General features: G+C 62.6%; 88 protein-coding genes (2 of these 88 cut by a window edge). 47 read left to right on the forward strand and 41 right to left on the reverse strand.

Going from position 1 to position 115,343, the window contains the following annotated elements; translation table 11 throughout:
- The 3 genes from J4E58_RS05910 to recQ all read right to left on the reverse strand — a co-directional run.
- Window positions 1–550, reverse strand: partial view of a FimV family protein gene (locus J4E58_RS05910; RefSeq protein ID WP_087088950.1) — the 5' portion only. 686 nt of this gene lie to the left of the window's left edge; 550 of the gene's 1,236 nt are visible here — the first part of the coding sequence; its start codon is at window positions 548–550; the stop codon falls past the left edge of the window.
- Between the two features lie 129 nt (window positions 551–679).
- A complete protein-coding gene (locus J4E58_RS05915; protein WP_007929752.1) occupies window positions 680–1,114 on the reverse strand; it encodes a MarR family transcriptional regulator in 435 nt (144 codons plus the stop codon).
- A 124-nt stretch (window positions 1,115–1,238) separates the two neighbouring features.
- The gene (recQ, locus tag J4E58_RS05920) at window positions 1,239–3,365 is read right to left on the reverse strand and encodes a DNA helicase RecQ (RefSeq protein ID WP_007929753.1); all 2,127 of its coding nucleotides are present in this window, start codon (window positions 3,363–3,365) and stop codon (window positions 1,239–1,241) included.
- 274 nt (window positions 3,366–3,639) lie between these two features.
- Here recQ and J4E58_RS05925 point away from each other — a divergent pair, with 274 nt between their 5' ends.
- The 4 genes from J4E58_RS05925 to lapD all read left to right on the forward strand — a co-directional run bounded on the left by J4E58_RS05925 (window position 3,640) and on the right by lapD (window position 7,408).
- Entirely contained in the window at window positions 3,640–4,227 is a 588-nt protein-coding gene (locus J4E58_RS05925) for a YecA family protein (protein ID WP_007929756.1), read from the forward strand.
- A 10-nt stretch (window positions 4,228–4,237) separates the two neighbouring features.
- A complete protein-coding gene (locus J4E58_RS05930; protein ID WP_007929758.1) occupies window positions 4,238–4,633 on the forward strand; it encodes a YbaN family protein in 396 nt (131 codons plus the stop codon).
- Between the two features lie 108 nt (window positions 4,634–4,741).
- Window positions 4,742–5,449 (forward strand): transglutaminase-like cysteine peptidase, encoded by a 708-nt coding sequence (locus tag J4E58_RS05935; RefSeq protein WP_087088953.1) that lies wholly within the window; start codon window positions 4,742–4,744, stop codon window positions 5,447–5,449.
- Window positions 5,450–5,467: 18 nt separating this feature from the next.
- Window positions 5,468–7,408: a cyclic di-GMP receptor LapD gene (lapD, locus tag J4E58_RS05940; protein WP_087088955.1), complete on the forward strand. Its 1,941-nt coding sequence runs from the start codon at window positions 5,468–5,470 to the stop codon at window positions 7,406–7,408.
- A 53-nt stretch (window positions 7,409–7,461) separates the two neighbouring features.
- On the opposite strand, the gene J4E58_RS05945 is transcribed toward lapD, so the two are convergent.
- The gene (locus tag J4E58_RS05945) at window positions 7,462–14,565 is read right to left on the reverse strand and encodes a retention module-containing protein (protein ID WP_207255311.1); all 7,104 of its coding nucleotides are present in this window, start codon (window positions 14,563–14,565) and stop codon (window positions 7,462–7,464) included.
- A 588-nt stretch (window positions 14,566–15,153) separates the two neighbouring features.
- Between J4E58_RS05945 and J4E58_RS05950 the strand changes: the two genes are divergently transcribed.
- Genes J4E58_RS05950 through J4E58_RS05960 form a run of 3 tightly spaced genes read left to right on the forward strand, consistent with a single transcriptional unit; the run spans window position 15,154 to window position 20,057 of the window.
- Entirely contained in the window at window positions 15,154–16,512 is a 1,359-nt protein-coding gene (locus J4E58_RS05950; RefSeq protein WP_007920684.1) for a TolC family outer membrane protein, read from the forward strand.
- A 19-nt stretch (window positions 16,513–16,531) separates the two neighbouring features.
- The gene (locus tag J4E58_RS05955) at window positions 16,532–18,691 is read left to right on the forward strand and encodes a type I secretion system permease/ATPase (RefSeq protein WP_087088959.1); all 2,160 of its coding nucleotides are present in this window, start codon (window positions 16,532–16,534) and stop codon (window positions 18,689–18,691) included.
- A gap of 10 nt (window positions 18,692–18,701) precedes the next feature.
- On the forward strand, window positions 18,702–20,057 hold the full coding sequence (locus tag J4E58_RS05960) for an HlyD family type I secretion periplasmic adaptor subunit (protein WP_007920682.1): 1,356 nt from the start codon (window positions 18,702–18,704) through the stop codon (window positions 20,055–20,057).
- A 139-nt stretch (window positions 20,058–20,196) separates the two neighbouring features.
- Here the strand turns inward: J4E58_RS05960 and J4E58_RS05965 are convergent, their stop codons facing one another.
- Together J4E58_RS05965 and J4E58_RS05970 are read right to left on the reverse strand one after the other, a co-directional pair.
- Window positions 20,197–20,808 (reverse strand): tRNA-uridine aminocarboxypropyltransferase, encoded by a 612-nt coding sequence (locus J4E58_RS05965; RefSeq protein WP_087088961.1) that lies wholly within the window; start codon window positions 20,806–20,808, stop codon window positions 20,197–20,199.
- A gap of 10 nt (window positions 20,809–20,818) precedes the next feature.
- Window positions 20,819–21,712 (reverse strand): LysR family transcriptional regulator, encoded by an 894-nt coding sequence (locus J4E58_RS05970; protein WP_087088963.1) that lies wholly within the window; start codon window positions 21,710–21,712, stop codon window positions 20,819–20,821.
- Between the two features lie 373 nt (window positions 21,713–22,085).
- Between J4E58_RS05970 and speB the strand changes: the two genes are divergently transcribed.
- The 6 genes from speB (at window position 22,086) to J4E58_RS06000 (ending at window position 27,688) form a co-directional block, all read left to right on the forward strand.
- Window positions 22,086–23,036 (forward strand): agmatinase, encoded by a 951-nt coding sequence (gene speB / locus J4E58_RS05975; protein ID WP_007920678.1) that lies wholly within the window; start codon window positions 22,086–22,088, stop codon window positions 23,034–23,036.
- A 9-nt stretch (window positions 23,037–23,045) separates the two neighbouring features.
- The gene (locus tag J4E58_RS05980; RefSeq protein WP_062823289.1) at window positions 23,046–23,468 is read left to right on the forward strand and encodes a nuclear transport factor 2 family protein; all 423 of its coding nucleotides are present in this window, start codon (window positions 23,046–23,048) and stop codon (window positions 23,466–23,468) included.
- A gap of 54 nt (window positions 23,469–23,522) precedes the next feature.
- A complete protein-coding gene (locus J4E58_RS05985) occupies window positions 23,523–25,034 on the forward strand; it encodes a cytosine permease (protein ID WP_087088965.1) in 1,512 nt (503 codons plus the stop codon).
- 140 nt (window positions 25,035–25,174) lie between these two features.
- A complete protein-coding gene (locus tag J4E58_RS05990; protein WP_087088967.1) occupies window positions 25,175–26,554 on the forward strand; it encodes a sodium:solute symporter in 1,380 nt (459 codons plus the stop codon).
- Between the two features lie 84 nt (window positions 26,555–26,638).
- Window positions 26,639–27,364 (forward strand): MBL fold metallo-hydrolase, encoded by a 726-nt coding sequence (locus J4E58_RS05995; protein ID WP_087088969.1) that lies wholly within the window; start codon window positions 26,639–26,641, stop codon window positions 27,362–27,364.
- Window positions 27,365–27,436: 72 nt separating this feature from the next.
- A complete protein-coding gene (locus tag J4E58_RS06000; protein ID WP_087088970.1) occupies window positions 27,437–27,688 on the forward strand; it encodes a phosphopantetheine-containing protein in 252 nt (83 codons plus the stop codon).
- Window positions 27,689–27,836: 148 nt separating this feature from the next.
- Here the strand turns inward: J4E58_RS06000 and J4E58_RS31895 are convergent, their stop codons facing one another.
- Window positions 27,837–27,965: a PA1414 family protein gene (locus J4E58_RS31895; protein WP_009042667.1), complete on the reverse strand. Its 129-nt coding sequence runs from the start codon at window positions 27,963–27,965 to the stop codon at window positions 27,837–27,839.
- A 138-nt stretch (window positions 27,966–28,103) separates the two neighbouring features.
- The gene (locus J4E58_RS06005; RefSeq protein WP_087088972.1) at window positions 28,104–28,985 is read right to left on the reverse strand and encodes a putrescine utilization regulator PtrR; all 882 of its coding nucleotides are present in this window, start codon (window positions 28,983–28,985) and stop codon (window positions 28,104–28,106) included.
- 104 nt (window positions 28,986–29,089) lie between these two features.
- Here J4E58_RS06005 and J4E58_RS06010 point away from each other — a divergent pair, with 104 nt between their 5' ends.
- A complete protein-coding gene (locus J4E58_RS06010) occupies window positions 29,090–30,250 on the forward strand; it encodes an MFS transporter (protein WP_087088974.1) in 1,161 nt (386 codons plus the stop codon).
- An 8-nt stretch (window positions 30,251–30,258) separates the two neighbouring features.
- Here J4E58_RS06010 and J4E58_RS06015 read toward each other — a convergent pair whose 3' ends face one another.
- The 3 genes from J4E58_RS06015 to J4E58_RS06025 form a co-directional block, all read right to left on the reverse strand.
- On the reverse strand, window positions 30,259–31,182 hold the full coding sequence (locus J4E58_RS06015) for a DMT family transporter (RefSeq protein ID WP_009042666.1): 924 nt from the start codon (window positions 31,180–31,182) through the stop codon (window positions 30,259–30,261).
- A gap of 155 nt (window positions 31,183–31,337) precedes the next feature.
- Window positions 31,338–32,786, reverse strand: a complete 1,449-nt coding sequence (locus J4E58_RS06020) for an NCS1 family nucleobase:cation symporter-1 (protein WP_053260067.1) — start codon at window positions 32,784–32,786, stop codon at window positions 31,338–31,340.
- A 440-nt stretch (window positions 32,787–33,226) separates the two neighbouring features.
- Entirely contained in the window at window positions 33,227–34,063 is an 837-nt protein-coding gene (locus J4E58_RS06025) for a S1 RNA-binding domain-containing protein (RefSeq protein WP_087088976.1), read from the reverse strand.
- A 351-nt stretch (window positions 34,064–34,414) separates the two neighbouring features.
- On the opposite strand from J4E58_RS06025, the gene J4E58_RS06030 reads away from it, so the two are divergent.
- From J4E58_RS06030 to J4E58_RS06055, 6 genes are all read left to right on the forward strand, one after another.
- A complete protein-coding gene (locus J4E58_RS06030) occupies window positions 34,415–34,603 on the forward strand; it encodes a hypothetical protein (RefSeq protein ID WP_016702300.1) in 189 nt (62 codons plus the stop codon).
- 197 nt (window positions 34,604–34,800) lie between these two features.
- The gene (locus J4E58_RS06035; protein ID WP_007920667.1) at window positions 34,801–35,514 is read left to right on the forward strand and encodes a TorF family putative porin; all 714 of its coding nucleotides are present in this window, start codon (window positions 34,801–34,803) and stop codon (window positions 35,512–35,514) included.
- A gap of 79 nt (window positions 35,515–35,593) precedes the next feature.
- Entirely contained in the window at window positions 35,594–36,463 is an 870-nt protein-coding gene (locus tag J4E58_RS06040) for a DUF6279 family lipoprotein (protein WP_087088978.1), read from the forward strand.
- 143 nt (window positions 36,464–36,606) lie between these two features.
- Window positions 36,607–37,344, forward strand: a complete 738-nt coding sequence (locus J4E58_RS06045) for a thioredoxin family protein (protein WP_087088980.1) — start codon at window positions 36,607–36,609, stop codon at window positions 37,342–37,344.
- A gap of 117 nt (window positions 37,345–37,461) precedes the next feature.
- Window positions 37,462–38,409, forward strand: a complete 948-nt coding sequence (locus J4E58_RS06050) for a GyrI-like domain-containing protein (protein WP_087088982.1) — start codon at window positions 37,462–37,464, stop codon at window positions 38,407–38,409.
- A 481-nt stretch (window positions 38,410–38,890) separates the two neighbouring features.
- Window positions 38,891–39,163, forward strand: coding sequence for a hypothetical protein (locus J4E58_RS06055; RefSeq protein ID WP_053260060.1), 273 nt, complete (start codon window positions 38,891–38,893; stop codon window positions 39,161–39,163).
- A gap of 300 nt (window positions 39,164–39,463) precedes the next feature.
- Here the strand turns inward: J4E58_RS06055 and J4E58_RS06060 are convergent, their stop codons facing one another.
- The 6 genes from J4E58_RS06060 to J4E58_RS06085 form a co-directional block, all read right to left on the reverse strand.
- Complete coding sequence (locus tag J4E58_RS06060; RefSeq protein WP_087088984.1) at window positions 39,464–40,054, reverse strand: hypothetical protein; 591 nt, start codon at window positions 40,052–40,054, stop codon at window positions 39,464–39,466.
- Between the two features lie 179 nt (window positions 40,055–40,233).
- On the reverse strand, window positions 40,234–40,812 hold the full coding sequence (locus tag J4E58_RS06065; RefSeq protein ID WP_370686806.1) for a hypothetical protein: 579 nt from the start codon (window positions 40,810–40,812) through the stop codon (window positions 40,234–40,236).
- A 26-nt stretch (window positions 40,813–40,838) separates the two neighbouring features.
- Window positions 40,839–41,147, reverse strand: coding sequence for a hypothetical protein (locus tag J4E58_RS06070; RefSeq protein ID WP_143481874.1), 309 nt, complete (start codon window positions 41,145–41,147; stop codon window positions 40,839–40,841).
- 412 nt (window positions 41,148–41,559) lie between these two features.
- Window positions 41,560–42,162 carry a hypothetical protein gene (locus J4E58_RS06075; protein ID WP_125737989.1) on the reverse strand — a complete coding sequence of 201 codons (603 nt, stop codon included), beginning with the start codon at window positions 42,160–42,162 and terminating at the stop codon, window positions 41,560–41,562.
- Complete coding sequence (locus J4E58_RS06080; protein ID WP_256583134.1) at window positions 42,159–55,475, reverse strand: hemagglutinin repeat-containing protein; 13,317 nt, start codon at window positions 55,473–55,475, stop codon at window positions 42,159–42,161. The genes J4E58_RS06075 and J4E58_RS06080 overlap by 4 nt, the downstream gene beginning before the upstream one ends.
- A 25-nt stretch (window positions 55,476–55,500) precedes the next feature.
- Complete coding sequence (locus tag J4E58_RS06085) at window positions 55,501–57,207, reverse strand: ShlB/FhaC/HecB family hemolysin secretion/activation protein (protein WP_087088988.1); 1,707 nt, start codon at window positions 57,205–57,207, stop codon at window positions 55,501–55,503.
- A gap of 284 nt (window positions 57,208–57,491) precedes the next feature.
- Here J4E58_RS06085 and J4E58_RS06090 point away from each other — a divergent pair, with 284 nt between their 5' ends.
- Window positions 57,492–57,767, forward strand: coding sequence for a hypothetical protein (locus tag J4E58_RS06090; RefSeq protein WP_087088990.1), 276 nt, complete (start codon window positions 57,492–57,494; stop codon window positions 57,765–57,767).
- Between the two features lie 56 nt (window positions 57,768–57,823).
- Here J4E58_RS06090 and J4E58_RS06095 read toward each other — a convergent pair whose 3' ends face one another.
- On the reverse strand, window positions 57,824–59,161 hold the full coding sequence (locus J4E58_RS06095) for a DEAD/DEAH box helicase (RefSeq protein WP_007920640.1): 1,338 nt from the start codon (window positions 59,159–59,161) through the stop codon (window positions 57,824–57,826).
- Window positions 59,162–59,353: 192 nt separating this feature from the next.
- On the opposite strand from J4E58_RS06095, the gene J4E58_RS06100 reads away from it, so the two are divergent.
- Window positions 59,354–60,652 carry a mechanosensitive ion channel family protein gene (locus J4E58_RS06100; protein ID WP_087088992.1) on the forward strand — a complete coding sequence of 433 codons (1,299 nt, stop codon included), beginning with the start codon at window positions 59,354–59,356 and terminating at the stop codon, window positions 60,650–60,652.
- 160 nt (window positions 60,653–60,812) lie between these two features.
- On the opposite strand, the gene J4E58_RS06105 is transcribed toward J4E58_RS06100, so the two are convergent.
- The 3 genes from J4E58_RS06105 to J4E58_RS06115 all read right to left on the reverse strand — a co-directional run bounded on the left by J4E58_RS06105 (window position 60,813) and on the right by J4E58_RS06115 (window position 62,976).
- On the reverse strand, window positions 60,813–61,673 hold the full coding sequence (locus J4E58_RS06105) for a carboxylate/amino acid/amine transporter (protein ID WP_087088994.1): 861 nt from the start codon (window positions 61,671–61,673) through the stop codon (window positions 60,813–60,815).
- Window positions 61,674–61,912: 239 nt separating this feature from the next.
- Complete coding sequence (locus J4E58_RS06110) at window positions 61,913–62,512, reverse strand: FMN-dependent NADH-azoreductase (protein ID WP_053260036.1); 600 nt, start codon at window positions 62,510–62,512, stop codon at window positions 61,913–61,915.
- 149 nt (window positions 62,513–62,661) lie between these two features.
- Complete coding sequence (locus J4E58_RS06115) at window positions 62,662–62,976, reverse strand: hypothetical protein (RefSeq protein ID WP_007920629.1); 315 nt, start codon at window positions 62,974–62,976, stop codon at window positions 62,662–62,664.
- Between the two features lie 49 nt (window positions 62,977–63,025).
- Here J4E58_RS06115 and J4E58_RS06120 point away from each other — a divergent pair, with 49 nt between their 5' ends.
- The 5 genes from J4E58_RS06120 to aqpZ all read left to right on the forward strand — a co-directional run bounded on the left by J4E58_RS06120 (window position 63,026) and on the right by aqpZ (window position 68,529).
- Complete coding sequence (locus tag J4E58_RS06120) at window positions 63,026–63,949, forward strand: LysR family transcriptional regulator (RefSeq protein ID WP_053260035.1); 924 nt, start codon at window positions 63,026–63,028, stop codon at window positions 63,947–63,949.
- A gap of 43 nt (window positions 63,950–63,992) precedes the next feature.
- Entirely contained in the window at window positions 63,993–64,796 is an 804-nt protein-coding gene (locus tag J4E58_RS06125) for an alpha/beta fold hydrolase (protein ID WP_007920627.1), read from the forward strand.
- 3 nt (window positions 64,797–64,799) lie between these two features.
- Window positions 64,800–65,363, forward strand: a complete 564-nt coding sequence (locus tag J4E58_RS06130) for a peptidylprolyl isomerase A (RefSeq protein ID WP_007920626.1) — start codon at window positions 64,800–64,802, stop codon at window positions 65,361–65,363.
- A 266-nt stretch (window positions 65,364–65,629) separates the two neighbouring features.
- Window positions 65,630–67,462 (forward strand): ABC transporter ATP-binding protein, encoded by a 1,833-nt coding sequence (locus J4E58_RS06135; RefSeq protein ID WP_009042652.1) that lies wholly within the window; start codon window positions 65,630–65,632, stop codon window positions 67,460–67,462.
- A gap of 368 nt (window positions 67,463–67,830) precedes the next feature.
- Window positions 67,831–68,529 carry an aquaporin Z gene (aqpZ, locus tag J4E58_RS06140; protein ID WP_087088997.1) on the forward strand — a complete coding sequence of 233 codons (699 nt, stop codon included), beginning with the start codon at window positions 67,831–67,833 and terminating at the stop codon, window positions 68,527–68,529.
- 15 nt (window positions 68,530–68,544) lie between these two features.
- Here aqpZ and J4E58_RS06145 read toward each other — a convergent pair whose 3' ends face one another.
- Both J4E58_RS06145 and J4E58_RS06150 read right to left on the reverse strand, forming a co-directional pair.
- On the reverse strand, window positions 68,545–69,669 hold the full coding sequence (locus J4E58_RS06145) for a GNAT family N-acetyltransferase (RefSeq protein ID WP_053260033.1): 1,125 nt from the start codon (window positions 69,667–69,669) through the stop codon (window positions 68,545–68,547).
- Between the two features lie 46 nt (window positions 69,670–69,715).
- Complete coding sequence (locus J4E58_RS06150) at window positions 69,716–70,603, reverse strand: LysR family transcriptional regulator (protein ID WP_053260056.1); 888 nt, start codon at window positions 70,601–70,603, stop codon at window positions 69,716–69,718.
- A gap of 119 nt (window positions 70,604–70,722) precedes the next feature.
- On the opposite strand from J4E58_RS06150, the gene J4E58_RS06155 reads away from it, so the two are divergent.
- From J4E58_RS06155 to mtr, 8 genes are all read left to right on the forward strand, one after another.
- Entirely contained in the window at window positions 70,723–72,090 is a 1,368-nt protein-coding gene (locus J4E58_RS06155) for an MFS transporter (RefSeq protein WP_087088999.1), read from the forward strand.
- Complete coding sequence (locus tag J4E58_RS06160) at window positions 72,071–72,472, forward strand: hypothetical protein (RefSeq protein WP_007920620.1); 402 nt, start codon at window positions 72,071–72,073, stop codon at window positions 72,470–72,472. The genes J4E58_RS06155 and J4E58_RS06160 overlap by 20 nt, the downstream gene beginning before the upstream one ends.
- 14 nt (window positions 72,473–72,486) lie before the next feature.
- Entirely contained in the window at window positions 72,487–73,434 is a 948-nt protein-coding gene (locus J4E58_RS06165; protein ID WP_087089001.1) for a PDR/VanB family oxidoreductase, read from the forward strand.
- A gap of 13 nt (window positions 73,435–73,447) precedes the next feature.
- Window positions 73,448–74,749, forward strand: a complete 1,302-nt coding sequence (locus tag J4E58_RS06170) for an aromatic ring-hydroxylating dioxygenase subunit alpha (RefSeq protein WP_087089003.1) — start codon at window positions 73,448–73,450, stop codon at window positions 74,747–74,749.
- Window positions 74,742–75,212 (forward strand): aromatic-ring-hydroxylating dioxygenase subunit beta, encoded by a 471-nt coding sequence (locus tag J4E58_RS06175; RefSeq protein ID WP_009042645.1) that lies wholly within the window; start codon window positions 74,742–74,744, stop codon window positions 75,210–75,212. Before J4E58_RS06170 ends, J4E58_RS06175 begins: the two co-directional genes overlap by 8 nt.
- Window positions 75,213–75,230: 18 nt before the next feature.
- Window positions 75,231–76,940: an NAD(P)/FAD-dependent oxidoreductase gene (locus tag J4E58_RS06180; RefSeq protein WP_087089005.1), complete on the forward strand. Its 1,710-nt coding sequence runs from the start codon at window positions 75,231–75,233 to the stop codon at window positions 76,938–76,940.
- 36 nt (window positions 76,941–76,976) lie between these two features.
- On the forward strand, window positions 76,977–78,320 hold the full coding sequence (locus tag J4E58_RS06185) for an amidase family protein (protein ID WP_087089007.1): 1,344 nt from the start codon (window positions 76,977–76,979) through the stop codon (window positions 78,318–78,320).
- 98 nt (window positions 78,321–78,418) lie between these two features.
- On the forward strand, window positions 78,419–79,696 hold the full coding sequence (gene mtr, locus J4E58_RS06190) for a tryptophan permease (protein WP_087089009.1): 1,278 nt from the start codon (window positions 78,419–78,421) through the stop codon (window positions 79,694–79,696).
- Between the two features lie 97 nt (window positions 79,697–79,793).
- Here mtr and J4E58_RS06195 read toward each other — a convergent pair whose 3' ends face one another.
- The 6 genes from J4E58_RS06195 to aceK form a co-directional block, all read right to left on the reverse strand.
- Entirely contained in the window at window positions 79,794–81,143 is a 1,350-nt protein-coding gene (locus J4E58_RS06195; RefSeq protein WP_087089011.1) for an OprO/OprP family phosphate-selective porin, read from the reverse strand.
- 436 nt (window positions 81,144–81,579) lie between these two features.
- Window positions 81,580–81,813, reverse strand: a complete 234-nt coding sequence (locus J4E58_RS06200; RefSeq protein ID WP_007926855.1) for an anti-sigma factor — start codon at window positions 81,811–81,813, stop codon at window positions 81,580–81,582.
- Window positions 81,807–82,421, reverse strand: coding sequence for an RNA polymerase sigma factor (locus J4E58_RS06205; RefSeq protein WP_007926857.1), 615 nt, complete (start codon window positions 82,419–82,421; stop codon window positions 81,807–81,809). Before J4E58_RS06205 ends, J4E58_RS06200 begins: the two co-directional genes overlap by 7 nt.
- 65 nt (window positions 82,422–82,486) lie before the next feature.
- Window positions 82,487–83,608 carry a beta-ketoacyl-ACP synthase III gene (locus tag J4E58_RS06210; protein ID WP_007926866.1) on the reverse strand — a complete coding sequence of 374 codons (1,122 nt, stop codon included), beginning with the start codon at window positions 83,606–83,608 and terminating at the stop codon, window positions 82,487–82,489.
- Between the two features lie 335 nt (window positions 83,609–83,943).
- Entirely contained in the window at window positions 83,944–87,855 is a 3,912-nt protein-coding gene (gene hrpA / locus J4E58_RS06215; protein WP_087089013.1) for an ATP-dependent RNA helicase HrpA, read from the reverse strand.
- 92 nt (window positions 87,856–87,947) lie between these two features.
- The gene (aceK, locus tag J4E58_RS06220) at window positions 87,948–89,669 is read right to left on the reverse strand and encodes a bifunctional isocitrate dehydrogenase kinase/phosphatase (RefSeq protein ID WP_053260022.1); all 1,722 of its coding nucleotides are present in this window, start codon (window positions 89,667–89,669) and stop codon (window positions 87,948–87,950) included.
- 198 nt (window positions 89,670–89,867) lie between these two features.
- Between aceK and J4E58_RS06225 the strand changes: the two genes are divergently transcribed.
- A complete protein-coding gene (locus tag J4E58_RS06225; RefSeq protein ID WP_087089015.1) occupies window positions 89,868–90,782 on the forward strand; it encodes a DMT family transporter in 915 nt (304 codons plus the stop codon).
- Window positions 90,783–91,493: 711 nt separating this feature from the next.
- Window positions 91,494–95,534, forward strand: a complete 4,041-nt coding sequence (locus tag J4E58_RS06230) for an autotransporter domain-containing protein (RefSeq protein WP_087089321.1) — start codon at window positions 91,494–91,496, stop codon at window positions 95,532–95,534.
- 179 nt (window positions 95,535–95,713) lie between these two features.
- Here the strand turns inward: J4E58_RS06230 and J4E58_RS06235 are convergent, their stop codons facing one another.
- The 4 genes from J4E58_RS06235 to cysK form a co-directional block, all read right to left on the reverse strand.
- On the reverse strand, window positions 95,714–96,100 hold the full coding sequence (locus tag J4E58_RS06235; protein ID WP_087089017.1) for a hypothetical protein: 387 nt from the start codon (window positions 96,098–96,100) through the stop codon (window positions 95,714–95,716).
- 225 nt (window positions 96,101–96,325) lie between these two features.
- Window positions 96,326–97,195, reverse strand: coding sequence for a DMT family transporter (locus tag J4E58_RS06240; protein WP_087089019.1), 870 nt, complete (start codon window positions 97,193–97,195; stop codon window positions 96,326–96,328).
- A gap of 345 nt (window positions 97,196–97,540) precedes the next feature.
- Window positions 97,541–98,479, reverse strand: coding sequence for an aspartyl/asparaginyl beta-hydroxylase domain-containing protein (locus J4E58_RS06245; RefSeq protein WP_009042631.1), 939 nt, complete (start codon window positions 98,477–98,479; stop codon window positions 97,541–97,543).
- A gap of 261 nt (window positions 98,480–98,740) precedes the next feature.
- Window positions 98,741–99,715, reverse strand: coding sequence for a cysteine synthase A (cysK, locus tag J4E58_RS06250; protein ID WP_007926882.1), 975 nt, complete (start codon window positions 99,713–99,715; stop codon window positions 98,741–98,743).
- A 133-nt stretch (window positions 99,716–99,848) separates the two neighbouring features.
- Here cysK and J4E58_RS06255 point away from each other — a divergent pair, with 133 nt between their 5' ends.
- The 3 genes from J4E58_RS06255 (at window position 99,849) to J4E58_RS06265 (ending at window position 103,102) form a co-directional block, all read left to right on the forward strand.
- On the forward strand, window positions 99,849–100,922 hold the full coding sequence (locus tag J4E58_RS06255; protein ID WP_087089021.1) for a DUF748 domain-containing protein: 1,074 nt from the start codon (window positions 99,849–99,851) through the stop codon (window positions 100,920–100,922).
- 143 nt (window positions 100,923–101,065) lie between these two features.
- Entirely contained in the window at window positions 101,066–101,911 is an 846-nt protein-coding gene (locus J4E58_RS06260) for a MoxR family ATPase (protein ID WP_053260017.1), read from the forward strand.
- A gap of 12 nt (window positions 101,912–101,923) precedes the next feature.
- Window positions 101,924–103,102: a VWA domain-containing protein gene (locus J4E58_RS06265; RefSeq protein ID WP_087089023.1), complete on the forward strand. Its 1,179-nt coding sequence runs from the start codon at window positions 101,924–101,926 to the stop codon at window positions 103,100–103,102.
- 142 nt (window positions 103,103–103,244) lie between these two features.
- On the opposite strand, the gene J4E58_RS06270 is transcribed toward J4E58_RS06265, so the two are convergent.
- The 4 genes from J4E58_RS06270 to J4E58_RS06285 form a co-directional block, all read right to left on the reverse strand.
- Window positions 103,245–104,162, reverse strand: coding sequence for a biotin-dependent carboxyltransferase family protein (locus tag J4E58_RS06270; RefSeq protein WP_087089025.1), 918 nt, complete (start codon window positions 104,160–104,162; stop codon window positions 103,245–103,247).
- Complete coding sequence (locus J4E58_RS06275) at window positions 104,159–104,866, reverse strand: allophanate hydrolase subunit 1 (protein WP_087089027.1); 708 nt, start codon at window positions 104,864–104,866, stop codon at window positions 104,159–104,161. Before J4E58_RS06275 ends, J4E58_RS06270 begins: the two co-directional genes overlap by 4 nt.
- Window positions 104,863–105,612 (reverse strand): 5-oxoprolinase subunit PxpA, encoded by a 750-nt coding sequence (locus tag J4E58_RS06280; RefSeq protein WP_087089029.1) that lies wholly within the window; start codon window positions 105,610–105,612, stop codon window positions 104,863–104,865. The genes J4E58_RS06275 and J4E58_RS06280 overlap by 4 nt, the downstream gene beginning before the upstream one ends.
- A gap of 68 nt (window positions 105,613–105,680) precedes the next feature.
- A complete protein-coding gene (locus J4E58_RS06285) occupies window positions 105,681–106,967 on the reverse strand; it encodes an MFS transporter (protein ID WP_007926893.1) in 1,287 nt (428 codons plus the stop codon).
- A 134-nt stretch (window positions 106,968–107,101) separates the two neighbouring features.
- Between J4E58_RS06285 and J4E58_RS06290 the strand changes: the two genes are divergently transcribed.
- The gene (locus J4E58_RS06290) at window positions 107,102–108,016 is read left to right on the forward strand and encodes a LysR family transcriptional regulator (protein ID WP_087089031.1); all 915 of its coding nucleotides are present in this window, start codon (window positions 107,102–107,104) and stop codon (window positions 108,014–108,016) included.
- Between the two features lie 289 nt (window positions 108,017–108,305).
- Here the strand turns inward: J4E58_RS06290 and J4E58_RS06295 are convergent, their stop codons facing one another.
- From J4E58_RS06295 to J4E58_RS06305, 3 genes are read right to left on the reverse strand one after another with little or no spacing between them, the layout of a single operon-like run.
- Complete coding sequence (locus J4E58_RS06295) at window positions 108,306–108,848, reverse strand: DUF2937 family protein (protein ID WP_087089034.1); 543 nt, start codon at window positions 108,846–108,848, stop codon at window positions 108,306–108,308.
- An 11-nt stretch (window positions 108,849–108,859) separates the two neighbouring features.
- Complete coding sequence (locus J4E58_RS06300; RefSeq protein WP_007926899.1) at window positions 108,860–109,636, reverse strand: class II glutamine amidotransferase; 777 nt, start codon at window positions 109,634–109,636, stop codon at window positions 108,860–108,862.
- 25 nt (window positions 109,637–109,661) lie between these two features.
- A complete protein-coding gene (locus tag J4E58_RS06305; RefSeq protein WP_087089036.1) occupies window positions 109,662–110,156 on the reverse strand; it encodes an MFS transporter in 495 nt (164 codons plus the stop codon).
- Between the two features lie 101 nt (window positions 110,157–110,257).
- Here J4E58_RS06305 and J4E58_RS06310 point away from each other — a divergent pair, with 101 nt between their 5' ends.
- Entirely contained in the window at window positions 110,258–112,312 is a 2,055-nt protein-coding gene (locus J4E58_RS06310; RefSeq protein WP_087089038.1) for a S9 family peptidase, read from the forward strand.
- A gap of 103 nt (window positions 112,313–112,415) precedes the next feature.
- A complete protein-coding gene (locus J4E58_RS06315) occupies window positions 112,416–112,889 on the forward strand; it encodes a cyclic nucleotide-binding domain-containing protein (protein ID WP_087089040.1) in 474 nt (157 codons plus the stop codon).
- Here the strand turns inward: J4E58_RS06315 and J4E58_RS06320 are convergent.
- Window positions 112,886–113,191, reverse strand: coding sequence for a hypothetical protein (locus tag J4E58_RS06320; protein WP_007926905.1), 306 nt, complete (start codon window positions 113,189–113,191; stop codon window positions 112,886–112,888). The two genes, J4E58_RS06315 and J4E58_RS06320, sit on opposite strands and share 4 nt — an antisense overlap.
- Window positions 113,192–113,266: 75 nt before the next feature.
- On the opposite strand from J4E58_RS06320, the gene J4E58_RS06325 reads away from it, so the two are divergent.
- The 4 genes from J4E58_RS06325 to J4E58_RS06340 all read left to right on the forward strand — a co-directional run.
- Window positions 113,267–113,953, forward strand: coding sequence for a hypothetical protein (locus tag J4E58_RS06325; RefSeq protein WP_063428882.1), 687 nt, complete (start codon window positions 113,267–113,269; stop codon window positions 113,951–113,953).
- 49 nt (window positions 113,954–114,002) lie between these two features.
- On the forward strand, window positions 114,003–114,368 hold the full coding sequence (locus J4E58_RS06330) for a YajD family HNH nuclease (RefSeq protein WP_007926907.1): 366 nt from the start codon (window positions 114,003–114,005) through the stop codon (window positions 114,366–114,368).
- A gap of 183 nt (window positions 114,369–114,551) precedes the next feature.
- On the forward strand, window positions 114,552–115,019 hold the full coding sequence (locus J4E58_RS06335; RefSeq protein ID WP_007926908.1) for an RNA methyltransferase: 468 nt from the start codon (window positions 114,552–114,554) through the stop codon (window positions 115,017–115,019).
- Window positions 115,020–115,107: 88 nt separating this feature from the next.
- Window positions 115,108–115,343 carry the 5' portion of a DUF2892 domain-containing protein gene (locus J4E58_RS06340; RefSeq protein ID WP_087089042.1) on the forward strand. 142 nt of this gene lie beyond the right edge of the window, so only the first 236 of its 378 coding nucleotides appear in the window; the start codon lies at window positions 115,108–115,110; the stop codon falls past the right edge of the window.

Raw genomic sequence — 115,343 nt, forward strand, 5'->3', positions numbered from 1 at the left:
CGGCCGCGGGATCGCTCGCCTTGGCCGCCGCGGGTGACGCCTGGGTGGCGATCGCCGGTTCGGGTTTTGCTACCTCCCTGAGCGGAGCCGGCACTATCTCGGGGCTTCCCGGGGGATCGATCAGCAGCGTGTACTCGCGCAACTGCCGGCCATTGGCCTGGTTCACCTGCAGCAGGAAATCCAGGAACGGCTCGTTCACCGGCTTGCTCGACACCACCCGGATCACCCTGCGCTCGCCCTGCAAAACCTGGGTAAAACGCAAATCTTCGAGAAACGGCAAGCGCTCGATACCGGCCCGTTTGAACTCGCCGGCCGTCGCCAGGCTGACCGACAACTCGCCCTCCTCCAGGCCTTGCGCCTGCACCAGGGCGATCTCCGCCTCCAGCGGCTGGTTCAGCGCCGAATGCACGGTGATTTCACCCAGGCCCACCGCCGAGGCCAGGGACGAATACAAGGCCGCCAGCACCGGTAGAAGGAACAAGGAACGATTCTTCGCCACCCAGGACGACCCGACGAAACCGCGCAGAGCGGCCAGCAGACTCTGGAACATGAGCACCCTTTTTGAGGACCGAAAGCGACCACAGCGGCGATACGCTGGCTGCGCATGCCGCTGTGGACCTGGTATTTCTTATAGTCCGCCGGTGTCGGTAGCTCAAAAATCCGCGGCGCTAGTTATGCCTCAAGACTTTTCCAGATTGGCCAGGATATGCGCATGAACCCGCATGCATACCCGCATATCCTCTTCATCGACACCGACGAACAATTCACTGCGCAGGGCTGTGGCGATGGTTTCGATCTGTTCGATCAAGGGCAGCGCCGGGGCGCACAGAACGATCTTCTTCGCCCGGCGATCCTCGACCACCGACTGCCGTTGCACCAAACCCTGGGTTTCCAGGCTGTCGAGCAGCCGCGCCAGGGTCGGTCCTTCGACGCCGACACTCTGGGCAAGTTCACGCTGGGTCGGGGCTTCATCGAAACGGGCGAGGTGCAGCAGCACCAGCCAGCGGGCCTGGGACAGGCCAAGTCCGGCCAGACGGCGATCCAGTTCGGCGCGCCAGCCTCGGGACATCTGCGCCAACTGCATGCCAAAACGGTGTTGATCGGTTAACGGCATAAACAACTCATGAGTTAGTAGACTGAAAATTAAGAAAAACTAATTATTAGTCAGCTAAGCATGACAGTTGCCGAGTGGCAAGGTTTGGCATGAACTGAATCGTTACATCTTGCCGCCGTGGGACTCACATCTCGAATTCCGATTCCAGCGCCGCACGCACGCAATACAGCACACCTTCCGGCACGCGACCGGCAAACAGCTCGGCCACTTCGCTCACCGAGGGCAGCTCGCCTTCGCCATCGAGAAAGGCGTCCTGGATCTCGCCGAGCAGGTCTTCCGGCAGATCCAGCGCCTGCTCCAGGGACAGCTGCTGCTTGCCCACGGCCTCGGCGAGCATCGTGTAAACATTCTTTTCCGAGCACTGCAATTGCCCGGCGATTTGCAGTGGTGTCATGCCGGCGCGGGCCAGGGTAATCAGCTCGTGGCGGATGTCGGCCACCACTTTCGGCGCCTCCACCTGGCCACCCAATACTTCGAGGAACGCCTCGCCGTAACGCTCCAGCTTGCGCGCGCCGACGCCGCTGACCCGGGCCATTTCCGCCAGGGAGCCGGGCTGGCTGCGGAGCATTTCCAGCAGGGTGGAATCGGGGAAAATGACATAGGGTGGCACGCCATGTTCTTCCGCCAGCTTGCGCCGCAAGGCGCGCAAGGCTTCCCACTGTTCGCGCTCTTCGCCACGTACCAGTTGGCTGGCCTGGCTGGTGCTGCTCTTGGCGGCGGTCTGCGGCTTTATGTCGCGGCGCAGTTCCAGGCTCACCTCGCCCTTGAGCAGCGGCCGGCAGCTGTCGCTCAGACGCAGGCCGCCGTAGCCTTCCAGATCGATGTCGGCCAGGCCGCGGGCCACCAGTTGGCGAAACAGCGAGCGCCATTCGCCTTCGCTGCGCGCCTTGCCCACGCCGAACACGGAAAGATGCTGATGGCCGAAGCTGCGGACCTTTTCCGTGTCCTTGCCCAGCAGCACGTCCACCAGGTGGCCGACGCCATACCGCTGGCCGGTGCGATAGATCGCCGACAGCGCCTGGCGCGCCGGCTCGGTGGCATCCCAGGTCTGCACGCCGTCGACGCAATTGTCGCAATGGCCGCATGGCTGTGGCATGTCTTCGTCGAAATAGGCCAGCAGGGTCTGGCGCCGGCAGCGGGTTTCCTCGCACAGCGCCAGCATGGCATCGAGCTTGTGCTGCTCCAGGCGTTTGTGGCGCTCGTCGCCCTCGGAATTCTGCAGCATCTGCTTGAGCATCAGCACGTCCTGCAGGCCGTAGGCCATCCAGGCATCGGCAGGCAGGCCGTCACGCCCGGCACGCCCGGTTTCCTGGTAATAGGCCTCAAGGGACTTGGGCAGGTCCAGGTGCGCCACGAAGCGCACGTTGGGTTTGTCGATGCCCATGCCGAAAGCGATGGTCGCGACCATGATCAGCCCTTCCTCGTTGAGGAAACGCTTCTGGTGATAGGCCCGCAGCTCGCTGGGCAACCCGGCGTGATACGGCAGCGCCGGAAAGCCCTGCTCGCAGAGGAAGGCGGCAACCTCGTCGACCTTCTTACGCGACAGGCAGTAGACGATACCGGCGTCGCTGCGCCGTTCGCTGAGGAACGCCAGCAACTGCTTGCGCGGCTGCTCCTTGGGAACGATGCGATAGAAGATGTTCGGACGGTCGAAACTGGAGAGGAAACGCTCGGCATCCTGCAGGTGCAGGCGATTGACGATTTCCTCGCGGGTGCGCTTGTCGGCGGTGGCGGTCAGGGCGATGCGCGGCACCTGGGGGAACATTTCCGCCAGCTGGCCCAGTTGCAGGTACTCCGGACGGAAATCATGCCCCCACTGGGACACGCAATGCGCCTCGTCGATGGCGAACAGGGCGATGTCGAGGTTCTGCAGGAACGCCAGCATCCGCGGCTGCACCAGACGCTCCGGCGCCAGGTACAGCATCTTCACCTCGCCCCGCCGGATGCGCGCGGCCAGGTCGCGCTGCTGTTCGGCGCTCAGGGTCGAGTTCAGCGCCGCCGCGGCGACCCCGAGTTCCTCCAGGGTCGCGACCTGATCGTCCATCAGCGCGATCAATGGCGAGACCACCACCGCCAGGCCTTCGCGCAGCAGGGCCGGGACCTGGAAGCACAATGACTTGCCGCCGCCGGTAGGCATCAGTACCAGGGCGTCGCCGCCACTGGCCACACGCTCAATGATCGCACCTTGGCGGCCACGGAAACTGTCGTAGCCGAAGATGTCCTTGAGGACGCGTTGAGCCTGTTCGAGCATGAAAAACTCCAAAAATCGCTGAAATCCCTGTGCGCAGGCTGGCCGAAAAGGCCACGGTTTTCACTGACAAATCCGTTAGCGGACTTTTCCTGGACCGTCATGACGCCTGCCGGGCATCACAAAACGCGCAAGTATACCCGAGCACTTGCCGGCGAAGGGTGCCGGCAATGGACCGCTGGTAACCTTTAGAAGCGTGCAAATCTGCGCTGCGGCTGGCCTGGGCGCTCAAGAAGGCCTAGAATTCAGCATCGTTTATTCCCAAGGTAGTCCTTCAATGTCCTTCGCTGAGCAATTAACCCGCCTGCAAGCCTTCCTCGACGCCGATGAGCTGCATGACGAGGCGCTGGACTATGTGGCCGCCCACGGCTACCTGACTGCGCTGTCCATCTGTTCCGAAAGCGTGCCCGACCGTGAGTGGATCGACGCCCTGTTCGCCGAGGAGCCGCACTACAGCGACGCCGCCCAGCGCGAAGAGATCGAGTCCACCCTGATTGCCCTCAAGGCCCATATCGCCCGCCAACTGGCCTCCGACGAAGAGTTCGAGCTGCCGTGCGACCTCGACCTCGGCGACGAGCCGGACGACTCCGACCTGCGCGGCTGGTGCATCGGTTTCATGGAAGGTGTGTTCCTGCGCGAAGCGGCCTGGTTCGAAACCGCCGAGGAAGAAGTCAGCGAAATGCTCCTGCCGATCATGGTCGGCTCCGGTCTGTTCGACGAACAACCCGAGTTCTCCGACATCGCCAGCGATGCCAACCTGATGGACGACATGATCGTGCAGATCCCGGAAGCCCTGACCGCGCTGTACCTGCTGTGCAACGCGCCGGACGAAAAACCGGCCATTCTCAAGCCCCGTCACCACTGAGTCACCGCCTATGGCCAAGCCCATAGGCAACCGCCCCCTGATCCTGCGTTACGTTCTGCTGGCCATCGGCTGGCTGAGCGTAGTGCTGGGGGTGACCGGCATCTTCCTCCCGGTATTGCCCACTACGCCCTTCCTGCTGCTGGCCGCCGCCTGCTTTGCCCGCAGTTCGCCGCGCTTCTATCGATGGTTGGTGGAACATCCGCGGCTCGGCCCGTGGATCCGCGATTACCTGGACGGCCACGGCATTCCGCTCAAGGGCAAGGTCTACGCCATCGGCCTGATGTGGCTGAGCATCGGCCTGTCCTGCTACCTGGTGCCCCTGCCCTGGGCCCGCGGCTTCATGCTGACCAGCGCGGTGCTGGTGACGATCTACATCCTGCGCCAGAAGACCCTGCACAAGCCTTGAACCCGGCCCTGCGCGCCGCCTTCCTCCGTTCGTGGCAACCCGACCAGCTGCCCATGCTCGCGAAAAATACCGCCTAGACTTCAGAAACCTGCATTCGAGCAGCCCGCCATGCCCGCACGTTCGCGTCGCCCCGAGTGGACACTGCTCCGGTTTCGGCTGGCCGGCTGGTCGCTGTTGCTGGTCTGTTTGTGGACCGACCCGGGCAATGTGCGGGCGAACTGGGAATTCGTTTCTGCCCTGAGCACCTTCGAGTACCGTCATCAGGTCCTGGGCCCGGCCCGGGAGCGTCTCGAGGCCTGGAACCAGTTATTGCGGGACCTGACCGGGCGAGCGGAATACGAACAACTGAATGCCATCAACCGCTTCTTCAACCAGCAATTGAGCTTCAAGGAGGACCAGCGCACCTGGCAGCAGAGCGACTATTGGGCCACGCCGATCGAGGCCCTGCTCAAGGGCGCCGGGGATTGCGAGGACTATGCACTGGCCAAGTATTTCAGCCTGCGCAGCCTGGGGGTCTCCAGCGACAAACTGCGCCTCACTTACGTCAAGGCCAGGCGCGGCAACCGGCCGCACATGGTCCTGGCCTATTACCCCAGCCCCGGCGCCGGACCGCTGATACTGGACAACCTCAGCAGCGACATTCGTTCCGCCGCCCAACGCCAGGATCCGAACCCGGTATACGCCTTCAATGCCGAGGGGCTGTACCTGCCCGGAGTGGCTGGCAACACGCGCAGCATCGACCCGAAAAAACTCTCGCGCTGGCAGGACGTACTGAAAAAGATGCGGGACGAGGGCTTCACGGTGGGTAATGGCTGATCCGACAAGGAGTGCCGAATGTCGCTACTCAAGCAACTGTTCATCGCCATCTGCCTGTTCCTGCTGGTGGCCTTCAGCGGCAGTTTTTTTGTCAGCCTGGAAAGCTCCCGCGAGCAGATGCTCAACCAGCTGCGCTCCCACGCCCAGGATGCGGCCACCGCCTTGGGCCTGTCCCTGACCAGCCAGGTCGACGACCCGGCGATGATGGAACTGATGGTCAGTTCGGTCTTCGACAGCGGCTACTACAACAGCATCCGGGTGGTGAACATCGAAGACGAAAGCATTCTGCTGGAGCGTTCGGTGCCTACCAGGATCGAGGGCGTACCCCAGTGGTTCGTCAGGCTGGTGAGCCTGCGCCCGCAGGGTGGCGACGCCCTGGTCATGCGTGGCTGGGAACAGGTGGCGCGGGTGGAAGTGCTGAGCAACCCGCAGTTCGCCCTGGCCAGGCTCTGGGACAGCAGCGTCGGCAGCCTACTCTGGCTGCTGGTGTGCGGCTTGCTCAGCGCGGTGTTCGGCGGCTGGCTGCTGCGGCGCCAGTTGCGACCGCTGGACGCCATGGCCAGGCAGGCCGAAGCCATCAGCCACCGCGAGTTCCTCAGCCTGCCGACGGTGCCGCGCACGCCCGAGCTCAAGCGGGTGGTCCTGGCCATGAACCAGATGGTGGAAAAACTCAAAGCCCTGTTCACCGAAGAGGCCGCGCGCAGCGAGAAACTGCGGGCCGAGTCCTATCAGGACAGCCTGACCGGCCTGGCCAACCGGCGCCTGCTGGACGAACAGCTCGGCGATCAGTTGCTGCTCAACGAGCAGAGTGGCGATGGTTATCTGCTGATGCTGCGGGTCAATGACCTCAGTGGCCTGAACCAGCGCCTGGGTGGCCAGCGCACCGACGCCCTGATCAAGAGCATCGGCGACCTGCTCAAGCGCATCAGCGCCCAGGCCGACCGCCGCCACTGGCTGGCGGCGCGCAATCGCGGCGGCGAATTCAGCCTGCTGACACCGGGCCTGGACAGCCGCGGCGCCGAGCGCCTGGCCATGGAAATCAGCGCCACCCTGGAGAACCTGCGCCTGACCGGGGCCAGCGACTGCACACCGGTGGCGCATCTGGGCATAGTCGCCTACCGGCCCGGCGACCCGCTGAGCGGCGTCTGGTTGCGCCTGGACCAGGCGCTGGCGCAGGCCCAGCAGCACCCCGAGCGTCCCTGGGCGCTGCTGCAGGACTTCGCCACCGGCCCCAGCCAGCCGCAGCATGACTGGCGCGCCTGGATCGACGACGCCCTGAGCAACGGCAAGTTGAAATTGTATTTCCAGCCGGTGGTGCAGTGCGCCGACACCAGCGAGGTGCTGCATCACAAAGTGCTGGCGCGCTTGCTCGACCCGCAGGGCGAAGCCATTGCCGCCGGGCATTTCCTGCCGTGGATCGAGCGCCTGGGCTGGTCGGCGCGCTTCGACCTGGCCATGCTCGAACACACCCTGGATTATCTGCTCGAGCATGCCTGGCCGCTGGCCCTGAGCCTGTCTGGCAGCACCCTGCGCGACCCCGACGCGTTGCGGCGGATCCTCGACCAGCTCAAGGCCCTGCCCGACCTGGCCAAGTTACTGACCCTGGAAATCGACGAACGCCAACTGCCCTCGGCCAGCGAGCTGCAGCAATTGAGCCAGCGCCTGCGGGACAGCGGCTACCGGATCGGACTGCAACATTTCGGCGGCAACTTCAGCCAGATCGGCAACCTCGCCCACCTCGGCCTGGCCTACCTGAAAGTCGATGGCAGCTACATCCGCGACATCGACCGGCAAAGCGACAAACAGCTGTTCATCGAGGCGGTATTTCGCGCCACCCACAGCATCGACCTGCCGCTGATCGCCGAACGGGTCGAGACCCAGGGCGAACTGGACACCCTCAAGGCCCTGGGCCTGTTCGGGGTCATGGGGCGGCTGATCGGCCCACCGGAACCGATGTAGCCCCTTCCCCGCACAGCCCCGGCGCCAACCTCGGTCGAGGCTGGCGCCGGGCCTCAGACGGTATCGACCTTCAACGAATGGTCATTGAGCATGCCGTTGATGATGGTCGCGGTATCCGCGCCACCCGCGATCACTCCGCCCGCGCCCGGCGTCACCCCGTAGTGCTCCGCCAGGTTGACCCCGGCCAGATCGATGGTCTGGCTCGGCGAGGCCCCCGCCGCCGCGCTGACGTCGATACTGGTGATCAGCGACGGACCGCTGCCAGTGACCGTGAAGTGCAGGTAATCATCCAGCGATGCGCTGCTGGCGTTCTCGCCCTGCAACAGTTGCGACAGGTCGAGTTTGTCGATGCCCGGCGTGAAGTCGGTGACCAGGTCATGCCCGCTGTTGCCCTGCTGCCACTGGAAGGTGTCGCTGCCGCTGCCACCGGTCAGGGTGTTGTTGCCCATCCCACCGATCAACAGGTCGTCGCCGCCACCGCCGTTGAGCACATCGTTGCCCAGGCCGCCGGTGATGATGTTGGCGTTGTTGTCGCCGGTCAGGGTGTCGTTGTAGTTGGAGCCCACCAGGTTTTCGATGGCGGTCAGGGTATCGGTCCCGGCGCCACCGGTGTTCTGCGCACCGAGCAGCGAGAGGTCGACCGTGACCCCGGCGCTGGCATGGGCGTAGCTGGCGGTGTCGTTGCCCGTGCCGCCGTCGAGCAGGTCGTTGCCCGGCCCGCCGAACAGCAGGTCGTTACCCGCGTCGCCGTGCAGGGTGTTGTTGCCGCTGCCGGCGATGAGCACATCGTTGCCGTCGCCGGCATTGATCAGGTTGTCGCCGCTGCCGGCCAGCAGCACATCGTCGCCAGCGGTGCCGGTCAGGGTATGGCCGTCCTGATAACTGATGCTCACCGCCGCGCTGTCGCTGCCGCCATGGCTGTCGCTGGCGGTGTAGGTGCCGTGGTAATCCGGCGTGGATTCCTGGCCGCCCGCGTAGTTGACGGTCATGGTCAGCTGATAGTTTTCCGAACCGTTGGCGTTGCCGCCGCTGGGGTTGGTCAGGTTGGTGATGTGGATCTGGTAGATCCCGTCCGCCCCCGCGGTGAACGAGCCACCGTCGGCAATCGCGGTGTAGGCCCCGCCATTGAAGGCGTACTCCATGCCCACCCAGCCCGCCGTCAGGTTGTGATCCAGGTTCAGGGTCTCGCCCTGCTTCAGGTTGACGCTGATCACATCCTCGTCATTGTCATTGCCGTTGTTGATGCTGCCCAGGAAGCCGCTGATCACCACCGCGGCCGTCATCGCCGCCGTATTGGCGTTGAACGAGGCCCGGGCGACGGTCAGGGTCTGACTGGACCCTCCGGTGAAGCCGATGGTCTGCAGGCTGCCGGCGGTAAAGTCCGCCCCAGGGGACAGCCAGCCGGTGTTGAAGCTGGTCGGCGCGGCCGTCAGCGGATCGCCGTTGGCATCACTGTCGTTGGCCAGCAGGGCATCGGCCGGCACCACGATAGTGCCCGACAGAATGTTGGTGATGATGTGGTCGTCGCCCGCCACCGGCGCCGCGTTCGGATTGACCTTGACCACCAGGGTCGAGCTGGCCAGGTCGCCGTCGTTATCGCTGACGGTGAAGCCGACTGTCTCGGTCAGCGCCACGCTGGTGACGTTCTGCGAGCTGTAGGTGTAATCGCCGGTGTCGAGTTTCACCACCAGCGTGCCGCCGTTGTTGGTGGCGATGCTGAGGCTGTTGTCCAGGGTATTGAAGGTGCCGTGGTTGACCCCGCCGCTGAAGCTCAGCGAGCCCTGGTTGCTATTGCCGTTGGGGTCATAGGTGTAGGTGGTGCCATCGACCACCAGGGTCTTGATGAAACCGCCGTCGGCGCCGAACGAGCCACCTTCGCCGAGCAGGCTGCCGGTGACCGGGGTGCCCTGTACCGTACCGGCCAGCACCGAGTCGAGCTGGTTCAGGTCGGTGACCACCACGGCATTGGTATCGATGTGGGTACTGCCGTCATAGGCTAGCGGGTCGAGGTTGCTGTTGCTGACGCCGCTGCCCAGGCCGATTGCATAGTTCTTGATGCCGTTGGCGTCGAGGAAGGCTTTCCAGGCGGTCTCGTCGGCAGTGCCGATTTCCTGGCCATCGGTGGGCTTGCCGTCGGAGAAGAAATAACCGACGTTCTGCGCCCCGCTGATCTGGCCACTGGTGACAAACGCCAGCTTCGCCGCGGCCACGGCCGCATCGTAGTTGGTGCCGCCACCGGCGGTCAGGGAGGCGATGATCGACTTGGCCGTCGCCACATCGACCCAGATCGGCGTTTTGTCCGTGGCGCTGCTGCTGAAGGTGACGATCTGCACCTTCACATCGCCCATGTCGTCGTACTTGTCGAGCAAGGTGCTGATCGCCTGCTTGGCCAGTTCCAGGCGCGACAGGCCGGGGACGCCCGACGGGTCGGCCATGCTGCCAGATACATCTATCACCAGCAGCAGGTTGGAGTCGACCTCCAGCGCAGTGACCGCCCGCTCGCTGGCAACCGCCTGGGGTACATCGTCGACGATGCTGATCTGGATGGTGCTGGTGGTGGTATTGCCCACCGCGTCGGTGGCCTTGTAGGTGAAGCTTTCGCTCAGCACGTTCGGGCCGTCGTTGGCGTTCGGCGAGGTTTTCGGCGCCGAGGTCAGGGTGTAGCGGTAGGTGCCGTCGGGGTTGAGCAGGATCTGTCCGTAAGTGCCGGTGGCGCTGCCGACCAGGGTGTAGGTAATCGCACCGCTGCCGCCGGTGACCGCGCCGACCAGGGTGCCGGTAGCGGTTTCGCCGGTATTGCCCGGGTCACTGCCGGTCACCGTACCGGCGGCCAGGTCCTGGCCGTCCTTGCTCAGGTCCAGGGCCTTTTCGAAGACAGTGATGTCCTGGTCAGTGACCGCCCTGAGTTCGTTGCCGCAGATTTGGATGGTGATGGTGGTGGTGCTTTCATCGCCGTCCGCGTCACGTACAGTGTAGACGAACACATCCTCTGAATCGGGAGCGGTGACCGAGTTCGGATTGCTGTGATAGGTCGCGTTGCCGAAGGCGTCCAGGGTCAGCGTGCCATACAGGCCGTTGATGGTAGTGTTCAAGCCGCCAATGGCCGAGGTCGAGGTGTCGCTACCGGCACGCACGCCGACCACCGCGCCAGTGATTGCCGGGCCATCGGCGCCGCCAATGTCGTTACCCAGCACGTTGCCGCTGATGGTCGTGCCTTCGTCGGCCATCACCACATCAGGGTGAGCGGTGGGCAGGTCGTCGACGATATTCACATCCAGCACCCCAGAGGCGCTGCTGCCATCGCCATCGCTGGCGAACACATTGAAATGCTCGGCGATGCTGTTGGCCCCCAGCCCCGTCGGATGGCTTTCATTGTCGAGCAGGGTGTAGCTGTAGGCGACGACACCGATACTGGCGTCGTAGCCGGTAATGGTCAGCACGTTACCCAAGGCCGTCAGGATCGATTGCGGGAAGCTCGCGGCCACCCCGCCGGTCACCACATTGATCCCGCCCACCGTCAGGGTTTGCAGACCGTCCGGTGCGTTGACCAGGAAGAAGCCGCTCTGGGTCAAGGCCGGGGCATTGGGGCTGGTGCCATCGCTGAGGTGCTTCTCGTAGACCGTCAGCTCGCCGCCCTCTATATCCAGGCAGTGCAGGGTCACGCAGTCGTCGTTGTTATGGACGTTCAGCACCAGGTTGGCGGTGCTCGGGTCGCCATCGGCGTCGGTGATGGTGTAGGCGAAGGTCTCGGTAGCGCTGCCATTGCCCTGCAAGGCCTTGAAATCGGCGTCCGCGGTGTTGAGGGTGTAGGTGTAGGTGCCATCGGCCGCAAGGACCAGGGTGCCGTAGGTGCCGGTGAAGGTACCGGCGGTCACTGGGCCTGTGGGTACGCGGTCAGCGCCCTGCACGTCGTTGGTCAACACATTGCCGCTGAGCACCAACTGGCTTTCCGAGGCCACGCCATTGCTGTCATCGACTGCCGTTGGCAGGTCGTCCACCACATTCACATCCAGCGAACCGCTGGCCGTGCTGCCATCGACATCGGTCGCCACCACATTGAAGTGTTCGCTGAGGCTGTTGGCGCCATTGGCGGTTGGGTGATCCTCGTTGTCCGTCAGGGTGTAGCTGTAGCTGATCACCCCGGTGGCGGCGTTGTAGCCCGTGATGGTCAGGGTGTTGCCCAAGGCCGTGGTCACCGACTGTGGGAAACCGGTGGCGATTCCACCACTGACCACACTGATGCCACCCACCGTCAAGGTTTGCAGGCCATCCAGCGCGGTCACAGTGAAGGTGCCGCTCTGGGTCAGCGCCGTGGCATCCGGGCTGCTGCCGTCCGCCAGGTTTTTCTCGTAGACCGTCAGTTCGCCGCCGTTGGTATCCAGGCCATCGAGGGTCACCCCGTCGTCGTTGTTATGGATGTTCAGCACCAGATTGGCGGTGCTCGGGTCGCCATCGGCGTCGGTGATGGTGTAGGCGAAGGTCTCGGTAGCGCTGCCATTGCCCTGCAAGGCCTTGAAGTCGGCGTCCGCGGTGTTGAGGGTGTAGGTGTAGGTGCCATCGGCTGCGAGGACCAGGGTGCCGTAGGTGCCGGTGAAGGTACCGGCGGTCACTGGGCCTGTGGGGACCCGGTCGGCGCCCTGCACGTCGTTGGTCAACACATTGCCGCTGAGCACCAACTGGCTTTCCGAGGCCACGCCATTGCTGTCATTGACCGCCGTTGGCAGGTCGTCCACCACGTTCACATCCAGCGAACCGCTGGCCGTGCTGCCATCGGCATCGGTCGCCACCACATTGAAGTGTTCGCTGAGGCTGTTGGCGCCATTGGCGGTTGGGTGATCCTCGTTGTCCGTCAGGGTGTAGCTGTAGCTGATCACCCCGGTGGCAGCGTTGTAGCCTGTGATGGTCAGGGTATTGCCCAAGGCCGTGGTCACCGATTGCGGGAAGCCTGCGGCCACCCCGCCCGTCACCACGTTGATCCCGCCGACCGTCAGGGTTTGCAGGCCGTCCAGCGCGGTCACGGTGAAGGTGCCGCTTTGGGTCAGCGCTGCGGCATCCGGGCTGCTGCCGTCCGCCAGGTTTTTCTCGTAGACCGTCAGTTCGCCGCCGTTGGTATCCAGGCCATCGAGGGTCACCCCGTCGTCGTTGTTATGGATGTTCAGCACCAGATTGGCGGTGCTCGGGTCGCCGTCGGCGTCGGTGATGGTGTAGGCGAAGGTTTCGGTGCCGTTGCCCTGCAAAGCCTTGAAGTCGGCATCCGCGGTGTTGAGGGTGTAGGTGTAAGTGCCATCGGCTGCGAGGACCAGGGTGCCGTAGGTGCCGGTGAAGGTACCGGCGGTCACTGGGCCTGTGGGGACCCGGTCGGCGCCCTGCACGTCGTTGGTCAACACATTGCCGCTGAGCACCAACTGGCTTTCCGAGGCCACGCCATTGCTGTCATTGACCGCCGTTGGCAGGTCGTCCACCACGTTCACATCCAGCGAACCGCTGGCCGTGCTGCCATCGGCATCGGTCGCCACCACATTGAAGTGTTCGCTGAGGCTGTTGGCGCCATTGGCGGTTGGGTGATCCTCGTTGTCCGTCAGGGTGTAGCTGTAGCTGATCACCCCGGTGGCGGCGTTGTAGCCTGTTATGGTCAGGGTATTGCCCAAGGCCGTGGTCACCGATTGCGGGAAGCCCGCGGCCACGCCGCCCGTCACCAGGTTGATCCCGCCCACCGTCAGGGTCTGCAGGCCGTCCAGCGCGGTCACGGTGAAGGTGCCGCTTTGGGTCAACGCGCCCGCATCCGGGCTGCTGCCGTCCGCCAGGTTCTTCTCGTAGACCATGACTTCGCCGCCTTCGGTATTGAGGCCCTGAATCACCACCGTGTCGTCGTTGTTGTGCACCTGCAACACCAGGTTGGCGGTGCTGCTGTCGCCGTCGGCATCGGTCAGGGTGTAGGTGAAGCTGTCCGTACCGTTGCCGCCGCCCTGAAGCGCGAGGAACGCCGGATCGCTGGTATGCACGGTGTAGGTATAGGTACCGTCGGCGGCCAGCACCAGGGTGCCGTAGGTGCCGTTGAAGGTGCCGGCGGTGATCGGTCCGCTGGGCACCCGGTCGGCGCCTTGCACATCGTTGGTCAGGACATTGCCGCTCAGGGTCAGTTGGCTTTCTGAGGCGACGCCATTGCTGTCGTTGAACGCCTGGGGCACATCGTCGGTGATGTTGATATCCAGCGAGTTGCTCGCCGAATCGCCATTACTGTCGCTGGCGACCACGGTGAAATGTTCGCTCAGGTTGTTGGCACCGTCGGCGGCGGAATGGATTTCGTTGCCGACCAGGGTGTAGTTGTAGCTGACCGTACCCGTGGCAGGATCGAAACCGGTGATGGTCAGGGTGTTGCCGAGGGCGGTGGTGATCGACTGCGGGAAGCTGGCGGCCACCCCGCCACTGACCACGGCGATCCCACCCACGCTGAGGCTGAGCAGCCCGTCGGGGGCGGAGACACTGAAGGTACCGTTCTGCACCAGCGCCGCGGGATTGCTCGCCGAGCCTTGGGGCAGATTGGCTTCGCTGAGGGTCAACTCGCCATTGGCGACCGACAGGCCGCCCAGGGTGACCGGGTTGTTCGGTGGGGGTGGCGGTGCGATACCGCCGTCGTCGCTAGGCGGTACCGCGGCAATCCGCTCAGGCACGAACTCGGGAATGCCATTGAAGCCCGCGGTGGGGAAACCAATGATCGGCTCGACCCGACCCGCGACTTCTTCAAGCAGTACAAAGGTATGCCCGCCACCCAGGGCGCCAGCGGTGCCACCCGTAGCACCGGGGCCGGCCGCGGTGGCTTCGCCAGTCTGCGTCGGGTCGGCGCCGGCAGCGATAGCTTTCTGCAGTTGCTCGACATCGGTCAGTTGCGCCTCGCTGGGGGTCACGACTTCAGGAGCCTGCACATGGGGCGCCTGGTTCGCCAGCAGTTGCGGGGTCAATTGCAGGCTGCTGTCGCGCCCGAGGGTCAGTTCCTGGCCGTTCTGCAGATGCACGGCTACCGCGCCCTGCGCACCGGTCACCAGTTGATCCCCCGCAAACAGACGATCGCCTTCTACCAGAACGCGCCGGCTGCCATCCGCCGCTACCGCTACCACCTGCCCGATTACCTTACTGACGACACCGATTAACCTAGCCATGAGCACTTCCTCCGCTGCCGACCGCTATCGGCATCTGGTTGCACGGAAAAGTGCTATGGCGTTATCGGGTCACCGACAGGAAACGCCAGCCTGAAGGTTCGCTGATTGCTGCTCAGTCGAACCTGCGCACCGGCCTTCCCTCTCGCTCGTCCCTCGCTGGCCTGCTGTTTCTGCCGAAGGCAAAACCGAATGCAATCAAACGCATTCAGGCTTCGGACAGCCCTCCCGCGAAAGTCGCGACATGGATTCAAACACTGCAAGTGACAAAAAAATGTCGCTGTAAAATCCGTATCGCACCCTCCCCACCGCTCCTCTCCCGCCCTATGTCGCAAATTTTGTTGAACCTTTTCAAGCCCCTGAAAAGCCCTCTAGAGCCCATAAATACGGGGCTTGCGAACTGAACAATGTGCTGGATTTCACAGAGTGCATAAGTTTTTTTCAGCATAAGCCTTATGAGAAATTCTTCTTAGCTTCCGCTCAGGATGTTCTTAGCTCTGTTGTTACAAGCCTGAAACGGTTTGACCTATAAAGTTCGTCATTTTTTTGGCGATTGCAAAGCACCATACATGGACCAGGGAGATGTACCTCATGCGCGTTTTTACCCCCCTCAGTAGCGCGATTTTATTAGCCATGGCCTGCATTCATCAGGCCCAAGCCATGTCTCTGACGGAGGCGATTCAAAGCACGCTGGACAACCACCCGGAACTGCGCGCGAGCCAGAACAACCGTCTGTCGGCTGATGAGGACGTCAAGGTCGCCAAAGGGGGCTTCTATCCATCGCTGGACCTGAATGCGGCCTATGGCCGTGGCTACAGCGACAACACCACCACGCGCGCGTTGGGCAACCATCACACCGAGACCCTGACCTATACCCAGTCGGAGTTGCGCCTGCGGCAAATGCTCTTCGACGGCTTCAATACCGCCAACGAAGTCGGGCGTACCCAGTCGGTCTCCAACTCGCGGGCCTACTACACCCGCGGTACCGCCGAGAGCCTGGCCCTGCGCACCATCGAGGTGTACCTGGAAGTGCTCAAGCGCCGCGAACTGGTGACCCTGGCCAAGAACAACCTGCAGGCGCACCTGCGGGTCAACGACCAGATCGGCCTGCGCAGCGAACGTGGCGTCGGCAGCACCGCCGACCTCGACCAGTCCAAGGCCCGTCGCGCCCTGGCGGAAAACAACTACGACACGGCGCAGGTCGACCTGGCTGACGCCGAAGCCAACTTCTTCAGCGCCGTGGGCCGTATGCCCGACGAACTGGAAAGCCTGCCTTCGGTGCGCGGCGAGATCCCCGCCAGCCTGCCGGATGCCCGGCAGAGCATGCTGGAGAACAACCCCTACCTGAAATCGGCCCAGGCCGACGTGCAAGCGGCCGAGAGCCAGTACGAAGTCGCCAAGTCGCCGTTCTACCCACGCTTCGATGCCGAGGCCGCGGTGGGCGCCAATGACAACGTGCAGGGCGACAAGGGCCACGACAATGAATGGCGAGTGGGCGTGGTGATGAACTACAACCTGTTCCGCGGCGGCAGCGACAAAGCCCGCCTGCAATCGGACGCGCACAAGATCAACCAGGCCATGGACATCCGCAACAACGCGCTGCGCATGCTCAACGAGAACATCACCCTGGCCTGGAACGCCATGCTCAACGCCAAGAAGCAGACCCCCACCGCTCGCGAATACGCTGAAACCACCACCCGCGTACGGGCCGCTTACCAGGACCAGTTCGGTCTCGGCCAGCGCACCCTGCTCGACCTGCTGGACAGCGAAAACGAGCTGTACAACGCCAACCGACGCTACACCGAGGTGCGTTACACCGAGGAGTTTTCGATGTATCGCGTGCTGGCGAACATGGGCGAGTTGTTGAACAAGGAAAAAGTCGTGGTACCAGCCGAAGCGATCGCCCAGACCGAAGTGAAGAGCGAAGCCCGTCTGCCTGAGATGCGTTAAGTCCTCGGAGGACTTCAATGTGACCAGCATGGAACCCGGGAGCTCAGGCGTCGATCCGCGCCTGAGCTTTGATGACCCGTTGTTGGACGGATTGTTGATCCTCTGCAAACTGCACGACTGCACCGTCAGCCGGGCCAGCCTCAGCGCGGGGCTGCCCCTGGCCCAGCAACGCCTGAGCCTGGACCTGCTGCCCCGCGCCGCGGCCCGCGCCAGCCTGCAGGCCCGCCTGCTGCGTCGTGAGCTGTCGGCGATTTCCAGGCTCAACCTGCCGGTGCTGCTGATCCTCAAGCATGGCCGCTGTGCGGTCCTGCGCCGCTGGGGCGATGACGGCCAGGCGCTGATCCTGCCCAGCGAAGCCGAAGGCGGCGAGCAGTGGGTCAGCCAGGCGGAGCTGAACGATGACTACAGTGGCCAGGCGCTGTTCGCCCGGCCACGCCACGAACTGGAAGAACTGCGCAATTCCCTGGTGCCGCGGGTCGAAGCCTGGTTCCGCGACACCCTGAAACTCTCGCGCTGGCTGTACAGCGACGCGATCCTCGCCAGCCTGCTGATCAACCTCCTGGGGTTGATGGTGCCGCTGTTCGTCATGCAGACCTACGACCGCGTGGTGCCCAACCAGGCCACCTCGACCCTCTGGGTGCTGGCCATCGGCCTGTTGATCGGCACCGGCTTCGAGCTGGTACTGCGGGTGGTGCGCGCCCATCTGCTGGACAGCGCCGGCAAGCGCACCGACGTGATTCTCTCCGCCACCCTGTTCGAGCGCATCACCGGCATGGCGATGAAAGCCAAGCCGGCGACCATCGGCGGCTTCGCCCAGAGCATCCATGACTTCCAGGGCCTGCGCGAGTTTCTCACCGCCGTGACCCTGACCAGCCTGATCGACCTGCCCTTCGCCGTGCTGATGCTGCTGGTGATCGGCCTGCTCGGCGGCTGGCTGGTGGTGATCCCGCTGCTGGCGTTTCCCCTGACCATCGCCTTCGCCATGCTGATCCAGGCCCGCCTGCGCGACACCGTGCAAAAGAGCCTGAGCCTGGGCGCCGAACGCCAGGCGCTGCTGATCGAGACCCTCGGCGGCCTGGAAACCCTCAAGGCCTGCAGCGCCGAAAGCGAACGCCAGCACCGGTGGGAAAGCACCCACGGCGCCCTCACCCGCCTCGATAGCCACGCGCGCAATCTCTCGGCCCTGGCCACCAACGGCACCCTGTTCATCCAGCAGTTCTGCGGCATGGCGACCATAGTCGCCGGGGTCTACAGCATCATCGCCGGCAACCTCAGCGTCGGCGCGCTGGTCGCCACCTACATGCTCGGCAGCCGGGTCCTGGCGCCGCTGGGGCAGATCGCCGGGCTGATCACCCGCTACCAGCAGGCGCAACTGACCATGCGCAGCACCGACGCCCTGATGGCCTTGCCCCAGGAACGCGATGCCCGCCAGCGCCCGCTGGAGCGCACGCAACTGCAAGGCGCGCTGGCGCTCAATCAGGTGACCTTCCGTTATCAGGGACAGAATGCCGCGGCCCTGAGCAATATCAGCTTCAGCATGCAGCCCGGCGAACGCATCGGCATCATCGGCCGCAGCGGCTCCGGCAAGAGCACCCTGGGACGCCTGGTCATGGGTTTCTATGCCCCCGAGGAAGGCCAGTTGCTGCTGGACGGCCTGGACCTGCGCCAACTGGACGTGGCCGACCTGCGCCAGCAGATCGGCTATGTCGCCCACGACCTGCCGCTGCTGGCCGGCAGCCTGCGCGACAACCTGACCCTCGGCGCCCGCTACATCAGCGATGCGCGCATGCTCGAGGTCGCCGAGCTGACCGGAGTCACCGAGCTGGCACGCCAGCATCCCCAAGGCTTCGACCGGCCGGTGGGCGAGCGTGGCCAGCTGCTGTCCGGCGGCCAGCGCCAAGCGGTGCTGCTGGCCCGAGCGCTGCTGCTGGACCCACCGATCATGCTCCTGGACGAACCCACCAGCGCCATGGACAACAGCAGCGAAGACGCCCTGCGCCAGCGCCTGCACGCCTGGGTGCAAGGCAAGACCCTGCTGCTGGTGACCCACCGCACCTCGATGCTCAGCCTGGTGGAGCGGCTGGTGGTCCTGGACAACGGGCGGATCGTCGCCGACGGGCCGAAAGAAGCGGTCATCGATGCACTGCGCAAGGGCCGTGTCGGCTCTGCGGCGGTCTAGGAGTCGCCCTATGCCTGCCTCATCGCAATCACGCGGCTACTTCGCCAGCCTGCGCAAAAGCGCGGAAAGCGAGTTCATGCCCGAAACCGCCGGCGCCTCGCTGCAGGATTCGCCCCGCGGCTCGCGCATCGTCGTCTGGCTGACCACCGGGCTGCTCGTCAGCGCCCTGCTCTGGGCCAAGTTCGCGGTGCTTCAGGAAGTCACCACCGGCGAAGGCAAGGCCATCCCGTCGAGCAAGGTGCAGGTGGTGCAGAACCTGGAAGGCGGCATCGTCACCGAGATCTTCGTGCGCGAAGGGCAGATGGTGAACAAGGGCGACACCCTGCTGCGCCTGGACGACACACGTTTCCTGTCGAACAAGGGCGAAAGCGAGGCCGACCGCTATGCCTTGATGGCCCAGGTCGAACGCCTGTCCGCCGAAGCCGAGGGTCGGCCGTTCAAGCCATCCGACGAAGTGGTGGCCAAGGCGCCCCAGGTGGCGGAGGACGAACGCTCGCTGTACGAACAGCGCCAGCGCCGCCTGGCCAGCGAACAACGGACCCTGAGCGAACAGCTGCGGCAAAAGACCCAGGAACTGGCGGAGTTCCGTTCGAAACAGGGGCAATTCAGTTCCAGCCTGGCCCTGCTCAACCAGGAGATGAACATGTCGGCGCCGCTGGTAAGTACCGGCGCGGTGTCACCGGTGGAGATCCTGCGTCTCAAACGCAGCGCGGTGGAAATCCGCGGCTCGTTGAATGCCACGACCCTGGCCATTCCCCGGGCGGAATCGGCGATCAACGAAATCAGGAGCAAGATCGACGAGTCCGAACAAGGCTTCCGTTCCGACGCCGCTAAGGAACTCAACGAGAAACGCACCGACCTGTCGAAAATCACCGCCTCGAGCATCGCCATCGACGACCGAGTGACCCGCACCACCGTGACTTCGCCGGTGCACGGGGTGATCAAGCAGCTCAAGGTCAACACCATCGGCGGCGTGGTCCAGCCGGGCAGCGACATGCTGGAAATCGTGCCGCTGGAGGACAACCTGCTGATCGAGGCCAAGGTGCGGCCACAGGACGTGGCCTTCCTCCATCCCGGGCAGAAAGCCATGGTCAAGTTCAGCGCCTACGACTACACCATCTACGGTGGCCTGAGCGCCAAGCTGGAACTGATCGGCGCCGACACCATCGCCGACGACAAGGGCAACAGTTTCTATCTGATCCAGGTGCGCACCGACAAGAACCACCTGGGCGGCGACCTCAAGCCGCTGCTGATCATCCCCGGCATGGTCGCCACGGTGGACATCATCACCGGCGAGAAAAGCGTGCTCGACTACCTGCTCAAGCCGGTGCTCAAGGCGCGGACCGAGGCGATGCGCGAGCGCTGATACACCCGACCTGTAGCCGCTGCCGCAGGCTGCTCCGGGTCGCGCAGCGGCCCCTGGACCTGACACCGCGTACCTCCTGAAAGACCACGCCGCCTGGATCGGCGCCCGCTTCGCGGTCGATCGCAGCCTGCGGCAGCGGCTACAGGTCTTTTGTCTGCTGGTGGTTACGTTGGTAGGTGTCTTCGCCCATTGCCGCGATCTGTCCGTCGATCAAGGCCTCGAAAGGCTTCAGCAAGGGCACGAACGTGGCCGGTGCCTCCAGGACCTGCAGGGCCTGGACGATGGCCTCGATGGTCGACAGGGCCCCCGGCCCGGGCGCCTTGCGCAGCCGGTAACGGGACACCGTGCCTTCGGCCAGGGTCACCCGGGGCAACGCGGCCAGCAGCGGATTGAGGTGCAGCAACTTGCGCGCCTTGCGCCAGGTACCGTCGGGCACCACCAACAGCAAGGGCTGCTCGTCCGGCACGCGGGAATAGGCCTGCAACGGCTGCGCGTCCTCCGCCGGGAACAGCAGGCGTGCCTGATACCCGGGACAGTTCAACAGCTTCGGCAGATCGGCAAACACCTCGCCGACGATCAACTCGGCATTGTTCAACCCCAACGCCGCCAGCCGCGCAGTGTTCAGCGCGTGGTTCACTTCGCTGGGATGCTGCAACAGGAGTATCCGGGTGCGGCTGTCCAGCCGTGGAATCAGCGGGCACAGGCAATGGGTTTTCGGGCGCAGGCAACGCGGGCATTGAATTCTCGACATGGGCGCCTCCTCAGGCCTGATTGAGCTGCGCCTTGAGCAGGTCGCGGAACGTCTGGATCAACGGTTCGCGGCTGCGCCCACGGCGCACGATCATCGAAAACGGCGCCTGATAACCGAAGGTCGCCGGCAGCAGCACGCGCAAATCGCCCTTGTCGGCCCAGGCCTGGGCGTAATGCTCCGGCAGGTAGCCGATGTAGGCGCCGGACAGCACCAGGATCAGTTGCGCTTCCATGCTCTCCACCGTCGCCGCGCTGTGCTTGAAGCCGTGGCGCGCCAGCTCGGCCTGGCTCCAGTAGCCACGGCCGACCATGCGCTGCTGGGTGATCACCTGCTCGGGGATGCGCCGCTCGTTGAACAGCGGGTGCCGGCTGCTGCAATACAGCCAGTGCTGCTCGCGGTACAGCGGCATATACACCAGCCCGCTCATGCGCGTGGAGAACGCACCGATGGCCAGGTCCAGGCGGTTGTCCTGCACGCCGAGCTGCAATTCGTAGGGGCTGAGTACCGACAGATGCAAATGCACCGCCGGGTGTTCCTGGCTGTAGGCACCGATGGCTTCGGCGAACGGCAGGGCCTTGTCGCTCACCGTCGAGTCGATCACCCCCAGGTTGAGGGTGCCGCGCAGTTCGCCCTTGAGCGCCGCGGCGTACTGCTCGAAACCCTCCAGCTCGCCCAGCAGGCGCAGGGTTTCCTGGTGGAACAACTCGCCCTTGCTGGTCAGGGTGAAACCGCCGCGGCCACGGTGGCACAGGACCAGCCCCAGGGCCGACTCGAGCTGGCTCATGTAGGTGCTGATGGCCGACGTGGAGAGGTTCAGTTCGTGCTGGGCATTGGCGAACCCCTGATGCCGCACCACGCTGACGAAGATGCGCAATAGTTTCAGATCAGGTAAAGCGTTGGCCATGGGAGCTCCACAAGGAAAATCGACAACGGGGATCGGGTGTCAGGGTCATCCAGACCTCATTGGCGTTCCTTCATGAACAGCGTCGCGGCGCCGATTATGACCGCTGTGCGGCCAATCGCCGGCAAGTCTCCCTCCTGCTTCTGTAAGAGCGAGGCTTGCCCGCGAATGATCTCCGGTCCGGGCAGTGCCGCTCTCACTGGGCCAGAGTCTATCCTTTACACCCGCCCTTAGTTTAGAAAAATCTGAACTAAGTATTTGCCCGTAGCGATTCTTCCTGCCCACTACATTTCGCAGAATCGGCCCCACTCGGTTTCGCCGGCAGTCATTGCCGCGCCACAAACCCCATAAATAAAACAACGATGAGGCCAATCCCGTGGACAAGATTCTCCACCAACCACTGGGCGGCAACGAAATGCCGCGCTTCGGCGGCATCGCCACCATGATGCGTCTTCCCCATGTACCTACCCCGGCCGGCCTGGATGCCGCCTTCGTCGGCGTACCGCTGGACATCGGCACCTCGCTGCGCGCCGGCACCCGCTTCGGGCCCCGTGAGATCCGCGCCGAATCGGTGATGATCCGTCCGTACAACATGGCCACCGGCGCCGCGCCCTTCGACTCGCTGAACGTGGCCGACATCGGCGACGTGGCCATCAACACCTTCAACCTGCTGGACGCCGTGCGCATCATCGAAGAAGCCTACGACGGCATTCTCGAGCACAACGTGATCCCGCTGACCCTGGGCGGCGACCACACCATCACCCTGCCGATCCTGCGCGCCATCCACAAGAAACACGGCAAGGTCGGCCTGGTGCACATCGATGCCCACGCCGATGTCAACGATCACATGTTCGGCGAGAAGATCGCCCACGGCACCACCTTCCGCCGCGCCGTCGAAGAAGGCCTGCTGGACTGCGACCGCGTGGTGCAGATCGGCCTGCGCGCCCAGGGCTACACCGCCGAAGACTTCAACTGGAGCCGCAAGCAGGGCTTTCGCGTGGTGCAGGCCGAAGAATGCTGGCACAAGTCGCTGGACCCGCTGATGGCCGAAGTACGGGCGAAAGTCGGCGATGGCCCGGTGTACCTGAGCTTCGACATCGACGGCATCGACCCGGCCTGGGCGCCAGGCACCGGCACCCCGGAAATCGGCGGCCTGACCACCATCCAGGCGATCGAGATCGTCCGTGGCTGCCAGGGCCTCGACCTGGTCGGCTGCGATCTGGTAGAAGTCTCGCCGCCGTACGACACCACCGGCAACACCTCGCTGCTGGGCGCCAACCTGCTGTACGAAATGCTCTGCGTGCTGCCGGGCGTGGCGCGTCGCTGAGGCCCGGCCATGAGCGAGCGCGAGCAGGTCCTCAAAGCCGCCGCCGAACTGGTGGCGGCCTTCGCCCGTAACGATCGCGAAGCCTACTTCGGTGCGTTCAGCACCGACGCCAGCTTCGTCTTCCACACCCTCGCCCAGCCCCTGCTGTCCCGCGACGCCTACCAGGCGCTGTGGGACAGCTGGCGTCGCGAGGACGGCTTCGAGGTGCTGTCCTGCACCTCGAGCAACGCGTTTGTCAGCCTGCAGGGGGACACCGCGGTATTCATTCATGACGTCGCCACCGAGCTGCGCATGCAAGGGGAGCAACACTTCAGCCAGGAGCGCGAGACCATTGTTTTTTGCAAACAAGGGTCCGGCACACAACAACAAGGCCTATGGCTGGCCTGCCACGAACATTTGTCCGCAATGCCGGAAGGGCTGCCACCCCCTTAGCCAGAAAGGTGACGCTCACGCACGATGAGCGCGCCCTAGTGATCGGAGCAGATCATGAATAACAACAACAAAGAAAAAAGCCTTAGCAGCATCGAAACGAACGGGGTCGAACAGATCCCCGACCATGAACGCGACGCCCGGCCCAGCGACCTGTTTCGCCTGATCTTCGGCGGCGCCAATACCTTCGCCACCGCCGTGCTCGGCAGCTTCCCGGTGCTGTTCGGCCTGTCCTTCCAGGCGGGTGTCTGGGCGATCGTGCTGGGCGTGATCCTGGGGGCATTGATCCTCGCGCCGATGGGCCTGTTCGGACCGATCAACGGCACCAACAACGCCGTCTCTTCCGGTGCGCACTTCGGCGTGCACGGGCGGATCGTCGGCTCGTTCCTGTCGTTGCTGACCGCCATCGCCTTCTTCTCCCTCTCCGTATGGAGTTCGGGGGACGCCCTGGTGGGCGGCGCCAAGCGCCTGGTCGACCTGCCGGAAACCGACCTGACCCTGGGCCTGGCCTACGGCCTGTTCGCGATCCTGGTACTGACGGTGTGCATCTACGGCTTCCGCTTCATGCTGTGGGTCAACCGCATTGCCGTCTGGGCGGCGAGCCTGCTGTTCCTGCTGGGGATCTTCGCCTTCGCGCCGGCCTTCGACAGCCAGTTCGCCGGTACCCTGGCCCTCGGCCAGGCGGGTTTCTGGGCGGCCTTCATCGGTGCCGCGCTGGTGGCCATGAGCAACCCGATTTCCTTCGGCGCGTTCCTCGGCGACTGGTCGCGCTACATCCCCCGCGAAACGCCGAAAGGCCGGATCATGCTGGCGGTGATCGCCGCGCAGATCGCCACCCTGATTCCCTTCCTGTTCGGCCTGGCCACCGCCACCATCGTGGCGATCAAGGCGCCCGACTACATCGCCGCCAACAACTACGTCGGCGGCCTGCTGGCGGTCTCGCCGAGCTGGTTCTTCCTGCCGGTGTGCCTGATCGCGGTGATCGGCGGCATGTCCACCGGCACCACCTCGCTGTATGGCACCGGCCTGGACATGTCCAGCGTGTTCCCGCGGGTGCTGTCGCGGGTCAAGGCGACCTTGCTGATCGGCGTGTTGTCGATCGCCTTCATCTTCATCGGGCGCTTCGCCGCCAACCTGGTGCAGAGCGTGTCGACCTTCGCCGTGCTGATCATCACCTGCACCACCCCATGGATGGTGATCATGCTGATCGGCCTGCTGGTACGTCGCGGCTTCTACTGCCCGGACGACCTGCAAGTCTTCACCCGTGGCGAGCAAGGTGGCCGCTACTGGTTCCAGCATGGCTGGAACTGGCGTGGCCTGGGGGCCTGGATCCCCAGCGCGCTGGTCGGCCTGTGCTTCGTCAACCTGCCCGGGCAGTTCGTCGGTCCGCTGGGCAACCTGGCCGACGGCATCGATATCAGCCTGCCGGTGACCCTGGGCCTGGCCTCGCTGGTGTACCTGGCCCTGCTCAACCTGTTCCCGGAGCCGGCCGCGGTCTACGGCCCCAACGATCCACGCAGCAAGAGCACGGATTCGCTCGGTAAACCGGTCATGCGCCAAGCCGCCTGACTCAAGCATGACCTGTAGCGGCAGGCTCGCCGGCAATCACGCCTCACACGACGGGTCCGCCAGACCGCGTCGCCTTGATTGCGGCAAGCCTCGCTTCTACAGCAAGCCACTATAAGAAAGACAATCGGAGACACGCCATCATGGCTTTAGATCTATTCGTCGTACTCATCTACGCCGCCGGCATGCTGGTGCTCGGCTACTACGGCATGCGCAAGGCCAAGACCCACGAGGACTACCTGGTAGCCGGCCGCAACCTGGGCCCGACCTTGTACATGGGCACTATGGCCGCCACCGTGCTGGGCGGTGCCTCCACCGTCGGCACCGTGCGCCTGGGCTATGTCCACGGCATCTCCGGCTTCTGGCTGTGCGCCGCGCTGGGCCTGGGCATCATCGCCCTCAACCTGCTGCTGGCCAAACCGCTGCTCAAGCTGCGGATCTTCACCGTTACCCAGGTCCTGGAAAAACGCTACAACCCGATGGCCCGCCAGGCCAGCGCGGTGATCATGCTGGCCTATGCGCTGATGATCGGCGTGACCTCGATCCTCGCCATCGGCACTGTGCTGCAAGTGCTGTTCGGCCTGCCGTTCTGGATTTCGGTGCTGCTGGGTGGCGGCGTAGTGGTGATCTATTCGGCGATCGGCGGCATGTGGTCGCTGACCCTGACCGACATCGTCCAGTTCGTGATCAAGACCGTCGGCCTGATGTTCATCCTGCTGCCGATCTGCCTGTACCGCGTCGGCGGCTGGGATGAACTGGTCGCCAAGCTGCCAGCGTCCAGCTTCAGCTTCACCACTATCGGCTGGGACACCATCGTCACCTACTTCATGATCTACTTCTTCGGCATCCTGATCGGCCAGGACATCTGGCAACGGGTGTTCACCGCCAAGACCGAAAAAGTCGCGCAATACGCAGGCACCGTCGCCGGCTTCTACTGCATCCTCTACGGCCTGGCCTGTGCCCTGATCGGCATGGCCGCGCACGTCTTGCTGCCGGACCTGGACAACGTCAACAACGCCTTCGCCGCCATCGTCAAAGCCTCCCTGCCGGACGGCATCCGTGGCCTGGTGATCGCCGCGGCCCTGGCCGCCATGATGTCCACCGCCAGCGCCGGCCTGCTGGCCGCCTCCACCACCCTGACCGAAGACCTGTTGCCCAAGCTGCGTGGCGGCAAGCAGTCGAGCCTGGGGATCAACCGCCTGTTCACCCTGCTGACCGGCATCGTGGTCCTGGGCATCGCCCTGGTGGTCAACGACGTGATCAGCGCCCTGACCCTGGCCTATAACCTGCTGGTGGGCGGCATGCTGATCCCGCTGATCGGGGCGATCTTCTGGAAACGCGCGACCACCGCCGGCGCCATCGCCAGCATGGGCCTGGGTTTCCTCACCGCGCTGGCGTTCATGTTCAAGGACGGCCTGGACGCCAACACCCCGATCTACTACAGCCTGGCTGTCGGCCTGATCAGCTTCGTGGTGGTGAGCCTGTTGTCTCGTCGCCCGGCAACCCTGGCCAACGCGATCTAACCTCAGGTCAGACGCCGTACATTTTTCTTCGGCGGGTGCAGCGTCGGTGGCTGCACCCGTTTTTTTTCGCCTGGAGGAAAGTCGATGAAGATTGTCAGCCGCGACCGCTGGTTCGAAGTCAGAAGCCTGAGCGACGGGATTCGGCTGATCCACGAGCCCTATATCCGGCCGTTCTATCGCTGCAACCTGTGGCATATCCAGGGCCGCGACAGGGACCTGCTGCTGGACAGCGGCTCCGGCCTGGTCAGCTTGCGCGAACAGTTGCCCTGGCTCACCGAACGGCCCTTGCTGGCGGTGGCCAGCCATTGCCATTTCGACCATATCGCCGGGCATCACGAATTCCCCGAACGCCTGGTGCACCCGGCCGAGGCGCAGATCCTCGCCGCGCCTGACGGGGCCAATACCTTGTCGGCCGCCTACGTTGGCGACGCGATGTTCGAGGCCCACCCGGATTGCCCGCTGTGCTACGCCGAATATCGGGTCAAGGCCGCCCCGGCGACGCGACTGATCGAGGAAGGCGACGTGCTCGACCTGGGCAACCGTAGCCTCCAGGTGCTGCATACACCCGGCCATTCCCCCGGGGGGATCAGCCTCTGGGAAGCCGCCAGCGGCACCCTGTTCAGCGGCGACATCATCTACGACGGCCCGTTGGTCGAAGACGCCTACCACTCCAACCTGGAGGACTACGCTGCCAGCCTGAGACGCCTGTACCAGTTGCCGGTGCAGACTGTGCATGGCGGCCATTTCGGCAGTTTTTCGGGAACGCAGCTGCGCAGGATGATCGAGGATTGGATCCGCCGGCACCCATGAAGCTGTGCTGTACTGCACACAATCGCGCCCGCTTCAAAGACCATGCGCAGGCCCCTGGCGAAAAGAGCCAAGATGAAAAGAGCCGAAGTCCGACAAGCCGTGCATGACTTCATCAGCCGTCTGCTCGATGGCAACGACGGATTTGCCGACGATGTGAGCCTGCAGGAGCTGGGGTTGGACAAGCAGGATATCGAGGACCTGATCTTCCACCTGGAAGATCAGTTTGGACTGACCACCTTCACCCACGAAGAAGACCAGATGCTCAAGGCGGCGAACAGCGCCAATGACTTGAGCCGGTTTCTGCTGAAGATTTCACGGCACTGAAGACTCCACGGCGCCAAGCACCATGGGCGGGTTGCGAGTTGACAGGTTTGGATCAGAAGGCGGCAACCGTTCGCGAGTGAACCTGCCCTCGCGCGGCTGAAAAGTGACGGGAGCAGGCTGGATGCCTGCCCCATTCCCGAGCCGATGGTTAGCGGCGACGCTGTTGCCGACGCCGTTGTTCGTCGTCTGTGCGGATTGGCACCGGCTGCAATGGCGGCTCGATCAGCCCCAGTGCGACCCCGAGGTCGTGAAGCCAGTTTTGCAGTTTCTCTTTCATAGTGCCCCCCTTAAGGGTCGTGCCTGGCGGCTGGGTTCTGAAGCCGCTTCGCTCTGATAATAGCGCTAACTTTCGCCCAGTGCTCCCCCCGGATAGCAATGATCTGTTACCGGATTAATCCGAATCAGCCAGCCCGTTTCAGGCCGTCGCCCGCTGATCCGTCTGACTCGCCTGTTGCAGCTCGATCCAGGCATTGAGGTTGGCGCCGAGCATGCCCTTGCGCCACATCAGCCAGGTGGTGGCACTGGCGAATGGCTCGGCCAGCGGGTGAACCGCCACGCTCTCGCGACCGGGCAGGCTGGCGAGCATCGACGCCGACATCAGCGCCACCCCGGACCCGGCAATCACGCAGGCCAGCATCCCCTGATAGGACTCGATTTCTATCGCCCGCCCCATGGCCGCTTGGTAGTGGGCGAACCAGGACTCCAGGCGCAGGCGGTACGAGCAGCCGCGGCGAAAGGTAAATACCGCGCGCCCTTCGACATCCCGGGCGCTGCGGATCGGCGGGTGGTCCGCTTCGCTGATCAACACCAGCTTTTCATCGCACAGCGGCACCCCGTCCAGGCTGGCCAGCTCCAGCGGGCCGTCCACCAGCACTGCATCCAGGCGCCCGGCCAGCAAGCCTTCGAGCAACTCGCTGCTGGGCGCCGATTGCACCTGCAGGTTCACCGCCGGGTAGGCGCGGTGGTAACGCGCCAGCAGCGCCGGCAATTGAATCGCTGCCGTGCTGTACATGGTGCCCAATACGAAATCCCCGGCCGGCTGACCGCCCTGCACCGCCCCATGGGCCTCATCGCGCAGGGCAAACAGGCGCGCGGCGTAATCGAGCAGCACCTTGCCCGCCGGCGACAGTTGCAGCCGCTGCCGTTCCCGCAGGAACAGCTCGACCCCCAGTTGCTCTTCCAGTTGCTTGAGCCGCGTCGACAGGTTGGACGGCACCCGATGCAAGCGCTTGGCCGCCCGAGTGATGGAACCTTCCTCGGCGACCGCCTGGAAGATGCGCAACTGGCTGAACTCCACGACTATTCTCCAAAATCGAACAAGTTACTTAATATTATTCATTTTTATAGAAAGTCAATCAGTCCTAGCCTGACGGTCATCGCCTCTTCGACGGAGCCCGGACCATGTCACCGCTGATTCGCTTACTCGCCAGTTTCATTGCCCTGATGATGGCCATGGGCATCGGTCGCTTCGCCCTCACCCCGCAACTGCCGCACCTGCTGAGCGAAGGCCAGGTCGACCTGACCGACACTGGCCTGATCGCCGCCGCCAACTACCTGGGGTATTTCATCGGCGCGCTGGATGCCATGTTCGCCCGCCGCCCGGCCCAGGTTCGCCGGCGTCTGTTGGGTGGGCTGTGGCTGTGCGTGCTGCTGACCCTGGCCTCGTTCTGGGCCGGCGGCTTCTGGGCGCATTCGGTATTGCGCTTCGGCACCGGCGTGGCCAGTGCCTGGGTGATGGTGATGATCGCCGCCCTGAGCCAGTCGCTGGCCCTGGCCGCCGGCCGGCCACGCCTGGGCGCCCTGGTGTTTGCCGGGCCCGGGCTGGGGATTTTCCTCACCGGCCTGCTGGCCCTGGGCTCGAACCTGCTGGGGCAAAGCTCCGCGACCCTGTGGCTGGTGTACGCCGCGGCCGGCCTGCTGATGCTGCTGGTGATCCTGCCAATCCTGCCGCAACCCGCCATGCCTGCACTGACCGCCCAGATGCCACACGCCTCGAACCACAGCGGCATCCCCCGCCTGGGGCTGATTTATGCGCTGTACGGCCTGGGTTACATCATCCCGGCAACCTTCCTGTCACAGATGGCCAGCGCGCGCTTTCAAGGGCAATGGCAGGCCGACCTGTTCTGGCCGTGCTTCGGTCTGGCGGCGGCCATCGGCGTGGGGCTGGTCAGCCTGCGCCGACACAGCCCGAACGCCACCCGTCACTGGCTGATGGCGACCTTGTGGCTGCAAGCCGCCGGGGTCTTCGCCTGTCTGCTGGGCAGTGGCGCCGGCCTGGCGCTGGGGGTGATTCTTTGCGGCGCGCCGTTCCTGGCCTGCATGCAGTTGGTGATGCAGCGCTCGCGGGAGTTGGCGCCCCATGCGGCCCAGCGCAACGCCGGTTTGCTCACGGCCTGCTTCGCCATGGGCCAGTTGAGCGGGCCACTGCTGGCGGCCCTGAGCAGCCATTTCAGCGGTAGCCTGCAACCGGCGCTGATCGTCGCCGGCAGCAGCCTGCTAATGGCGGGGGTCTTGCTGTTGAGGCAACAACCGCTTGCCCGGGAATGCCACGCCACGGCCTGAGCCTGGGGTTACAGCAGGCTGCGGATCCGCCGGCGCAGCCACTGTTCGGCGCTGACGAAAGTGATGCCCAGCAACACCAGCACCGCGCCGATCACGAAATTGAGGCTCAGGGGTTCGCCCAGCAACAGGACCCCGAAGGTGACACCGAACAGCGGCGTCATGAAAGAAAACACCGCCAGGTTGGCCGCCAGGTAACGGCGCAGCAGCCAGAACCAGGTCAGGTAGCTGAAAAAGGACACCACCAGCCCCTGGAACAGCACGCTGGCCACCGCCACCGGGGTCAGGCTGACATGGGTGACCTGGCCGCTCAGCACGGCGATCAGCAGCAGGCCGACAAAACCGACGATCAGCTGATAGAACAGGGTCAGGGTCGCTGGCGCCTCGGACAAGCGCGACGCGCGCACCACCACCGTGGTCGCGCCCCAGGCCAGGCCGGCCAGCACGCCCAAGGCGTCGCCAAGCAGCATGCGCGTGTCCAGGTTATCCAGCGAAATGCCGCCGGCGAAGGCCACCCCAATGCCGATGAACGCCAGCAGAATCCCCAACCACTGCAAGGGCCTGAGGCGCTCGCTGGGCAGCAGCCAGTTCACCCCCAGCGCGGTGAAGATCGGCGCGGTATAGAGAAACACCGACATGTGCGCCGCGCTGGTGAGCTTGAGCCCTTCGGCGATAAACAGGAACTCCAGGCCAAACAGGCTGCCGGCCAGCAAGCCGCCGCGCCAGGTACTGCCGATCTGCGACCAGCCGCCCTTCCAGCACATCAGCAAGGCCACCAGCAGCGCCGAAATGCCCGAACGCGCGGCCGCCTGCATCACCGGTGCGATATCCGCCGCGGCCCACTTGATCATCACCTGCTGCACGCCCCAGATCAGGCACAGCCCCAACATCACTTGCAGTGCGAAACCGTCGGCGCTGCGCCGCTCGATACTCACCGCAGCCCCTCGGGCAGACTCATAGACATGGCAGTTACTCGACAGAAACGACAAAGCCCCGGAACCGGTCCGGGGCGAAGAATGGATGTGCTGTCGATTATCAACCAAACGGACAGAAAAAGACGCCTGGAAAAGACCTTTTCCTGGCCGCGCCGTCAGCTCGACGCCGTCGGGCTCAGCCTCAGGGATGGCAGGGCCTCACGGCGCGCGAGGAGAAAAAACAGCGCACCACCGAGGAAACACCCGGTGAACCAGGCGAAGTTGGCCATTGGCTGCAGCGCCGGCGTGAAGGTGATCGCCACGCCCATCAGGGTCGCCGGCACCAGCGCCTTGACCGCGGTCCAGTTGACCCCACCGCTGTAGTAATAACGCCCGTCCGGGCCGTCGTTGAACAGCGCGTCGATATCGATCTGCTGTTTTTTGATCAGGTAGTAGTCCACCAGCAGAATGCCGAACAGCGGGCCGATAAAGGCGGCCAGCACGTCGAGGGTGTAGTGGATTACCTGTGGGTTGTTGAACAGGTTCCAGGGAGTGATGAAGATCGACGCCAGGGCCGCGATCATCCCACCGGTGCGCCAGCTGATCCGGCTCGGAGCGACGTTGGCGAAGTCGAAGGCCGGCGAGACGAAGTTGGCAACGATGTTGATGCCGACGGTGGCAGTGACAAAGGCGAAGGCGCCGAGCAGCACCGCGACGTCGTTGTCGATCCGCGCCACGGTGGCGATCGGGTCATGGAGCATTTCACCGAACACCGGCAGGGTGCCGGAGACAATGACCACGGTCACCAGGGAGAACGCCAGGAAGTTCACCGGCAGCCCCCAGAAGTTGCCGCGTCGTACATCCTGCATGCTGCGGCAGTAGCGGCTGAAGTCGCCGAAGTTCAGGGTCGGCCCGGAGAAGTAGGACACCACCAGCGCCGTGGCGACGATCACCTGGCCGAATGCCTGCCAACCCGACAGCGACTTCTCCCCCAGGGTGAAGCTGATGTTGCTCCAGCCGGCCTTCCAGACGATCCAGCCGGCGAGGAGGAACATCACCGCGTAGACCACCGGCCCCGCCCAGTCGATAAAGCGCCGGATCGACTCCATGCCGGCCCAGAACACCAGGGCCTGGACCAGCCACAGCGCCAGGAAACCGAACCAGCCCAGGTAGGACAGCCCGGCAAAATGCGGCTCGGCATAGGCCGCCATGGCTGGGAAAAAGCGCAGCACCACAATGATCAGGGCGCTGGACGCCAGGTAGGTCTGGATCCCATACCAGGCCACCGCGATCAGGCCGCGAATCACCGCCGGGATATTCGCCCCGAATACACCGAACGCCAGCCGGCAGATCACCGGGTATGGCACCGCCGCCTGCTGGCTGGGCCTGGCCACCAGGTTGGCGATCAGTTGCACGATGCAGATCCCCGCCAGCAGGGCCACCAGCACTTGCCAGCTGGCCAGCCCGAGGGCGAACAGGCTGGCGGCGAACACATAACCGCCGACGCTGTGCACGTCGCTCATCCAGAAGGCGAAGATGTTGTACCAGTTCCACTTCTGCGGCAGCGGCCCCAGGTCCTGGTTGTACAAGCGCGGGCTGTAGCCCTTGGGTAGTTGCTCGGTCATTGCAAGGCTCCTTGTTGGACAGGCCCTGCCCCCGTGATTGACCTTGCGACCACACTGCGTACGGGAGCCGGCATGAGTTGTATACGAGGCGCTACGCAGAATGCGTGCCATACCGGAAAAATCTGTAGGCGAACGGCGCGAATCGCTTGTCCATCAAGGGCTGGGCCTTGGCTGCACAACGATGATCAGCAGCCGGGACCAGCGGCAGGCATGCCCATTGGCTGTGCACGACCGCCTGATATCAGTGCATCAGGAATGGCTTAAAACTGTATACATCAACAACGATCGAAGACGCCGACTCTGACGTCCCTCAACGCAGCCAGGAAAAAAGGCAATAAAAAACCGCTGCCGGTTCCGGCAGCGGTTTTTTCGGACAGTCCAGCGGGTCGTTAGCGCCGCCGAAGGGTTCTTCGACCGCAACTACGCCAGGGAGGAACGAATCAGCTCAGTTCAATGCGGTCGGCATGAATAACGATCTGGCCATTCTTGTACAAGGCACCGATGGCCTTCTTGAAGTTGCCCTTGCTGACGCCGAACAGGCCACTGATCACCGTCGGATCGCTCTTGTCGCTGACCGGCAAGGTGCCATTGTTTTCCCGCAACTTGGCGAGGATCTTCGCGTTCAGGCTGCTGGCCAGTTCTTCGCCCACCGGTTGCAGGCTGAGGCTGATCTTGCCGTCGGCGCGGATCTCTTTGATGAAGCCCTTTTCCTGTTTGCCCGGACGCAGGAACTTGAACACTTCGTTCTTGTGGATCAGGCCCCAGTGCTTGTTGTTGATGATCGCCTTGAAGCCCATGTCGGTGCTCTCGGCCACCAGCAGATCGACTTCCTGGCCGACCTTGTAGGTCACCGGAGCCTTGTCCAGGTAGCGGTCCAGGCGGGCCGTGGCGGTGATGCGGCGGGTGTGCTTGTCGAGGTAGACGTGCACCACGCAATACTCGCCGGCGGTCAGCTGGCGCTTTTCCTCGGAGTACGGCAGCAGCAGGTCCTTGGGCAGGCCCCAGTCGAGGAACACACCGATACTGTTAACTTCCACGACTTTAAGACTGGCGAATTCACCGACTTGAACTTTTGGTTTTTCGGTAGTTGCAATTAACTTGTCGGCGCTATCCAGATAAACGAAAACATTCAACCAGTCTTCATCTTCACTGGGAATATCCTTGGGAATATAACGATTGGGCAGCAATATTTCGCCATCCGCCCCGCCGTCCAGATATAAACCGAAGTTAGTGTGTTTAACCACTTGCAAACTGTTGTAGCGCCCGACTAAAGCCATTTCCAATACCCTCATTGCGTGGGCGGCATTCTACCCGGTTTTCCGCTCCTGGTTGGCCCGCGTCGCCGGATAGCAGCGGATATTTTCCTGAATGCCTTGATTTTTATGGCTTTGCGCCAGCAACCGGTTCCGCCCGTCAGGCCAGCCGGCGGCGACTTTTGCCTCAGCGCCGCCGAGCAAGCCGCTCTTTGTGCCATTGTCTTTATTTAAAACAGCAGCTTATGGGGATATCCCCGAGATCAACTTAGGATTATTCGGGAGTTTTCCACTGTTATTCCAGGAGGATATTTACCAAGCAATTGTCAAGCATTTCATGTATGATGGCTGGCCAAATTAATTTTCTGAAGGTTAATGGCCGCCATGCGTGTAAAAGCATCCAACAGCAAAGCAAAGCCAGCTCCAGCCGTTGAAACCAGCGAATCGATCAACGATCAGATTGCTGCTTTCCTGAAATCCGGCGGCGAGATCCAGCAAATTGCCAAAGGCGTCAGCGGCCAGACTTTCGGCCCGTCCAAGCAGATCAGCCTGGGCAAGAAGTAATCCCCCCGCCACACCTCCTGGTCCCTATGCGCTTTGAGCCTCAAAGCGCTAGGACTAGAGTTCTGACTCCTCCCCTCCCATAAAAATCGACGAACGGCCCTCATCCCCGAGGTTTCGCCGGTATCCTTTCACACGTCTAGATCGGGCATTCCAGTAGGTTCCGCGGTTCCTGCTCCTCGCATTTCATGGAGTGAAGCATGCTCAAATCCTCCCATGTGCTGCTTGCCAGCCTTCTCGCCAGCCCCTTGGCCCACGGGCAGATCTTCCAGCGCGAACTGGGGGACTTCGACCTCAAGCTCAGCAGCACCCCGAGCCGCAGCATGGCCCAGGGCCTGGTCAAACCCTCGGCCACCGGCTCGTTCCATGGTGGCCTGGACCTGACCCATGACAGCGGCTGGTACATCGGCCAGTGGTCGCCGAGCATGGGCCTGGGCGAGAGCGACCTGGAAGTGGACTCCTACCTGGGATTCAAGCGCCCCTTCGATCAGACCCTGGGTTATGAGGTGGGGATGATCCAGTACAACTACCCGCAACTAGCCCCACAGGACAGCCAGGAGTTCTATGGCGGCCTGACGCTGCTGGGCAGCCGCTTCGGCGCCGCGTTCAGCCAGGAACCGGACAAACGCAACAGCACCCTGTTCGCCGACCTGGGCGGCAACCAGCCCTTCGGCATCGGCGTCAGCATCAAGTACACCACTCATCAGCTGGGCAACCCGGTTTCGGTGAGCAGCGGCTACGTCAGCAGCTTCAACGACTGGTCGATCAAGTTCTCCCGCCCCTGGATGGGCATCGACCTGAAACTGATCTACAGCGACTCCAACCTCAACGGCAGCGATTGTTCGGCCTATTCTGGACATAACGCGCAATGCGACGGTCTGCTCACCTTCAAGGCCGAGCATTCGTTCTATTGAGCGGCTGAACTGCCGGAAGCTTTCCGGGTTCAGATAAGAAACCCATGCTTACAAACCCAGGCCTTCGCAAGGACTTGCCATGTCGCGCCGGCTGCAACACATCACCCTGCTACTGCTATTGAGCCTGGTGCTGACCTCCTGCAATCGTGTCGGCCTGGCTTACCGCAACCTCGATGTGATCATTCCCTGGACGCTCAATGACTACCTGGAAATGAACCGCGAGCAGAAAATCTGGTTCAACCAGCGCCTCAAGGAACACCTGAGCTGGCACTGCAGCACGCAGTTGCCCGGCTACCTGGACTACCTGGACCGTCTGCAGCAGATGGTCGAACGCAATCAGGTCAACGATGCCGAGCTGCAAGAGTTCACCCGCGGAGCCAAGCAGGCCATTGCCCAGACCGCCCGTGCGATCGCGCCTTCGGCCATCGAGTTGCTGCGGGGCCTGGACGACCGACAGGTCGCGGAAATGAAGTCGGCCTTCGCCAAGGACATGCGCCAACGTCGCAGCAAATACCTCAAGCCACCACTGGAGCAACAGATCAGGCTGCGCACCGAACGCATGGACAAGCGCCTGACTACCTGGCTCGGCCCCCTCACTCCTGAACAGACCCAGCGGGTGGCGGACTGGTCAACGTCCCTCGGCGAACAGAACCAGCTCTGGCTCGCCAATCGGGCCAACTGGCAGGCACAGTTCAGCGCCGCGCTGGAGCAACGCCAGAACAGCGACTTCGACAGACGCATCGAGCTCCTGCTGGTGGATCGTGAAAGCTTCTGGACACCGGCTTATCGCCAGGCCTATGCCAACAGCGAACAGGCAGCGCGCAGCCTGCTGGTGGACGTGATGGCCAAAAGCACGCCAGCCCAGCGCGAGCATCTGCGCAACAAGCTGCAGAACGTGCGCGATGAGTTCGAAGCGTTGAAATGCATGAAGACGGTACGCCAGGAGTGACGCCTGAATAGCCGTTCAGCGAAGTGCGGCAGGCAGGCGACCGTTGGGCGGAACCGTCCGGCGGCTGTCGATTTGCCCGCGGGCGAAACGACTAGCCTGTGTAGGCACTGTCGCCGCGCACCTTTGCCGCAGGAGAAGACGTCATGCACCTCAACGATCATCCGGTCGTATCCCGGGAACAATGGATACAGGCCCGCAAGCAGCACCTGATTCACGAAAAGGCGTTCACCCGCCAACGCGACCAGCTCAGCGCCGAGCGGCGTGCCCTGCCCTGGGTGAAAATCGACAAGCCCTACCGCTTCCAGGGCCCCCACGGCGAACTGAGCCTGGCCGACCTGTTCGGCGATCGCAGCCAGCTGGTGGTCTACCACTTCATGTTCGCCGATGGCTGGGACGAAGGTTGCCCGGGCTGCTCCTTCCTCTCCGATCACATCGACGGCGCCAACCAGCACCTGGCCCACCACGACATCGCACTGGTGGCGGTGTCCCACGCGCCCTTCGCCGAGTTCCAGGCGTTCAAGCGGCGCATGGGCTGGAAGTTCGACTGGGTTTCGTCCACCGGCTGTGATTTCAACTACGACTTCGGGGTCTGCGCCCGGGCCGACGAGGTCGCCGCCGGCACCGCCACGTACAACTACGAGAAAACCGACGGCGCCGAAGAAGAGCTGCCTGGCCTCAGCGTGTTCTATCGCAATGAAGCCGGTGAGATCTTCCACACCTACTCCACCTACGCCCGTGGCCTGGACCTGCTGGTGGGGGCCTACAACTACCTGGACCTGACGCCCAAGGGGCGCAACGAAGAACAGATCATGGACTGGGTCAGGCACCATGATCGTTATGACGACAAACCGGCCGCCAGTTGCTGCCATGGCGGCTCCTGAGCGCCGGACGGCGATCGCGGGCCTGCAGGAGCTGGCTCGCGATCACGTTCGTCCGGCCGACGGAAAAAACCCGCCCGGCACAAACCCGTGGCCTGGCCCCCGGCTAAACTTGGCTCCATGAGCCCCGCCTATCACAGCCTCCACGAATACACCCAACGCATGAACCGGGTGCTGGAGTATATCGACCAACACCTGGACCAGCCGCTGGAGCTGGCGGAACTCGCGCAGGTCGCGCATTTTTCGCCCTTTCACTTTCATCGCCTGTTCACCGCCTGGGTCGGCGAAACCCTGGGCGACTACCTGCGCCGACGCCGCCTGGCCTGTGCTGCCTATCAGCTGGCCAGCCATCCAGAAATGAGCATTCTCGACGTGGCCCTGGAAGTCGGCTTCAGCTCCGGCGAAGCGTTCTCCCGGGCGTTCAAGCAGCATTTCTCGGTCACCCCGAGCACCTGGCGCAGCATCGAACCCAAACGCTGGCACCGCCGCCTCAGCGACGTCCGCGAACGGCGCCTGCGGGAATTGAGCAATCCTGATCAGACGCACATCCCGGCCTTCGACGATCCTGACGCCTTCATTTACCTGAAGGAGCCTTTGATGAACGTCACCCTCAAGAAACTGCCACCGGTCCGCGTCGCCTACCTGCGTTATATCGGCCCCTACGGGTCGGGCATCGGCACCTTCTGGCGCGACACCGTCGCCCCCTGGATGGTCGAAAACGGCCTGTTGGGCCGCGTGCGTTACGGCATCGGCCACGACGATCCCTACGTCACCCCACCCGAAAAATGCCGCTACGACGCCTGCGTCGAAGTCCCCGACGACTTCAAGGCCAGCGCCCCCGCCGTCGTCACCACCCTGCTCGGCGGCCTCTACGCCATCGCCCACTACCAGGGCAAAGGCCCCGACATCGCCGACGCCTGGACCGAACTGTGCCGCGACTGGCTGCCCAAGAGCGGCATGCAATTCGACGCCCGACCAGCGTTCGAGCGTTATCCGGTGGACGCGAAATACGACATGAAGACGGGGGAACTGGAGTGTGAGATCTGTATTCCGGTGAAGGCGTTGTAAGCCGCGCCGGGCTTGAGCGAAACGATACGGGGCGGCCTGTGCTGCCCCGTCTTTTTGTTCCTCAAGCATGCTCTAGAGGCTATTACCCACAGTCTTTTGCAGGAAGCCGTATTTGGGAAACGCACGGGGCGTTTTATTGGGTATTGGAGCTGCCCGCCAAGCCGACAGCTTCCTTCTGCGCTAATCAGAAAAGCCCTACAGCCTACAGTGCACTCACCTTATTCCTGCCAACCACAGTGCGATTTACAGTCGATGGGTCGCCCAGATGGCGACCGGGTTTGGCGACCTGGTGAATGGTGTGCAAAAGATTTCTGATTACAGAAGCTTTTGCGCATGCAAAGCTGCCTTATGGCAGTTGTGCGCGGGAGGCCTTCGGGCCTGTCGGTTTTCCATTCCCGGCTCGCCAACCCGCGTACAGCTGCCACCTTTCGTTTGGCGACGTTTGAGTGATAGCTCTTTTCAACTGAATGGAGTTACACCTATGAATCGCTACATGCCCATTACCGGCCACGACTGCAATATTCCCTACCTGCTTATCGATACCCAGGCACCTATTGACATACTGCACGAGGCCGCTGCTTATCGCATTCGCGCGGTGACCCAGTTGCTGGAAAGCTTTTCAGTAGCTGATGCCCCTCGTCATGAACCTGTTCTTCTTCAGGAACTGACACTGGTCTGTAGCATCGTGCTGCGTGACGGGTGTGATTTGATGGATGTGGCGGGGCGACGACTGCAAGAGCAACTTTCAACATAAATAGTAATGGGCGGCGTTGAGCCGCCCATTCGTCAATTACTTAAAGACATGCAACAGACGACTACTAGAGCCATTAAACAACCCACATCATTGATTAACGAGTCGCTTAAGCAGCTCGCCCCATTATCCCACCACCTTAAAAAACAAGAACACAAAACCTAGCATTTAGCATTAATCTTTATAGACTACAAAAAAACAACAGGACAACTCACAAAAAAGCCAACTCATTCAACAAACAGAGCCTCGTAAACCTTAAAAGCCATCCAATAATAAAAGTGACCCGACTCAATTTCCCTGCGATCAGACAGAATTACTCGCATCATACTTCTCTATAATAACAGGGATGCGCTCTTTAGGTTTAGTGACATCATAGACATGCTGTTCACAACCTTTACCGATGATCAAGAATTCTACCAGATAAACTTTTTCCTTCTCGGGTTTGAAGCTCGAGCGCATAGGGCCACAGGCATAAACCAACCTTTCAGCAATACGATAGTAGTTGTTATCGTAAACCCGCGACTCGCCAATCACTTCAATCGACTGCCCAGAATCAGCCTGCAACTCCAACTGTGGGAAACGCTTAACGGCTGCGCTGTTGGCTACTTCGTTAAGCTTGGCGATCCAGCCAAATACCTGACCACGACCGGAGTCTACTACGGTGCCCAATATCTCCGGACGCTGATCCGGGTCAGAACCGCGCCGCACGGAGAACTGTACCGGGTAGGTGAATCCAGTCGATTTCATGATGACCTTCGCATGGCCGGCATCGGCCACAACCTTCTTTTGCTGCAGCTGGATACCATCCTTGAGCAGGCTTGGCGAAGAATCTCTGACATTGGAATGACAGCCTGTCAGGACCAACATCAAGGCTAAAATTTTGGCTATTTTCATTAGGAGAGTTTCCGTGAAGGTGTGAAATAAAAACTGAAACCATTATTTGCTTTCGTTGGCCAATCGGGACTTCCATCAGATTTCACCCACCTAGGATCAACGTCCAACTTCTTAGCAGTGGCCACCTGCGCTGGTGTCGGATTGGCTATGGGAACACGCATTCTGCCTTTTGCACCAATTTAACAAGGTGCTTGAACAAACCTTAACTTCCAATAATCACCACCCTGAACCCAATATCGCTCTATATCGGGTATCAAGAAGCTGAAATCTGAACATTTGGAAAGCCAATCCGGATACGCAAGATCTTCATGGAACCGACCAAAATCCATATGCATATATATCTTTCTGTCAAAATTTATATAGAACATCGGCAATCTAGATGCGAGCCGCCCAGCAAAACTGAACTCATCTGCATCCAACTCCACCCCCGACAAATAATATTCTTCAACTCGCCTCAACAATTTTCCAGCGTTGCATTTTCCATCTACATCAAAGATCCCCTTAAAATCCTCACTAACAAACACACATTCCCTTATGCCACTTATATACTGCAGAAAATTATCGGACGTCAGCTTTAAAACCCCTCCCCTAAACTCCTTACACGCCTGCACATATTGATCTTGCGTTATATAACCTTTACTCAAATACCCACGACAGTCTCTCTCCGCATCTAGCGAAAAATTATATTTATAATCCAAAACCCAATAACACTTTCCTTTGTTGACAAAAAAGCAGATGCTTTTTTCCCCGTTCCACATATCATCAAGTAACGCCTGATCAAAATTCAATTCCCAAACTCCTTTAAAAACGCCTCTTGAGAGTAAACACGTGCATTACTCGAATTCTTTTCAAGTAACGACTCCCATATTTTAGGGAGTTCCAGGGCAGTACCTGGCTTAGTGGGATCTACGATTTTAGGTGCTGATGGATCTCGTGGAATACCTGGGATCGGTCGTTGGGGTATCGCATTAGCCATAATTTCCTTATGGAGATTAGCATCCACATCAAATACAACTACAGAACCATCTGGATGCTTATTAGTTAAGTAAGTGAAATACCCCCCCCAACAGATGCCGATTTCTTTAGAGAGCACTTACTCAACTACATATGTAGTGAATTTATTTACCCCTCTTCTAAGTGCAATCTTCTACAGTTTGGACATCGATATACCGTAATAGCTCTTTCATCAAGAGCCTCATATCGCTGATCAGAAGAGAGCTCACCTCCATTATCCAATCTTTCCCCCATTCTCTCTATCGTCGACTCAGAAATTAAAGTCAGCTCGTAGTCTGACCACTCTTGGGAAAGGTTCATAACGTAACCGCATACACAAGAATACTTTGGCACAGCTAGTCCCCTCCAGAAGGCCGGTAAAATCGGACAACTACCCCATCAGAACCTTGGAAGAATATAGTCTTTATATTCTGAGCGTTAGTTTTTCCCAACATACAAGCAGCGATGGAGGACATAAGACTGCTTGTCGATTACGGCAAAACGGAGCTCCCCTAAGAAAAAGGGGACTCTTTAATTACTGCCAAAGACATAATAACCTGATCTGGTGCATCATTCAGATCTCCCCCACAGCCACTAACCTCTAAGCCACCATAATTTTTATCAGTGTAAAACCACTCTTCAGCACCATCAAACTCCAACCCTGTATATGGCAATAATTCCCGCACATAACTCCCAAGCCCAATGCCTCCTGACAACTCCCCTTGATATGAATTGACAGGCTTATCACCCACATTAAGACACTCAAACATCCACGCTTTAATAGCATGGATTTTCCATCCACTAGTAAGTACGTGAAGCGCTCGCGTTTCAACACCAGGATGACTTTTGCTATCATAGTACAGACGCCAATTCGTCAGCTCTAAATCAACGACATAAAATCCATATCCACCATCCCCACTTGAATCAAATCTCTTCTCCATCCTCAAAACTGGAGAACCAACAAACCGATATAAACCTTCCACCTCATCAATAACATACTTACTAAGACTTCTCTCAAAGTCTTCCACATGCGCACCCAACGGGATTCCTGCAAGTGAATGAGATGGAACGACCGGAGCCGACCACGAGATAATAAAACAGTTAGTGCTTGTCATTGAGGCGTCCATAAATTTTGCGAAGCGTCAAATTTAACATTCTGCCCCTGCGGGTTCAGGTAAACCGTATTTTTATCATAAACAGGCTGTCCCCTCTCAAAAGTTGGCCGATATGTGGCAGGCTCAACAATCTTGATTTTACTACCATCCGCATAGGTCAACTTATAATATTCACCTATATGCGTTGACTGTTTAACAGCGCCAGCAGTTGACGGACTATATTGCACTTCTACAATTTTAGAAACCCCACCATCACTAGAGCTAACTTTAAATACCTGGGCATTACCAGAGGTACCGCTTTTAGTTGAAGACGTCACAATAAAACGGTCTAGGAGAAATGACTGTTTAAGATCATCTATCGACTTACCCCAAACACTTGTAGGAGCCTCGGCAATATTGCGAGGTATACCGACTTGCGCAGCAAGATTATTACGCAATCCCTCACGAGCAATAGCTGAGGTTGCAGGTATTTCTCTTTCAAGCTCACTTATTACCCCTCCAGTACCTTTGGCACCAAGGCTCTCAGCTTCCGCCGCCGCAACCTTCTTCGCCGCCCGCCTTTCCGCTACAGCTTCCAATATCGTCTTGAGAGTAGCCTTACCTCCGACCACTCCACCCAGCGACAGGATGACATCGTCGATAATACTCATCGACTCCGTATTCTTCACCGCCAGTGTCAATATCCGATCAGCAGCATTTTTCGAGGCCAGATTGTTACTCGAAAAATCCAGGATTTCCTTGCTGTACGCCTCAGCCTGAGACTTTCCATATTGCTTCCATTTTTCGGCTGCCGTCAGCTCGCCGTAATACCCCTTTCCAAGGCCATTGAACAAACCTGAGTCATTGAACTGCTCTGGCGTTGAGGCGAACGCATAAACCGGGGAACCATAGGCGACAATCGGCTTGCCATCTGCCCAGGTCAGTGGGATTTTCTGATCCGCCAACTGTTTTATGGCGTTTTTTGCAACATCCAGATCGCGCTTGAACCAATCCGTGGTCGGGTCATTCCCCCACTTCGCGACCAAGGCATCCAAGCGAGCCTTTTCAACCGCATCGATTGCTTCACCACTAGCAAGGAGCAGCAGATCCTCCCACAAGGCATCAGACTTCGGTTTACCCAGTGTCTGCTCCAGCTCCTCGGCTTTTTTCTTCAGCAGCGGAAGTTCTTGATCACGATGATGCTGGCGATTATTAACCTCGACCCCTGCCCCGCTACCGCCACCTGCGATTGCTCCGGCAGTACCTCCCAGCGATCCGGCCGATGCTCCAAGCCCCGTGGCGATGAGTGTTGCAATAGCTTCCTGATTGCTCTGTTCAATACCAGTTTTACCCAACGCCTCTGCAATCGCAGGCATCAGGGCTGCCGACGCACCCGCTCCCAACGCACCGCTCTGTACAGAGCCGCTCGACAGCCCCATCGCAGCACCGGCCAAGGCGTGAAGCAATACCCGGGCAGCACCACCTTCAGCCCATGCCGCTCGGCTGGTGTCATCGGTAGCATTGCGCTTCTGTGCATCAGCGTAATCACCAATCTTTTTGAAGGTGTCATTGGCCGTGGTATTGGCAACGATGCCAACTGCAGTCGTGCCACCAACGCCTCCAAGGCCCGCCGCGATCAAGCCCGAGGCGATGTCGGCCATGATGCGTTTATCACCGCCAACGCTCCAACTAGCAGCATCCGCCAGGGCCGCGTTGGCCTCCGTCACCTGCTCAGGGGTTTTGGCTTTGCTTAGTAACTCTTTGGCAGAATCAGCCTTGGCTTTAGCCACCAAGTTGATAGAGGTACTCGCTAGCTGCGCGGAACTCTGGATCAGGTCCATGCGCTCCTGCATCTTCTTCTCGTCCGGCCGGTCAAGATGCTGATTCGCATTACTGGTGTCGCGATTCAGCCCTACCAGATCCTGCGAGCCCGCTGGATCACGGATCGTGATCGTCCCCTCGCTGACAGCACTGCGGGTGCTGCTGTGATCGGACTCCTTGAGCGCCAGCGGCAGCGTGCCGCCCATGTCGGAATGCGCCCATTTTCTTTCACTGTCCGGCGTCTGCGGTCCGCCCGGCTTGTCCCACTTGGTACTGGTGTAAGAAGCACTCAGACTGGCCGATTGGCTTTTGATCTCACTGGTGTTCTTGATGTCGCTGACGATCAAGCGACCTGTATCGAGATGGTTCTTGTCGGCACTGGCTTCACTGGCAATCACCGCGCCTTGCAGCTGGGTATTGGCCCCAACATAAATGTCGTATCCCCCTTTACCTGCATAGAGTCCGGTCTGGTCAGTCACCGCCTGGTAATCGCTGTTCATCTTGCTGCCAGCAATATTGCCGCTGGCGGTCACTATGGAGCCGTAGCAGAACGGCGGTACACAGATGCTGGCGCCGAAACCTCCACTCGTCTGTCGGTTTTTCTGATCAGCTTCGTCCTGCCGGGAGACGATATTGAGATTGCCTCCCACATCCGCCTTGATGGTATCGGCCCGTACCTGGGCGCCGGCCAAGGTGGTGTCCTGACCACTTTTCAGCATGAGCAAGCCGGTATCCACGGTGCTGTTGACCTGGGTAACCGAGTGCCCCTTACCCATGCCTTTGGCCATCTGTGCGCCGAGATCCAGAGTGAAGCCGTTCTGATCACCAATATTGAAGCTGGCGCCGATACTGGTCTTGCTGTTGCGGCTCTGGTTATCCCATTGCGCACGGTCCTGCGCGCTTTCCAGAGTGATGTCGTTTTTCGCCATCAACAGCGTATCTTTTGCCTTGAGGCTACTACCCACGACATGAATATCGCCCTGGGTACCCGCCGCATCCCCTACCGCCGAAATGACCAGACCCGCACCACTGGTCAAGCTCGATTGCTTGGCCGTTTCACTGCGATACTCGCTGGTACTTTTACTCCGGGTCGAACCCAACTCGGTCCCAATCTTGATAAGCGAACCACTGCTGTTGGCTGGCTTACCTTGGGATTGATTCGCCGCATCGGCGCTGAAGCTGTCGGCCGCGTTGTAGGCAGAGAGCAATGCCTGCGCCCCCTTGACCGCTTTCAAACGACTATCATCTGCATCCCTGGCCGCACGTACATCATTGCGAATGCTCTTGTACGTATCGACCACCATGCCACCGACTACCCGGCCCACTGCAAGACTCTTCGAGCTGTCAGTGCTGCTTTGCGTGGCAGTTTCCACACCCGCGGCGATGGTCACATTGGAACCGGTAAGATTCATCTCCTTGGTGCTGACCAAATCACTGGCCACCACCTTCAGTTCGCGCCCAGCCTCAAGTCTCACACTACCTTCACTCGATCCCACGGTACTGCCCGTCAAGGTGGTTTGCGCCGCCTTACCGGTGTGGTTCCCGCTCCTGATCGACAGATGCTGGTTGCCCGTGATGTCGTCCACGCCCAGATTGTTGGCCGTGAGAACTCCCGTCAGGTCACGGTTCTTCTGCTTATGCAACTCACTACGGGTGAAGGTGTTTTCGGCCGCATCGATGGTCAGGTCGCGCCCGGCCTGAACTGCCAGGTCCTGAGTACTGACCAATGCCGAGCCTGTTACGGTCGCGTCGCGCTTGGCCGCCACTTCCACGGTGTTGCCGGAGATGACGCTGCCGACTGCCGTGGTTTGGGTCTCGGCTACCTGATCCTTGACCTTGCTCGACTTCAGACCACCCCAGCTGCTTTTGCTTTTACTGCTTTCGTGACGGGCACTATTTGAGTCGCTAACAGCCAGGATTTGAACGTCATTACCCGCCATCAACTTCGCGGCACCTTTTTCCGCGGTGACATCACTACCCTTGATCAGCAAGTCATTCCCTGCGACCAGTACACTGTCGGTTCCCGAGGTAACAGAACTGGCGATGTTGGTGGTGCTAGCCACCTCATCAAGCCGACTCTTCTTGCCCGACGAGCTCTTCTTGGTCTTGCTGTAGAAGCTGTAGTTGCTGTCCTCCGCGGACTCCAGCGCCAGGTTGCCACCGGCCACCAGATACGCCTCGTCTCCGGCACTCACCCGACTGGCAATCAGTTCCAGATCCTTGCCGGCACTGAGGGCCACACTGCCACCTGCGGTCACCGCCGTGGCCACCTGACTGACCTTGTCCGACTGCCCCTTGTACTTCTTCGAGCTGGAGTACGAGTGCTGTTCGTCCGCCGCCGAGGCCAGGGTCAGGTTGCCGGTGGCGGCCATGGCGAGGTTGCGTTTGGCGTCGATCTGGCTGGCGATGGCCGACAGGTCGCGGCCGCTGTTGATCGTCAGGTCGCGACCGCTGGTGACCACCGAGCCGTGCTGGGCGGTGCTGGAGCGCAGGTAGTTGGTCCGCGTCTCGTTGTCCTGCTGTTCGACAGCGGTGAGGTTGGCGTCCCGGCCGGCGTTGATGGTGGTGTCACGCGCGGCTTGCAGCACGCCACCGGCATTATTGAAATCGCGACCGGCCTTGAGCGTCAGGTCGTTGGCGGCTTCGATACGCGCGGCGCTGTCGAGGAAGTCACGCCGTTGTTGCAGATCGCCGCCGCTGTTCTGGTGGCGGGTGACCGTGCGTTCGTTGATCAGGTCGCCGTTGAGCGCGCTCAGGTTCACATCGCGACCGGCGATGATGCCGCCCGCCTTGTTCACCAGGTTGTTGCCCGCCAGCAGGTCCAGGCGATTGCCGGCTTCGATCAGGCCACTATTGACCAGGTCGTTGCCGGCCTTGGCCGAGAGGTTGTTGGTGGCGCGCAGGGTGCCGGCGTTGAGCAGGTCCTTGCCGGCGATCAGGCTGATGTCCTGCCCGGCGATCAGCGCGCCATTGGCGGCCAGGCGGTTGTTGGCGTGGGCCATGTACAGCACCGGCACCAGCACGTTCTCGCCATTTACCGGGTGCGATTCGAGCCAGACGATGTCGTGGGTCAGGGCCGCGACCTGCTCGGAGGTCAGCGAGGTGCCGATCGCCAGGTTGAGCTGCTGCTTGCTCTGCAGCGCGTTATCCATCAGGTACTTGAACAGTTTCTCGTCGGAGTCCTGGCCATCGATGAAACGTTGGCCGGTGCGGGCGACCACCGCCTGCTGGATCAGCCGTTGTTCGTAGAACCCGTCGCCCAAGCGTTTCCAGCTGTTGTCGGGGTTGTAACCCAGGTTCGACAGCAGGTAGTCCGAGCTCATGAACTGTTTCAGGTTGGTCAGCGCCGGGTTGGTTTCAACCAGGTATTTGTGCGCTTGAGGGGGATTGTCGAGCGTCGGGATGCCCTGGACCCGCACAATGCTGCCTTGCACCTGTTGCGCCGGGGTACGGCTGTATACCGGCCCCTGAGTAGCCGTTCCACTGTCCGTCGGGGTCGTGACGCTAATCGTCGGCAGACTGGCATCGACGCCAGGCTGCACCGCGCCAACCTGCGCCAGCTTGCGCTCAGTCGCGGCCACCGGGGCCAGCGAATCGACCTGGAGCGCCCGCGCCTGACTCTGGGCCAGGTTCTGCTCGCGCTCGGCGAATCTCAGGCTGATGCTGCCCATGCTCCAGTCCATCGGCGCCGGGTTGCGCTGGGTCGCCGCGGTGTCGCCGGCTCCTTCGCTGCTCAGGCGGAACAGGCCGTGTTGCCCGACCGGCAACGTGAAGCCTGGCAGGGCCAAGGGGTTGACCTGCTGCTTGGCCAGGTCCGGCGGCAATTGCGAGTTGATATAGATCGGCGTCGAATACTGACTGCCCGCCGAGGTGTCGCCGGTCTTCTTACCGCCGCCGACATAGGCGTAATAACCACGCACCACGCCGTTGTCGATCTTCTCCGAAGCGTTGAGCTGGACGCTGGCGCCGGACTGGATGATGGCGTCGAAGCGCTTGCCGTCGCTGCTTGCCAGAGCCTTGGTACCACCACCCGCCAGTTTTCGAGTACCGGTCATCAGGGCATTGAACCACGCCAGGTCGGCTTCGAAAGTAGCAGACGGCTTGGTGCCATTTCTGGCATTGAAGGCAGCCACCGCAGCGACCGCACCTTGGTACTCATCCACATGGTTGTATTTGATGGTGGTGGTTTCAATGTCCTGGGGCACCACCCCCTGGTTCTTGATGCTGACGGCGTTGATCGCCAGGTTGCCGGAGGAAGCGATAAAACTGCTTTCGTTACTCAGCTCCTGGGCACCGATGTCCAGCTGCCCGCCGCTGGAGATACTGGAGGCCGCCGTACTGGCGGTCACCTGCAGGCGATCACGCTCGGTGAGCTGCCAGACCGCATTACGCCGATTGCCATGCTTCTTGACATGGCATACCCCAAAGGGGCCGCACGGCAACTCAGTGATTGCGGCGTAGTACTTCTCGTGTTCCGAGTAGGTGAGGATGTCCATGACGTTCTTCACCGTCATGGCGCGAATGGTCATGTCACCCAGGCTTTCGATGGTGCCGGAGCGGTTTTCCAGCAGGCTCGACTGGGCCTGCCCGGCATTGGCGGCCACCAGCAGGCTGCCCATGCTGAAAACGTCGGCATAGCGATTGCTGAAGGTGTTGCCCAGCAACTGCATGTCGCCGCCGCTGAAGATCGAGCTGTGCTCGGCATCGCTGACCCCGGAATTGAGCAGCGTCCCGAAATTGAGGGTCAGCGCCCCAGCGCTGCCGAGCGAACCATAGTTATTGATAGTCCCGGCATTGACCGTCAGCCCCTGGGCGGAGCTCAGGCGTCCGCGATTGGTGAGCACTCCGCCGACATTGATCCGGGTGTTGCCACCACCGGCGATAGTCGCGGTGCCTGGCAGGTCGAGCTGGGCGGCGCCGAAGTTCATGTCGCCCAGGCTGGTCAATCGGCCGTTACCACCGTAGGCGCCCGACAGTTGCAGGCTCAGGCTGCCGTCACTGGCGATCAGGCCATCGTTGCTCCAGTTGCCGCCACCGCCTTCGAAGCTGTCGGAGGCCAGCAGCTGGCCGCCGGCACTCTGGTAGAAGTTGTTGACGTTGACCTTCAGGCGTCCGGCCTGGATGACGCTGGTGTTGCTCCACGAATCGGCCACGAGGGTCAGCCCCCCTTGGGTGACCAGGGTGCCGCCCGCCCCGCTGACGTTGGCCATCGAGATATCGAATTGCCCCTTGCCGGAGTGCAGCAGGGTGCCGCCGGCATTCTGCAAGCTCGTCGCGCCGAGGCCCAGGTCGGTACTGGCCACTTCGATGCGGCCGTTACGGTTGTCCAGCAAGCCACCGATCTGGAACAGGCTCTTGCCACCGCTCCCGGCGGCCCGTAGCTGACCCTGAGCGTTGTCGATACTGGCCGCGCGAATGAGCAGCGCGGTGTCACTCTCGATAACCCCCAGGCGGTTGTTCAAGGCGCCGCTCAAGCCGAGATCGATCCCTTGACCGGCAACCTGCCCGCCCTTGTCGCCGCCGTTGTCAAACGTAGTCGCGATGACACCAAGCTGGCCGCTGGCGTAAAGCCCGCCATTGCGGTTGTCGAAGCCGGCGGTGTTGACGATGACATCGCCCTGGCGCGCGGCAATGCGCCCCCCGTTGTTGTTCAAACCGGCCAAGGCACGCAGGTTCAAGCGCTGGGCTTCGATCACGCCACGCTGGCGCTGGTCATTCAGGTCATAACCGTTGAGCAGCACGCCACTGATGTGGGTTTCAAGCGCGCCCTTGAGGCTCGACAACACCCCGCCACGGTTGTCGAGGTTGGCCGCGGTAATGCTGACCGCGCCGTCCTGACCGATGACTTTGCCGCCCTGGTTGTTGAAATCGCCGCTGATATTCAGCGTCAGGCCGTTCTGGCTTTGCACCGCGGCCTTGCTGTTGTCGAGGCTGGCAGCCTTCAGCTCAAGGCCCGCATCACGGCTGTAAATCAAGCCGCCCTGGGCATTCTGGACAGCTCCCGCGACAGTCAGGGTGGCTTGCCGGTTGGCCGCCACGGTGCCGTGGTCTCGGTTGTCCAGGCTGTCGGCGTTGAAGGTCAACAGATCCTGGCCGATCAGTTTGCCGCCGCGGTTATCGACGTGAGCCGCGCGCTTGAGCAGCAAGGCCCCGTCACTGCTGAGGGTACCCAGGACGTTGTCCAGGCTGGCCGCCACGTCCAGGGTCAGGGCACCTTTGGTCGCCAGGCTGCCGCTACTGTTGTCCAGGCTGCCGGCGCGCAGATCGACCGATTGCAACGCACTGAGGTTGCCGGCCTTGTTGTTCAAGGTTGCCGCCTTGAGATCAAGGGTGGCACCGCTGTCGAGCAGACCGCCGCCCGCGTTATTCAGCAGGCCCGCGACCGTGAGCGTCTGGCCGCCGACACTGGAGACCACCCCTTCACCGCTGTTGTCCAGGCTCGCGGCGCTCAGCTTGAGCGTGCCATTGCTGGCCAGGGCACCGGCGCCGCTGTTCAGCAGGGCGCCACTGACGTCAACGGCCAGGTTGCCCTCCTTGCTGGAGAGCGTCCCGTGGTTGCGGTTGTCCAGGCTCCCCGCCTCGACGGTCAGGCCCTTGATCCCCGACACCAGGCCCTTTTCATTCAGCAACTGGCCGGACACGACACCCAGCGCCGCCTCACTGATCAACTTGCCTTGGGTGTTATCCAGGGTGCGGCCCGTCAGCGTGAAGCCTTGGCGACTGGACAGAGTCCCCTGCTGGTTCTTCAGGTCCTGCAGTTGCTTGATGCTCAACAAGCCTTTGGCATTCAGTCGGCCGAGGCTGTTGTCGAGATCGCCATTGGCCAGGTCCAGGGTCACCGCGCCGTCGCCCAACAGGCGACCGCCACGCTGCGTCAGCCCCGTGACCTTGAGGTTCATGTCGCCCTTGGCCGACACCTCGCCGGCATCGCTCGAGTCCAACTGGTGCGCGGTCAACTCCAGCGCGCCTTTACTGTTGATCAGCCCGCTGTCCGTGTTGTTCAGCGCCTTGGCCGACAGGTTCAGCCAGTCACCCGCCAGCACGGAACCGTGACGGTTGTTCAAGTCACCACTGGCGATACTCAAGCCGTTGATGGCGTTGATCAGCCCCTGGTCCTGGTTGGTCAGTGGCCCCTGTACCGTCAGTTTCAGCCCCGAGCGGCTGGTCAACGCACCGGCGCTGTTGTCCAGGCTGGCGGCCTCTACCTCCAGCGCCGCGGCACCGATCTTGCCCTTGATGGAGCTGAGCGCCTGTTCGATACGCAGGGTCAACGCCTGGTTACCGAGCAGTTGGCCGCCATCGTTGTTCAGGCTCTTGGCGTTGAGTTCGTAGGCCGCGTCGCTGGAGATTTCGCCGTTGCGGTTGTCAACGTCACTGAGGTTTTTCAGCAGCAGCGCACCCGGCACGTGAATGAAACCGTCCCGGTTGTTCAGCCGGCCATGGTTCAGGTCCAGGCTCAGGCTGGTGTTGCTGAACAGACTGCCGCCCTGCTGTTCAAGGCTGCTGACCTTCGCGGTCAGTGCCTTGTCACTGCCGATGCGCCCGGCCGCGTTGGTCAGTTTTGCCGCCGTCAGGTCCAGGGTGTCGCCACTGTCGAGGCTGCCGGCCTGGCTGTTATCGAAGTCGCCGGTGGTGACCTGTACCGCGCCCTTGCCGCTGATCACGCCTTTGTGGCTATTGTCCAGGCTGGCACTGCGCAACTGCACGCCGCCCTCGCTCACCAGCTTGCCGCCCACGTTGGTCAAGGCGCCACGAGCGCCGAGGTCCAGCGCAGCAGCGCTCATGAGACGACCGTCGCTGTTGTCCAGGGCTGCCGAGGCCACATCAAGGGTGCTTTGGCTATCGATCATCCCTTGGTTGTTTTGCAGGTCGCCCTTGAGTGTGAGGTCCAGGCCTTGCTGGCTTTTGATTTTCCCACTGCGGTTATCGATACGCCCGCCCGTGATCGTCAGGTCGGCCAGCGCATTGATCAAGCCGGCAGCCTGGTTGATCACCTCATCGACCTTGAGCGTCAGTGTGTCATGGGCCTCGACCAGGCCCTGGTCGCTGTTATCCAGGTGCTTGCCGGTCAGGCTCAGGCCGGCCTGGGTAGAAAGCTCGCCACCTCGGTTGTCGAGCGTATCGACCTTGAGTTTCAGCGCTTTTGTAGCCCCCACCAGACCGCCTTGACGGTTATCCAGGCTCGCCCCCGCCAGGTCCAGCACGCCAGTGGCGATCAACTTGCCGCCCTGGTTGTCCAGGGTGCCGATCCGGGCGGTCACATCCTGTTTGCCGGAGATATCGGCGGCGCGGTTGTCCAGGCTGGCGGCCGTGAGCAGCAACGCACCGTCGGCAACAACGGTGCCGCGCTGGTTAGCAAAAGCCGTATCGACCTTCAGGTCCAGGTCGCCGGTCGTGCCGAGCACGCCATCAGTGTTGTCCAGGCTGGCGCTGTGGCTGTCGAGGGAACTGGCGCTGACCAGGCCCTTCACGTTGCTCAGGGCCTCGGCGATACGCAGTGTCAGCCCCTGGTCACTGATCAGCTTGGCGCCGTTGTTGTCCAGGCTTTGCGCTTCCAGGCTGAAAGCCCGGGCGCTGGAAATCTCACCCTTTCGGTTGTCGACGCCCTTCAGGTTCTTGAGCAGCAGGGCTCCCGGCGCATGGATGTAGCCGCCCTGGTTATTGAGCTGTCCGTTGTTCAGGTCCAGGCTCAGGGCGGCTTCGCTGAACAGCTCCCCGTGTTGCTGATCGAGCCCGGTCACGCTGGCCGTGAGGTCCTGGGCGCTGCTGATGCTGCCATCGGCGTTATTGACCTGGGTGGCGATCAGGCCAAGGCTGCTTTCACTGCGCAGGCTTCCACCCTGGCTGTTGTTGAAGGTCGTCGCGGTGATTTGCGTGGCGTGCTTGCCGGACAGCAGGCCCTTCTGGCTGTTATCGAGAGGGCCGCTGGCGGCAGTCAGGCCCTTCTCGGACTTGATGGAGCCACCCTGATTGAGCAGTTCGCCACGGCTGGTGATCGACAGGTCTTCCACGCTCTCAATACGGCCGGCGGTGTTCGTCAGTTTGCTGGTGCCCAGGGTCAGGGGGCGGTCGCTGCGGACCAGCCCGCGGGTGTTGTCGAGCCCACCGGCCAGAGTGATCTCCAGCCCGTTGTGGCTGTCGATCTCGCCATCGGTGTTATCCAGGCTCTGGCTGTTCAGCGTCGTGGTGCCCTTGCCCTGGATCAGCCCCTTGCTCTGATTGATAAGACGGCCAACCTTCAGCTCCAGATCGCTACCGGCCAGGACTCTGCCGCCGTCACTGTTGTCGAGCTGCTGGCCGTCAACTTCAGTGGTGATTCCGCTGGACAGTTTTCCGGCGCGGTTGTCGATGCCCTGAACCTCGAGTTTCAGCGCTTTTGTTGCCGCGACCAGACTGTTGTCACGGTTGTCGAGAACACTGCCGATCAGCGTCAGGTTGCCTTGCGCCACCAGGGTGCCGCCCTGTTGTTGGAAGGTGTCGACGGTCGCATGTACATCGCCTTGGCTGGCGATCCGCCCCAGGGCGTTTTGCACGTTCTGAGCCTTGAGCGTCACTGGGCCGACGGCGCTGAGCAAGCCGCCGCGGTTGTCCAGGCGGGTACCGGTCAGGCCGATCCCAGCCTGACTGGTGATCACGCCTTTGTCGCGATTGTCGAGCTGGCGCACATCGAGTTGCAGGTGTTTGTCGGTGCGTACCTTGCCTGCGCGGTTGTCCAGCAAAGCCGTGTCCAGGCTCAGGCGATCCTTGCCGGTCAGGCTGCCGCCACGGTTGTCGAGACTACCAGCCTGCAGGTCCACCACCCCCTTGGCACCCAGGTCTCCTGCGCTCTGGTTATCGAACAGGCCCACGATCCGCGTGGTCAGGCTGCCATCGCTGGCCAGGCTGCCTGCATGGCTGTTATCCAGGCTGGCGGCGCTGATGCTCACACGCTTGGCGGAACCCAGGACACCGCCCTGGTTGTTCAGGGCGCCGATCAAGCCGATGTTCAACGCCACGTCACCGGTGACCTGACCGCCGCTGTTGTCCAGGCTGTTGGCCGTCAGGGTGGTGATACCGGCGCTGGAGACTTCGCCATCGTGGTTATTCAGATGGCCCAATGTGGCGCTGAGGTTGCCGTCGCCGCTGATCAGGCCCCGGCCGTTGAGCACCTGACCGGCCGTGAGTTCGAGACTGCCACTGCTCAGCACCCGGCCCTTGTTCTGGTTATCCAGCGTTGCGGCATTGATATTGGCACTCTGCCCCGCACTCAAGGTGCCGCCCTGGTTGTTCAGCGCCTGTGCCGCGTTCACCCTCAGATTGCGACTGGCGATCACGCTCTTGCCGCTGTTATTGAGGCTCTGCGCGCTCAGGCTGACATCGCCATTGGCATTGCGGCTGTTGTCGGCATTGACTCCGGCTTCGATGATGCCGCTGTTGGTCAGGCGGCCGCCGGCGCTCAGGCTGATGCTGTCGCGCGCGGTCAGGTTTTGTCGGTTATTCAGGTCGCCCTGGGTTTGCACTGTGAGTGCGCTACCGGCATGGACCGATCCTTGGGCATCCAGACTCGCCGCCTGGACCTTGACCGCGCCGTTGACCGCCGAGGCGTCGACCATGCTCAGATGGCCATTGGCATCGAGCTGGATATCGCCGCCGCTGGCGATCAGTTTGCCATCGAGTTTTACCCCGACCCCGGCCTCGGTGCCCACCAGCCTGATCGCCCCGGCATACATCCCGCCCAGGGCCGAGGAGTCGATCGCCAGTTCCGGCTTGGCGCTGCCGTCGTCGGCCCGCGCCGTGGCGTTCAGCGTGCGGGCGTCGACGTCGTTGCGGCCGGTGACGATGGTCAGGTTGTTCGCCTGGATCTCGGCGTTGATCTTGGCGCTGCGGGTGATGATCTCGAAGCGGTCGACGTTGCTGGCATTGAGCGTCGCGCCGTCGATGGTCACCTGCCCCTGATCGACCTGGTAACGGCTGAGCTGGCCGTTTTCGATCACCGGCTTGCCGGTGGTCAGGGTGGCTTTCGGGGTGTTGATGAAGCCGCAGCCGTTGCAGCTGATGCCATAGGGGTTGGCGACAATCACATGGGCCGACTGCCCTGCCACTTCGGTGTAGCCGCGCAGCTGGCTCGGGCTGCCGCCGTTGACTTCGTTGAGGATGGTTTGCGCCGCGACGCCCTTGAGGTTCGGGTTGCCGACGATGATCCCGCCCAGTTGGGTGCTCTGCGTGCGGTCTGTGGCGTTGTTGAGGATCAGCCCCTGCTGGCCGACGTTGTAGTCGTGGAACTGGTTATGCGACAGGCCGCTGCCATTGGGCGTGGCGATATTGACGATGGGTACGCCATTGCCCGCCTGGCCCAGGCTGGTGCCCGGCGCGCTGACCACGATGCCTTCCGCCTGGGCCCACAGCGGTTGCCAGAACATGGCGTTGGCCAGGATGAACGCCAGGCCGCGCTTGGGCAGGCCGCAGAAGTGCTCGCGGGTTTTCAGGGCGGCAGAAGGCTGGCGGGCCAGGAAAGCGAATTGGCGAACATCCATGTCGAAGGTCTCGGAAAAACGCGAATCAGAGGAAGAAGTCCAGGCGGAAGTAGATTGGCGCTTCGCGCTCAGTCAGGACATCCGGGCGTTCAAGGGAATGGGCGAAGGTTACGCTGGTCGCCAGGTACCGGCCGCGGGCGAACAGCTCCAGGGAGTTGCTCGACAGGCGCCCGTGCTGCTCGCCGTTGTAGCGATCGCCACGGATGACGCCCTGGTCGTAGCCCAGGCTGCTGCCGTACTCAGTGAACAGTGGCTGTAGCCAGGCCCAGGTCACCGGACGGCTCCAGCGCAGGTCGTTGCGCCAGTAACCGCCGCTGTCGCCGGACAGCGACTGGTCCTTGTACCCACGAATCGACGACTGCCCGCCCAGGCTGGTGCGCTGCGGGCTGAACAGCACGTCTTCGCTGCGCTGGCCGGTCATCAGGCTGCTGAAGCTGAACGACTCGCCCCACAGCTTGAACGGCTGCAGGTAACTGAGGGTGGCGGTGTATTTGCGGTAGCGCGCATTCGGCTCGCCGGGTCCCGGGTGGCCATTGCCCTGGGCGTCGAAGGCGCCAATGCCGTGCTGCATACCCAGGTCGAGGTTGACGAAGGCACCGCCGATGCGCCGGCCATGGTTGATGCCGAACTGGGCTTCGCTGAGGCGGTTGCTGCTCAAGGCCAGCTTGCTGTCTTCGATGAAGTTATTGGTGCGCAGGTAGGCCAGGCCGGCATTCAGCGAGGTCTTGCTCACCGCATCACGCAGGATCACCCGCTCGGCGCGCAACTGGTGGTTCTGGCTGTCGCCGGTCTGCTTGAAGCTGAAACCATTGGCCTGGGCCTGGGAGCGGTACTCGCTCTGGCTGTAGGTGTAACTGAAGTTCCACCAGCCCCAGGGCAGGTTGTAATAGAGCATGGCGTTGTTGGAGGTGTGCTGGTGATCGCTCATGGCATCGTGGCCACCGCGCAACATCAGCTGGTCGGCCAGCCCCAGCGGGCTGTCCCAGTCGAAGGTGGTGCCCCACTGCTGCTCGCCGGTGCTGCGCTGGCCGTCGTTGCTGCGCGACAGGCCGGCGCGCCAAGGCTTCTGCGCGGTGTTCTTGACCAGCACCTCGCTGCCGCCGACTTCTTTGCCGGGGGCCAGTTCCATCTGCGCCTGGTTCGACGGCAGGCGGTTGAGCTGGTCCACCAGCTGTTCGATTTCCCGCAGGTTGACCCGCTCGCCGACCTGGCCGGGAAAGGCCATGGCCAGCTCGCGCTCGGACAGCTGGCTGTCGGCCGCGCCCTTCAAGCCTTCGAGCCGGCCCTCGACCACCAGCACCTTCAAGTGGCCGCCGGACAGGTCCTGCTGCGGCAGGTAGGCACGGCTGGTGACCAGGCCTTTTTCGATATAGAGGTCGGTGATGACCTTGAGCAGCTCGTTGAGCTGGCTGACACCCAGGCACTGGCCGATATAGGGCTTGAGCAGGCGCGCCTGCTCGGCGGCGGACAGGCTGTCGGCGCCCTTGAGCTCGATGTCCTGGATCGGGAAACAGCGGGTGTCGGCAGGTGCGGTCGGCGCCGTGGGGGCGGCCTCTTTACCGGGTAGGTCCTTGAGTTCTTCCAGGCGCCGGCGCTGCTCTTCGAGCAGGCGATCCTGGCGTTCGCGGATCAGGTCGGTGTCACCGGGGGTGGGAGCGGCATGAACGAGGTGTAGCGGAGTCAAGCACAGCAAAGCCAGGCACAACCTCCCCGCGAGGGCGGGTGAGTACATGTTCGGTCCCTCGAGACGCATTAGTGTCAAAATGATATCAATATGTTAATTGGCCATCATTTTGACGTCAATCATTCATCCTGCCGGCCGATGCAGGAGAGAGGCTCTGCAACGGGGGTTCCAGCGAAGAACTTAAGTCGTCGAAGGGTCTGCCCCGATAAGGCCCAGCCAAGCCTGCTTCCGCCCTGAACTCAAGATCGCCCTCACCTGATCAACCGCTGAACTTTTCCAAGTTCCTGGCCCTCAACCGCATAACCCTGTCGCCCCGATCAAGAGGCCACCCCATGAAATCGCTCCTCTCCTTCAGCATCGTCACCACCCTGCTCTGCACCCTGCCCGCCTGGGCCTGCACCCTTGACGAGGCCACCGCCAAGCGTGAGCAACTGGCCCAGGAAGTGGCCAGGCTCACCGAGCAGAACCCGGCCAAGGCCAAGGAAATCAACGACGAGCTGCAGAAGATGGACCTGAGCACGGCCAGCAAGGATCTGCCGGACAAGTGCCAGTTGATCGACCAGCGCCTGAAAGAGCTGGGCGCAGCCGAGAAGAAGGCCGACAGCTGATCGCCGGCCAATAAAAAGCCCGGACAGGGTCCGGGCTTTTTCTGTTGCGCTACGGCTTATTCGGCAGCCGGTGCTGGCTTGCGGCGCTTGAGCGGCGCCATGCCGTCCTGGCTGACCAGGGCATCGCTTTTCGGCCGGTTGGCGGTCTTGCGCTTGGTCGGGGCCTTGGCCGCGGTTTTTTTCTTGTCGCCCTTGGCGTCGGTCTTTTTCTTCTTCACGCCCGCGGCCTTGCCGGAGGCCTTGACCTTCTTCGGCCCGCCGTAGGTGCCTTTGACTTCCTTGATGGTGCGACGCTCGAAGTTCTGCTTGAGGTAGCGCTCGATGCTCGACATCAGGTTCCAGTCGCCATGGCAGATCAGCGAGATTGCCAGACCGTCGTTGCCGGCACGCCCGGTACGGCCGATGCGGTGCACATACTCGTCGCCGCTGCGCGGCATGTCGAAGTTGATCACCAGGTCCAGGCCGTCGACGTCCAGGCCGCGGGCGGCGACGTCGGTGGCGACGAGGATTTTCACCCCACCCTGCTTCAGGCGGTCGATGGCCAGCTTGCGGTCCTTCTGGTCTTTCTCACCGTGCAGGACGAATGCCTTGTACTCCTGGGCCACCAGGCGGCCGTAGATGCGGTCGGCCATGGCGCGGGTGTTGGTGAAGACGATGGCCTTCTGGTAGGTCTCGTTGGCCAACAGCCAGTTGACGATCTGCTCTTTGTGCTGGTTGTGGTCGGCGGTGATGATCTGCTGACGGGTAGTGTCGTTCAGCTGGCTGACCGCGTTGAGTTGCAGGTGCTCAGGGTTGTTCAGGACCTTGGCGACCATCTCGCGCAGGCCCGAGCCGCCGGTGGTGGCGGAGAACAGCATGGTCTGCTGCCGGTTCGGGCACTCGTCCACCAGGCGCTGCACGTCGTCGGCAAAGCCCATGTCGAGCATGCGGTCGGCTTCGTCGAGGACCAGCACTTCCACTTCTTTCAAATCGAGGTTGCCAGCGTTCAGTTGCTCGATCAGGCGGCCCGGGGTGCCGATCAGGATGTCCGGCACCTTGCGCAGCATGGCGGCCTGGACCTTGAAGTCTTCGCCACCGGTGATCAGGCCGGCCTTGATGAAGGTGAACTGCGAGAAGCGTTCGACTTCCTTCAGGGTCTGCTGCGCCAGTTCGCGGGTCGGCAGCAGGATCAGGGTCTTGATGCTGACGCGGATCTTCGCCGGACCGATCAGGCGATTGAGAATCGGCAGGACGAACGCGGCGGTCTTGCCGCTGCCGGTCTGTGCCGTCACCCGCAGGTCACGCCCCTGGAGCGCGAGCGGAATGGCCGCTGCCTGCACAGGCGTTGGCTCGACAAATTTAAGCTCGGCCACGGCTTTGAGCAGGCGTTCGTGCAGGGCGAATTGGGAAAACACGGGTGCTACCTCGAAGATATGCAAAAAAACAGCTGCATAGGGTAACGGTTTCGGGCGCGAAGGCCGAGTTTCTTTCACGCAAACCACGGTAAACAATTGGTTTTTGTCAGCGATTTGTCCTTAACGGTAACTTTCGACGGCTTAAATGTTCTAATCGATCCGTCTCGTCTCATAGAGGAAGCTTCTGACCCCATGGATTTCAAACAGCTCTGGCTCAACGTTCAAGACCTCTGGGGGGCGCTCGATGAGCACCCGCTCCTGCATTCCAGCCTGGCCCTGGTCATCCTGCTGGTGGTGGCGCTGCTCGTCGGACGAGTGGCGCGCTACCTGATCCTGCACGCGGTCAAGCTGCTCGGCCGCCAGCCGTCCCTGCACTGGCTCAACGATCTGCGCCAGAACAAGGTGTTCCATCGCCTGGCGCAGATGACCCCGTCGCTGGTGGTCCAGTTCGGCCTGCACTTGGTGCCGGAGCTGAACAAGACCAGCCTGGTGTTCCTCGGCAACCTGGCCCTGGCCTTCACCATCCTGTTCCAGGTACTGGCCATCAGCGCCCTGCTCAACGCCCTGCTGGACATCTACGCCCGCACCGAACATGCGCGTACCCGTTCGATCAAGGGTTATGTGCAACTGGCGAAGATGGTGCTGTTCGTGTTCGGCGCGATCATCATCGTCGCCACCCTGATCGACCGCTCGCCGCTGCTGCTGTTGTCCGGCCTGGGCGCCATGTCGGCGGTGATCCTGTTGGTCTACAAGGACACCCTGCTGTCGTTCGTCGCCAGCGTGCAGCTGACCAGCAACGACATGCTGCGGGTCGGCGACTGGATCGAAATGCCCCAGGTCGGCGCCGACGGCGATGTGGTGGATATCACCCTGCACACGGTCAAGGTGCAGAACTTCGACAAGACCATCGTCTCGATCCCCACCTGGCGCCTGATGTCCGAGTCGTTCAAGAACTGGCGCGGCATGCAGCAGTCTGGCGGCCGGCGGATCAAGCGCAGCCTGTACATCGACGCCAGCGGCGTGCGTTTCATCAACGATGAGGAAGAAGCGCGCCTGGGCAAGGTCCACCTGCTCACCGACTACATCAGTCGCAAGCAGGCCGAGCTCAAGAGCTGGAACGAAGCCCAGGGCAATGTCGCCGCCATGTCGGCCAACCGCCGCCGCATGACCAACCTGGGGACCTTCCGCGCCTATGCCCTGGCGTACCTCAAGAGTCATCCGGACATCCAGCCGAACATGACCTGCATGGTCCGCCAGATGCAGACCACCGCCCAGGGCATTCCGCTGGAAATCTACTGCTTCACCCGCACCACGGCGTGGACCGACTACGAGCGTATCCAGGGCGATATCTTCGATTACCTGCTGGCGGTGATGCCGGAATTCGGCCTGAGCCTGTATCAACAGCCGAGCGGCAACGACCTGCGCGCTGGCCTGCTGCCGGCGGTGCTGGGCGCCAGCCATATCCCCGAGGCGGAAAAACGCGCGCTGTAATTCCCGCCTGATCGCCCCGTCCCCGGGGCGATCACCCTCTATCTGCCTATCTGCTCTATCTGCCTATCTGTAGGAGCGAAGCTTGCTCGCGATAGCAATCTGGCAGGCAATGCAATATCAGGCCGCTGCGCGGATCGCGGGCAAGCCTCGCTCCTACAACCTACGGGGTGACGGTTTTCGTGCCGCGACGGCTGATCCACACCGCCGCCAGAATCACCAGCGCCCCGAGGAGCAGGCGCCCCAGTTCTTCGTGCTGGTTCCAGATCAACAGGTTGATCAGCAGCCCCACCGGCACATGCAGGTTGTTCATCACCGCCAGGGTCGCGCCAGTGACCAGGCAGGCGCCCTTGTTCCACCAGTACAGCCCCAGCGCGGTGGACACCAGCCCGAGAAACAGCAGCACCGCCCATTGCAATGGCGCTTCGGGCAGGAAGTCCGGCTTACCGAACAACAGGAAAGCCGGCAACACCACCGCCAGCGCCCCCAGGTAGAAGTAGCCGAAACGCCGGTAATGCGGCAGGTCGCTCGGATGGCGCGCCACCAGGTGCTTGTACAGCACCTGCCCGGCGGCATAGGTGAAGTTGGCCAGTTGCAGCAGCAAGAAGCCCATGAAGAAGTCCGGGCTGATGCGGTCGTAGCGGATCACTGCCGCCCCGGCCACCGCCACCAGCGCCGCCAGCAGGCCCCAGGGGTTGAAGCGCCGGTTCAGCGCGTCCTCGATCAGGGTCACGTGCAGCGGTGTGAGGATGGTGAACAGCAGCACCTCCGGCACCGTCAGCACACGGAAACTCAGGTACAGGCAGACGTAGGTCACGCCGAACTGCAAGGCGCCGATCAGCAGCATGCCGCGCATGAACGCCGGCTCCACCTGGCGCCAGCGGGTCAGCGGGATGAACACCAGCCCGGCCAGCAGCACCCGGACCAGCACCGCGAAGTAACTGTCGACATGCCCGGCCAGGTATTCGCCGATCAGGCTGAAGGAAAACGCCTGGATCAGCGTGACAAAAAGTAGATAGCCCATTGCTCGCCTCGTCTTGAAGAGGCGGCGACGATAGCGGTTTTGCCGCGCACAATAAAACACCTTCCGTAGGAGCGGGGTTGATAAATCGTGGGCAAAAAAAAGCCCGATCTCGCAAAGCGTTCAATCGGGCGGGAGCACTCAGGAGCAACAAGTGCAAAGGGAGGTTCGATGCGCAAACAAACTTGAAGGGGAGCGCAGGGCCTACTAGACCACTGCGCGATTATCTGGCGATTAACGGATCAGGCGACCTGGGCCAGTTTGGCGTTGGCCTGGTTCAGGCCCTTCTCCTGGAAGTCGCCGCCCAGGTTCATGCCTTCGGCGTGAATGAACTCGACGTCGTGGATCCCGATGAAGCCCATGACCTGGCGCAGGTAAGGTTCCTGGTGGTCCGCGGTGCTGCCGGCGTAGATGCCGCCACGGGCGGTCAGCACGTAGGCACGCTTGCCGTTGAGCAGGCCCTGGGGACCGGTTGCGGTGTACTTGAAGGTCACACCGGCACGCAGCACGTGGTCCAGCCAGGCCTTGAGGGTGCTCGGGATGGCGAAGTTGTACATCGGCGCGGCCATCACCAGCACGTCGGCGGCCAGCAGTTCGTCGGTCAGTTCGTTGGAGCGCTGCAGCGAGGCCTCTTCGATCTCGTTGCGCTGCCCGGCGGGTTTCATCCAGCCGCCCAGCAGGTTGCTGTCCAGGTGCGGCACCGGGGTTACCGCCAGGTCACGCACGGTGATCTGGTCGCCCGGGTGGGCCGCTTGCCATTGCTTGATGAAGGTCTGGGTCAGCTGACGGGAAACGGAATCCTGCTGACGGGCACTGCTTTCGATGATCAGAACGCGGGACATGGGATGTAGCCTCCATCGGGAATGCTGTAGGTCGATGGAGCGCAGATTAAACAGAGTCATATCGATGAAAAAGCGCAAATAACTGCTATAACCAATCAATAAATTCGTTTATAAGCGGAGCAGGTCGCGCACCCTGCTCCGCTTTGCGCTTATTTGGCGGTACAGGTCAGGTCGATGCGCAGCTTGATGATGCTGCGGTTGAACTTGGCCGTGGCGTTCTTGAACTTGCCGGCCGCCACTTCCACCTTGCGCGTGCGCGGGGCTTCGGGGCCGTTGCGAAAGACCACCGTGCAGGCGGCGTCGGTGGTGCCGTAGTTGTTCACCTGGATCGAACCGATGTCGGCATCGGTGTCGTAGGCGGTGTAGTCGATGCTCACGCCTTCGAGGTGTTTCTTCACGTCGATGGGATAGGCGAACGCACTGAGCGGCAGCAGGGCCAGCAACACACAACAGAATTTTCTCATTCGGCAGTCTCCAATAAGGAGCGCCAGCTTAGGACAAGAGGAGCTCCTCATGAAAGCGCCCCGCGTTACCCTCGATCAATGGCGAACGCTGCAGGCCGTGGTCGACCACGGCGGCTTCGCCCAGGCGGCCGAAGCGCTGCACCGTTCGCAATCCTCTGTCAGTTACACCGTGGCGCGCATGCAGGACCAACTGGGCGTGCCGCTGCTACGTATCGATGGGCGCAAGGCCGTGCTCACCGAGGCCGGCGGCGTATTGCTGCGGCGCTCGCGGCAACTGGTGAAACAGGCCAGCCAGCTGGAAGACCTGGCCCACCACATGGAACAGGGCTGGGAAGCCGAAGTGCGCCTGGTGGTGGACGCCGCCTACCCCAGCGCGCGCCTGGTCCGCGCTCTGACCGCCTTCATGCCGCAAAGCCGTGGCTGCCGGGTGCGCCTGCGCGAAGAAGTGTTGTCCGGGGTCGAAGAGGTGCTGCTCGAAGGCGTGGCCGACCTGGCCATCAGTGGCTTCAATATCTCCGGCTACCTGGGCACGGAAATGAGCTCGGTGGAGTTCGTCGCCGTGGCCCACCCGGAACACGCCCTGCACCGCCTGAACCGCGAGCTGAATTTCCAGGACCTGGAAAGCCAGCTGCAGGTGGTGATCCGCGACTCCGGCCGCCAACAGCCGCGGGACGTCGGCTGGCTCGGCGCCGAACAGCGCTGGACCGTCGGCAGCCTGGCCACCGCCGCCACCTTCGTCGGCAGCGGCCTGGGCTTTGCCTGGCTGCCGCGGCATATAATCGAGCGCGAACTCCGGGAGGGCCTGCTCAAGGTGCTACCGTTGGACCAGGGCGGCAGCCGCCACCCGACCTTCTACCTGTACTCGAACAAGGACAAACCCCTGGGCCCGGCCACGCAGATCCTTGTCGAGCTGCTGCGCACCTTCGACACCGCGCCGCTGGACGCGCCGTTCGCCGCCCCGGAACAAGCCTGACCCCGTACTTGAACCCTCCACGCGCCTGAACAGGAATTCAGCCATGGCCTATTTCGAACACGAAGGATGCACCCTGCACTATGAGGAATACGGCCATGGCGAACCGCTGGTGCTGGTCCACGGGCTCGGCTCCAGCACCCGTGACTGGGAAAAGCAGATCGCCGAGCTGTCCGCCCATTACCGCCTGATCCTGCCCGACGTGCGCGGCCATGGCCGCTCCGACAAACCCCGCGAGCCCTACAGCATCGCCGGGTTCAGCGCCGACCTCATCGCTCTGCTGGAACACCTGAACCTGTCGCGGGTGCACTTGGTAGGCCTGTCCATGGGCGGCATGATCGCCTTCCAGGTCGCGGTGGATCAGCCCGGGCTGCTGAAAAGCCTGTGCATCGTCAACAGCGCGCCCGAGGTCAAGATCCGCAGCGCCAACGATGCCTGGCAATGGTTCAAGCGCTGGAGCCTGATGCGCCTGCTCAGCCTGGAAACCATCGGCATTGCCCTGGCCGGCAAATTGTTCCCCCTACCTGCGCAGGCCGAGCTGCGGCAAAAGATGGCCGAGCGCTGGGCAAAAAACGACAAACGTGCTTATCTCGCAAGCTTCGATGCCATCGTTGGCTGGGGGGTCCAGGAACGACTTTCGCAAGTCGCCTGTCCAACCCTGGTCATCAGCGCCGACCGTGACTACACCCCGGTCGCACTGAAAGAAAGTTATGTGAAACTGCTGCCCGACGGGCGCCTGGTGGTGATCGCCGATTCGCGTCACGCCACGCCGCTGGACCAGCCGCAACGCTTCAACCAAACCCTGCTCGAGTTTTTAACCGCAGTCGACACCACCACCCAGGATCACTGACCCATGCTGAAAAAAATCGCCCTCGTCGCCGGCTCCGTTCTGTTCGCTGCCAACCTGATGGCCGCCCAACCGGCCAAGGCGCCTCACGTCCTGCTGGACACCAGCTTCGGCAAGATCGAAGTCGAACTGGACCCGGTCAAGGCCCCGATCTCCAGCAAGAACTTCCTCGACTACGTCGACAGTGGTTTCTACACCAACACCATCTTTCACCGGGTGATCCCGGGCTTCATGGTCCAGGGCGGCGGCTTCACTCCGCAGATGGTGCAGAAGGAAACCCGCGACCCGATCAAGAACGAAGCCAGCAACGGCCTGCATAACGTACGTGGCACCCTGTCCATGGCCCGCACCTCGAACCCGAACTCGGCCACCAGCCAGTTCTTCATCAACGTCGCCGACAACGCCTTCCTCGATCCGGGTCGCGATGCCGGTTACGCGGTGTTCGCCAAAGTGGTGAGCGGCATGGACGTGGTCGACCAGATCGTCAACTCGCAGACCACCACCAAACAAGGCATGCAGAACGTGCCGATCGACCCCGTGCTAATCAAGTCGGCCAAGCGCATCGACTAGGCTCTGGACGGAAAGTGGCTGCGCGCTGTGCGCCTTCGGCGCTACGCAGGCCATGCAGCGTTAAAAACAGGCTCGGAATGCTCATTTAGGCCCCTAAAGTCGAACGCGACCCCGGCCGTTCCTCGCCTGTTTTTGCCTTGCCTGACCTTCGCTCGCCGACTTTTCGTACAGAGCCCAAGGCTTAGCCGGGAGTCCCGGCGCGGCGCTGACACAGCGCTGCGCCTGCTTACTGATAAGGAGAGCCCGTCACGCGGGCGTCAGATCCCATGCTCTATCGTCGTTTTGAACAGCTGATCGATATTTTCCGCGACGCTCCCACTGCCGCTCCCCCCAACCGCGTACTGCCCTTCTACCTCTACTACATCAAGCAGGTCTGGCCGAGCTTCGTCGCTCTGCTGGTGGTCGGCCTGTTCGTCGCGCTGATCGAGGTGTCGCTGTTCAGCTACCTGAGCACGATCATCGACCTGGCCCAGGGCACGCCGAATGTCGAGATCTTCAAGACCCACGGCCTCGAGCTGGCCTGGATGGCGGTGGTCGCGCTGATCTTCCGCCCGCTGTTCGTCGCCCTGCACGACCTGCTGGTGCACCAGACCATCAGCCCGGGCATGACCAGCCTGATTCGCTGGCAGAACCACAGCTATGTGCTCAAGCAGAGCCTGAACTTCTTCCAGAACGATTTCGCCGGGCGCATCGCCCAGCGCATCATGCAGACCGGCAACTCGCTGCGCGATTCGGCGGTGCAGGCGGTGGACGCGCTGTGGCACGTGCTGATCTATGCGGTCAGCTCCCTGGTGCTGTTCGCCGAGGCCGACTGGCACCTGATGATCCCGCTGCTGATCTGGATCGCCAGCTACATCGGCGCGCTCTGGTACTTCGTGCCGCGGGTCAAGGAACGCTCGGTGATTTCCTCGGACGCCAACTCCAAGCTGGTTGGCAGGATCGTCGACGGCTACACCAACATCACCACCCTCAAACTGTTCGCCCACACCCACTTCGAGCAGAACTACGCGCGCGAAGCCATCGGCGAACAGACCGAGAAAAGCCAGCTGGCCGGGCGTGTCATTACCAGCATGGACGTGGTGATCACCGCCATGAACGGCCTGCTGATCGTCTCCACCACGGGCCTGGCCCTGTGGCTGTGGACCCAGTCGCTGATCTCGGTCGGCGCCATCGCCCTGGCCACCGGCCTGGTGATCCGCATCGTCAACATGTCCGGCTGGATCATGTGGGTGGTCAACGGCATCTTCGAGAACATCGGCATGGTCCAGGACGGCCTGCAGACCATCGCCCAGCCCATCAGCGTCAGCGACCGCGAGCAGGCGCCACGCCTGGCGGTGGCCAGCGGCGAAGTGCGTTTCGAGCATGTGGATTTCCACTACGGGAAAAAGGCCGGGGTCATCAGCGACCTCAACCTGACCATCCGGCCCGGGGAAAAGATCGGCCTGATCGGCCCGTCCGGCGCCGGCAAGTCGACCCTGGTCAACCTGTTGCTGCGGCTCTATGACCTGGAGAGCGGGCGCATCCTGATCGACAACCAGAACATCGCCGACGTGACCCAGGAAAGCCTGCGCGAGCGGATCGGCATGATCACCCAGGACACCTCGCTGCTGCACCGTTCGATCCGCGACAACCTGCTGTACGGCAAGCCCGACGCCACCGACGAGGAACTCTGGGAAGCGGTGCGCAAGGCCCGCGCCGACGAGTTCATCCCGTTGCTTTCCGACGCCCAGGGCCGCACCGGCTTCGATGCCCACGTCGGTGAGCGCGGGGTGAAACTCTCCGGTGGCCAGCGCCAGCGCATCGCCATTGCCCGGGTGCTGCTCAAGGATGCGCCGATCCTGATCATGGACGAGGCCACCTCGGCCCTGGACTCGGAAGTCGAGGCGGCGATCCAGGAAAGCCTGGAGACCCTGATGCAAGGCAAGACCGTGATCGCCATCGCCCACCGCCTCTCGACCATCGCCCGCATGGACCGCCTGGTGGTCCTGGAAAAAGGCCGCATCGCCGAGACCGGCAGCCATGCCGAGCTGCTGGCCCACGGCGGTTTGTATGCGCGCCTCTGGCAGCACCAGACCGGAGGGTTCGTCGGTATCGATTGATCCGCCCCGCCCCTCCCAAAAAACGCCAGCACCCTTCGGGGCCCTGGCGTTTTTTTTGCGCCACCCCTCACCCGTAGCCGCTGCCGAGCCCGCGAGGCTGCGATCGGCGGCGCAGCCGTCGCAAACCGGTGAATACGCTCCTTCAGGCAGATCAGGGCTGCAAGATTTACGACCGCTGCGCGGCCGATCGCAGGCTGCGCCAGCGGCTACAGAAAACGCCAGAGCCCCGTGAACAGGGCCCTGGCGTTTTTTTCGCACTGGATTTGTAAAAAAAGCCTGCTGTACTGAGCCTAGGTTCTGGAGCAGGGCCTGTAGCCAGGCTGCACGGCTGCATAACGGCTTTATCGGATCGATAAGGAATAACTTCTATGTCGCTGTTCAAACGTTCAGTCACTGAGTTGTTAGGCACCTTCTGGCTGGTATTGGGTGGTTGCGGCAGCGCCGTACTGGCGGCCGCGTTTCCGGAGGTCGGCATCGGCCTGCTGGGCGTGGCGCTGGCCTTCGGTCTTACCGTGCTGACGATGGCCTTCGCCATCGGCCATATCTCCGGCTGCCATCTCAACCCCGCGGTGTCCGTCGGCCTGGTGGTCGGCGGGCGTTTTCCGCTCAAGGAACTGCCCGCCTATGTCATCGCGCAAGTGATAGGCGGGGTGATCGCCGCGGCGCTGCTGTACTTCATCGCCAGCGGCAAGCCTGGCTTCGAGCTGGCCAGCGGGCTGGCCTCCAACGGCTATGGCGAACATTCGCCGGGGGGCTACTCACTGGCGGCGGGCTTTGTCAGCGAGCTGGTGATGACCGGGATGTTCGTGGTGATCATCCTCGGCGCCACCGATAAACGTGCGCCGGTGGGCTTCGCGCCGATCGCCATCGGCCTGGCGCTGACGCTGATCCACCTGATCTCGATTCCGGTGACCAACACCTCGGTCAACCCGGCGCGCAGCACCGGGCCGGCCTTGATCGTCGGCGGCTGGGCGATCCAGCAACTGTGGCTGTTCTGGCTGGCGCCGATTCTCGGCGCGGTGGTCGGCGGTGGCCTCTATCGCTGGCTGGGCAAGGAAGACAGCTGACAGCAACCTCGAGGGTCACGCCTGCCGATACGGCAGCGCGGCCCTCGCCTCTTCGGCGTAAGCCAGCACGCCCACCCGCTCCTGCTGGAGAAAATCCTTCACCGCCGCTTTCAAGCCGGGGTGTCGCAGGTAGTGCCAGGACCGGGTAATCACCGGCTCGAACCCCCGAATCAACTTGTGCTCGCCCTGGGCCCCAGCGTCGAAACGCTGCACCCCCTGGGCGATGGCGTAATCCATGCCCTGGTAGAAACAGGTTTCGAAATGCAGGCGATCGAATTCCGCCAGGCAGCCCCAGTAACGCCCGTAGAAACTGTCGCCACCGATCAGGCTGAAGGCCATGGCCACCGGCCTGGCGTTCTGCTTGGCCAGCACCACGCGAATGGCCTCGGGCATGCGCTCGGCCAGCAGGCTGAAAAAGGCCCGGGTCAGGTAGGGTGACTGGCGCCGCACCGCATAGGTGTTGGCGTAACAGGCGTAGACAAAATCCCACTGCGCTTCGCTGAGTTGCCGGCCTTCGAGCCACTCGAATTCGATGCCCTGCCCCGCTACCTGTTCGCGCTCCTTGCGCATCTGTTTGCGCTTGCGCGAACTGAGGGTATCGAGAAAGTCCTGGAAGTCCCGATAGCCGCGGTTCTGCCAATGGAACTGGCAACCCAGGCGCTGCAACCAACCGGCTTGCCCAGCCAGGGCGGCATCGGTAAAGGCGTCGGTGAAGTTGATATGGGCGCTGGAAAGCCCTTCGATCTCCAGGTAACCGGGCAGGCTTTGCAGCAGTTCAAGGCCGTCTTCCAGGCTTGCCGCCAGCAGCCGCGCGCCGCTGACCGGGCTGAAGGGCACGGCGCTCAGCAGCTTGGGGTAATACTCGATGCCGGCCCGGGCGCAGGCGTCGGCCCAGCCATGGTCGAACACGTACTCGCCGTAGGAATGCCACTTGCGGTAGCTGGGCAGCGCCGCGATCAGGCGTCCGTCTTGCACATGCAGCAGGTGCTCGGCCTGCCAGCCAGAGTTCGGGCCGAGGCTGCCGCTGTCTTCCAGCGCGCTGAGAAAGGCGTGGCGCAGAAACGGCTGGCCGTCACTGAGCAAACCGTCCCATTGCTGCGGATCGACGGCGGCCAGGCTGGTCAAGGATTGCAACGGCATTGGGTTCCCCGCGAGTGTGGTCCACGAACGCGCCGAGTATCGCCGATCACTGCCCCAGGTGCAGCAACAGGAAATCGATGAACGCCCGCGACTTGTGCGGCAGGTGCGAACTGTTGGGAAACACCACGTTCACCGACTGCGAAGGCAAGGCGTAGTCGGGCAGCAGGCGCACCAGCCGGCCGCTGGCCAGATCGTCCTCGACCACCCAGCCGGGCAGTACCGACACCCCCAGGGACGACAGGGTCATGGCGCGAATGGCGGTGGAGGAATTGGATTCGAAATGATTGGGCCCGCTGACTTCGACCTGGCCCCGTTGCGGGTGGCTCAGGGTCCAGTTGGTCGGCCCTTGCAGGTTGCTGTTGGCGATCCACGGCACGCTGTTCAGGTCCAGGGGCTCGACCACCGGATGGCGCGCCAGAAAGTCCGGGCTGGCCACCAGGACGATGTCGTAATCGGCCAGCTTGCGGCTCTTGAAAGCCGAGTCGGCGAGGTTGCCCAGACGGATCACCAGATCGAGTTTTTCCGCCACCAGATCATTCAACGAAGAGTTGAAGTTATAACAAAGACGGATCTCCGGATAACGCTCGGTGAACTTGGAAATGATCGGCAGTATATAGCGCTCGCCATACTCACTAGTTGAACTGAAACGCAACTTTCCAGAAATACGATTATGCCCATGCAGGACATTTTCGAAGGCATTGTCGATATCCGCGACAATCCCCTTGAACTCGTTATAAAAGTCCTGGCCTATTTCCGTCAGGGATATATTGCGGGTATTGCGGATCAACAGGGTCGCCGACAAAACTTCCTCGAGCGCCTTGACATGCAGGCTGGCCATGGCTTTGCTGATGCACAGGTAGTTGGCCGCCTTGGTATAGGAACCGAAATCGACAACCGCCAGGAATGTCTGGACGCGATTTAGATGCGTGTGCATGTTATAGCTCACTGTTTTTGTAAATCATTGTTAAACCCCATCAAACAATGTTTCAAGTATAGGCGTATCGACACCCTCGGTCTATCGCTCCTATGATCCCGCCGCAAAAGGGAGATCATATGACTTATCGCTACAAAGTGGCTCTTATATTCCTCATCGGATTCTTTATCGACTGTATAAACATATTCATGTCGGCCGTGGCTTTACCGAGCATTGCCCATGATATGCACGTCTCGACTTCATCCGTGGCCTGGGTGGCCAATGCTTATATTCTCGGCCTGACCCTGATCATTCCGGTAAGCACCTGGCTGGCCGGACGATTCGGCAGCCGCGAAACCCTCACCGCCTCGATGCTGGTGTTCAGCACCGCCGTGTGGATGTGCGGGATGGCCGGCAGCTTCCACGAACTGGTGATCTGGCGTTTCGTCCAGGGCATCGGCGGCGGCCTGCTGATCCCGGTGGGCCAGGCCCTGACCTTCAACCTGTTCCAGGGCCCGCAGCGGGCCAAGATCTCCACCCTGGTGATGGCCGTCGCCCTGATCGCCCCGGCCATTTCGCCGACCATCGGCGGCGTGATCGTCGACAGCAGCTCCTGGCGCTGGGTGTTCCACAGCAATATTCCGTTCTCGCTGATCGCCGCCGCCCTGTCCTGGCTGTGGATCAAGGAAGCCCGGCCCGCCAGCCTGGCGCGCCCGGACATCAAGGGCCTGCTGCTGGTCAGCGCAGCCCTGGGCAGCCTGCTGATGGGCATGTCGCTGTACGGCGGCGACTACCCGCCGCTGGCCGCCCTGAGCTGCCTGATGCTGGGGGTCACCTGCGTGGCGCTGTATGTCCTGCACTACCGCCGCTGCGACAACGCCATCGTCGAGTTGAGCCTGCTCAAGAGCAAGAAGCTCAGCACCTCGATCTTCATCTATTACGCGATTCCCGGAGTGTTCACCGGGGTCAACCTGCTGAGCATCTTCTTCCTGCAGAACAGCCTGCACTTCAGCGCCCAGCTGACCGGCATGTTCATGATCCTCTACGCCAGCGGCGCCTTCATCGCCATGCTGGTCTGCGGCCGGGTCTACAACCGCTTCGGCGCCCGGCGCCTGTTCACCCTCGGCATGCTCCTGCACAGCGCCGGCATCGCCACCCTGTATCTGGTCGACAGCGCCGCCGACCTGCCGATCATCGTCATCGCCTACTGCCTGATGGGCATTGGCGGCGGCATCGGCGCCAATACTGCGCAAACCACTTCGCTGATGGATTTCGAAGGTGCCGATACCCACAAGGGCAGCGTGATCTGGAACATCAACCGGCAGATGTCCTTCAGCATCGGCGCCGCGCTGTTCCTGATGATCTACAACCTGCTGCTCGCCCGCCTGGCGTCTACCCCGGCCTATCACCTGACCTTCGTCATCGCGGCGGTGATGGGCCTGTTACCCCTGTTGCAGATGAGCAACCTGACCACGCAAAAGGAATGTCATGCACAACACAATCGTTGAACAGGCCAAACACAGCATCCATGCGGTCCACGACCTGATCCACGCGGTCTTCACCGACCAGGACGGCAACGGCGCCGCCGCCATCGACCGCCTGCTGCCGGCCTTCGCCGAGCACTTCAGCATGGTCACCACCGCAGGCGCCATCGTCAGCCGCGAGCAGGTCGAACAGATGTTCCGCGGCGCCGTCGGTGCCCGCCCCGGCCTGGAAATCCTTGTCAGCGACCTGCACACCGTCTGGCACGAAGGCCACAGCGCGGCGATCCGCTACAAGGAAACCCATCGCCTGGACCAGAAGGAAACCTCGCGCCTCTCGGTGGTGGTGATCCGCATCCATGAGCACTCGGCCCAGTGGCTGTACCTGCATGAAACACCGTTAAGCTGACAGCGAGTCACCCCATGAATTACCAGATCACCCAGTGCCTGATGCTCTCGCCAAGCATCAAGGAAATCACTCTGGCGCCTCTTGTGCCGACCCCCTGCGAGACCACCGCCGGGGCCCACTTCAAATGGTGGATTCCCACGCTCGAGCAATGGCGTCACTACTCCCGGGTCGAACTGGCCGAACATGAGCTGCCCCCGGGCAGCCTGGTGTTCGCCATCCGCCTGAACCCCGACTCGCCCAGCAGCGCTTATATCCACCAACTGAGCGTTGGCGATCAGGTACGGCTCGACGGCCCGTTCAATGCCTTCGACTACCAGCTGGACGACAGCGACGGCGCCGACATCGCCCTCGCCGGCGGCATCGGCATCACCCCGTTGACCGGCATCCTCAGCCATCTGCGAGCCCGGCAGCGCCCGGCGCAGCTGCACTATTTCGCCAAGAGCGCGGGCGACGCCGCCTATGCCGCGCAGATGCGCGAGCTGCTGCAGGACAGCCTGAGCCTGCACTGCTCCGACTCGGCCGAAGGGCGCCCGTCGGTGGCCGCGGTGCTGGGCCAGTTGCAACCCCAGGACCGCCTGTACGTCTGTGGCCCGCAAGCCATGCTCAACGACGTGTTCAGCCATGCCCAGAGCCTGGGCTTTCCCCGCGAGCGCATCCACTTCGAAGTCTTCAACACCTGCCTGGCCGAGGATGACCCCGGCTTCGCCGTGCACGCCGCGGACTCCGGCGTCGACCTGCGGGTGCAGCCCGGCCAGTCCCTGCTCGACGCCCTCGAAGAGGCCGGCCTGGAGCCGCTCTACGACTGCCGTCGCGGCGAATGCGGGGTGTGCGAGCTGGACGTTCTGGAAGGTGAAGTCGATCACCGCGATTTCATCATGAGTCCGCAGCAGGCCGCCTGTAGCAACAAGATCTACCCCTGCGTATCCCGGGCCAAAAGCCCAAGCCTGAAACTGGTCATCTAAAGAGAGAACCTCGTTGGACAACTACTTCAACGGCAAGGAAGTGCATCGCACGCTGTTCCTTGATCCGTCGCTCTTCGAGCGAGAACAACAACAGGTATTCGCCGCCAGCTGGTGCTACCTGGGCCATGAAAGCCTGGTCCCGGAAACCGGCGACTTCTTCACCGGCGAGATCGCCGGCCAACCGCTGGCCATGGTCCGGCAGAAAAACGGCGAGATCGTCGTGCTGCACAACCGCTGCCCGCACAAGGGCGTGAAAGTGCTGGCCGAGCCGCAAGGCAATGTCGGCCGGTTCATCCGCTGCCCGTACCACGCCTGGACCTTCAAGACCGACGGCCAGCTGCTGAGCATTCCGGTGAAAAAGGAATACGACGACTGCGACCTCAGCAGCTGCGCCGCCCACAAGGGCATGCAGCCGGTGGCCGCGGTGGAGAACTACCGGGGCTTCGTGTTCGTGCGCCTCAAGGAGCAAGGTGTTGGCTTCAGCGAGTTCTTCGGCGACTCGCTGTCGACCCTGGACAACATGGTCATGCGCTCGCCCCAGGGACAGTTGCGCGCCATCGGCCAGCCCTTGCTGCACCGCCATCGCTGCAACTGGAAGATGGTGGTCGACAACCAGACCGACACCTGCCACCCGATGGTCGCCCACGAATCCTCGGCCGGCGAAGCCATTCGCCTGTGGAAGGAAACCGGGCACGACGGCCAGCCGCCAATGGCTGTCGAGCTGTTCTCGCCGTTCATGGCGTCCTACGAGTTCTTCAGCGCCATGGGCATCCGCACCTGGCCCAACGGCCATGGCCACACTGGCGTCAGCAACTCGATCCACAAGGCCTATTCGAGCATTCCCGGTTACTGGGAGCTGATGGTCGAGAGCTACGGCGAAACCCAGGCCGCGGCGATCCTCGACGACACCCGGCACAACACCGTGTATTTCCCCAACCTGATGGTCAAGGGACCGATCCAGACCCTGCGGGTGATCCGCCCGATCTCGGCCAGCGAAACCGTGGTCGAGTCGTGGATCTTCGAGCTGGTGGGCGCGCCCGTGCAGTTGCTGGAAAGAACCGTGCAGTACAACAACCTGATCAACTCGCCGTGCTCGATGGTCGCCCACGACGACGTGGAGATGTACGAGCGGGCCATGGACGGGCTGCGCAGCCAGGCCAACGACTGGGTGAATGTCGCCCGCCTGTTCGAACCGGGCGAAGCCTTTGAGCAGACCCAGGTGGTGTCCGGCACCAGCGAACGGGCCATGCGCAACTTCTACAACACCTGGCAGCAACTGATGCAGGCCCCAGACGGATCGACCGCCCATGGATAACTCGCCCCTCGAACAGCTGATCTACCAAGAGATCGCGCTTCTCGACCAACAGGATTTCGACGCCTGGCAACAGCTGCTGTGCGACGACTTCCACTACTGGATTCCGCTGCGCCACGACCAACCCTGCCCGTTGCGCGAATCCTCGCTGCTGTATGAGGACCGCTTCCTCACCACCTTGCGCATCAACCGCCTGGCCAGTGCCCGCAACTTCTCACAGCAGCCCAAGAGCCGCGGCCTGCACATTGCCCAAAGGCCAACGATCAGCCTCGATGCGGATGGCCTGAGTGCCCATTGCCGGACCCCGATGCTGTATTGCGAAGCCCGGGGCGACAGCGAATGGCATTACCCGGTGACCGTGGAACACCAACTGCTGTGCCTCGCCGGCCAGTGGAAGATCCAGCGCAAGAAAGTCCTCCTGCTCAACCCTTCCCGCGCGTTTGAAAGCCTGCAGCTCATCATCTGATTTCCGAGACCCTTACCTGTGAACTCCTCCCACTCCGGTTTCGAAGAAACCCAAGGCACCCGCTCGTTCCCCAACATCGACCTGTTGTACGACTATGGGCAATTCCTGCGCCGTGCCACCCAGGCCATCGGTCACCTGCCGCCGGCGATCGCCGACAAGCACGTCGGTATCGTCGGCGCCGGCCTCAGCGGCCTGATCGCGGCCTATGAACTGCTGCGCGCCGGCGCCACCCGCATCACCCTGTTCGAAGCCTCGAAAGACCACCTTGGCGGGCGTTTCCTGACCCAGTGCTTCGACGAAACACAACCGCAGTTCATCGCCGAGATGGGCGCCATGCGCTTCCCGCCGAGCGAAGTCGGCCTGTTCCATTACCTGGACCGCTTCGGCATCGGCACCACCGAGGCCTTCCCCGACCCCGGCGTGGTCGACACCGAAATCCACTACCGTGGCGAAACCCACCACTGGCCGGCCGGGGAAAATCCACCGCCGATCTTCAACACCGTGCACCGGGGCTGGAATGCCTTCCTCAAAGAAGGCGTGCGCCTGGACGACGGCACCTTCCTGGCGCCGCCGCTGCTGCTCACCGACCTGCTGGAAAAACAGCAATACGCCGAGGTGCAGCCGGAGTGGCAACGCTACCTGGACTGCTTTGGCGACCACTCCTTCTACTCGGCCATGGTGCAGATCTTCACCTCGAAAAACCCGCCGGGCGGCAAGCGCTGGCGCAAGCCGGAAGACTTCCACCTATTCGGTTCCCTGGGCATCGGCTCGGGTGGGTTCCAGTCGGTGTACCGGGCCTCGTTCACCGAGATCCTGCGGCTGGTGATCAACGCCTTCGAAGTCAACCAGCGGCTGGTGCCCAACGGCATTTCCACCCTCTGGGAGCGAATCGCCGACGAGGAATTCCACGGCATCGCCCTGCGCGACCGGATCTGCCGCACGCGCATCGAATCCATCAGCAAGGGCGCCGACGGGCAGATCCTGCTGCAAGGCTGCAACGGTGAAACCTATGGCTGCGACCGGGTGATCACCACCGCCACCACCCGCGCCCTGCAAGTGAACATGCGCCTCACCCAGGCCGAGCAGTTCGTCAATCGCGACGTGGCCCGGGCGATCAACGAAACTCATATGGTCGGCTCGTCCAAGCTGTTCATCCTGACCCGCGACAAATTCTGGCTCAAACATGGCCTGGCGCAGAACATCCAGACCGACACCCTGGTCAAGGGCGTCTACTGCCTGGACTACGCCCCGCAAGACCCGGACTCCTGGGGCGTGGTACTGATCAGTTACACCTGGGAAGACGACTCGCACAAAATGGTTTCGATGACCGACAAGGTCCAGCGCTGCAAGCGCCTGGTGGACGAACTGGCGATGAGCGCGCCGCAGTTCGCTAGCCACCTGGTGCCGCTGGACGGCGACTACCAGCGTTACGTACTGGAATACGACTGGCTCACCGACAAGCAGGCCCTGGGCGCCTTCAAGCTGAACTTCCCCGGCGACGACCTGTACTCCCAGCGCCTGTTCTATCAATTCAAGACCGCCCTCGACCCGCAGCAGGACACCGGCCTGTACCTGGCCGGCTGCGGCAGCTCGTTTACCGGCGGCTGGGCCGAAGGCGCGGTACAGACCGCCCTGAACGGTGCCTGCGCGGTGATCGCCAGCCTCGGCGGCGAACTGCTGGAAGGCAACCCGCTGTTCGATCTGCAATCGCACTTCCGCTATTGCTGAGCCCAGGCCCCTACCGACTTTCGTTGAGACTTTTTCATGTACAGCCAGCTTTCGATCGAAGCGCTCGTTGACGGGTTTCGCCAGGGCAGCCTCTGCCTGGATTCCTGGCACCGCGCGCTGCTCGAGCAATACGCCGACGCCGGGCACCTGAACAGCTTCATCAGCTTCGCCGCGCAGGCGTTCAGCGGCGACACCGGCACGCCAGAGCAGCGCCAGGCGCCGCTCTACGGCATCCCGGTTTCGTTCAAGGACAACATCAATGTCAGTGGCCTGGCGACCACCGCCGGCACCCCCGGCCTGGCCGACTACCACCCGGCCGCGGACGCCGGCATCGTCCAGCGCTTCAGGGCGCTGGGCGCGCGGGTCGCCGGCAAGAACAACATGCACGAGCTGTCGTTCGGCGTGACCTCGGCCAACCTGAGCTACGGCGCAGTGGTCAACCCGCGCCACCTGCAACACAGCGCCGGTGGCAGCAGCGGTGGTTGTGCCGCGGCCGTGGCCGCCGGCCTGGTGCCCTGCGCGGTGGGCACCGACACCGGCGGCTCGGTACGGATTCCCGCGGCCTTCTGCGGCGTGGTGGGTTTCCGCCCGAGCACCGGGGTCTACCCTGGCGACGGCATCGTCCCGGTGTCCCAGACCAAGGACTCACCGGGCCTGCTGACCCGCAGCCTGGAAGACGCGCTGTTCGTGCATCGGCATCTGACCGGCACTTCCTTCGCCGCGCCGACCGAGCCCAAGCGCCTGCGCATCGGCATTCCCCAGCAGTTCTTCTGGTCCGAGCTGGAGACCAAGGTGCACAGCGATTGCCGCGCGGCGATCGATAGCCTGGCCGATCAGGGCGTGGAAATGGTGCCGGTGGACGACCGCCTGATCGGCGAGATCAACGAAAGCATCCAGTTCCCGCTGCCGATCTTCGAGTTCTTCATCGACTTCCCGCGCTTCCTGCTGAAGGCCGGCTGTGGCGAGCGGTTCCTCGAGATCCTGGCGCAGATCCGCGACCCGCAGATCAAGAAGACCCTGATGGCGCAGTTGGAGAGCCCGGCCATTTCCTACGAGGACTACGTGCAGGCCTTGATGAGCAAGATCCGCCTGGATCGCGAATACGCCGGGCTGTTCCAGCAGCACCGGCTGGACCTGATCGCCTACCCGACCGTCAGCTGCACCGCGCCGCTGCTGAGCGACAGCGGCGCCCAGGAGCATTTCGAGCGTTTCGTGCGCAACACCGACCCGGCCAGCAACCTGGCGGCGCCGAGTGTCAGCGTGCCGGTGGCCGAGCCGGGCAGCCTGCCGGTCGGGCTGTCGTTCGACGCCTTGCCCGGGCAGGACCACCAGTTGCTACAGATGGCGCAGCAACTGAGCCGCCTGCTGGCTCTGCGCTGATTTGTCGCCCGGGTGCGCGGGAGCCGGCCTGCCGGTTTTCCGCACACCCGAGGCGCACCCTCGCTACCTCCAATAACAATTTCATTGCAGGCCTTGCCATGCGCGGTACGTCCATCGCTTCATCCCCTTCAACCTCCCACTGCACAGTCGCCGAACGCCGGCCTTCGGTCATCGGCGGCGCCATGATCATCGGCGGCACCATTGTCGGAGCGGGCATGTTCTCGCTGCCGGTGATGATGTCGGGGCTGTGGTTCCAAGGTTCCCTCGCGGTGCTGGCGCTGTCGTGGTTCTGCACCCTGCACTCGGGGCTGATGATCCTCGAAGCCAACCTCAACTACCGGCCGGGGGCGAGTTTCTCGACCATCACCCGCGACCTGATCGGCCGGCGCTGGAGCCTGTTCAACGGCGCCACCCTGGTGTTCGTCCTGTACATCCTGACCTATGCCTATATCTCGGCCAGCGGCTCGGTGATCCGTCACACCGCCCACAACCTGGGCCTGGAGATTTCCTCGCGCAACGGCGGCCTGCTGTTCGCCCTGGCGGTGGCCCTGGTGGTCTGGCTCAGCACCGCGGCGGTCAGCCGCATCACCACCCTGGTGTTCGGCGCCAAGATCCTCGCCTTCTTCCTGACCTTCGGTGGCCTGCTCGGCCATGTGCAGCCACAGGTTTTGCTCGATCGCGGCAACCCGCAACCGGACTACCTGCCCTATCTGTTCATGACCCTGCCGTTCTGCCTGACCTCCTTCGGCTTTCACGGCAACGTGCCGAGCCTGATGAAGCACTACGGCAAGGACCCGCAGCGCATCCGCAACTGCCTGCTGATCGGCACCCTGATCGCCCTGGTCCTGTACACGGTGTGGATGCTCTGCACCATGGGCACCCTGCCCCGCGAGCAGTTCAAGGACATCGCCCGCCAGGGCGGCACCATCGATGTGCTGATCAGCGCCCTGGGCAGCATGCTCGACAGCGCCCGGGTCGACCTGCTGCTGACCCTGTTCTCCAACTTTGCCGTGGCCTGTTCGTTCCTCGGCGTCACCCTGGGGTTGTTCGACTATATCGCCGACTCCCTGGGCTTCGACGACAGCCCCCGGGGCCGCCTGAAAAGTGCGCTGGCCACCTTCGCCCCGCCGATCGGCTGCGCGCTGATCTGGCCGGAAGGCTTCATCCTTGCCATTGGTTTTGCCGGCCTGGCGGCGACCGTCTGGGCGGTGATCACCCCGGCCCTGCTCGCCCACGCCTCGCGCAAACGCTTCGCCAACCCGCTGTACCGGGTCTGGGGCGGCACGCCGATGATCGTCCTGGTGCTGCTGTTCGGCCTGGCCAACGCCCTGGCCCACCTGCTGTTCAGCTTCGACCTGCTGCCGGTCTGGCGTTAGTCGGGAGACGGGCAAAAAAAAAGCCCCGCCGAAGCGGGGCTGAAACGAAAGGAGCTTTAACGGATGAGAAAGAGCTCTTTACAGCATCAAACCAACCTTAGAACACGTACTGCACACGAGCGACCAGGGCATCACCGCTGTCGTCGCCAACGTTGTTGGTGACGTTGTCGGTGCTGACCTTGATGTAGTTGGCGGAAATCTTGACCGCCTCGTTGGCATACCAGTTGACACCGATGGTGTTCAGGCTGGCCTTGGCGTCGCCGACCTCACGGGTCGAGGTGCTGCTCACGACGTTCTCATCGTCGACCTTGATGTTGTCGTAGCGATAGAACACTTCCCAGGCACCGTACTGCTTGTTCTCAGGTTTGATCGAGTCGAACTTGGCACCGTCGAGCTTGTAGGAACGGGACTCGCCGGTCAGGGTGTAGGCCAGCTGGCCGTAGTAACCCGTGGCTTTCACGTCCTGGTAAGCGTTGCTGTCAGCCTTCATTTTGCGCTTGAGGTATTCAGCCTGGACCGAGAACGGGCCGGTAGCGAAGGCGAATTCGCCGCCGAACACGGTATCGGTGTCGTAGGCGCCGACCGCAGTGATGTTCGGGGTGGAAGAGTTCGCTGGGGTCAGGCCGATGCCGCCGCCGAAGGTGGCACGGTTACCGTTGGCGCCAGCGTCGTTACCGCCGTTGGTGGCAACGCCACGAACGCCCAGACGTGGGCGAATACGCGAATCGAAAGCGGTGTCGTTCAGGTCGCGGCTGGCGAAGTCCAGACCGAAGTGCAGCACGTTGCCGGTTTCATGCATCGGAGCGAATACGGCACGGGCGTTGAATTGCTTGACGCTGTCGCCGTCGCTGTCGTTCAGGTCCTTGGCCGACACGCTGGTGGACAGGTAAGCCATATCCGCCACGACCGAACCAACCTGCAGGCCCATGCCGTTTTCGTGGGTGTTGACCCAGTCAGCCAGTTCGTAGGCCGAGTTACGCTCCATGGCAGTAACCCACTTGGAGCTGGTGGCTTTCTCCAGACCGAAGTCCGGGTCGAAACGGCCAACACGGATGGTCACAGGCTTGAAGCCGACATAGGAGATCGACGCTTCGTCGAAGTAGCCGTCATCGGAAGAACCGGAGTTGTGCGAGAAGTCGTAGTTGAGCTGGTATTTCCAGTCCTTGTAGGCGGTGCCGCCCAGTTCCAGGAAAGCGCGACGGAAATAGGCGCCATCACCAGAATTACCATTCTTGGTGTAGTAATCATCGAAACGACCGTAATCGGCCTGCAGACGACCACCCAGCTTGAAGCTGAAAGCGGAGTCGGTAGTGGCAACCTCAAGGCCGCCCTTGGTCTTGACTACGATATCGGCGCCATCGGTGGTGACGGTGCCAGCGAAAGCCTGGGCGGTAACTGCCAGGGCCAGGGCGCTGGCGGCAAAACCGGCGAAGTGCTTACGGATCATCGAAGATTTCCCCTAATTGGTGGTCTGTAGCGCTGGAAAAAACACGCGAGTCAGGCCCGCTTGTGTTGGGAGGGAATCTTGGCGGCGGGTTATTTCAGGGGAGTTGCCGATAGATAAAGATTTGATGACAGCGGAACTTTTTTACTTCCAAACGAAATAAGGCAAAAAGCCTGTACTAGAGCGGTCGGCGGGGTATTTGGGGGGAAACGAAACCCTGTAGCCGCTAGCGAAGCCTGCGATCGGCCGAACGGCCGCAGCGACTTCAAGATCGCTGAAGGCCTTCGGCCTTATCGCAGCCCGCGGCAGCGGCTACAGGAGCTCGTAGACCTTGCAGGCGTTGGTGTAGCCGCTGGCGAAGCCTGCGATCGAGCGCGAAGCGGTCGCGCTCTTGAGGACCTTGAAGCTTCAGCGGTTACGGGAGGATTGTCGGGTGAAATCAGGCGTTGCGCTTGCGCTCGGCGGCCAGGCGTTCGGCCAGCGCATCGATGTCGGCGATGGGCGCTTGCGGCATCTTGCGCAAGGTGGCCTGCATCAGGCGCATCTGCCGCAGGAACCGCCGGCAATTGGGGCAGAACAACAGGTGATGGCGCTGGATCAGGCGCTGGCGAAAGCTCAGCTGACCATCGAGATAGTCGCTGGAACGTGCCACTTGTTCCTTGCAGGTCAGCATTGGCCGGTCTCCTCGAAGTGCTCCACCGTGGCAAAAATCTTCAGCCGCGCCCGGTGCAGCAGCACCCGGACATTGGAGAGGGAAATGTCCAGAAGATTACAGATCTCCTCCAACTCCAGGCCCTGGCGCTCGCGCAGGGTCAACACGCTGCCTTGCAGTTCCGACAGGCTCAGCAAAGTGTGCTCCAGGCATTCGCGCAGTTCGGCCTCGGTAAGCAGGGCTTCCGGGGTATCGGCGTGCCAGGCGAACGGCGCCACCAGCCAGTGCCCGTCAGAGGAAGAAAAACGCTCGTCGCCGATGGTGCCGTGGGGTGCCGGCAAGTCATCCAGCAGGACTTCGCGGCGGTTCTGTTTGTAGCGGCTTTTCGCCGAGTTGGCGGTGATGGTCAACAGCCAGGTCTTGAGGCTGGAACGCCCCTGGAAACCAGCCAGGTTGCGCACCACCGACAGCCAGGCATCCTGCACCACTTCGTCGGCGTGGCGCTGGCCGACAATGGCGTAGGCCACGGCGCGCATGGCGCTCTGGTAGGTGCCGACCAGTTCCTTGTAGGCCTTTTGCTCGCCGGCCAACAGGCGTTCAAGCAGTTGCGTGTCGTCAGCTGCGGACATTCATGCCTCGTAATCGGAATCCAGGATCGCAACCGCTGAAGCAGCGGCTGCGATCCATAAGACTGTCAACGCTTGCGCAGAAGCACACTGCCAATCGAATAACCGGCGCCGAACGAGCTGAGCACCGCCAGCGAGCCGCTGCTCAGGTCATCCTGGTTCTTGTGGAACGCGATCACCGAACCGGCCGAACTGGTGTTGGCGTAGGTGTCGAGAATCACCGGTGCTTCCTCTTCGGTGGCCTCGCGGCCCAGCAGCTTCTTGACGATCAGGTGGTTCATGCTGAGGTTGGCCTGGTGCAGCCAGAAACGCTTCACGTCGCTGACGTTCAGCTGGTTTTCCTGCAGGTGCTCGGCGATCAGTTCCGCCACCATCGGGCAGACGTCGCGGAACACCTTGCGGCCTTCCTGCACGAAGAGTTTGTCCGGCGCGCCGATACCCTCTTCCGCGGCGCGGTTGAGGAAGCCGAAGTTGTTGCGGATGTTGTTGGAGAACTTGGTCAGCAGCTTGGTGCTGATGATGTCGAACTGGTACGGCGAAGTGGCCAGGTCAGCCCGTTCGATGATCACCGCGGTGGCCGCGTCGCCGAAGATGAAGTGGCTGTCGCGGTCACGGAAGTTCAGGTGGCCGGTGCAGACTTCCGGGTTGACCATCAGGATCGCCCGGGCCTGGCCCAGTTGCACGCTGTTGCAGGCCGCCTGGATGCCGAAGGTGGCCGAGGAGCAGGCCACGTTCATGTCGAAACCGAAACCTTCGATACCCAGGGCTTCCTGGACTTCGATGGCGATGGCCGGGTAGGCGCGCTGCAGGTTGGAGCAGGCGACGATCACCCCGTCGATGTCCGCGGCGGTCTTGCCGGCGCGTTGCAGGGCCTGTTCGGCGGCGCCGATGGCCATCTGGCAGAGCACCGACCATTCGTCGTTGGAACGCTCGGGCAGGCGCGGGGCCATGCGCTGCGGATCGAGGATGCCGTCCTTGTCCATGACAAAGCGGCTTTTGATGCCGGAGGCCTTCTCGATGAAGGCCGCGCTGGATTCGGTCAGGGCCTGAACGTCGCCGCGCTCGATCGCTTGCGCGTTATCGGCGTTGAATTGATGCACGTAGGTGTTGAAAGACTCCACCAGCTCTTCGTTGGAGATGCTGTTGGCCGGGGTGTACAGGCCAGTGCCGCTGATGACGACGTTATGCACGGTCGTTCCTCTATTCTGTTCAGGCAGAAGGTATTGGCACCGTCGTACCAAACCGTAAATGGTCTATCCCGACTGGCGGAATAGGACCTGACATCGCTTTATTCCGCTTTGCCCGGGCGGCGAACGCTCAAAACCGCGGGGCCGGCATTTATAACGGCGAAGTTTGCCATAAACGCCGGCGTTTAGCCCCATCGGCAAGCGTAATCGCCGTAACGTCGCCGATCCCTGTAGCCGCTGCCGCAGGCTGCGATCGACCTCGAAGAGGGTGTGCCCTTGAGATCGCGGGAAGGTCCTGCGGGCCTTATCGCAGTCGGCGGCAGCGGCTACAGATCGCGTCAGGCTTCCACCTGGCTCCACTGCTTGTTCAGGCGCTTGTCGGAAATCGGCGCCTTGGTGCCCAATTGCTGGGCGAACAGCGAGACCCGGTATTCCTCCAGCCACCAGCGATACAGCTCCAGTTGCGGGTCGCGCTTGCCTTCCTGGGCATGTTTGCTCGCCCGCGCCTGGTACTGGTTCCACAGGCCGGCCAGTTCGGTGCTCCAGACCCGGTCCTTCTGCACCTGGCTGCCGAGCTTCTCAAAGCGCAGCTCCACGGCCTTGAGGTAACGCGGCAGTTCCTTGAGCCACTGCGCCGGGGTCTCGCGGACAAACCCCGGGTACACCAGATGGCCGAGCTGCGACTTGATGTCGTTCAGCGCCACCGCCTGGGCCAGGTCGATCTTGCCCTTGAAGCGCTTTTGCAGGCCATGCCAGAGCTTGAGGATCTCCAGGGTCAGGCGCGCCAGGCGCTCGGCGTGCTCGGTCCAGCTGCCGCGCTTGCGCTCGGCCAGCGAGGCCAGGCCGGCGCCATCGCGCGGCAGGCTGTCCTCGCCTTCCAGCACGCAGCTGTCGAGGCTGGCCAGCAGGATGTCTTCCACTAGGGCATCGACGCGCCCCAGCTCGCGATACAGCAGGCCCAGCTCGGTCAGCCCCGGCAGCTTGTTGCGCAGGAACTTGGCCGGCTCGGCCAGCTGTTGCAGCAGCAGGCGCTGCAAGGCGCGGCGATGCTGGAACTCGGCTTCGGCCGGAGTGGAGAAACGCCCCTCCTTGACCGTGCCACCCTCTTCCACCAGCGCCGGATACACCGTCATCGACAGCCCGGCGATCTTCTGCTGGGTTTTCTCCGCCACCGCGGCGAATACCTTGGCTTCCACCGGCTGCTGGCTTTTCGCGGTTTGCGGCACGGCCAGGGCGGCCTGGCTGGCCTCGGCGAAACGCGCGGTCAGCTCGGCCAGGTCGCGGCCTTCGCCGAGGAACTTGCCCTGGGCATCGACGATTTCCAGGTTCATCCGCAGGTGGCTTTCCACCTGTTGCGCCGACTCGGCCCAGGCCTCGTCGCTGACCCGCGCCCCGGTCATGCGCAGCAGTTCGCGGCCTAGGGCCTGGGACAACGAGCCCTGGGCGAAGTCGATACGCGCCAGGGCCGCCTTGACGAAGTCCGGCACCGGTACGAAATTCTTGCGCAGCGCCTTGGGCAGGTTGCGCACCAGGGCGATGCACTTGGCTTCCACCAGCCCCGGCACCAGCCATTCCAGGCGCTCGGCGGGCAAGGCCGGCAGCAGCGGCGCCGGCACCCGCAGGGTCACGCCGTCCCGTGGATGGTTGGGCTCGAAGTGGTAACTCAGGGCCAATTCCAGATCGCCGATCTGCAAAGTATCCGGGTACTGCATGGCGGTGACTTCGCTGGCTTCGCGGGCCAGCACGTCCTCCTCGCGCATGATCAGCAACTGTGGGTCTTTCTGGCTGTGCACCCGGTACCAGCTGTCGAAGGTCGCGGTCTGGTGGATCTCCGCCGGCAGGCGCGCGTCGTAGAAGGCAAACAGGGTTTCCTCATCGGCGAGGATGTCGCGGCGCCGAGCCTTGGCTTCCAGTTCGTCGAGCTGCTCGAGCAGCCGCGTGTTGGCGCTCAGGCACTTGGCTTTCGACTGGATCTCGCCACGCACCAGGCCCTCGCGGATAAACAGCTCGCGCGACACCAGCGGGTCCACCGGGCCGTAATGCACCGGGCGGCGACCGACCACGATCAGGCCGAACAAGGTGATCTGCTCGTAGGCCACCACCTGCCCGCGCTTCTTCTCCCAATGGGGTTCGAAGTGGTTCTTCTTGATCAAGTGCCCAGCCAACGGCTCGATCCAGTCGGCGTCGATCTTCGCCACCATGCGCGCGTAGAGCTTGGTGGTTTCCACCAGTTCGGCGGTCATCAGCCATTGCGGGCGCTTCTTGCCGATCCCCGACGACGGGTGAATCCAGAAGCGCCGCTGGCGGGCGCCGAGGTAATCGCCTTCCTCGGTCTTCTGGCCGATCTGGCTCAGCAGGCCGACCAGCACCGCCTTGTGCAGCTTCGGGTAATCGGCCGGCTCCTTGTTCAGGCTCAATTGCAGGTCGCGGCAGATCAGGCTCAGTTGGCGATGGGAGTCGCGCCACTCGCGCAGGCGCAAGTAGTTGAGGAAATTCTTGCGGCACCAGTTACGCAACGGGCTGGCGGTCAGCGCCTGGCGCTGCTCTTCGAAGCCGCGCCACAGATTGACCAGCCCGGCGAAATCCGAGTCGGCGTCCTTCCACTGCGCGTGGGCCTGGTCGGCCGCCTGCTGGCGCTCCGGCGGCCGCTCGCGCGGGTCCTGGATCGACATGGCACTGGCGACGATCAGCACTTCCTGCAGGCTGCCCAGCTTCGCCGCTTCCAGCAGCATGCGGCCCATGCGCGGGTCCACCGGCAGCCGTGCCAACTGGCGGCCCAGTGGCGTCAGCTGGCTGTTGCGGTCCACCGCCGAGAGTTCTTGCAACAGGTTGAAACCGTCGCTGATGGCCTTGCCATCCGGCGGTTCGATAAAGGGGAACGCGGTGATTTCACCAAGGCGCAGATGGAGCATCTGCAGGATCACCGCCGCCAGGTTGGTGCGCAGGATTTCCGGGTCGGTGAATTCCGGACGGCCGTTGAAATCCTCTTCACTGTACAGGCGCACGCAGATGCCCGGCTCGACCCGGCCGCAGCGGCCTTTGCGCTGGTTGGCGCTGGCCTGGGAAATCGCCTCGATAGGCAGGCGCTGGACCTTGGCCCGGTAGCTGTAGCGGCTGATGCGCGCGGTGCCGCTGTCGATCACGTAGCGGATGCCCGGCACGGTCAGCGAGGTCTCGGCGACGTTGGTCGCCAGCACTACCCTGCGACCCGGGTGCGACTGGAAAATCCGCTGCTGCTCGGCCGGCGACAGGCGCGCGTACAGCGGCAGGATCTCGGTGTGCTTGAGCTGGGCCTTGCGCAGCATTTCGGCGGCGTCGCGAATCTCCCGCTCGCCCGGCAGGAACACCAGCACGTCACCCGGGCTGCGGCGTTCGCTGCGCTCATGGGCGGCGATTTCATCGAGGGTGGCGAGGATCGCCTGGTCCACCGTCAGGTCGTCCTCGACCCGGTTGCCCTCTTCGTCCTGCTCCAGGGTCAGCGGGCGGTACCAGGTTTCCACCGGGAAGGTGCGGCCGGAGACCTCGACGATCGGCGCGTCGTCGAAGTGCTTGGAGAAGCGCTCCAGGTCGATGGTCGCCGAGGTGATGATGACCTTGAGGTCCGGACGCCGTGGCAGCAGGGTCTTCAGGTAGCCCAGCAGGAAGTCGATGTTCAGGCTGCGTTCGTGGGCTTCGTCGACGATGATCGTGTCGTAGCGTTCCAGGTAGCGGTCGTTCTGGGTTTCCGCCAGCAGGATGCCGTCGGTCATCAGCTTGATCAGGGTGTTGGAATCGCTCTGGTCTTCGAAGCGCACCTGGTAACCCACCAGGGCACCCAGCGGCGTCGCCAGCTCTTCGGCGACCCGGCTGGCGACGCTACGCGCGGCGATCCGCCGGGGCTGGGTGTGACCGATCAGGCCGTGCTGGCCGCGACCGATTTCCAGGCAGATCTTCGGCAACTGGGTGGTTTTGCCCGAGCCGGTTTCGCCAGCGATGATCAGCACCTGGTGCTTTTGCAGCGCCGCCTTGATCTCGTCGCGCTTGGCGGCGATCGGCAGGCTGTCGTCGTAGCGAATCGACGGCACGCTGGCGCGCCGCGTCAGCACCTGGGCGCAGGACGCCTGCATGCGCTCGACCCACTGCGCAAGCTTGGCCTCGTCGGGCTTCTTGCGCAGCTCAAGCAGCTGCCGACGCAACCGGTGGCGGTCGGCAAGCATGGCGTGGTCGAGGTTTTTCAGCAGTTGGTCGATTGCAGGCGATTCGGAAGTCATAGGAAAGCAGCGGCAAGCTTCAAGCGAAAAGCCGCAAGATTAACGCAGCTTTACGCTTTTAGCTTGCAGCTTGTAACTTGCCGCTGCCCCTTCTATTCGTTATCCCGGTCCTTGCGCCGGTATGGGAACACATCGATCACCTTGCCGGCGCGAATGGCCTCCTGCAGGCCTTTCCAGTAATCGGCGTTGTACAACTCGCCGTGCAACTGGTCGAACAGCTTGCGCTGCCCGGCGTCGGCGAACAGGAACGGCGGGAACTCCTCGGGGAACACGTCCAGCGGGCCGATGGAATACCAGGGCTCGGAGGCCATTTCGTCCTCCGGGGTTCGCGGCGCCGGGATGTGGCGGAAGTTGGCTTCGGTGAGGAAGCAGATCTCGTCGTAGTCGTAGAACACCACCCGGCCATGGCGGGTGACGCCGAAGTTCTTCAGCAGCATGTCGCCGGGAAAGATGTTGGCCGCGGCCAGTTGCTTGATCGCCAGGCCGTAGTCCTCCAGCGCCTCGCGCACCTGGGCCGGGTTGGCGTGGTCCAGGTAAAGGTTGAGCGGGGTCATGCGCCGCTCGGTCCAGCAGTGGCGGATCAGCACCGTATCGCCCTCCACCGACACCGTGGACGGCGCGACTTCCAACAGTTCCTCCAGGCACGCGGGGTCGAACTTGCCCAGGGGAAAGCGGAAATCGGCGAACTCCTGGGTATCGGCCATGCGCCCGACCCGGTCGACGCTTTTCACCAGGCGGTACTTCTCGATCACCGTGGCACGGTCGACGTTTTTCGACGGCGAGAAGCGGTCCTTGATGATCTTGAACACGGTGTTGAAGCCCGGCAGGGTGAACACGCTCATGACCATGCCGCGCACGCCCGGGGCCATGATGAACTGGTCGTCGGTGTTGGCCAGGTGGTTGATCAGCGCCCGGTAGAACTCGGACTTGCCGTGCTTGTAGAAACCGATGGAGGTGTACAGCTCGGCGATGTGCTTGCCCGGCAGGATGCGCTTGAGGAAACCGATGAACTCCGCCGGCACCGGCACGTCGACCATGAAATAGGAGCGGGTGAAGGAAAAGATGATCGACACATCGGCTTCGTCGGTGATCAGCGCGTCGATCTGGATCCCCCGCCCTTCGCGGTGCAGCAGTGGAATCACCAGCGGCCACTGCTCGTCGTGGGTGTAGATGCGGCCCACCAGGTAGGCGCCCTTGTTGCGGTACAGCACCGAGGAAAACAACTCCACCGCCAGTTCCGGGTCCTTGCACACCCAGTCCGGCAGGTTCTCCCGCAGTTGCGACTCCAGGCGCCGCAGGTCGCCGGGCAGGTCGGCGTAGGCCTCGCTGAAGCTGTAGTCGACGAAGATCTGTTCGAGCATCGTCGACAGATGACCTTGCGGCCGGTAGGTGCGGGTCTGCGCGGCCCGGGCGCGGCGCAGGCTCGGCCGCGTGGTGTGGATGAACATGCAGCCGTCGCTGATCAGGTCATGGCTGAACAGGCCGCAGAAGGCCGAGTTGTACCAGGTCTCGGACAGCTCATCGTCGAAGCGCAGGTCGATCAGGCTGATATAGGCGCTTTTCACCAGCGGCCACTGATTGACGTCGAGCAGGGTCTCCAGGTCGAAGGTCGTACGCAGCCGCTGCACGGTCTCGCTGACCTTTTCCTCGTACAGGTTGATCCGTGCCGCCGAGGCGGTCTGCGCCTCCTGCCACTGCGCCTGTTCGAAGCGCGCCCGGGCACCGTCGGTGATCTGGCGAAAGTGCTCGCGGTAATCGTCGAAGCCATCGAGGATCGTTCGAGCGATATCGGCGGCGGGCCATTTCTGCGGCATGGTGAGACCTCTGCGGGAATTCGGAAAGGCCTGAGCTTAGCCAGTGAACCGGGTGCAGGAGAAGTGCAATTTTTCCGTAGAGAGAAGGATCCCACCAATTCGACCGCAAGATAGCGATTGCCCGCGTCCCGACTCTCGGCAACACTCTCGCCCTGCTGAAAAAAGGGCCGTTGAACGGCCTATTAAAGGAGTTGCGCCGTGAGACTTGTCGATACCCTGCGTTTGTTGTCCCTGGCCGCGATCTGGGGCGCGAGTTTTCTGTTCATGCGCATCATCGCTCCAGTGATCGGCAGCATTCCCACGGCATTCTTTCGTGTCTCCATCGCCGCCACCGGCCTGCTGGTGATCCTCGCGCTGATGCGCATCAGCTGGAACTTCCAGGGCAAGTTCAAGACCGTGCTGCTGCTCGGCGTAATCAACTCCGGCATCCCCGCCACCATGTACTCGGTGGCGGCCCTGGTGCTGCCGGCCGGTTATTCGGCGATCTTCAATGCCACCACGCCGTTGATGGGCGTACTGATCGGCGGGTTGTTCTTCCATGAAAAACTGACCCCGCCAAAAATCGCCGGGGTCAGCCTGGGCCTGTTCGGCGTGGGCATCCTGACCCGCGCCGGCCCCATGGCATTCGACCTGGAACTGCTGCTGGGCGCGCTGGCCTGCCTGCTCGCCACCACCTGCTACGGCTTCGCCGGCTTCCTCGCGCGACGCTGGCTGGACCAGGCCGGCGGCCTCGACAGTCGCCTCTCGGCCCTGGGCAGCATGCTCGGCGCCAGCCTGTTCCTGCTGCCGGTCTTCGCCTACAGCGCCATCAGCCAGCCGCCCGCCAGCTGGGGCGGCTGGAGCGTCTGGCTGTCGTTGCTGGGCCTGGGCCTGGCCTGCACCGCCTTTGCCTACATCCTGTATTTCCGCCTGCTGAGTTCGATCGGCCCGGTCAAGTCCATGACCGTGACCTTCATGATCCCGCCGTTCGGGGTGCTGTGGGGCGCGTTGCTGCTGGACGAGCCGCTGTCCATGGCTCACCTGTATGGCGGCGTGCTGATCGCCGCGGCCTTGTGGCTGGTCCTCAAGCCAGGGGCCCGGGTCGCCTCGCCCCGGGAACTGGCAGATCGCTGATCGCGTCGATTCTCCGACATTGCGAGCGGTCCTGAAACATGGGCGCGCTCGCCACTTGCATGACAGTCTCGATCAGGCTTGAGCGGAATCGAACTGCATATCGGACACCGTAACTTCCGCCCTTCGGCAAAAGAACTTAAAACAATAAAAATCATCGCCTTCTAAAAACAAATACTGCTCTCTCAATAAAAACATCCCCTCAAGCAAAAAAAATCATTACCCCGCCGTCTTTATTTTCTACCCCCTTCTTTCACCCCTCGTCCAAACCCCATAAAACTTGAACACAATTCGCAAAATAAGCCCGCGCCAGACAGTTCCACTGATAACAACAACGAACTAACCACAATCAACAAAGATTATTCTCGATCACCATAAAGATATTTCTGAAAAGTTTAAAAAAAGTTCCCAACCTCTCTCCCCACGTATATTCCTGCCTTCTTCTTTATTAAGTTACCGGCCCGTTCACAACTTCCCCGGACAACTTGATCAGTTATTCAACGCTTATGAACAGATCACTCAGGCCGCACTGTTACAGCACCGGTCCTATTGCACTTCATAGCCAGAAAACTCCTCTCCCGGCCAAGAGGCGCTTCGCGCTTCCGTGCAGCCATCGAACGCTTTCAACCCCCGGCGCGCGCCGCTGACCCATAGCGCACTCAACGCCATTTCCATCCCTCCGACCACACAGGCACCGCCTTGGAAAAGAAAACCATGACACCCCACAGCTTCAGACCCTCCAGCACCGCGCTCGCCGTCGCACTGGCGTTGAGCTCCTTCGCCCCGGCCGTATTCGCCACGACGAACTGGACCGGAGACGCCCATCACATTGTCTATGACGAAGACGGCAATCCCCATCGGGTCGACGACAGCAACGCCTGGGAAAACAGTGGCAACTGGAGCAACGGCGCTCCCGCCAGCAATGAGGCGGTCAACATCGACCGGCCGCTCGCCGGGCGCAATAACCAGGTCGCGCAACTGGACAGCGCACGAACGGTCGGCAGCCTGAACGTCGGCACCGCCAACAATGGCCTGGGCCAGTTGAATGTCGGCGCCAACGGCAAACTGAACATCGGTGACAGCTTCACCCTGGGCACCGTCCAAGGCGCCACGGGCAAGGCCACCTTCAACAACGGCGCGACAGTGAACACCGGCGGTGACCTGATCGTCGGCAAAGGCGGATCGGCCGACCTGACCCTCAAAGACGGCTCCAAGGCCCGCTCCCAGGGCGACACCCTGATCGGCGCAGACCGCGGTGCCTCCGGCACCCTTATCGTCGACAGCGGCTCGACGCTGACCAGCGACAAGCGGCTGGTAGTCGGCGGTGCCGGCAACGGCACCCTGCAAATCAAGAACGGCGGCCAGGTCACCAGCCAGGACAGCATCATCGCCGCCGACCTGGGCGCCAATGGCAGCGCCAGCCTCGATGGCGCCGGCAGCCTGTGGAAGACCCTCGGCGACATGATCGTCGGCCAGGCCGGCAACGGCTCGCTGTCGCTCACCAACGGCGCCAAGGTGCAGAACGGTGGCAGCACCGTCCTCGGTGCGCTCAGAGGCGGTAGCGGTACGGTCAGCGTCGACAACGGCACGCTGTCCACCGACAAGACCCTGATCGTCGGCGGCGCCGGCAACGGCACCCTACAAATCAAGAACGGCGGCCAGGTCACCAGCCAGGACAGCATCATCGCCGCCGACCTGGGTTCCAATGGCAGCGCCAGCCTCGATGGCGCCGACAGCTTGTGGAAGACCCTCGGCGATATGATCGTCGGCCAGGCGGGCAACGGCTCGCTGTCGCTCACCAACGGGGCCAAGGTGCAGAACGGTGGCAACACCGTCCTCGGCGCACTCAAGGGCGGCAGCGGTACGCTCAGCGTCGACAACAGCACACTGTCCACCGACAAGACGCTGATCGTCGGCGGCGCCGGCAACGGCACCCTGCAAATCAAGAACGGCGGCCAGGTCACCAGCCAGGACAGCATCATCGCCGCCGACCTGGGCTCCAATGGCAGCGTCAGCCTCGATGGCGCCAACAGCCTGTGGAAGACCCTGGGCGACATGATCGTCGGCCAGGCGGGCAACGGCTCGCTGCTGCTCACCAACGGGGCCAAGGTGCAGAACGGTGGCAACACCATCCTCGGCGCGCGCAAAGGCTCAAGCGGTACGCTCAGCGTCGACAACGGCACGCTGTCCACCGACAAGACGCTGCTGGTTGGCGGCGCCGGCAACGGTACCCTGGAGATCAAGAATGGCGGTCAGGTAAACAGCCAGGACGGCATCATCGGTGCCAACCAGGGCGCCAATGGCAGCGCCAGCATCGACGGCGCGGGCAGCCTCTGGGAAACCCTCGGCGACCTGACCGTGGGCCAGGGCGGTAACGCCAGCCTGGTGCTCGCCAACCAGGGCGTGGCCAAAGTCGGCAGCGGCATCCTGCGGATCGCCGCCGACGGCACCTCCAATGCCGCTCTTTATGTGGGAGCGACCAGCGACAAGGCCGCCGACGCCAAGGGCGCGGGCAAGCTGGAAGCCAAACGCGTGGTCTTCGGCCAGGGCCAGGGCCTGGTCCAGTTCAACCACAACGACCGTGACTACCAGTTCGATGCCGGCTTCGAAGGTCAGGGCCGCATCAATCACATCGCCGGGCAGACCGTGTTCAACGGTGACTCCAGCCGCTTCACCGGCCAGTTGAATGTCAAAGGCGGCGAACTGCTGCTGAACAACGTCATGGCCGGGCAAGTACAGGTCGACAAGAACGCCAGCCTGCACATCGGTGCCTTCAACGGCAGCCAAGGCGAAGTGCTCAGCGATATCGGCAACGATGGCAAGGTGGTGTTCGACCGTAACAACCAGTACCAATACGACCATGTCATCTACGGCAGCGGCTCGGTCGAGCAGCGCGGCACGGGGACCACCGTGCTCACCGGCGAAAACACCTACAAGGGCGGCACGCTGATCAGCAACGGCACCCTGCAACTGGGTGCCGGCGCGAACGGCGGCAACAGCGGCTCGATCCTTGGCGACGTGCAGATCGACGCGCCCGGCAGCCTGGTGTTCAACCGTGCCAACGGCTACACCTTCGGCGGCGCCCTCTCCGGCACCGGCACGCTCTATAAGCGCGGTGCCGGGCGCACCGAGCTGAGCGGCGACAGTTCCGCCTTCCACGGCCGCAGCCTCGTCGAATCGGGCATCCTCGCCGTCAACGGCAAGCTCGGCGGCTCGACCGACGTGTATGACGGCGCAACCCTGGCCGGCAACGGCCAGGTCGGCAACGTCACCCTGCACAAAGGCGCGACCATCGCCCCCGGCAACTCCATCGGCACCCTGACCCTGGCCGGCGATCTCGACCAGCACAGCGGTTCGACCTTCCACGCCGAACTGCTGAGCACCGGGGCCAACGACCGGCTGTTGGTGAACGGCGCGGCGCGGCTCGAGGACGGCAGCATCATCAAGGCGAACAAACTCGACAGCAAACGCTACGAGCTGGACCGTCGCTACCTGGTGCTGGCGACCGAGAAAGGCCTGAGCGGGCGCTACAAGCTGACGGGCGATACCTGGGTCTCGACCTTCTATGACCTGGTGGACAACTACGACAGCCACAACGCCTACCTGGATGTGCAACAGACGCGCCTGTTCCAGGAAGCCGCCTTCACCCGCAACCAGCGGGCCACGGCCACTGCGGCACAAAGCCTGAAAGGCGCGGCCGTGCCGGCGCTGACGCCACCGGTGCACAACAAGCTGTTCGAGGCCATCGCCTATCTGCCCGATGACCACCAGGCACGGGATGCCTTCGATCAACTGTCCGGCGAGTTCCACAACTCCACCCGTTCGGCGCTGGTCCAGGACAGCCGCCTGGTTCGCGACGCGGCGAACACCCGCCTGCGCTCGGCGAGCGCCGCCCAGGCCCGTGACACCGCGAGCGACACTCACTCCGGCCTGACCCCGTGGATCACCACGCTGGGCAACTGGGGCGAAGTCAAGGGCGACAGCAATACCGCCAACCTGCGCAGTGACACCAAGGGCTTGCTCACCGGGGTCGATACCGCGGTCGGCGACCGCGGCCACGTCGGCGTGCTGACCGGCTACAGCCGCACCGAACTGAAGAGCTCGTCACGCGACTCCTCGAGCGACAACGACAACATCCACCTGGGTGTCTATGGCGGAACACAGGTCAGCGGCTTCGACCTGCGCGGCGGCATGGCGTACACCTGGAGCCGGATCGACGCCAAGCGTTCGGTGAACTTCGCCGGCTACAGCGACCACCTGAAGTCCAAGCATGACGCCAACACCCTGCAAGCCTTCGGCGAACTGGGCCGGCGCTTCGACCTCAGCCCTTCGGTACAGCTGGAACCCTTCGCCAACCTGGCCTATGTGCAGGTCAAGAGCGAAGGCTTCAAGGAAAGTGGTGGCCCTGCGGCCCTGCGCGCCAAGCACGCGTCGGACGAGCAGACCTTCTCCACCCTGGGTCTGCGCGCCAGCGCCGACAAGCAGCTGGACAACGGCAAGTTGCTCACCGTGTTCGGCAGCGCCGGCTGGAAACACGCCCTGAACGGCATCACACCGTCCAACACCTACCGTTTCGACGGCAGCGATGCGTTCCGTATCGAAGGTGCGGCCTACTCGCGTAATAGTGCAGTGGTCGAAGCCGGAGTGGAAACCCGGGTGACTCCCGAGCTGAGCCTGGGCGCCGCCTACAACGGGCAACTGGGCAGCGGTGCCAGCGAACATGGCCTGAGCCTGAACGCCAGCTACCGCTTCTGACCCCGCCCTGATCACGCAGCGGCGGCCCCGCCGCTGTGTGTTGTGGATTGACCGGCAAGGGAACACTTGCCGGTCTTTTTTTGCCTTTCGTCAAGGCATGCCTCCAGCAACAACGGGGGCATCCGTGACGGTCATTCAATACCCGGCGCTCTAGCGCCGGGCATTGGCCTATACCTGTGTCATGGCGACGTCAAGGTAATCAGGTACATCCCCGAGTTGACCGGTTTGCCCACCTCATCGACCAGCGCATATTGCTGATCGTAGTAGCGCCCGTCCTTGCCGCTGTCCGTGACCAGCTTGACGTTGACTGGCGATTTGCCGATGGCCGTCACCGAGCTCGATGGGCCGACGCCGTGTACACGAATGTCGTTGCCGCGGGAAAACTGCGGGCACTGGCGAAGACTCAACGCCGCCCCGCCTTGGGCAGTCGAGCTTGGCGTGCAAGGTTCCTCGACGATGCTGCCGTGAAAATAAATCGTTCCCTGAATGCTTTGAGGGGCTGCGGAACAGATTCCACTCAAGCCTAGAAACATGCCGACACCTGCCAAAACCAGCTTGCTACTCATTCTGACTATCTCCATTGGGCCTGAAGAGTATGTCGTCAGTGTAGAAGAAATCTTTAATTTTTAAGGTTTGTCCTATTCCCAACCCATCAATAAATAGGGTAAAAGCGAATACAAATTAATGGCAATGAGCCATCATTGCTATCGGCCAGTCCTGGCCAATCTGAAGGGCGCACCCAGGCAAAAAAAGGCGCAGCCCTCGCTCAAGTCGAAAGCTGCGCCCGGCCCTCATGAATCAGCTGTTTTGCGGAACACAAACACCAACCCGACGATGATCAACAGCATGCCGAGCACGCTCAGCAGTGCCAGCCGATTACCGAAGAACAGGTAGTCCATCACGGCCGTCACCGCCGGCACCAGGTAGAACAGGCTGGTGACATTCACCAGATTGCCGCGAGCGATCAGCCGGTACAGCAGCAAGGTCGCCAGCACCGAGACCACCAGCCCCATCCACAGCGCCGGGACGATAAAGCCGACGCTGTGCTCGAAGTGAAACGGCTGGAACGGCACGAACAGCGCGCACAGCAACAGCCCCGCCAGGTACTGCACCGGCAGGGTGCCCAGCGGGTTGTCGCTGATGCGCTTCTGCATGATCGAGCCCAGGGTCATGCTCACCAGGGCCAGCAGGCCGAAGAGCATCCCGGCCAGCGACATGCCGGCCAGGCCGATGCCCTGATAGACCACCATGATCAACCCGGCCAAACCCAGCGCCAGGCCGAACATCCGGCTCCAGGAGCGCTGACGCTCCATGATCACCACGGTGAGGATGGGTTGTACTCCCATGATGGTGGCCATCACTCCGGGGGTGACCTTCAGGTCCAGGGCCAGCAGGTAGAAGATCTGGTATGCCCCCAGCAACACCAGCCCGGTGGCCACCGCATACAGCATCGGCTTGCGTCCGCGGGGCAAACGCAGCTTGAGCAGGGGAATCAACAGCACCAGTCCGCACAGGGCGATGGCAAAACGGAACAACAGGAAGGCAAAGGGCGAGGCATGGGCCAGCCCCCATTTTGAGAAGATCGCCCCACTGCTCCAGAGCAGGACGAACAGGCTCGTGGAAGCCGCCGCAAGCGCGGACTTTTTTGATATGAACAACATGAATACCACCTGTAATCAGGCAAATAGCCAACTCAGCCGAGGCTGAAATTCAGTAGTTTTTTCTGGCGGGCGCGGGCAACAGCAAAGGTTGCTGATCAGCCCCGTACGACGACGCCCGGCGGTGATACGACGGCGCACACCGGCGTGCTACTGACAGGTGGGGGGTAATGACTGATCTGCACAGGCTGCGGGTTCCCGCACGGCACGACGCCAGCGTTGACCGCTGAATCGACTACCGCGTTGATGAGGGAATGAGGCATGTGCTGATCTTTCTGAAGTGGAAGGTGAATCTTCTGATACACCGGGCGCCGACTATAACCAGCGCCCGATATTCATTGCAACGCCTTATCCGAACAACCAGTAACCCAGGGCGGTCAGGACCACCACCGCCAGCACCGGACGCATGACGCGGTAGAGCTTCGGATTGCGGCGCTTCCATTGCTTGACCACGCCACTGATGCGGTCGCTGAAGCGCTTGCTCCAGGCATAGGCCTGGTTGATCCCGCCGACGCGCTCGTCGTCGAGGTTCTGCGGCGCGGTGGCACGCCCCAGCCAGGCGCTGATCCAGCGGTTGATACGGGTCATCAGCGGGTTGCTCAGCGGACGCTCGATGTCGCAGAACAGAATGACCCGGGTCTTGTCGGTCTCGTTTTTGACCCAGTGCACATAGGTTTCATCGAACATCACGTCTTCGCCATCGCGCCAGGCGTAGACCTGGCCGTCGACGAAAATCCGGCAGTCGTCGGAGTTCGGCGTGGACAGGCCCAGGTGATAACGCAGGGAGCCGGCGAACGGATCGCGGTGCGGGTTCAGATGGCTGCCACCGGGCAGCAGGGCGAACATCGCGCCCTTGACGTTAGGAATGCGGCTGACCAGTTCAACGGTCTTCGGGCACAGCAACTCGGCCGACGGCAGCGGTTTGTCGTACCACTTGAGGTAGAAACGCTTCCAGCCCTTCTTGAAGAACGAACCGAAACCGGCGTCGTTGTTCTTCTCGGCGGCGCGGATGTAACCCTCGTCGAACAAATGCATGGCTTCGTCGCGGATCACTTCCCAGTTGTCCTTGAGCACATCCAGCTCGGGGAACTTGCTGCGGTCCAGATAGGGCTTGGAAGGCACACCGGAAAACAGGTACATCAAGGCGTTATAAGGAGCGAACAGCGCCGAATGGTTGACGAACTGACGCAGCACCGGCAGTCGAGCCTTGCCGCGTAAATGCACGTAGAGAGTGCTGCCGATGAATAGCAGCAACACCGCTGACTTGGCGGCAAACGAAAGGCTCATGCAATATCTCCTTGAAATAATTACCGGCGGGGCAGCATTCATCCGGCATGGCAGCCGGCCATGATAAACACTCCTGGCCCCTGGAAAAACCCGCACAAACCGACAATCAGTGTTAACAGTCGTGCAATAAAACGCTGATTAACACACGCCAGCTGAACGCCAGCTGACGCAGGTCAGTACCCATGCAACATGCCCTGCACGCCTTCGATCGCCGGCAAGCGGGCTCCTGCGGAGCCTGCCGGCGATCACCTTCCCACTGCCTTACTGCTGGTTTTCCTGCTCGGTGAACAGGTCGCTGAACAGCATGCTCGACAGATAACGTTCACCCGAATCCGGCAGCACCACCACTATGGTCTTGCCTTGCATCTCGGGGGTTTCCGCCAGGCGCACCGCCACCGCCATCGCCGCGCCGCAGGAGATGCCACAGAGGATCCCCTCCTCCTGCATCAGGCGCAGGGCCATGGCCTTGGATTCCTCGTCGCTCGCCAGCTCGACCCGGTCGACCATCGACAGGTCGAGATTGCTCGGCACAAAACCGGCACCGATGCCCTGGATCTTGTGCGGGCTGGGCTTGATCTCTTCGCCGGCCAGCTTCTGGGTGATCACCGGCGAGACGCTCGGCTCCACCGCCACCGACAGGATAGGTTTGCCCTGGGTCTTCTTGATGTAACGGGAAACCCCGGTGATGGTGCCGCCGGTGCCGACGCCCGCCACCAGCACGTCCACCGCGCCATCGGTGTCATTCCAGATTTCCGGACCGGTGGTTTTCTCGTGGATCGCCGGGTTGGCCGGGTTATCGAACTGCTGCGGCATGAAGTATTTGTCAGGATCGCTGGCGAGGATTTGCGCGGCCTTCTCGATCGCCCCTTTCATGCCCTTGGCCGGCTCGGTCAGCACCAGTTCGGCCCCCAGGGCCTTGAGCACCTTGCGCCGCTCGATGCTCATCGACGCCGGCATGGTCAGGACCAACTTATAGCCACGGGCCGCGGCGACGAAGGCCAGGCCGATGCCGGTGTTACCCGAGGTCGGTTCGATGATGGTCATGCCCGGCTTGAGTTTGCCGCTGCTTTCCGCGTCCCAGATCATGTTCGCGCCGATCCGGCACTTCACCGAATAACCCGGGTTGCGCCCTTCGATCTTGGCCAGGATGGTGACGCCGCGGGGCGCGATGCGGTTGATCTGCACCAGCGGCGTATTGCCGATGGAATGGGCGTTGTCAACGAAAATGCGGCTCATGGCTGGGTCCTTGTACAGCGTGAAAGGAAGTCTTCAAGGGTATGCCTCGCACCCATGAGCGTCCAGTCGGGACGAACGTCTGCGATGCCGGGGAGTCAATCGCTATAAGGCACATGGCTGGAGACTCACGCTCATGAAACGTCGCTACAGTTGGCCCCTGTGGACCCTCGCCGGGGTGCTGGTGCTGCTGGTTGCCCTGCACATCGCCCTGCCCTATCTGGTGCGCGATTACCTCAATGACCGGCTCGCCAACATGGGCGACTACCGCGGCCAGATCGCCGATGTCGACCTGGCCCTGTGGCGCGGTGCCTACCGGATCAACGGCCTGAAAATCGTCAAGGTCGACGGCAAGGTGCCGGTGCCGTTCGTCAATGCACCGCTGGTCGATCTGTCAGTGAGCTGGCGCTCCCTGTGGTACGACCATGCGGTGGTGGCCGAAGTGCAATTCGTAGGGCCGCAGGTCAACTTCGTCGACGGTGCCAACAAACAGAACTCGCAAACCGGTGAAGGCACCGACTGGCGGGCCCAGCTGAACAAACTGCTGCCCATCACCCTCAACGAAGTACAGGTCAGCGACGGCAAGATCAGTTTCCGTAACTTCAACTCCAAACCGCCGGTGAACATGAGCGCCACCCAGGTCAACGCCAGCGCCTACAACCTGACCAACGTGGTCGACACCCAAGGCAAACGCGACGCCCGCCTCGAAGGCAAGGCCCTGCTGCTGGGCCATGCGCCCCTGGAAACCAACGCCACCTTCGACCCACTGAGCGACTTCCAGGACTTCGAGTTCCGCCTGCGCGTGCAGGATATCGAACTCAAGCGCTTGAACGACTTCGCCGCCGCCTATGGCAAATTCGACTTCAACGCCGGCCACGGCGACCTGGTGATCGAAGCCGAAGCCAACAAGGGCCAGCTCACCGGCTATATCAAGCCGCTGCTGCGCGATGTCGATGTGTTCAATTGGCAACAGGATGTCGAGAACAAGGACAAAGGGATATTCCGTTCGATCTGGGAAGCCCTGGTGGGGGTCAGCGAAACCGTGCTGAAAAACCAGGGGAAAAACCAGTTCGCTACCCGGGTCGAACTCAAAGGCAGCGTACATCAGCGTGATATCAGCGCATTCCAGGCTTTTTTGCAGATTTTACGCAATGGTTTCATCGAGGCCTTCAATGCCCAGTATGAGCGTCCCAAACCATCCACTGACTGAGTCACCACGTGACGCCCCATTCAGAGACTGAATGGGGCGTCTGCGTTCACAGTCGGCCGGGCGGCGCGCTATAGTCGGCCATTCGTGTTTTATTCTTCCGACCTGCTCGATGCACGTCGGCGTTACCGTTCGAGGAATTGCAGATGAAGTTCGAAGGCACCAGCGCGTACGTCGCCACCGATGACCTGAAGCTGGCAGTCAATGCCGCCATCACCCTGGAGCGGCCGCTGCTGGTCAAGGGCGAACCGGGCACCGGCAAGACCATGCTCGCCGAGCAACTGGCCGAGTCCTTCGGTGCCAGGCTGATCACCTGGCACATCAAGTCCACCACCAAGGCTCACCAGGGCCTGTACGAATACGACGCGGTGAGCCGCCTGCGCGATTCGCAGCTGGGCGTGGACAAGGTGCATGACATCCGCAACTACCTGAAGAAGGGCAAGCTGTGGGAGGCCTTCGAATCCGAGGAGCGGGTGATCCTGCTGATCGACGAGATCGACAAGGCCGACATCGAGTTCCCCAACGACCTGTTGCAGGAACTCGACAAGATGGAGTTCTACGTCTACGAAATCGACGAGACCATCAAGGCCAAACAGCGCCCGATCATCATCATTACCTCCAACAACGAGAAAGAGCTGCCGGACGCTTTCCTGCGCCGCTGCTTCTTCCACTACATCGCCTTCCCCGACCGCACCACCCTGCAGAAAATCGTCGACGTGCACTACCCGGACATCAAGAAAGACCTGGTCAGCGAAGCGCTGGACGTGTTCTTCGACGTGCGCAAGGTGCCGGGCCTGAAGAAGAAGCCTTCGACCTCCGAGCTGGTGGACTGGCTCAAGCTGCTGATGGCCGACAACATCGGCGAAGCGGTGCTGCGCGAACGTGATCCGACCAAGGCCATCCCGCCGCTGGCCGGCGCCTTGGTGAAGAACGAGCAGGATGTACAACTGCTCGAACGCCTGGCATTCATGAGCCGTCGTGGCACCCGCTGAGAGGGCATTGTCATGTTGCTCAACCTGTTCAATGAAATGCGTGCCGCCAAGGTTCCGGTGTCGGTGCGCGAGCTGCTCGACCTGATCAACGCGCTCAAGCAGCGCGTGACCTTCGCCGACATGGACGAGTTCTATTACCTGTCCCGGGCGATCCTGGTGAAGGACGAACGGCACTTCGACAAGTTCGACCGCGCGTTCGGCGCCTACTTCAACGGCCTGGAAAAACTCGACGACCACCTGCAGGCACTGATCCCCGAGGATTGGTTGCGCAAGGAGTTCGAGCGCTCGCTGACCGATGAGGAACGGGCGCAGATCCAGTCCCTCGGCGGCCTGGACAAGCTGATCGAAGAGTTCAAGAAGCGCCTGGAAGAACAGAAGGAACGCCATGCCGGCGGCAACAAGTGGATCGGCACCGGCGGCACCAGCCCCTTCGGCTCCGGCGGTTTCAACCCGGAAGGCATCCGCGTCGGCGATGCCGGCAAGCGCCAGGCCAAGGCGGTCAAGGTCTGGGACCAGCGCGAGTACAAGAACCTCGACGACTCGGTGGAACTGGGCACGCGCAACATCAAGGTGGCCCTGCGCCGCCTGCGCAAGTTCGCCCGCCAGGGCGCGGCGGACGAGCTGGACATCGACGGCACCATCGACCACACCGCCCGCGACGCCGGCCTGCTGAACATCCAGATGCGCCCGGAACGACGCAACAGCATCAAGCTGCTGTTGCTGTTCGATATCGGCGGCTCCATGGATGCCCATGTGAAGATCTGCGAGGAGCTGTTCTCGGCCTGCAAGACCGAGTTCAAGCACCTGGAGTACTACTACTTCCACAATTTCATCTATGAATCGGTGTGGAAGAACAACCTGCGCCGCGGCTCGGAACGCACCTCGACCCAGGACGTGCTGCACAAGTACGGCGCCGACTACAAAGTGATCTTCGTCGGCGACGCCGCCATGGCGCCCTACGAAATCACCCAGGCCGGCGGCAGCGTCGAGCACTGGAACGAAGAAGCCGGTTATGTGTGGATGCAGCGCTTCATGGAGAAGTACAAGAAGCTCATCTGGATCAACCCCTACCCGAAAGACACCTGGGGCTACACCGCCTCGACCAACATCGTGCGCGAGCTGATCGAAGACCAGATGTACCCGCTGACCTTGCGCGGCCTGGAAGAAGGGATGCGGTTTCTCTCCAAATAGGATCCCATCCAACGCGATCCCTGTAGCCGCTGCCGCAGGCTGCGATCGGCTTGGGCGGCACTCCGACGAAGCAGACGCGCTCTTGAGTCCGCTTGAAGGCCCTTCGGGCCTTATCGCAGCCTGCGGCAGCGGCTACATCGGTTCAGACAAACCGCCGTAAAAACTCGATCTGCTGCCGATACGCCGTCTCCTGCACCACCGGCGTCAGGCGCACTTCGCTGCCCGGCAGGCATTGCGCCAGCCGCGCCAGCGCCAGGGGCGTCAAGGCCCCCAGCCGTGGATACCCGCCAATGGTCTGCCGGTCGTTGAGCAGCACGATCGGCTGGCCGTCCGGTGGCACCTGGATCGCCCCCAGGGGAATACCCTCGGAGATCATCGGCGCCCCTTGATAACGCAGTGACGGCCCCAGCAGGCGCATGCCCATGCGGTCGGCGCGGCTGTCCAGGGTCCAGGCACTGTTGAAGGCATCGAACAGGCTCTGCCCGCTGAACTGGCCGATCTGCGCCCCGAGAATCACCTCCAGCGGCGCCTTCGATTGCAGGTCCGGCAGTTGCTTGCCCGACAGCGCCTTGAGGTTCGTCCCTGCCCCGCAATACTCCAGCCGCGCGCCCGCGGCCAGTGGCCGGCCGAAGCCGTCGAGCCCGCCCAGTTCCTCGCGGACCACGCTGGCGCAACTGCCCAGCACCTTGGGCGCATTGAAACCGCCGGGCGCCGCCAGGTAGGCCCGCGCCCCCTGGTACGGCTGGGTGAAACGCAACCGCTGGCCTTTTTGCAGGATAAAGCTGCGCCCCGGGCTGAGCGGACGCTCGTCGATACAGGCCCCCAGGTCGGCGCCCGCCAGCGCCAGCAGGCACAGTTCCTCGGCGACCACGCTGAAACCGCCCAGGGTGATCTCGATCACCGGCGCATCCAGGGCGTTGCCCAGCAGCCAGTTGGCCCAGGACATCGACACCCAGTCCAGCGCGCCGCCCTGGGTCACGCCCAGGTGCCGCACGCCAAAGCGACCGGCATCCTGCAACAGGCACAAGGGCGTACTGGCTTCGATCGTCAGGCGGCTCATGCCAGTGCCTCCGGAAGTGGCGTGTCGTCACCGCCCAGGCGGATGAATTCGGCGTGGTCCACCGCGGCGAAACGCACACTGTCGCCCGGTTGCATCAGGCTGTAGCCATCGCGCTCGCGATCGAACAGGCGGCTCGGCGTACGTCCGATCAGGTTCCAGCCCCCCGGCGACACCACCGGATAAGCCGCGGTCTGCCGTTCGGCAATGCCCACGCTACCGGCCGCCACCCGCTTGCGTGGGGTATCCAGGCGCGGCGCGGCCAGCACTTCGTCCACCAGCCCCATAAAGGCGAAACCCGGGGCGAAACCCAGGGCGAACACCTGGTATTCACGCTCGCTGTGGCAACGGATCACCTCGTTCACCGATAGGCCGCTGCGCCGCGACAACAGGCTCAGCTCCGGGCCGACGCTGAGGTCGTACCAGACCGGCAGCACATGGCGCTGGCCGCCAGTGCGCGAGTCGGGAGTCAGGTCGGTCAGCGCCAGATCGATCAGTTCCCGCGCCTGGGACGGGCTCAGGGCAGTCAGGTCGTAGTGCACCATCAGCGTGGTATAGGACGGCACCAGATCGATCAACTGCCCGCCGAAGGCCGCCCGCAGGCGCTCGCTGGCAGCGAGCATCCACGGCATGTTGGCCTCGGCGATGGCATCGAACAGGCGCACCATCAGGCAATCGATGGCCACCACTTCAAGGCGTATTTTCATGCTGGCAACTGCGCAAGGGCCGCACGGATACGCTGCACGGCGGCCACCGAACTGGCGTTGTCGCCGTGCACGCACAGGGTATTGGCCTGCAGGTGCAAGGCGCTGCCGTCGCTGGCCAGCAGCGCGTCGCCGCGGGCGATGGTCAGCGCTTGGGCGATGATCTTTTCCGGTTCGTGATGCACCGCCCCCGGCAGTTGCCGCGACACCAGATGGCCGGCGTTGTCGTAGGCACGGTCGGCGAAGGCTTCGAACCACAGGGTCACGCCGAACTCGTCGCCCAGGGCCTGGGCCGCGCCGTTGTCACGGGTGGCCATCAACATCAGCGGCAATGTCTTGTCGTAGGCGGCAACCGCCTGGATCACCGCGCGCAACTGCGCCGGGTTGGCCATCATGTCGTTGTACATGGCGCCATGGGGTTTGACGTAGCTCACCCGAGTGCCCTGGGCCCGGCAGATGCCGTCGAGGGCGCCGATCTGGTAGTGCAGCAGGTCCTGCAGTTCCTGGGCGCCGTAGGCCATGGAGCGGCGGCCGAAACCGGCCAGGTCCTGGTACGCCGGGTGCGCGCCGATGCGCACGCCATTGGCCAGGGCCAGGCTGACGGTCTTGCGCATGATGCTCGGGTCGCCGGCGTGGAAACCGCAGGCGATGTTGGCGCAATCGATGAATGGCATCACCTCGGCATCCAGGCCCATGGTCCAGTTGCCAAAGCTTTCGCCGATGTCGCAATTCAATAACAGGCGGCTCACGGTCAGTGCTCCTGTAGCGTTTGTCATGTTGGCTGCGGGGATCACGCGGGATGCCCACAGATTATCAGTTAGCGCGCTTCGAGTTGTTTGCCACGGGTTTCCGGCAGGCTCAGGGCCGCCAGGACCACGATGCCGTAGGACACAGCGGCGAAGGTGCCGATGGCCGCGCCCAGCGGGATGTGCTGGCTGAGCAGCCCGATCAGCAGCGGGAACAGGGCCGCCAGCGCCCGGCCACTGTTGTAGCAGAAGCCCTGGCCCGAACCGCGGATCCGCGTGGGGAACAGCTCCGTCAGGAAGGCGCCCATGCCGCTGAAGATCCCCGAAGCGAAGAAGCCCAGGGGAAAGCCCAGCCACAGCATCACCGCGTTGCTCACCGGCATTTGCGTGTAGAGCAGGACGATGGTGAACGAGCCGGCGGCGAACAGGACGAAGTTCTTCTTGCGCCCGAGAATGTCGGTCAGATAGGCGCTGATCACATAGCCCACATAAGAACCGAAGATCACCATCGCCAGGTAGCCGCCGGTGCTCAGAACGCTCAAGCCGCGCTCGGTCTTGAGGAAGGTCGGCAGCCAGAACGTGATGGCGTAATAGCCGCCCTGGGCGCCGGCCGCGAGCAGCGACGCGCGCAGGGTGGTGCTGAGAATGCCGGGGGCGAAAATCTCGTAGAAGCGCGAGGGGTTGTCGGGCACTTCCCGGGCCCGGGTTTGTCGGTAGATTTCCGGGTCCTTGACCAGGCGACGGACGAAGATCACGAAGATCGCCGGCAGGATGCCCAGCAGGAACAAGGCGCGCCAGGCGTCTTCCGGCGGCAGCAGGGAATACATCAGCGCATAGAGCAGTGCCGTGATGCCCCAGCCCAAGGCCCAGCCGGACTGCACCATGCCCACCGCCTTGCCGCGGTTTTCCGCGCGGATCACTTCGCCGATCAGCACCGCGCCGGCGGTCCACTCGCCGCCGAAACCGAAGCCCATCAGGGTCCGGGCGATCAGCAGTTGCTCGTAGTTCTGCGCCAGGCCACACAGGAAGGTGAAGAAGGCGAACCAGAGCACGGTCAGTTGCAGGGTGCGAACCCGGCCGATGCGATCGGACAGGATGCCGGCGATCCAGCCGCCCAGGGCGGAAGCCAGCAAGGTGCTGGTGTGGATCAGGCCGGCCTCGGCGGAGCTGATGCCCCACAGCGCAATCAGGGTCGGGATGACGAAGCTGAGCATCTGGGTGTCCATGCCATCCAGGCCGTAACCGGCCTTGCAGCTCCAGAACGTGCGGCGTTCCTGCTGGTTGATGTCGCGGTACCAGTCGAAGGGGCCGGCGCGGCCTTTGGCCTTGCTGGCGGCGAGCGTGTCGGGCGCACTCATGGCAAATCTCCACCTTATTAATATTGTTCTGGGTCCCGACGACGCTTATCGTGAGACGCAGCGATTTTTGGCGCCCGCGCCCTGCTCCGTCCAACTAATAAAAACCGCCTCCAGACATAAGAAAAGTTGATCGCATGAACCTCAAGTTTCTTGAAACCTTTGTCTGGGTGGCGCGCCTGAAAAGCTTTCGCCTGACCGCCGACAAACTCTTCACCACCCAGGCGTCGATCTCCAGCCGCATCGCCGTGCTCGAGGGCGAGCTCGGGGTCAAGCTGTTCCTGCGCGACTCGCGCGGCGTGAGCCTGACCCCGGAAGGCCTCAAGGTGCTCGACTATGCCGAGCAGATGATGGACACCATGCAGGCGCTCAAACAGTCGATCGAGACCCGTTCGAGCAAGGTCGGGCGGATTCGCATCGGCGTCATGGACACGGTGATCCACACCTGGCTCAGCCCCCTGGTGGCGCGGATGATGGACAGCTATCCCCAGGTGGAAATCGAGCTGGTGGCCGACACCTCGCTGAACCTCTGCGACCAGTTGCAGAAAGGCTTTCTCGACCTGGTGCTGCAAACCGACCTGCTGCGCCAGGAATCCATTCGCAGCCTGGAACTGGCCAGCCACCCGATGGGCTGGATAGTCGCCAGCCACTCGATCTACAACCGCGAGTACGCCAACCTGGCCGAGCTGGCCCGGGAACGCATCATCACCTACTCGAAGAACTCCCTGCCGCACCAGGAAGTGCTGAGCCTGATGCAGGCCAACGGGGTGAGCGCGCCACGGCTCAACTGCGTGAACTCGGTGTCGGCCATTACCCGCCTGCTGCGCGACGGTTTTGGCATCGGCGCCTTGCCGCCGGTGCTGGTCAGCGAGGAACTGGCGCGCGGCGAACTGACCCTGCTGGCCATCGACCAGCGCCCGCCGAACCTGCAGGTGGTGGTGTCATGGCGGGTGGGGGTCGAACTGGTGGAAGAGGTGGTGGTGCTGTGCCAGCAAGTGCTGGAGCGTTATGCGCAAAAGGTCGGCGAGAACTACATCGTCCTGGCGGGCTGATCCGCCGCGAATGCTTTTGTAGCCGCTGCCGCAGCTGCGATCGCGGGCGCAGCCTGCGTGAACCGGCTCGATGAGCATTTGTGATGCCAGCCATCTTTGCGGTTGCTGCGCAACCGATCGCAGCCTGCGGCAGCGGCTACAGGGATCGCGGCGTCCGTGTAGCCGCTGCCGAGGCTGCGAACGGCAACGCAGTTGCCGCACAACCTGCATCCGCGATCTGCCTGGAAAAACGCGTCGGCTGGTTTACGACGGCTGCGCCGTCGATCGCAGCCTACGGCAGCGGCTACGGTCACAAACCCTTCAAGTCACGCTCTTCGATCGGCCGGCTCTGGCGCAGGCGCTTGCCGCCGAGCACCACCCAGTCGATCAGGCGATACAGGCATTCCAGGCCGAACGACAGCAGCAAGGCGCCGCTCATGGCCCAGATCATCGCTTGCGGGGTCAGCAGGATCTGGTAGCTGTAGCCATTCCAGGTTTCCTGGCGGATATCCGGGTCGGCGGCCAGCACCACTTGCAGCAGGCGGATGTACCACGGGCCCTGCATGGCCTGGAACTGCTTGTCCAGGGCGCGCTGGCGAACCAGCAGATTGCCCAGGCTGTCGGCGTCGCTGCGAAACACCGGATCGTCGCTGGCCCCATAGTGGGCGACCAGCGCCTGCAGATCGCCCTTGAAGAACTGGTTGGCGGTGCCCTGAAACCCTTGCAGGCCGGCCTGGGCCTCGATCAGGTGAGCCTCGACGCGCTTGGCGTAATCGCTGATGAAACCCGGCACCTGTACACCGATCAACAGGCCCGCCGCAAACAGCACCAGCCGCAGATAACTGAGCAACATAGGGGATGTCCTTATTCGGTCTGGCCGTGCAGGACGCATTCACCGCGCCGCCACAGGCTCCATTGGCCCGGCTCGTAGCGAGTCCAGGTTTCGTTTTCGGTCAAAGGTTCGGTGGCGATCACCGTCACCACGTCGTTGGGCGTGGTTTCCGCCTGGAAGTCGACGATCACATCGACATCCTTCAGGCGGGCCGGGCCAAAGGGCGCGCGGCGGGTGATCTGCGCCAGCTTGGTCGAGCAATAGCAGAACAGCCAGTCGCCATCGCTGAGCAGGCAGTTGAACACGCCCTTGCCGCGATATTCGGCGCAGGCGGCCACCAGCGACGGTAGCAGTTCCTCGACTTCCACCGGCTCGGGAAAGGCTTCGCGCACCCGGTTGAGCAGGTCGCAGAAAGCCGCTTCGCTGTCGGTATCGCCCACCGGACGATAGAAGCTGGTGGGAGGCTGGAAGTCCGCCAGCTGGCCGTTGTGGGCGAAACACCAGTTGCGCCCCCACAGCTCGCGCACGAACGGATGGGTGTTGGACAGGCAGACCTTACCGACGTTGGCCTGGCGAATGTGGCCGATCACCACTTCGCTCTTGATCGGGTAGCGCTGCACCAGGTTGGCCACTTCCGACTCACTGCTCGCCGCCGGGTCCTGGAACAGGCGCAGGCCGCGGCCCTCGTAGAAAGCGATGCCCCAGCCGTCGCGATGCGGGCCGGTGCGCCCGCCGCGCTGCATCAGCCCGGTAAAGCTGAACACGATATCGGTCGGTACATTGGCGCTCATGCCCAATAACTCACACATGCTCGGACTCTCGCTTCAATGCGTGTTACAGACGCGGCTCGATCCGCGAACGCTGGGGGTTGCTGGGCACTGGCGGGCGGCCGTAGCGATCGTCGCCGGCGCCGCCGAAAGGCTGGTCGTCCGGCTCTTCGGCACGGGCCGCGGCCTTGGCGGCCTCGGCCTGTTCCTTGCGAGCCGTGGAGGCGCGCTCGATCGGCCAGCGGATCAGGACGAACACCAGGTAGATGCCGAAGGCGATCACGCCGTACATGAACAGGTCGGAGACCGCGCGCCAGGCGTTGTTGCCGACCTTGAACAACATGTCCAGGGCGGTGATGGCCACGGCCGGGGCGAACATCTCCTTGGCCGGGTCGACCACGGTCGGGCTGAACAGCAGCACCGCCACCAGCACTCGCAGCGGCTCGCGCAGCCAGCGCCACATCCAGCGGGTCAGGCGCATCCACACCAGCAGGCAGCCCAAGGCGGCGAAGGCGTAGAGCCCCCAAGCGATCAGATAGTCGTTCTCGGTCATGGTGTCCATGGCAAGGCAGGCAAAGAGGCGCTTATGATAACGGCTTTTCGCATGCCAGGCTGCACCGCCGTCTGCCGCGCCCTTAATTGTCACCGCCCCGAGAGCCCTTCATGCCCGTATCCGCCCACGTCACCAGCGCCCCGATCGCCCGCAAGGCCGAAGGCCCGGACCCGTACGCCTGGCTCCAGGAGCGCGATACCGATGCCGTGCTCGATTACCTGAAGGCCGAAAACAGCTACCAGGAAGCCGCCCTCGCCGACCAGGCGGCGCTGCGTGAAACCCTGTTCCAGGAAATCAAGGGCCGGATCCTCGAGACCGACCTGTCCCTGCCCTCCCCCTGGGGCCCGTACCTGTATTACACCCGCACCACCGCCGGCGACGAATACGCCCGGCACTACCGCTGCCCGCGCCCGGCCGACGACAGCCTGAGCGTCGACGAAAGCCAGGAACAACTGCTGCTGGACCCCAACGAACTGGCCAAGGGTGGTTTCTTCTCCCTCGGCGCCTTCAGCATCAGCCCCGACCACCAGCGCCTGGCCTACAGCCTCGATACCAGCGGCGAAGAGGTCTACACCCTGTTCGTCAAGGAGCTGTCCAGCGGCAAGGTCAGCGAACTGGCGTTCGCCGATTGCGACGGCAGCATGACCTGGGCCAACGACAGCCTGACCCTGTTCTTCGGCGAGCTGGACGACACCCACCGCCCGCACAAGCTGCTGCGTTATCGCCTGGACGGCACCGCCGCCGAAGAGGTGTTCCATGAGCCGGACGGGCGCTTTTTCCTGCATTGCTACCGCTCAAGCTCGGAGAAACAGCTGCTGCTGTCCCTGGGCAGCAAGACCACCAGCGAGGTCTGGGTACTCGACGCGGCGCAGCCGCAGCAGGCCTTTACCTGCCTGGCGCCGCGGGTCGAACACCATGAATACGACGTCGACCACGGCCTGCTCGACGGCCAGTGGACCTGGTTTATCCGCAGCAACCGCGACGGCATCAACTTCGCCCTCTACCAGGCGCCGGACCAGGGCACGGTGCCGGGTGAAGCCGACTGGCAGAACCTGATCCCCCACAGCAATAGCGTGATGCTCGAAGGCCTGAGCCTGAACAGCTCGGCCATGACCCTGAGCCTGCGCGAAGGCGGCCTGCCGATCATCGAGGTGCACCCCGAGGGCCTGCCGGCCTATCGCGTGCAACTGCCGGATGCGGCCTATAGCCTGCATGTGCAGAACAGCCTGGAATTCGTCAGCCAGCGCATCCGCCTGCGCTACGAAGCGCTGAACCGTCCGGCGCAGATCCGCCAGCTGGATCTGGCCGGCGGCGAACAGAAAGTGCTCAAGGAAACCCCGGTGCTCGGCGTGTTCGACCCGGATGCCTATGTCAGCCAGCGCCTGTGGGCGACCGCGGCCGACGGCACCCAGGTGCCGATCAGCCTGGTGATCAAGCGCGAAGCCCTGGGCCGGCCGGCACCGCTGTACCTCTACGGCTACGGCGCCTACGGCGAAAGTCTCGACCCGTGGTTCTCCCATGCGCGCCTGAGCCTGCTGGAGCGCGGCGTGGCCTTCGCCATTGCCCACGTGCGTGGCGGCGGCGAGCTGGGCGAAGCCTGGTACCGCGCCGGCAAGCAGGAACACAAGCAGAACACCTTCAGCGACTTCATCGCCTGCGCCGAACACCTGATCGCCCAGGGCCTGACCACTTCCAAGCAACTGGCCATCAGCGGCGGCAGCGCCGGCGGACTGTTGATCGGTGCGGTGCTCAACCAGCGCCCGGAACTGTTCAAGGCGGCGATTGCCGAGGTGCCGTTCGTCGATGTGCTCAACACCATGCTCGACCCCGAGCTGCCGCTGACCGTCACCGAGTACGACGAATGGGGCAACCCCGAGGAGCCCGAGGTCTACGCGCGGATCAAGGCCTACGCGCCTTATGAGAATGTCGAGGCCAAGGCCTATCCGGCGACCCTGGTGATCGCCGGCTACAACGACAGCCGCGTGCAGTACTGGGAGGCGGCCAAGTGGGTAGCCCGGTTGCGCGCCACCAAGACCGACGACCACCTGCTGCTACTCAAGACCGAGCTCGGCGCCGGCCACGGCGGGATGAGCGGGCGTTACCAGGGATTGCGTGACGTAGCGCTCGAATATGCATTTGTTTTCAAGATTCTGGGCATTGCCTGAGGAACTCCGGCCGGCGCTCCTGTCTTAACCCAGGACCGCCGGCCCCGAGCTATACCGCACCTGCCCGGGACCGCAACAGACACAAGAAAAAGACCGTGACGACATGCCAGAACCTACCTTGTTGAACAATGAAATCCGCGACTGGCTGATGGACTGCGGATTGTTCGATCAGCTCTTGCCGGCCGACTTCAATGCCGCCGCCGGTTACTTCAGCATCAGCAGCATCGCCCAGGGCCAGGAGATCTTCCGCGAAGGCGATGCCGGCAGCTTCATGTGCATCATCCATTCCGGCCAGGTGGCCGTGCAGAAGACCAACAGCGAAGGCGTGTGCGTGACCATCGCCACCCTGCGCAGCGGTCGGGCCTTTGGTGAGATGGCGGTGCTCGATGGCGAGCGGCGTTCGGCCAGTTGCGTGGCCGCCAGCGATTGCCGGTTGCTCAACCTGGGCAAGGACTCGCTGGAGAAAATGCTCAACGACGCGCCGAAGATCGCCGCCAAGATCATCCGCGCCCTCGCCGTGTCACTGTCCAGGCGCCTGCGCATGGCCGACGGGCAGCTGCTGTCGCAACAGGTCTAGCTACCCGGGGTCCTGGTTTTCGTCTCGTTCTGCTGCAACCCTGGCAAGGTCTGGTCCTTAGGCGGCTTGGGCATGTCGATCGGCGGCAGCAATGGCGCACCGCCATGGGCCGTGGCCTTGGGGGTGCTGGGGGGCGTGACTTGCGGATAAGGGGTCGGGGTCGCGGTGCCGGGCGAGCCGGCGGCGGGGACCGGAGTCACGGGCACCGCCTGCAGTTCCTCGGCGTGCACGGCGCTCATCGCGAGCGCCGCACTTAGCAAGAGCGCTGCGCGGGCAATGACCGTTAGAATAGTGCGCTTCATCAATGGCTCCATCGCTATTGTCAGCCCTCAGGCTACTCCCAACCGGGGCGGTTTGCCTTCCTCATTGAGACCCTCATGAAACGTTTCGTTCTGCTGGACACCACCCCGATTCCCGAAAATGGCGGTGCCTTGTGCCTGTTCGAATACGGCGAGGATTTTGTCATCAAGATCCAGGGCGGCGACGGCGGGCAATTGATGAACACCCGCATGCACGGCTCCGAAGACGCCCTGGCGGAGATCCCCTGCCGCAAGGTCGCCGGGCGGCCGAATTCGCGGGTGCTGATCGGCGGCCTGGGCATGGGTTTCACCCTCGCCTCGGCCCTCAAGCACCTGGGCAAGGGTGCTGAAGTGGTGGTCGCCGAACTGGTGCCGGGGGTGGTCGAATGGAACCGCGGACCGCTGGGGGAAAAATCCGGCCGGCCGCTGCTCGACCCGCGCACGGTGATCCGCATGGAGGACGTGGCCAAGGTGCTGCAGGCCGAACCCCAGGGGTTCGACGCGATCATGCTCGACGTCGACAACGGCCCTGAAGGCCTGACCCAGAAGGCCAACAGCTGGCTGTACTCCGCCGCCGGGCTGGCAGCCTGCGCCCGGGCCCTGCGGCCCAAGGGCGTGCTGGCCGTGTGGTCGGCCAGCGCCGACAAGCAATACTCCGACAAGCTGCGCAAGGCCGGCTTCAAGGCTGAGGAAGTGCAAGTCTTCGCCCACGGCAACAAGGGCACCCGCCACACCATCTGGATTGCCGAGAAGCTCAAGGCCTGAGCTAAACTGGGCTCATTACCGTCATTAGTCTTTGCCTAAAGGTGAACCCATGAGTTCGACCAACACTTCCAAGCTCGACCGCATCCTCGCCGACGCCCAGCGCGACCGCGAGATGGGCTACCGCGACAAGGCCCTGAAGATGTACCCGCACGTCTGTGGACGCTGCGCCCGCGAGTTCTCCGGCAAGCGCCTGAGCGAGCTGACCGTGCACCACCGCGACCACAACCACGACAACAACCCGCAGGACGGTTCCAACTGGGAACTGCTGTGCCTGTACTGCCACGACAACGAACACTCGCGCTACACCGACCAGCAGTACTTCGGCGAAGGCTCCCTGAGCACGCCGAAAGTCGCCAAGGCCACCCACAACCCCTTCGCCGCGCTGGCGGGGTTGATGAAGAAAGACGACGAATAACGTCCTCACGGCTGTTTTGTCCGGTCCTTTCTTTCGCGAGCAAGCTCGCTTCTACAGCTCTTGCGTACCTCTGTAGAATCGAGCTTGCTTGCGCTGGCGTCAGCCGGGACGCCGCTATCCACGAGCCTCACGCCCCTCGTCCAATCCCCGTATAATCGCGATTTTTCTCGAAGGCACCCGCTCGTGGCAAACAAAAGGTACAGCTGCATTGGTTTGTATAACCCCAAGTCACCGGAGAACGTCGGTTCGGTGATGCGCGCCGCCGGTTGCTATGGCGTCGCGTCGGTGTTCTACACCGGCAAGCGCTATGAACGGGCCCGCGACTTCGTCACCGACACCAAGAAGGTCCACCAGGACATCCCGCTGATCGGCATCGACGACCTGAAGAAGATCCTGCCCCTGGGCTGCGTGCCGGTGGCGGTGGAACTGGTGGAAGGCGCCCGCTCTCTGCCGGAGTACACCCACCCGGATCGCGCGCTGTACATCTTCGGTCCGGAAGACGGCTCCCTGGACAAGGACATCCGCGACTGGTGCGAAGACGTGGTCTACATCCCGACCACCGGCTGCATGAACCTCGCCGCCACCGTCAACGTGGTGCTCTACGACCGCCTGGCCAAGGGCAACAACACCCGCTCCGGCCCCAAGTTCTGAGCACTGCTTCGAGTTCGCCGCACATTCGATGGAACAAGCGACGCGCCAGCGCAGTCAGCTTTATATCCATCCCCCCTGGAGACAGATCATGAGCGACAGCAAACAACTGGAACCCATCGCAACCACCCCTTTCCAGAGCCCGGCGGAGCAGAACGTACAAGGCTGGGAGCGCATCGGCTCGCTGGCCGGCGGCGTGGTGATGGTCGGCAAGGGCCTGCGCCGTGGCGGTGTGTTCGGCCTGATCCAGGTCGCCATCGGCGGGGTCGCCCTGGCCCGTGGCATCACCGGCCACAGCTCGGCGAAAAGCCTGCTGGAGAAGAGCCG

The organism is Pseudomonas sp. FW305-25, assembly GCF_017351415.1.
In the GTDB taxonomy this organism is placed as follows: Bacteria; Pseudomonadota; Gammaproteobacteria; order Pseudomonadales; family Pseudomonadaceae; genus Aquipseudomonas; species Aquipseudomonas chlororaphis.

Bases quoted from the DNA above. Each gene is read 5' to 3' on its own strand.
- J4E58_RS05915 (WP_007929752.1), bottom strand. From the start codon at position 1,114: ATGCCGTTAACCGATCAACACCGTTTTGGCATGCAGTTGGCGCAGATG.
- recQ (WP_007929753.1), bottom strand. From the start codon at position 3,365: ATGCTCGAACAGGCTCAACGCGTCCTCAAGGACATCTTCGGCTACGAC.
- J4E58_RS05925 (WP_007929756.1), top strand. From the start codon at position 3,640: ATGTCCTTCGCTGAGCAATTAACCCGCCTGCAAGCCTTCCTCGACGCC.
- J4E58_RS05930 (WP_007929758.1), top strand. From the start codon at position 4,238: ATGGCCAAGCCCATAGGCAACCGCCCCCTGATCCTGCGTTACGTTCTG.
- J4E58_RS05935 (WP_087088953.1), top strand. From the start codon at position 4,742: ATGCCCGCACGTTCGCGTCGCCCCGAGTGGACACTGCTCCGGTTTCGG.
- lapD (WP_087088955.1), top strand. From the start codon at position 5,468: ATGTCGCTACTCAAGCAACTGTTCATCGCCATCTGCCTGTTCCTGCTG.
- J4E58_RS05945 (WP_207255311.1), bottom strand. From the start codon at position 14,565: ATGGCTAGGTTAATCGGTGTCGTCAGTAAGGTAATCGGGCAGGTGGTA.
- J4E58_RS05950 (WP_007920684.1), top strand. From the start codon at position 15,154: ATGCGCGTTTTTACCCCCCTCAGTAGCGCGATTTTATTAGCCATGGCC.
- J4E58_RS05960 (WP_007920682.1), top strand. From the start codon at position 18,702: ATGCCTGCCTCATCGCAATCACGCGGCTACTTCGCCAGCCTGCGCAAA.
- J4E58_RS05965 (WP_087088961.1), bottom strand. From the start codon at position 20,808: ATGTCGAGAATTCAATGCCCGCGTTGCCTGCGCCCGAAAACCCATTGC.
- J4E58_RS05970 (WP_087088963.1), bottom strand. From the start codon at position 21,712: ATGGCCAACGCTTTACCTGATCTGAAACTATTGCGCATCTTCGTCAGC.
- J4E58_RS05980 (WP_062823289.1), top strand. From the start codon at position 23,046: ATGAGCGAGCGCGAGCAGGTCCTCAAAGCCGCCGCCGAACTGGTGGCG.
- J4E58_RS05985 (WP_087088965.1), top strand. From the start codon at position 23,523: ATGAATAACAACAACAAAGAAAAAAGCCTTAGCAGCATCGAAACGAAC.
- J4E58_RS05990 (WP_087088967.1), top strand. From the start codon at position 25,175: ATGGCTTTAGATCTATTCGTCGTACTCATCTACGCCGCCGGCATGCTG.
- J4E58_RS05995 (WP_087088969.1), top strand. From the start codon at position 26,639: ATGAAGATTGTCAGCCGCGACCGCTGGTTCGAAGTCAGAAGCCTGAGC.
- J4E58_RS06000 (WP_087088970.1), top strand. From the start codon at position 27,437: ATGAAAAGAGCCGAAGTCCGACAAGCCGTGCATGACTTCATCAGCCGT.
- J4E58_RS31895 (WP_009042667.1), bottom strand. From the start codon at position 27,965: ATGAAAGAGAAACTGCAAAACTGGCTTCACGACCTCGGGGTCGCACTG.
- J4E58_RS06010 (WP_087088974.1), top strand. From the start codon at position 29,090: ATGTCACCGCTGATTCGCTTACTCGCCAGTTTCATTGCCCTGATGATG.
- J4E58_RS06020 (WP_053260067.1), bottom strand. From the start codon at position 32,786: ATGACCGAGCAACTACCCAAGGGCTACAGCCCGCGCTTGTACAACCAG.
- J4E58_RS06025 (WP_087088976.1), bottom strand. From the start codon at position 34,063: ATGGCTTTAGTCGGGCGCTACAACAGTTTGCAAGTGGTTAAACACACT.
- J4E58_RS06030 (WP_016702300.1), top strand. From the start codon at position 34,415: ATGGCCGCCATGCGTGTAAAAGCATCCAACAGCAAAGCAAAGCCAGCT.
- J4E58_RS06035 (WP_007920667.1), top strand. From the start codon at position 34,801: ATGCTCAAATCCTCCCATGTGCTGCTTGCCAGCCTTCTCGCCAGCCCC.
- J4E58_RS06040 (WP_087088978.1), top strand. From the start codon at position 35,594: ATGTCGCGCCGGCTGCAACACATCACCCTGCTACTGCTATTGAGCCTG.
- J4E58_RS06045 (WP_087088980.1), top strand. From the start codon at position 36,607: ATGCACCTCAACGATCATCCGGTCGTATCCCGGGAACAATGGATACAG.
- J4E58_RS06050 (WP_087088982.1), top strand. From the start codon at position 37,462: ATGAGCCCCGCCTATCACAGCCTCCACGAATACACCCAACGCATGAAC.
- J4E58_RS06055 (WP_053260060.1), top strand. From the start codon at position 38,891: ATGAATCGCTACATGCCCATTACCGGCCACGACTGCAATATTCCCTAC.
- J4E58_RS06060 (WP_087088984.1), bottom strand. From the start codon at position 40,054: ATGAAAATAGCCAAAATTTTAGCCTTGATGTTGGTCCTGACAGGCTGT.
- J4E58_RS06065 (WP_370686806.1), bottom strand. From the start codon at position 40,812: ATGTGGAACGGGGAAAAAAGCATCTGCTTTTTTGTCAACAAAGGAAAG.
- J4E58_RS06075 (WP_125737989.1), bottom strand. From the start codon at position 42,162: ATGACAAGCACTAACTGTTTTATTATCTCGTGGTCGGCTCCGGTCGTT.
- J4E58_RS06080 (WP_256583134.1), bottom strand. From the start codon at position 55,475: ATGGATGTTCGCCAATTCGCTTTCCTGGCCCGCCAGCCTTCTGCCGCC.
- J4E58_RS06085 (WP_087088988.1), bottom strand. From the start codon at position 57,207: ATGTACTCACCCGCCCTCGCGGGGAGGTTGTGCCTGGCTTTGCTGTGC.
- J4E58_RS06090 (WP_087088990.1), top strand. From the start codon at position 57,492: ATGAAATCGCTCCTCTCCTTCAGCATCGTCACCACCCTGCTCTGCACC.
- J4E58_RS06100 (WP_087088992.1), top strand. From the start codon at position 59,354: ATGGATTTCAAACAGCTCTGGCTCAACGTTCAAGACCTCTGGGGGGCG.
- J4E58_RS06105 (WP_087088994.1), bottom strand. From the start codon at position 61,673: ATGGGCTATCTACTTTTTGTCACGCTGATCCAGGCGTTTTCCTTCAGC.
- J4E58_RS06110 (WP_053260036.1), bottom strand. From the start codon at position 62,512: ATGTCCCGCGTTCTGATCATCGAAAGCAGTGCCCGTCAGCAGGATTCC.
- J4E58_RS06115 (WP_007920629.1), bottom strand. From the start codon at position 62,976: ATGAGAAAATTCTGTTGTGTGTTGCTGGCCCTGCTGCCGCTCAGTGCG.
- J4E58_RS06120 (WP_053260035.1), top strand. From the start codon at position 63,026: ATGAAAGCGCCCCGCGTTACCCTCGATCAATGGCGAACGCTGCAGGCC.
- J4E58_RS06125 (WP_007920627.1), top strand. From the start codon at position 63,993: ATGGCCTATTTCGAACACGAAGGATGCACCCTGCACTATGAGGAATAC.
- J4E58_RS06130 (WP_007920626.1), top strand. From the start codon at position 64,800: ATGCTGAAAAAAATCGCCCTCGTCGCCGGCTCCGTTCTGTTCGCTGCC.
- J4E58_RS06135 (WP_009042652.1), top strand. From the start codon at position 65,630: ATGCTCTATCGTCGTTTTGAACAGCTGATCGATATTTTCCGCGACGCT.
- aqpZ (WP_087088997.1), top strand. From the start codon at position 67,831: ATGTCGCTGTTCAAACGTTCAGTCACTGAGTTGTTAGGCACCTTCTGG.
- J4E58_RS06145 (WP_053260033.1), bottom strand. From the start codon at position 69,669: ATGCCGTTGCAATCCTTGACCAGCCTGGCCGCCGTCGATCCGCAGCAA.
- J4E58_RS06150 (WP_053260056.1), bottom strand. From the start codon at position 70,603: ATGCACACGCATCTAAATCGCGTCCAGACATTCCTGGCGGTTGTCGAT.
- J4E58_RS06155 (WP_087088999.1), top strand. From the start codon at position 70,723: ATGACTTATCGCTACAAAGTGGCTCTTATATTCCTCATCGGATTCTTT.
- J4E58_RS06160 (WP_007920620.1), top strand. From the start codon at position 72,071: ATGCACAACACAATCGTTGAACAGGCCAAACACAGCATCCATGCGGTC.
- J4E58_RS06165 (WP_087089001.1), top strand. From the start codon at position 72,487: ATGAATTACCAGATCACCCAGTGCCTGATGCTCTCGCCAAGCATCAAG.
- J4E58_RS06175 (WP_009042645.1), top strand. From the start codon at position 74,742: ATGGATAACTCGCCCCTCGAACAGCTGATCTACCAAGAGATCGCGCTT.
- J4E58_RS06185 (WP_087089007.1), top strand. From the start codon at position 76,977: ATGTACAGCCAGCTTTCGATCGAAGCGCTCGTTGACGGGTTTCGCCAG.
- mtr (WP_087089009.1), top strand. From the start codon at position 78,419: ATGCGCGGTACGTCCATCGCTTCATCCCCTTCAACCTCCCACTGCACA.
- J4E58_RS06195 (WP_087089011.1), bottom strand. From the start codon at position 81,143: ATGATCCGTAAGCACTTCGCCGGTTTTGCCGCCAGCGCCCTGGCCCTG.
- J4E58_RS06200 (WP_007926855.1), bottom strand. From the start codon at position 81,813: ATGCTGACCTGCAAGGAACAAGTGGCACGTTCCAGCGACTATCTCGAT.
- J4E58_RS06205 (WP_007926857.1), bottom strand. From the start codon at position 82,421: ATGTCCGCAGCTGACGACACGCAACTGCTTGAACGCCTGTTGGCCGGC.
- hrpA (WP_087089013.1), bottom strand. From the start codon at position 87,855: ATGACTTCCGAATCGCCTGCAATCGACCAACTGCTGAAAAACCTCGAC.
- aceK (WP_053260022.1), bottom strand. From the start codon at position 89,669: ATGCCGCAGAAATGGCCCGCCGCCGATATCGCTCGAACGATCCTCGAT.
- J4E58_RS06230 (WP_087089321.1), top strand. From the start codon at position 91,494: ATGACACCCCACAGCTTCAGACCCTCCAGCACCGCGCTCGCCGTCGCA.
- J4E58_RS06235 (WP_087089017.1), bottom strand. From the start codon at position 96,100: ATGAGTAGCAAGCTGGTTTTGGCAGGTGTCGGCATGTTTCTAGGCTTG.
- J4E58_RS06240 (WP_087089019.1), bottom strand. From the start codon at position 97,195: ATGTTGTTCATATCAAAAAAGTCCGCGCTTGCGGCGGCTTCCACGAGC.
- J4E58_RS06245 (WP_009042631.1), bottom strand. From the start codon at position 98,479: ATGAGCCTTTCGTTTGCCGCCAAGTCAGCGGTGTTGCTGCTATTCATC.
- cysK (WP_007926882.1), bottom strand. From the start codon at position 99,715: ATGAGCCGCATTTTCGTTGACAACGCCCATTCCATCGGCAATACGCCG.
- J4E58_RS06255 (WP_087089021.1), top strand. From the start codon at position 99,849: ATGAAACGTCGCTACAGTTGGCCCCTGTGGACCCTCGCCGGGGTGCTG.
- J4E58_RS06260 (WP_053260017.1), top strand. From the start codon at position 101,066: ATGAAGTTCGAAGGCACCAGCGCGTACGTCGCCACCGATGACCTGAAG.
- J4E58_RS06265 (WP_087089023.1), top strand. From the start codon at position 101,924: ATGTTGCTCAACCTGTTCAATGAAATGCGTGCCGCCAAGGTTCCGGTG.
- J4E58_RS06270 (WP_087089025.1), bottom strand. From the start codon at position 104,162: ATGAGCCGCCTGACGATCGAAGCCAGTACGCCCTTGTGCCTGTTGCAG.
- J4E58_RS06275 (WP_087089027.1), bottom strand. From the start codon at position 104,866: ATGAAAATACGCCTTGAAGTGGTGGCCATCGATTGCCTGATGGTGCGC.
- J4E58_RS06285 (WP_007926893.1), bottom strand. From the start codon at position 106,967: ATGAGTGCGCCCGACACGCTCGCCGCCAGCAAGGCCAAAGGCCGCGCC.
- J4E58_RS06290 (WP_087089031.1), top strand. From the start codon at position 107,102: ATGAACCTCAAGTTTCTTGAAACCTTTGTCTGGGTGGCGCGCCTGAAA.
- J4E58_RS06295 (WP_087089034.1), bottom strand. From the start codon at position 108,848: ATGTTGCTCAGTTATCTGCGGCTGGTGCTGTTTGCGGCGGGCCTGTTG.
- J4E58_RS06300 (WP_007926899.1), bottom strand. From the start codon at position 109,636: ATGTGTGAGTTATTGGGCATGAGCGCCAATGTACCGACCGATATCGTG.
- J4E58_RS06305 (WP_087089036.1), bottom strand. From the start codon at position 110,156: ATGGACACCATGACCGAGAACGACTATCTGATCGCTTGGGGGCTCTAC.
- J4E58_RS06310 (WP_087089038.1), top strand. From the start codon at position 110,258: ATGCCCGTATCCGCCCACGTCACCAGCGCCCCGATCGCCCGCAAGGCC.
- J4E58_RS06315 (WP_087089040.1), top strand. From the start codon at position 112,416: ATGCCAGAACCTACCTTGTTGAACAATGAAATCCGCGACTGGCTGATG.
- J4E58_RS06320 (WP_007926905.1), bottom strand. From the start codon at position 113,191: ATGAAGCGCACTATTCTAACGGTCATTGCCCGCGCAGCGCTCTTGCTA.
- J4E58_RS06325 (WP_063428882.1), top strand. From the start codon at position 113,267: ATGAAACGTTTCGTTCTGCTGGACACCACCCCGATTCCCGAAAATGGC.
- J4E58_RS06330 (WP_007926907.1), top strand. From the start codon at position 114,003: ATGAGTTCGACCAACACTTCCAAGCTCGACCGCATCCTCGCCGACGCC.